The sequence below is a fragment of the Novipirellula rosea genome, assembly GCF_039541335.1.
Lineage (GTDB): Bacteria > Planctomycetota > Planctomycetia > Pirellulales > Pirellulaceae > Novipirellula > Novipirellula rosea.
This window is the reverse complement of sequence record NZ_BAABGA010000035.1, coordinates 173014-288356: the sequence shown is the minus strand read 5'-3', so window position 1 is coordinate 288356 and position 115343 is coordinate 173014. Positions and strand designations below refer to the sequence as shown.

Annotated in this window: 76 protein-coding genes (2 of these 76 only partly in view); 36 read left to right on the top strand and 40 right to left on the bottom strand. The window is 54.7% G+C overall.

Annotated elements, in window-relative coordinates:
• The 3 genes from ABD971_RS13875 to ABD971_RS13865 all read left to right on the top strand — a co-directional run.
• Positions 1-1791: the 3' portion of a DUF7133 domain-containing protein gene (locus ABD971_RS13875; protein ID WP_345322934.1), read on the top strand. The gene continues 1353 nt to the left of window position 1, outside the view; 1791 of the gene's 3144 nt are visible here — the last part of the coding sequence; the start codon falls outside the window, past its left edge; its stop codon occupies positions 1789-1791.
• Between the two features lie 257 nt (positions 1792-2048).
• Complete coding sequence (locus ABD971_RS13870; RefSeq protein ID WP_345322932.1) at positions 2049-3329, top strand: Lpg1974 family pore-forming outer membrane protein; 1281 nt, start codon at positions 2049-2051, stop codon at positions 3327-3329.
• 583 nt (positions 3330-3912) lie between these two features.
• The gene (locus ABD971_RS13865) at positions 3913-14847 is read left to right on the top strand and encodes an Ig-like domain-containing protein (RefSeq protein ID WP_345322930.1); all 10935 of its coding nucleotides are present in this window, start codon (positions 3913-3915) and stop codon (positions 14845-14847) included.
• Between the two features lie 96 nt (positions 14848-14943).
• Here ABD971_RS13865 and pgl read toward each other — a convergent pair whose 3' ends face one another.
• Entirely contained in the window at positions 14944-15663 is a 720-nt protein-coding gene (gene pgl / locus ABD971_RS13860; RefSeq protein ID WP_345322928.1) for a 6-phosphogluconolactonase, read from the bottom strand.
• 497 nt (positions 15664-16160) lie between these two features.
• On the opposite strand from pgl, the gene ABD971_RS13855 reads away from it, so the two are divergent.
• From ABD971_RS13855 to ABD971_RS13840, 4 genes are all read left to right on the top strand, one after another.
• Complete coding sequence (locus ABD971_RS13855) at positions 16161-17399, top strand: efflux RND transporter periplasmic adaptor subunit (protein WP_345322926.1); 1239 nt, start codon at positions 16161-16163, stop codon at positions 17397-17399.
• A gap of 191 nt (positions 17400-17590) precedes the next feature.
• Entirely contained in the window at positions 17591-20809 is a 3219-nt protein-coding gene (locus tag ABD971_RS13850; protein WP_339939906.1) for an efflux RND transporter permease subunit, read from the top strand.
• A 125-nt stretch (positions 20810-20934) separates the two neighbouring features.
• Positions 20935-21828, top strand: coding sequence for an alpha/beta hydrolase fold domain-containing protein (locus ABD971_RS13845; protein WP_345322923.1), 894 nt, complete (start codon positions 20935-20937; stop codon positions 21826-21828).
• Between the two features lie 57 nt (positions 21829-21885).
• Positions 21886-22851 (top strand): alpha/beta hydrolase family protein, encoded by a 966-nt coding sequence (locus tag ABD971_RS13840; protein WP_345322921.1) that lies wholly within the window; start codon positions 21886-21888, stop codon positions 22849-22851.
• Positions 22852-22913: 62 nt separating this feature from the next.
• Here ABD971_RS13840 and ABD971_RS13835 read toward each other — a convergent pair whose 3' ends face one another.
• From ABD971_RS13835 to ABD971_RS13805, 7 genes are all read right to left on the bottom strand, one after another.
• A complete protein-coding gene (locus ABD971_RS13835; protein ID WP_345323389.1) occupies positions 22914-23408 on the bottom strand; it encodes an ankyrin repeat domain-containing protein in 495 nt (164 codons plus the stop codon).
• Between the two features lie 127 nt (positions 23409-23535).
• Complete coding sequence (locus ABD971_RS13830; protein WP_345322919.1) at positions 23536-23934, bottom strand: hypothetical protein; 399 nt, start codon at positions 23932-23934, stop codon at positions 23536-23538.
• Between the two features lie 256 nt (positions 23935-24190).
• Positions 24191-24661, bottom strand: coding sequence for a hypothetical protein (locus ABD971_RS13825; protein WP_339939898.1), 471 nt, complete (start codon positions 24659-24661; stop codon positions 24191-24193).
• A 123-nt stretch (positions 24662-24784) separates the two neighbouring features.
• Positions 24785-25012 (bottom strand): hypothetical protein, encoded by a 228-nt coding sequence (locus ABD971_RS13820; protein WP_339939896.1) that lies wholly within the window; start codon positions 25010-25012, stop codon positions 24785-24787.
• Between the two features lie 155 nt (positions 25013-25167).
• Entirely contained in the window at positions 25168-25374 is a 207-nt protein-coding gene (locus ABD971_RS13815) for a hypothetical protein (RefSeq protein WP_345322916.1), read from the bottom strand.
• Between the two features lie 120 nt (positions 25375-25494).
• A complete protein-coding gene (locus ABD971_RS13810) occupies positions 25495-27030 on the bottom strand; it encodes a sulfatase family protein (protein WP_425571305.1) in 1536 nt (511 codons plus the stop codon).
• 297 nt (positions 27031-27327) lie between these two features.
• On the bottom strand, positions 27328-27834 hold the full coding sequence (locus ABD971_RS13805; protein WP_339939892.1) for a PDZ domain-containing protein: 507 nt from the start codon (positions 27832-27834) through the stop codon (positions 27328-27330).
• A 457-nt stretch (positions 27835-28291) separates the two neighbouring features.
• Between ABD971_RS13805 and ABD971_RS13800 the strand changes: the two genes are divergently transcribed.
• Entirely contained in the window at positions 28292-31444 is a 3153-nt protein-coding gene (locus tag ABD971_RS13800) for a DUF1553 domain-containing protein (RefSeq protein ID WP_345323385.1), read from the top strand.
• Between the two features lie 46 nt (positions 31445-31490).
• A complete protein-coding gene (locus tag ABD971_RS13795; RefSeq protein ID WP_345322913.1) occupies positions 31491-32951 on the top strand; it encodes a DUF1501 domain-containing protein in 1461 nt (486 codons plus the stop codon).
• A 134-nt stretch (positions 32952-33085) separates the two neighbouring features.
• Here the strand turns inward: ABD971_RS13795 and ABD971_RS13790 are convergent, their stop codons facing one another.
• The 4 genes from ABD971_RS13790 to ABD971_RS13775 all read right to left on the bottom strand — a co-directional run bounded on the left by ABD971_RS13790 (position 33086) and on the right by ABD971_RS13775 (position 39214).
• A complete protein-coding gene (locus ABD971_RS13790) occupies positions 33086-34573 on the bottom strand; it encodes a DUF1501 domain-containing protein (RefSeq protein WP_345322911.1) in 1488 nt (495 codons plus the stop codon).
• Between the two features lie 9 nt (positions 34574-34582).
• Positions 34583-37516, bottom strand: a complete 2934-nt coding sequence (locus ABD971_RS13785) for a PSD1 and planctomycete cytochrome C domain-containing protein (protein WP_425571310.1) — start codon at positions 37514-37516, stop codon at positions 34583-34585.
• 199 nt (positions 37517-37715) lie between these two features.
• Complete coding sequence (locus ABD971_RS13780) at positions 37716-38972, bottom strand: DUF1559 family PulG-like putative transporter (protein WP_345322907.1); 1257 nt, start codon at positions 38970-38972, stop codon at positions 37716-37718.
• Positions 38973-39043: 71 nt separating this feature from the next.
• The gene (locus ABD971_RS13775; RefSeq protein ID WP_345322905.1) at positions 39044-39214 is read right to left on the bottom strand and encodes a hypothetical protein; all 171 of its coding nucleotides are present in this window, start codon (positions 39212-39214) and stop codon (positions 39044-39046) included.
• A gap of 208 nt (positions 39215-39422) precedes the next feature.
• On the opposite strand from ABD971_RS13775, the gene ABD971_RS13770 reads away from it, so the two are divergent.
• The 3 genes from ABD971_RS13770 (at position 39423) to ABD971_RS13760 (ending at position 43785) form a co-directional block, all read left to right on the top strand.
• Positions 39423-39971 (top strand): sigma-70 family RNA polymerase sigma factor, encoded by a 549-nt coding sequence (locus tag ABD971_RS13770; RefSeq protein ID WP_345322903.1) that lies wholly within the window; start codon positions 39423-39425, stop codon positions 39969-39971.
• Positions 39968-41758 carry a LamG-like jellyroll fold domain-containing protein gene (locus tag ABD971_RS13765; RefSeq protein WP_345322901.1) on the top strand — a complete coding sequence of 597 codons (1791 nt, stop codon included), beginning with the start codon at positions 39968-39970 and terminating at the stop codon, positions 41756-41758. The genes ABD971_RS13770 and ABD971_RS13765 overlap by 4 nt, the downstream gene beginning before the upstream one ends.
• A gap of 494 nt (positions 41759-42252) precedes the next feature.
• Positions 42253-43785, top strand: a complete 1533-nt coding sequence (locus ABD971_RS13760) for a BNR-4 repeat-containing protein (protein WP_345322899.1) — start codon at positions 42253-42255, stop codon at positions 43783-43785.
• Positions 43786-43866: 81 nt separating this feature from the next.
• Here the strand turns inward: ABD971_RS13760 and asd are convergent, their stop codons facing one another.
• Entirely contained in the window at positions 43867-44772 is a 906-nt protein-coding gene (gene asd / locus ABD971_RS13755; RefSeq protein WP_345323383.1) for an archaetidylserine decarboxylase, read from the bottom strand.
• Positions 44773-45071: 299 nt separating this feature from the next.
• Here asd and ABD971_RS13750 point away from each other — a divergent pair, with 299 nt between their 5' ends.
• Entirely contained in the window at positions 45072-48284 is a 3213-nt protein-coding gene (locus tag ABD971_RS13750; protein ID WP_345322897.1) for a DUF1553 domain-containing protein, read from the top strand.
• Entirely contained in the window at positions 48284-49744 is a 1461-nt protein-coding gene (locus ABD971_RS13745; RefSeq protein ID WP_345322895.1) for a DUF1501 domain-containing protein, read from the top strand. Before ABD971_RS13750 ends, ABD971_RS13745 begins: the two co-directional genes overlap by 1 nt.
• Positions 49745-49826: 82 nt before the next feature.
• Here ABD971_RS13745 and ABD971_RS13740 read toward each other — a convergent pair whose 3' ends face one another.
• Positions 49827-51287 carry a sulfatase family protein gene (locus tag ABD971_RS13740; RefSeq protein WP_345323381.1) on the bottom strand — a complete coding sequence of 487 codons (1461 nt, stop codon included), beginning with the start codon at positions 51285-51287 and terminating at the stop codon, positions 49827-49829.
• A 305-nt stretch (positions 51288-51592) separates the two neighbouring features.
• On the opposite strand from ABD971_RS13740, the gene ABD971_RS13735 reads away from it, so the two are divergent.
• On the top strand, positions 51593-52321 hold the full coding sequence (locus ABD971_RS13735) for a hypothetical protein (RefSeq protein ID WP_345322893.1): 729 nt from the start codon (positions 51593-51595) through the stop codon (positions 52319-52321).
• A gap of 64 nt (positions 52322-52385) precedes the next feature.
• Here the strand turns inward: ABD971_RS13735 and ABD971_RS13730 are convergent, their stop codons facing one another.
• Both ABD971_RS13730 and ABD971_RS13725 read right to left on the bottom strand, forming a co-directional pair.
• Positions 52386-52559 carry a hypothetical protein gene (locus ABD971_RS13730; RefSeq protein WP_339939868.1) on the bottom strand — a complete coding sequence of 58 codons (174 nt, stop codon included), beginning with the start codon at positions 52557-52559 and terminating at the stop codon, positions 52386-52388.
• Between the two features lie 133 nt (positions 52560-52692).
• Positions 52693-53904 carry a DUF1559 family PulG-like putative transporter gene (locus ABD971_RS13725; protein ID WP_339939866.1) on the bottom strand — a complete coding sequence of 404 codons (1212 nt, stop codon included), beginning with the start codon at positions 53902-53904 and terminating at the stop codon, positions 52693-52695.
• Positions 53905-54152: 248 nt separating this feature from the next.
• Here ABD971_RS13725 and ABD971_RS13720 point away from each other — a divergent pair, with 248 nt between their 5' ends.
• Both ABD971_RS13720 and ABD971_RS13715 read left to right on the top strand, forming a co-directional pair.
• Positions 54153-55337, top strand: coding sequence for an AraC family transcriptional regulator (locus tag ABD971_RS13720; RefSeq protein ID WP_345322890.1), 1185 nt, complete (start codon positions 54153-54155; stop codon positions 55335-55337).
• A 147-nt stretch (positions 55338-55484) separates the two neighbouring features.
• Positions 55485-55958: a nucleoside deaminase gene (locus ABD971_RS13715; RefSeq protein WP_345322888.1), complete on the top strand. Its 474-nt coding sequence runs from the start codon at positions 55485-55487 to the stop codon at positions 55956-55958.
• Between the two features lie 24 nt (positions 55959-55982).
• Here the strand turns inward: ABD971_RS13715 and ABD971_RS13710 are convergent, their stop codons facing one another.
• Entirely contained in the window at positions 55983-57242 is a 1260-nt protein-coding gene (locus tag ABD971_RS13710; protein WP_345322886.1) for an AI-2E family transporter, read from the bottom strand.
• A 221-nt stretch (positions 57243-57463) separates the two neighbouring features.
• Here ABD971_RS13710 and ABD971_RS13705 point away from each other — a divergent pair, with 221 nt between their 5' ends.
• Entirely contained in the window at positions 57464-58387 is a 924-nt protein-coding gene (locus tag ABD971_RS13705; RefSeq protein ID WP_339939861.1) for a YihY/virulence factor BrkB family protein, read from the top strand.
• A 130-nt stretch (positions 58388-58517) separates the two neighbouring features.
• On the opposite strand, the gene ABD971_RS13700 is transcribed toward ABD971_RS13705, so the two are convergent.
• Positions 58518-59705 (bottom strand): App1 family protein phosphatidate phosphatase, encoded by a 1188-nt coding sequence (locus ABD971_RS13700; RefSeq protein WP_345322884.1) that lies wholly within the window; start codon positions 59703-59705, stop codon positions 58518-58520.
• Between the two features lie 535 nt (positions 59706-60240).
• Here ABD971_RS13700 and ABD971_RS13695 point away from each other — a divergent pair.
• The 3 genes from ABD971_RS13695 (at position 60241) to ABD971_RS13685 (ending at position 63825) form a co-directional block, all read left to right on the top strand.
• A complete protein-coding gene (locus ABD971_RS13695) occupies positions 60241-60588 on the top strand; it encodes a DUF4235 domain-containing protein (RefSeq protein WP_339939859.1) in 348 nt (115 codons plus the stop codon).
• Positions 60589-60593: 5 nt separating this feature from the next.
• Positions 60594-61619 carry a YheT family hydrolase gene (locus tag ABD971_RS13690; RefSeq protein WP_345322881.1) on the top strand — a complete coding sequence of 342 codons (1026 nt, stop codon included), beginning with the start codon at positions 60594-60596 and terminating at the stop codon, positions 61617-61619.
• A 121-nt stretch (positions 61620-61740) separates the two neighbouring features.
• Positions 61741-63825, top strand: coding sequence for a catalase (locus ABD971_RS13685; RefSeq protein WP_345322879.1), 2085 nt, complete (start codon positions 61741-61743; stop codon positions 63823-63825).
• Positions 63826-64062: 237 nt separating this feature from the next.
• Here the strand turns inward: ABD971_RS13685 and ABD971_RS13680 are convergent, their stop codons facing one another.
• From ABD971_RS13680 to ABD971_RS13660, 5 genes are all read right to left on the bottom strand, one after another.
• On the bottom strand, positions 64063-64788 hold the full coding sequence (locus tag ABD971_RS13680; RefSeq protein ID WP_345322877.1) for a CDP-alcohol phosphatidyltransferase family protein: 726 nt from the start codon (positions 64786-64788) through the stop codon (positions 64063-64065).
• Positions 64789-65023: 235 nt separating this feature from the next.
• Positions 65024-65203 (bottom strand): YqaE/Pmp3 family membrane protein, encoded by a 180-nt coding sequence (locus tag ABD971_RS13675; protein ID WP_339939855.1) that lies wholly within the window; start codon positions 65201-65203, stop codon positions 65024-65026.
• A 92-nt stretch (positions 65204-65295) separates the two neighbouring features.
• Positions 65296-66174: a DUF1206 domain-containing protein gene (locus tag ABD971_RS13670; RefSeq protein ID WP_345322875.1), complete on the bottom strand. Its 879-nt coding sequence runs from the start codon at positions 66172-66174 to the stop codon at positions 65296-65298.
• 135 nt (positions 66175-66309) lie between these two features.
• Positions 66310-67407, bottom strand: a complete 1098-nt coding sequence (locus ABD971_RS13665; protein WP_345322873.1) for an endonuclease/exonuclease/phosphatase family protein — start codon at positions 67405-67407, stop codon at positions 66310-66312.
• Positions 67408-67712: 305 nt separating this feature from the next.
• Entirely contained in the window at positions 67713-69374 is a 1662-nt protein-coding gene (locus ABD971_RS13660) for an ABC1 kinase family protein (RefSeq protein ID WP_345322871.1), read from the bottom strand.
• A gap of 715 nt (positions 69375-70089) precedes the next feature.
• Between ABD971_RS13660 and kaiC the strand changes: the two genes are divergently transcribed.
• From kaiC to ABD971_RS13640, 4 genes are all read left to right on the top strand, one after another.
• Positions 70090-71550 carry a circadian clock protein KaiC gene (gene kaiC, locus ABD971_RS13655; protein ID WP_339939851.1) on the top strand — a complete coding sequence of 487 codons (1461 nt, stop codon included), beginning with the start codon at positions 70090-70092 and terminating at the stop codon, positions 71548-71550.
• 119 nt (positions 71551-71669) lie between these two features.
• Positions 71670-72017 (top strand): circadian clock KaiB family protein, encoded by a 348-nt coding sequence (locus ABD971_RS13650; protein WP_339939850.1) that lies wholly within the window; start codon positions 71670-71672, stop codon positions 72015-72017.
• Between the two features lie 267 nt (positions 72018-72284).
• On the top strand, positions 72285-72629 hold the full coding sequence (locus tag ABD971_RS13645; RefSeq protein ID WP_339939849.1) for a circadian clock KaiB family protein: 345 nt from the start codon (positions 72285-72287) through the stop codon (positions 72627-72629).
• A 6-nt stretch (positions 72630-72635) separates the two neighbouring features.
• Positions 72636-75089 (top strand): hybrid sensor histidine kinase/response regulator, encoded by a 2454-nt coding sequence (locus ABD971_RS13640; RefSeq protein ID WP_345322868.1) that lies wholly within the window; start codon positions 72636-72638, stop codon positions 75087-75089.
• 382 nt (positions 75090-75471) lie between these two features.
• On the opposite strand, the gene ABD971_RS13635 is transcribed toward ABD971_RS13640, so the two are convergent.
• From ABD971_RS13635 to ABD971_RS13625, 3 genes are all read right to left on the bottom strand, one after another.
• Positions 75472-75993 (bottom strand): hypothetical protein, encoded by a 522-nt coding sequence (locus tag ABD971_RS13635; RefSeq protein ID WP_339939847.1) that lies wholly within the window; start codon positions 75991-75993, stop codon positions 75472-75474.
• Between the two features lie 85 nt (positions 75994-76078).
• Positions 76079-76294: a hypothetical protein gene (locus tag ABD971_RS13630; protein WP_339939846.1), complete on the bottom strand. Its 216-nt coding sequence runs from the start codon at positions 76292-76294 to the stop codon at positions 76079-76081.
• 17 nt (positions 76295-76311) lie between these two features.
• Positions 76312-77217, bottom strand: a complete 906-nt coding sequence (locus ABD971_RS13625; protein ID WP_339939844.1) for a universal stress protein — start codon at positions 77215-77217, stop codon at positions 76312-76314.
• A gap of 462 nt (positions 77218-77679) precedes the next feature.
• On the opposite strand from ABD971_RS13625, the gene ABD971_RS13620 reads away from it, so the two are divergent.
• The gene (locus ABD971_RS13620) at positions 77680-77829 is read left to right on the top strand and encodes a hypothetical protein (RefSeq protein ID WP_339939842.1); all 150 of its coding nucleotides are present in this window, start codon (positions 77680-77682) and stop codon (positions 77827-77829) included.
• Positions 77830-77834: 5 nt separating this feature from the next.
• On the opposite strand, the gene ABD971_RS13615 is transcribed toward ABD971_RS13620, so the two are convergent.
• The 4 genes from ABD971_RS13615 to ABD971_RS13600 form a co-directional block, all read right to left on the bottom strand.
• Complete coding sequence (locus ABD971_RS13615) at positions 77835-79898, bottom strand: SulP family inorganic anion transporter (protein WP_345322867.1); 2064 nt, start codon at positions 79896-79898, stop codon at positions 77835-77837.
• A gap of 85 nt (positions 79899-79983) precedes the next feature.
• Positions 79984-81552 (bottom strand): proton-conducting transporter transmembrane domain-containing protein, encoded by a 1569-nt coding sequence (locus ABD971_RS13610; protein WP_345322866.1) that lies wholly within the window; start codon positions 81550-81552, stop codon positions 79984-79986.
• A complete protein-coding gene (locus ABD971_RS13605) occupies positions 81552-82952 on the bottom strand; it encodes a proton-conducting transporter transmembrane domain-containing protein (protein WP_339939836.1) in 1401 nt (466 codons plus the stop codon). The genes ABD971_RS13610 and ABD971_RS13605 overlap by 1 nt, the downstream gene beginning before the upstream one ends.
• Before the next feature lie 184 nt (positions 82953-83136).
• On the bottom strand, positions 83137-86277 hold the full coding sequence (locus tag ABD971_RS13600; protein ID WP_345322865.1) for a DUF2309 domain-containing protein: 3141 nt from the start codon (positions 86275-86277) through the stop codon (positions 83137-83139).
• Between the two features lie 708 nt (positions 86278-86985).
• Here ABD971_RS13600 and ABD971_RS13595 point away from each other — a divergent pair.
• Positions 86986-88149 carry an FIST signal transduction protein gene (locus ABD971_RS13595; protein WP_345322864.1) on the top strand — a complete coding sequence of 388 codons (1164 nt, stop codon included), beginning with the start codon at positions 86986-86988 and terminating at the stop codon, positions 88147-88149.
• An 8-nt stretch (positions 88150-88157) separates the two neighbouring features.
• Positions 88158-90371, top strand: a complete 2214-nt coding sequence (locus ABD971_RS13590) for a hybrid sensor histidine kinase/response regulator (RefSeq protein WP_345322863.1) — start codon at positions 88158-88160, stop codon at positions 90369-90371.
• A 68-nt stretch (positions 90372-90439) separates the two neighbouring features.
• Here the strand turns inward: ABD971_RS13590 and ABD971_RS13585 are convergent, their stop codons facing one another.
• The 6 genes from ABD971_RS13585 to ABD971_RS13560 form a co-directional block, all read right to left on the bottom strand.
• Complete coding sequence (locus tag ABD971_RS13585) at positions 90440-91624, bottom strand: glycine C-acetyltransferase (RefSeq protein WP_345322862.1); 1185 nt, start codon at positions 91622-91624, stop codon at positions 90440-90442.
• A 53-nt stretch (positions 91625-91677) separates the two neighbouring features.
• Entirely contained in the window at positions 91678-93060 is a 1383-nt protein-coding gene (locus tag ABD971_RS13580; RefSeq protein ID WP_345322861.1) for a Gfo/Idh/MocA family protein, read from the bottom strand.
• Between the two features lie 100 nt (positions 93061-93160).
• The gene (gene tdh, locus ABD971_RS13575; protein WP_339939823.1) at positions 93161-94186 is read right to left on the bottom strand and encodes an L-threonine 3-dehydrogenase; all 1026 of its coding nucleotides are present in this window, start codon (positions 94184-94186) and stop codon (positions 93161-93163) included.
• Positions 94183-94371, bottom strand: a complete 189-nt coding sequence (locus ABD971_RS13570; protein ID WP_345322860.1) for a hypothetical protein — start codon at positions 94369-94371, stop codon at positions 94183-94185. The genes tdh and ABD971_RS13570 overlap by 4 nt, the downstream gene beginning before the upstream one ends.
• 75 nt (positions 94372-94446) lie before the next feature.
• Positions 94447-95475, bottom strand: a complete 1029-nt coding sequence (locus ABD971_RS13565) for an SIS domain-containing protein (protein ID WP_345322859.1) — start codon at positions 95473-95475, stop codon at positions 94447-94449.
• A gap of 137 nt (positions 95476-95612) precedes the next feature.
• Entirely contained in the window at positions 95613-96380 is a 768-nt protein-coding gene (locus ABD971_RS13560; protein ID WP_345323379.1) for a PIG-L deacetylase family protein, read from the bottom strand.
• 774 nt (positions 96381-97154) lie between these two features.
• Here ABD971_RS13560 and nagB point away from each other — a divergent pair.
• Together nagB and ABD971_RS13550 are read left to right on the top strand one after the other, a co-directional pair.
• Complete coding sequence (gene nagB / locus ABD971_RS13555; RefSeq protein ID WP_345322858.1) at positions 97155-97985, top strand: glucosamine-6-phosphate deaminase; 831 nt, start codon at positions 97155-97157, stop codon at positions 97983-97985.
• Positions 97986-98218: 233 nt separating this feature from the next.
• Positions 98219-99088, top strand: coding sequence for a helix-turn-helix domain-containing protein (locus ABD971_RS13550; protein ID WP_339939815.1), 870 nt, complete (start codon positions 98219-98221; stop codon positions 99086-99088).
• A gap of 133 nt (positions 99089-99221) precedes the next feature.
• Here ABD971_RS13550 and ABD971_RS13545 read toward each other — a convergent pair whose 3' ends face one another.
• Positions 99222-100712, bottom strand: coding sequence for a N,N-dimethylformamidase beta subunit family domain-containing protein (locus tag ABD971_RS13545; RefSeq protein WP_345322855.1), 1491 nt, complete (start codon positions 100710-100712; stop codon positions 99222-99224).
• Between the two features lie 176 nt (positions 100713-100888).
• Here ABD971_RS13545 and ABD971_RS13540 point away from each other — a divergent pair, with 176 nt between their 5' ends.
• Positions 100889-101854, top strand: a complete 966-nt coding sequence (locus tag ABD971_RS13540; RefSeq protein ID WP_345322853.1) for a DUF808 domain-containing protein — start codon at positions 100889-100891, stop codon at positions 101852-101854.
• Between the two features lie 267 nt (positions 101855-102121).
• Here the strand turns inward: ABD971_RS13540 and ABD971_RS13535 are convergent, their stop codons facing one another.
• Positions 102122-102805: an alpha/beta fold hydrolase gene (locus tag ABD971_RS13535; protein ID WP_345322851.1), complete on the bottom strand. Its 684-nt coding sequence runs from the start codon at positions 102803-102805 to the stop codon at positions 102122-102124.
• A gap of 669 nt (positions 102806-103474) precedes the next feature.
• Here ABD971_RS13535 and ABD971_RS13530 point away from each other — a divergent pair.
• On the top strand, positions 103475-103765 hold the full coding sequence (locus ABD971_RS13530; RefSeq protein WP_345322850.1) for a putative quinol monooxygenase: 291 nt from the start codon (positions 103475-103477) through the stop codon (positions 103763-103765).
• A gap of 69 nt (positions 103766-103834) precedes the next feature.
• Here ABD971_RS13530 and ABD971_RS13525 read toward each other — a convergent pair whose 3' ends face one another.
• Both ABD971_RS13525 and ABD971_RS13520 read right to left on the bottom strand, forming a co-directional pair.
• Positions 103835-107011 (bottom strand): efflux RND transporter permease subunit, encoded by a 3177-nt coding sequence (locus ABD971_RS13525; RefSeq protein WP_345322848.1) that lies wholly within the window; start codon positions 107009-107011, stop codon positions 103835-103837.
• Positions 107008-108222, bottom strand: coding sequence for an efflux RND transporter periplasmic adaptor subunit (locus ABD971_RS13520; protein ID WP_345322846.1), 1215 nt, complete (start codon positions 108220-108222; stop codon positions 107008-107010). The genes ABD971_RS13525 and ABD971_RS13520 overlap by 4 nt, the downstream gene beginning before the upstream one ends.
• 404 nt (positions 108223-108626) lie before the next feature.
• Here ABD971_RS13520 and ABD971_RS13515 point away from each other — a divergent pair, with 404 nt between their 5' ends.
• The 4 genes from ABD971_RS13515 to ABD971_RS13500 form a co-directional block, all read left to right on the top strand.
• On the top strand, positions 108627-110036 hold the full coding sequence (locus ABD971_RS13515; RefSeq protein ID WP_345322844.1) for a sulfatase family protein: 1410 nt from the start codon (positions 108627-108629) through the stop codon (positions 110034-110036).
• A gap of 84 nt (positions 110037-110120) precedes the next feature.
• Positions 110121-112286 (top strand): sulfatase family protein, encoded by a 2166-nt coding sequence (locus ABD971_RS13510; RefSeq protein WP_345322842.1) that lies wholly within the window; start codon positions 110121-110123, stop codon positions 112284-112286.
• 69 nt (positions 112287-112355) lie between these two features.
• Positions 112356-115061, top strand: coding sequence for a PSD1 and planctomycete cytochrome C domain-containing protein (locus ABD971_RS13505; protein WP_345322840.1), 2706 nt, complete (start codon positions 112356-112358; stop codon positions 115059-115061).
• 122 nt (positions 115062-115183) lie between these two features.
• Positions 115184-115343: the beginning of a DUF1501 domain-containing protein gene (locus tag ABD971_RS13500; RefSeq protein WP_345322838.1), read on the top strand. Its footprint extends 1232 nt past the window's final position; only the first 160 of its 1392 coding nucleotides appear in the window; it begins with the start codon at positions 115184-115186; the stop codon falls past the right edge of the window.

Here is a 115343-nt window from a genome sequence, read left to right as displayed (position 1 = left end):
TCACTCGAATCGGTCCTGAATAGCTCGGACCGCTCGCTGCAGGATCGGATCGCCGCGTTGTGGGCGATTTCTCACCTCGAGACACCGGAATCAATGGCGGTCATCCGTAAGCAACTCTCGCAACCGGACGCGTCGATCCTGAAAGCCGCGTGTCATGCGGTTTCACTGCACCGAGATGCGAAATCGCTCAACGAACTATTGCGTTTGCTCGGTCATGAGGATCTGCATGTCCGGCGTAGGAGTGCGGAAGCAATTGGCCGAATGGGTTCGCCCGAAAGCGCCAAAGCGTTACTGGACGCAATCGATCACTCGCAACAAGATCGGCATCTCGAACATTCGCTGCTTTACGCATTAATCGAAATCGCACGCAACAGCGACGTCGACCTTTTAGCCACTGCGCAATCCGAGCCTCAACAACGTGCCGTGATGTTAGTACTTGATCGGGTCGACCGCTGCGACGACGTTCCGATATCAGTTTGGTTCACCGCACTCCGCAGTAACGATCCCAGTTTGCGGCACACCGCCGCAGAAATCATGGCCAAGCATCCCGAATGGGCACCACAGGCGAGCGAACGTCTTGACCAATGGTTCTCTAAACTTGGAACTCAAGACTCCGTAGAACCCGACTCGCTCGCACTACTGGTCGCGGGATGGAAACATCAAGACGTTGTCCAACAACAGATCGCAAAGTGGGTCCACAATGCCAGCACGTTCAACGAGGTGAAACAAACGTTCTTGGCCAACCACCTCCACGACTTTAACGCTGGCGTGATGCCATCGGTTTGGGTCGACGGATTGGTGTTGTGGCTCGATACTGCCGAACCGCCGCTGCAACGCAGATTGGCGGAAAACCTACGCCAGACGAAAATAGAGAATGATGATTCCGTTACACTTACGAACGTCCTGCGGACGAACGCAATCAAAGCATCGTCGCCTCAGCATCGATTTGAACTGCTTGCATCGCTGCCCGTCGGCAGCGTTTTGGGAAACAGCGAGATCGAACAAGAAGTGGTGACTGCGTTCTTGGGTGACGATGAAACGCTTGCGCCGCTTGCATCCAAGGTACTACAGCGGGTGAAGCTAACCGCCGCGAATCGATTGGTCGATTCGCTAGCCGAAATTCCATCACAACGGTTGACGACCACGATTGAAGCCGTGCACCGCTCGGGCGACAAGACAATCGAGAAGGCAATGTTGACGCAACTCGCTACGCTCCGCGTCTCGCGCACTTTGCCGCAAGGGTTTCTATCCAATTTGTATCGTCAATCATCCGACGATCTCAAGACATTGGCCATTCAGACCGAAGCCGAATTGCAGCGACCCGACGCGGATATCCAAGCTTCGGTCGAATCCCGTTTATCGCAACTGCAGCCTGGCGATCCGGTGCGCGGGCTGCAAGTGTTTCGCAGCAGTAAAGCGGCCTGCAGTGGTTGTCATCGCATCGGCTATGTCGGCGCGAACATCGGTCCTGAACTGACGCGTATCGGAGCGAGTCGCACCGCCGAAGCGTTGATGGAGGCGATCCTATTCCCAAGTGCTCGGCAAGAGCAGAGCTATCAGGGGTTGCGCATCTTGACGAGCGATGGCCAAGTCTTCAACGGTTTGGTCGCCGCGCGGACGAGCGAGGGATTGGAACTGCAACTCACCGCCGACCGAATTGTCCGGGTCGACCACCGCGACATCGAACTGAGCGAAGCGAGTGAAATTTCGATCATGCCGGCCGGGTTGGCCGACCAGCTTACGAATCAAGAGCTGTCGGATTTGATGGCATTGCTGCGAGCGGCAAAGTAGACGCCATTAACGCGGAACGACGGCTTTCCCCTGTGTTTTACGCTGTTTTATGCAACCCGCTCGCAATGGGGACGCCGTTAAACTGGGAAGTCTGGGGCAAAAGTCCGGCTGTGTCGGTTATTCCCACAAGTCGGGTGGTGCGAGTTCCGATACCTCTACCTGCGAGGGGAGTGTTAACCCGCTTGGCGGAACATGCTGTTTCTCCCCCCCTCACCGGAATTCATCCGGCTGGATAATGAAACACAGGAACGAGCGAAATGAAACGAAATTGGATTGGCACTCAAGCCGTACGTGCGTTGACAGCCTTGGTCGCTGCACTTCCTCTCACTGCTGCAACCGCTTTGGATGGGGTCAGTCCCAGTTTTGCGAATCAGCTTGAGCGGGGGTCCGAGGGTCAATGGCAAGGTCATGTCGCTGGGGATCCCAATTATCTGGCGCCCGAATACGACGCCCCCGTCTATGAAGAACCGGTTTACAACGACTCGGAGTATTCGCCGCACGCGATGCCACGGCAATCGCGGCATTGCAGTTCATGCGACTCACCCGCGGGCCAATGCGGTTGCAAACGTGATCACGGCGATGGCATTTTTGCGAAGCTTCACGAACTGAAGCAACAAAGCGACTGCCACACTTCACCATGGTGGGCACATCGAACCAGCTTGTTCGGCGAATTTCTGTGGCTGCGTCCTGGCAGCACCGACCTGATTTACGCGACCGAGCAAACCGATCCCGATCCCGCTGTTGCCTCACCAACCGGACCACTCGGTATCGTCGGTTTGGATGCCGAAGCAGGCTTCCGTGTCGGAGGCAGCATTGGGTTGTCTCAGTGCAGCAGCATCCAACTCTCCTACGCTCGTTGGGACGGCAGTTCGCAAAGTTCGATCGAAGCTCAACAGAACAATGTGCTCGCCTCCAACGTGACTCACCCGAGCGTCGCGACGTCGGGCAACAGCAGTCTTGAAGCATTTGCTTCGCAGGACATGAACTTTCAAACGGTCGATTTGAACTATCGCCACCTTTGGAAACAAACCGACTCGATCGCAGTGAATTGGTTAGCAGGGGTTCGCTACGGAAACATCGAACAACAATTCCGTGCGGATCAAACCGTATCGGTCGCAACTGGCCTTACCAACGTCGCCACCGACATTGATTTCGACGGCTTCGGCATCAGCGGCGGGTTGGATTTCGAGACCTACAGCTGCAACACCGGATTGATGCTTTACGGCAAGACCTTGGCCAGCTTGATGGCCGGTGAATGGAACGCAACGTACGACCAACGCAACCAATTTGGTGGCGGCGTGATCTCGAATCGTTACGAAGACTTCCATGCCACCCCAACGCTCGACGCGGAACTTGGTGTTCGCTGGATGGGCAAGAAACGCCATCTCGTGCTATCGAGCGGTTTCCTGATGAGTGCATGGTACGAATCGGTCACGACACGCAGTTACATCAACTCAGTCCGCGACGGCCAGCTGACTGATGCTGGCGAAACAATGACCTTTAGCGGCCTGACCGCCCGAGCCGAATGGCGATTCTAAGTTAGAATCCAACCGAAACGTTCAAACCAAAGAACGCGTGCCGAATCAAAATTCGGCACGCGTTTTTTTGTGTGTATTGGGACGACTTTGTATGCCTGATGCCTCCGTTTGTCGGTACATCTCCAGCGGTGGTCTCGTCGGTTCTGCAGCCAATTAAAGTCCAATTTCATCTGCGTTTTGACGTGCTATCCCTCTGTCTCGTAGCGCAATCCCAATCATCCGAGGCCACTCCTTTCCGCACCTACGAACCTCGTTCTCGTAGGAGGAATCGCCTGTGGTCAATTTGATCAAATGTGAGGCATCGACAGCTCGATTTGTCAACTGAGGATCAAAAAGATTCCATAAAAAAGTACTCATCACCCCCCTAATCTTCCTATCTTGTTGATTGCGCAGCCTTTAAGATGTTTTTCAGGTGTCCGCCGCACAGCCCTATAGCGGTGGATCTGGCGGACTCTCCGTCACGCAACTTCATTGATTAGCAACACGAGCGGGAGATGTCATGATGTTTGGCAAGTTAGCAGGTAGAGATCGTCAACAAGTCCGCAGGACTCGCGACTCCAAACGCCGTCGTCTCACCCACTTGATGTCGCGCAGACCACGCATCGAGTCGTTGGAAGATCGTCGGTTGCTCGCTGTCGTGCTTCAACCCACCACAGGCACCGTCAGCGCAAATGTCGTAAGCGGCGACCAGTACTTCGACAGTGGTAACATTGGAGCAGACTACTTAGATAACGAGAACGGCGTCCTCACACTTAATAGCGGACCCGGCAGCGTTTTGCAGGTCGACTTCACATCGTTTGAAACGGAGGGATTCAACCTTGATTTACTGCGTATCTTTGATGGCAGCGATACCACCACACCGTTGATTGGGACTTTTCAAGGGGCCTCTGTTTTTGGCAACGAGGATCCCCCTGGTACCATAACGGGCACGAACAATGAATTGACGTTTGAGTTCATTACCGATGGCAGTGTCGTTTTCTCTGGCTGGGAAGCGAACGTCAATGTCTTTGCGCAGGATCTTATCATTGGGGGTACCGGCGGGGACGACGACTTTACGATCGGGCTTAACGGGGCTGGTCAATTGGAGGTCACGATCGGTGGTGCGCCGGCTAACATTGCCCCGTATGGAGTGTCACCTTTTGATACGACGTTTCTGAACTCGGTGACGGTCGTCGGTGGCGCTGGTGACGACTCGTTGACCGTTGACCTCAGCAATGGACCGATCCCGGGGTTGTCGTTCGTGGGTGGAACGCAAGCAACTGCGGATGGTGACTCCTTAACCATTCTTGGCTCGTTTAACGACCAGATTTTAAATTACACCACGACCACGCCGGGCGAAGGCAATAACGGCAACATTGATCTTGACGGCGCGGTGATCACCTACACCGGTTTGGAACCGATCAACGCCGGAAACGCGGCCAACACGACCTTGAATCTACCGTTGGCCATTTCTAACGACGCGACATTGCAGAACAGTGCCGCGACGGGCTTCATCGAAATTATCGATAACGGCGCGACGTTTGAAAATACGGTCATTCCCAACCCGACCAATTCGTTGACGGTTAATCTCGGCAACGCGGGCGACCTGTTGAATGTCACGACACTGGATGCCGACTATGCTGCTTCCTTGATCGTCAATGGTGGATTTGATTTTGACACTGTCCAGCTCAATGCGGTCAACCTAGACACGGCGAACAGTGGTCGCGGGTTGTGGGTCACCGAAACCGAGATTCTCAGTGTGACTGGTGGTATGATCTCGAACAACACCGCCCTCATTGGTGGCGGAATTTTGATCGACAACGCTACCAGCATTTTCGGGACCTCTGCCACCTTGGATGGCGTGACCGTCACCGGTAACACGGCGACCGGCGGAACGGCGCCGACGCAAGGGGGTGGTGGTGTTTTCAATCGCGGGGGCGGATTTTTAGACGTGGTCAATGGTTCGATGATTACGAACAACGTGGCCACAACCGGTAGCGGAAGTGGTGGCGGTATCTTTAGCAGCGGTATCCTGACCGTAGATAGCTCAACGATCAGCGGCAACAGTGCCAATCGTGCTGGCGGCGGTATCGAAATCTCGGGGATGAGTGGCACGACCTCGTTAACCAACGTCACCCTGACCAACAATCAAGCCGTCGGCGCACCCGGTAACGGTGGAGGCATGCATATTTCCGGCACCGTTGACACGAACATCCTTGGCGGAACGGTCAGCGGCAACAGCGCTGCGTTGGAGGGTGGCGGTTTGTGGAACGGCGGTGGCACGATGACCATCGACGGTACCACGATCGATGGCAACACGGCCAGCGGTGACGCGGCAGACGAGGGCGGCGGCGGTATTTTTAACGAAGGCGGATTCGTTCAGCTCGGTGGCCTGCTTCCGGTATCCTCCATCACCATTACCAATAACGTTGCCGATGGGCTCGCGGGGAGCGGCGGCGGGATCTTGAACAACACCAACGGCGTCCTGATTTCCATCGGTGCCACGATCAGTGGCAACGTCGCCAACCGGGCCGGTGGCGGGATCGAAGACAACTCGGATGTTGGCGGATTCGTCGACTTGCAAAACACGCAACTGAACGACAATCTTGCGCTCGGGACCGGCAGTGCACCGGGTAACGGTGGCGGGCTGCATGTCAGCGGACCTGGTAATGTAAACATTCTTGGCGGCACGGTCAGTGGCAACTCAGCTGCCGAAGAAGGTGGCGGACTGTGGAACGACGGCGGCACGATGACGATCAATGGCACCACGATCGATGGGAACACTGCCAGTGGTGACGGAAGCGATCAAGGCGGTGGCGGGATCTTCAACGACGGCGGCATCGTCAACGTGACCGGTAACGCATTGATCATTGGAAACGTCGCCAACGGTTTGGCTGGCAGCGGCGGCGGAATTCTTAACGACGTGGGCGGAACACTCTCCGTCGACAACAGCGCGTTGGCATTCAATTTGGCCAATCGTGCAGGCGGTGGTATCGAAGACAACTCCGGCTCAGGACTCGGAGTCACGCTGTTGAATGTCAACTTGGATCTGAACTCCGCCACCGGCATGACCGCGCCGGGCAACGGTGGCGGTCTGCATGTCACGGGAACGGGTGATGTGAACATCTTTGGCGGCACGGTCATCGGCAACACCGCTGCCGAAGAAGGCGGCGGACTGTGGAACGGCGGCGGCACGATGATCATCGATAGGACGCTGATCGATGGCAACCTCGCCAGTGGTGACGGAAGCGATCAAGGCGGCGGCGGGATCTTCAATAACGGCGGAAATGTTGATATCGACAATGTGACGATCAGCGGCAACCTTGCAGATGGCACCCTCGGAAGCGGCGGCGGGATCCAGAATGTGGGCGGCTCAATCACCATCAACAACTCTTTAATCGATGGCAACACGTCGACTCGCGCCGGCGGTGGCATCGAGGACAACGCGGGTACTGGCATCGACATCACCGATTCGGTGATCCGCAATAACGACGCCGGCAATAATCCCGGTAACGGCGGCGGCATTCACATCTCGGGTGCGGGACTGGTGACCATCGACGGCAGCACGATTCATGACAACACCGCTGTCGAAGGTGGCGGTCTTTGGAATTCCGGAACCGGCACGTTCACGCTGACCAACACAACGATCTCAGGGAATACGGCAACCGGCAGTGATGGCGGCGGTATCTTCAATACCGACGGCGGCACTGTCATCACCGACAGTGTCACGGTCACGCTTAACGACGCAGCCACGGGCATCGGCAGCGGCATCGCCGGAGGCACCGGTGGCGTCACGATCGAAAACACAATCGTTGCACAGAACCCCGGCAGTGGAATCGAAGAAAATCTCAGCGGTTCGATCAACAGCAACGACTTCAACCTGATTGGCGATGCCGATGATGGCACGCTGACCGGTTTGACCGTCAATACCATCTTTGGCGGTAACGCGTTACTGCTGCCTCTATTGAACAATAGCGGGCCCACCCCGACGCACTTGCCCGGCGCGGGTAGCCCAGTCATCGGATTCGGTGTGACCACACTGACTGTCGATCAACGCGACTTCGCTCGCCCACAAGGATCCCAAGACGATATCGGTGCAGTCGAAGTCGATTTGAACGGATTCGTCATCAGTGCCGACAACTTGGCCTTCGGCAATGCGGGCGACGGCAATCCGGATGAGTTCTTGATCATCAACGATGGCAACGGGCTAACCGGAGATGTCCAGGTCTTCGTCAACTCGGTTTTGGTGTTCAGTGCGCCGAAAGCGACAACCGGCTTGATCTTGATCCGTGGTTCTGCTGACGACGATACGCTGGTAGTGGACAATAGCAATGGTCTGGTGGGTGCCAAGATCGTCTTCGACGGGGACGGGGTTGGTAATACCAGCGGAGAATTCCGAGCACCAGGCGGCTTCGACGTGTTGCGATTGATCGGCACAACATCAACCAACACCACCTACAATCCAGGTGAAACCGCGGACGCCGGTGCGGTGTTCCAAGAGAACAACCAATTGGTCCAACGCGTCGAGTTCTTTGGACTTGAACCGATTCAAGTGATCGCTCCAGCGGGTGGCAACAACGTTTTAAATGTTGCTGCGGCTCCTTTGGGCGTCGGTTTCCCGCAAGCTCTCAACGCGGCCAATTCGATTAACTACACGCAAGGCCCCAATAGTAACGACCCGGTGGACCCAGTATTCGCCGGTGCACTGACCGGATTGATCACGGTCGACGGATTCGAATCGCTTGAGTTCGCCAACTTTGAAGTCTTGAACATCGATGCCGGAGCGGGCAGTGACGAAATCAACCTAAACAACCCCGTCACACCGGATGAGCTCGGGGTGATCAACGTCGCCGGTGGTGATCCGACCGCAAGCGATACCGTGGTGGTCAATGGCACTGCAGCGCAAGACACGATTGTGGTCGATCAACTGTCCACTGATGGTGCCCGAATCACGGGGGCGCAGCCGGTGCCAGTGGTGGTTACGACCACCGAACATCTGATCATCAACGGCCAGGGTGGCGACGATGCACTGACCTACACCAGTCCTGGTCCAGGGGCAGAAATCACCTTCAATCCGGGCGTGAAGGTTGACTCGGGCACGATCACTGCCGACGCATTCCTAGGAAATCCACTACTGCCTGTGGAGTTTAAAAGTCTCGACGTCGGAGGCAGCTTGGCCTTCGTCAACTCGGGCGGTGGCCGGAGCGACGGGCTGGATATCATCGGCACTGACAATGACGATCTGTTTAGTCTGACCAACACGGGCAGGCTGCAAATTCAGAAGACAGCCTTCGCGGTGGACATAACGTTGCCAATTTCAACGGACGGCATCACGTTCTTGCGGCTGATCGGACGTGACGGAGATGACACGTTTAACATGGCAGGCGATCATCCGATTGAAACGGGGGTCGAGGTCCAAGGCGGCAATCCGGGGAGCGGCAGCGACGTGCTGAACTTTACCGGTTCCGGGGGTGCAGTGACGCTCAATCTGACAACCCAAACGATTGACGAAGCCGGTGCTCTGGGCAGCGTCTCGTACGCAGGCGTGGAAACGGTCAACATCGACGCGAATGCAGCGTTGACGATCGAAGGTACCGCAGACAACGATACCTTCAACGTCACACCCGTGAACGCCAATAATGACGGTTCGTTTGATCACAGCGGATCGAACGGGATCGCTTTCCATTACACCGATGCTGCGACGGTCACTTTCAACGGTGGCGGTGGAACGGTCGACCAATTGAACATCCTCGGTGACGCAGATGCCGATACGATCACTTCGACAGCAGCTTCGGTCACGGTTGATACCAGTGAGGTGACACTGGGCAATGGCCTGGAAGTGATCTCCGTTCTCGGAATCGGCGGCGACGACAACATTGACCTCAGCACGCTGGGCGTTGCGGCCACGATTCGTGGGGGTGATGGAAATGACACGCTGGTCGGTACACCTCAAGTCGATGACATCTTCGGTGGCGCTGGCAATGACACCATCACCGGTGGACTCGGCAATGACAACCTGTTTGGGGATGCCGACTCCGACACGCTCATCTGGAACAACGGTGACGGCAGCGATTTGATAGAGGGTGGTACCGGGACTGACAGCGTGACCGTCAATGGAGCGGGCGTCGCGGCCAACGGCGATAACTTTGTCGTCCGTGCCAACGGCAGCCGCGTCTCCTTCGAGCGAACCAACCTCGGTCTATTCACGTTGGACATCGGGCAAGTCGAACAGTTGAACGTCAACACGGGGGACAGCGACGGTGTGGTGCCCGATGAAGTGGTCGTCAACTCGTTGCTGGGAACCGAATTGGCCTTCGTCAATGTCGATGGGGGACCCGATAGCGACAACGCACTGATCGTCAATGCGACCGACGCGGCTGAAAACATCACCATCGGTGCCATCCCATCGGGCGTTCTCGGCGAAGCGATCTTTGGTCTTGCTGCGTTAGTCACAATGACAAATTTTGGCGGATTGTCCGGCGACAATCTGACAATCAATGGGCTCGGTGGTAACGACGTGATCGACGGGTCCGCCAACGGGCTCTTCAACCCAGCGAGGTTCATCTTCAACGGGGGCGAGGGGGACGACACGCTGATTGGCGGATTTGGCGACGACACCATCAACGGAGGTGACGGCGATGACGTGATCGACGCTCGTGGGGGCGATTACACCATCGATGGTGGCGCTGGAGGAGACACGATTCTGGTCAGCGGCACCTCTGCGGGCGAAACGATCTCCACCGTTCACGCGGGCGGTGCGTTCACGATCACCGGTGGTTTGTCCGCCGGGGCCAATACGATTGCGGGAATCGAGCAAGTCCGAATCGATGCGGGCGATGGTCCCGATATCGTCAACGTCACAACCGATCCAGCGGGCGGACTCGACTACAACGTCTTCGGCGGCAGCCCCATCGGCGTGCTGCAAGGCACCGGCGATACACTAAACGTCATTCTTGGCGGAGCTTCCTTTATCCTCCAGCCTGGCCCCGAAGCGGATTCGGGTGCCGTATTGGTGCAATCGAACCAGTCGATCAGCTTCGATGAATTTGAGCTATTGCAAATCGATGGCATCGATTTGGTATTGCCCGACGCGTTCGAACCCAATGACACGCTCGCCACGGCCAAAGTGCTTGGCAGTGAACCGGCGATCACGGTGATGCGAGCGACGCTGCACGCAACTCAAATGCCATCGGGTGGGGCTGCGGGTGTTGTCAACGATGATTGGTACCAAGTCACAGCGCATGACACCGGCAAACTGATTATCAACGCCCATTTCACCGCCGATGGTGTTCCCCTGGACGGCGACGGTGGCGATGTGGTGATCAACTTGTTCGATTCAACGGGTGCGCTGATTGTTGCCGGCGCGGCGGTCACGGGTGGTCAGCAAATCGTGGTTCCTGTTGTTGCACAACAGAAGTATTTTGTCCAAGTCACCTCGGCGGATGGCGACCAGAATACTTACGACCTCGAGATCGAAAACTTTGCCGCTCCGATCCCTGCAACTCCGTTCCTCAGTTCTGCTAGCGACTCGGGGATGTTGAACAACGACAACCTCACCAACGACAATACTCCGACGCTTGTCATTCAGGATGACCTGGCTGATTTCGCAGCGATGAACATTCCCATCGACTTGGGGACCGCAGTCGCGGGTGCGGAAGTTATCCTCAGCTTTACTTCGACCACCACGGGCACCGTTACCACCGTGGAAGCGAATTTGGTCAATGGGGCGAACCCGACGCTCTGGAATGCGACTTCCACCGCCCTGGCTGACGACGTTTACCTCGTGCAATCTTGGACACGCATCCAGGATGCAGCGGGCGTCGTTGGACGCAGCCCGCTCAGCGGTGCCTTCTTGTTTACAGTGGATACCACTGCCCCCGTGGTTGCAGCTGCTCCGGATCTACTGAGCATCGCTGACACGGGGATGTTCGACAATGATGATGTCACGCACATTCAAGCAGTGGCATTGGCGAATCCCGCTGGCACGACGGTAGAACCCAATACAAAAGTGCGAGTATTCTCGGGAACCGAGTTGGTTGGGCAAGGGGTTGCGACCACCGAAGGCAACTGGGAAATCACCACGGAACCGCTAGATACAGGAACTCATTCTTTGACCGTGGTGCTCGAAGACCTTGCCGGCAATGTCAATGCTGCCAGCGCGGCCTTGGTGATCAACGTGGATGCGGTTGTTCCAAACACGCCGTACTTGGACTTGATCAACGATGACGGCCACAGTACCGATGACAATATCACCGGCCAAAACTTGCTGCAATTCGAAATGGTCGGCAATGACACCGTCAATGGAAACGGCAACCCACTACCAAACGATGTGATCTACCGACTGTATTGGCGAGTGGGTGACGGAAACGGTGAAGTACTGGTCTACGATTCGTTCGCCGAGTTTGGGTTCACGACCTTGGGGACATTGACGCGTACGGTGAGCCAAGTCCTGAACGATCCCACAGGCACGCCGTTCCCCGATGGCGTTCATAACTTCAAATTGGAAATCGAAGACCGCGCTGGAAACGTCAGCCCCGATTTCTTGCTGCAAGTCAAGATTGACACGTTGGTGCCAACGACCACGATCGACATCCTGGCGTCAAGCGACAGTGGGATGTACGACGACGACAACGTCACCAATATTCAAGAGATTGCATTCCAAGGTCGCGGAGAAACCAACGGCATCATCACTCTGTTCGCGCAAAAGGTGAACAGCGACGGTGCGGTCTTTAGTGAATTGTTGGTGATCGGCACCGGAAACGTCGGATCGGACTTTACCGATGTCCAAGCTGCAATCCCAGGTGCCACGGACACGGATGGACTGGGGATCTGGGAAATCACTGCCGAACCGCTCACCGACGGCGTCTACGATGTGTATGCCCTGATCGAAGATTGGGCAGGCAACGAAGCGGTCTCGGAAACCATCCGACTCGAAGTCGACACGCTCGATCCGAATTTGCCGCTACTCGACTTGGACGAGGCTAGCGACAGTGGTCGCCATAACGACGACAACATCACCAATGACAATACGCCAGCGGTCAGTCTGACAACGCACGACGCGAATGCCGACCTGCACGCCGTTGTTCCTGATTTGACCGTTGCCGGGGCGTTCCTAACGGACTACTTGAAGTATCGAGTCTACGATCGAGCGGAAACTGGCGTCGTCGGTAACCAAACGCTGGTGACCGAGACGTTGCTTTACGATTCAGCGGCGGACGCTACGGCAGACGCCAGCACATCCCTGCTGGGCCGGAACGCGATGTTCACGAGCCTACTGTTGCTGAACAGCAGTAATGCCCAGACGATTTTGCCAGCGTTGGCCGATGGCGTTCACAACTTAAAAATCGAAGTCGAAGACCGAGCGGGGAACATTAGCCATGACTTCTTGTTGAATCTGGTGATCGACACGACTGCTCCCGCCGCGCCGTCGATCTCATTGGATCCTGCGGTCACCGACAGCGGGATTCAAAGCAACATCGGTAGCTCATCAGATCGGATCACCAACGTGCGAACGCCCGGCTTTGTCGGCACCGCCGAAGCTGATTCGTTGGTGCGACTTTACGCCGATGGGGCCACCATCACGAACAACGTGATCGATGGCTCGGACGCAGCGATTGGTCTTGCCGTCGCCGTTCCCTTGGACGGCGACGACGCCTTCCCAGGCGGACAGTATCGAGCGACGTCGACGGCTGATTTGAATGTCGGATTTACCTTCGATGGTCAACGTCAAATCGGCGGCACCGCCGAGGATTTGGCAGGCAACGTATCCAGTCCGACCTTCCTGAATATCCTGCTGGACACCACCCCACCAACCGTCACCGGCGTCGACTACTCCGCCGGAAACACCGTGTTTGCCTCGAAACCGAACTTGTCTCCCACGCCTGCGGTCGGTTCATTGCTAATTACGTTTGCCGGCGGCCCCTCGGCTGCTGCGGGACTTAGCTCGCCGGCGGTCGATCCCGGTCTGGCTGCGGACGTTAACAATTACAAACTGGTGGGCGATCACAGTGGACAAGTGCTGATCGACAATGCATTTATTGTCAGTTCGACGCCCGAACAGGTCGTCGTACGAATTCAGTTTGCTGCTCTTTTAGCGGACGATCGCTACACGTTGACACTAGACGATTCGATCTCGGACGCGGCGGGCAACTTGCTGGACGGTGATTCTTCGGCTCAAGCTCCGGGAACTCCGGTTGCAGTCCTGCCATCGGGTAACGGAATCAGCGGAGGTGACTTCGCCGCCCGTTTTACCGTCGACAGCCGCCCCGAATTTGGCACGATCAGCCAAGGATTGGTCTACGTCGATATCAACGGTAACCATGTCTTTGACCCCGAGGGGCAAGACAACGATGCAACCAATCGCGACTTCGTCATGCAGTTCGGCCAGTTGACTGACGCCTTGTTCGCTGGCAACTTTGCCGACAAGGACACTGGGATTGCTTCAGGCTTCGACAAACTGGGCGCCTACGGACGTTTCAACGGCACCTACAGCTTCCTGATCGATACCAACGATGATGGTGTCGGAGATGTCGCATCGGTCATGCCGGGACAATACCAAGTCAATGGAATCCCTGTTGCCGGCGATTTTAGTGCCGCTAAAGATGGCGACGAAATCGGTTTGTTTGATGGTCAAGCATGGTATTTGGATACCAATGGTAATAACAAAATCGAAAGCAATGAACGTATCACGACCAATTACAACGGGCTTCCGATCGTCGGTGACTTTAACGGTGATGGCAACGATGATTTGGCCGTTTTCGTTAACGACACGAACCAGTTCATCTTTGATACCAACCGAGACGGCACTGCGGACTTCACCTGGGATGTTCGAGACGACTTCAAACGTTTTGGTGGGCTGAGCGGGTTCACCGACCGACCGATCGTCGGCGACATCAACCTTGACGGTATCGATGACATCGGAATCTGGGTGAAGGGTCGGCAAGGCATCTTGCCTAAAGAACAAGGCGAAGTCTTCTTCTGGATCTCTGACCGAGCCGACAACGATCCGGCCAACGTGTTTGATGCCTATTCACCCGCGCCTCTCGGAAACGACACGTTTGCCCAGTATGGCGACGAAACGGCACTGCCCATCTTTGGTAACTTTGACCCGCCGATCGCCTCGGCCAATGCACCGACAAATCTGACAGGGTTGACCAATGGCGAGAACCGCTATGATGTCAACAATGACGGCAAAGTCACCGCGTTGGATGCCCTGACAGTGATCAACGCGATCAGCCGCGGATTGACCAATGCCGAGGCGAGTCAAGCGCCGCGGCTACTGGCCGCCAACAACCACTACTTGGACGTCGATTCAAACGAGGTCGTCACCGCGTTTGATGCGTTGTTAGTCATCAACGAAATGAATCGTCTCGGCCAACGCGGCAGCAGCGGTCAAAGCGAGCAGTCTGTTCAAGACAATAGCAGTAAGAACTACTCCGCCGCTGTCGACGATGTATTCAGTGGAAGTTTGCTGGATGACGAGGAAGACACCGATTGGATCACTGCCGACTTAGAAAGCCGCCGAGGCGTTTTGTCGTAATCGGATTCGCCCGTTAGAAAGCGAGACGCGTCACTGACGGTCTCGCTTTCGTGTCAAAGAACAATCGCACGCATGCGATTCGCAGAGAATAGCGGTTTACAAATTCGCCGCTACGGCTTCGTCGAGGTAGAAGGTCAAATCGGTGGCCTCCACATGCGAAGCGGGGAAATTGTCGGAATCGCCCTCTTTTTTGATGACTTGCGCCAATACGTCCGCTTTGTCGGCGCCCGTGATCAGAAAAGCGACTTTCTTGCCTCGGTTTAACACGGGGCCGGTTAAAGTGATGCGTTTCTGTGCCGTTTCGGGATGGATTGCGACTTCGCAAACCTGAGGCGATTTTAAAAATTGACTCTGGTGTGGGAAAATCGAAGCGGTGTGCCCGTCAGTTCCCATCCCTAAGATAATCAAATCGAATTCTGGCACCGCGTTGTCATCAATATCGACGTGTCCGTAGATTTCGTTCTCGTAACGCAGCCGCTCTTCATCAGGATCTGCTTCGCCAAGCACGCGGTGAACATTTTCAGCGGGAATCTGAACTTTGTCCAAAAACAACGCTTTCGCAACGCCATAGTTACTGTCGCTGTCGTCGGGATCGACGCAGCGTTCGTCGCCCCAGAAGAAATGGATACGCGACCAGTCAATCTTCTCGGCGTATTCATTCCCCCATAATTCAAACAGCAGTTTGGGCGTGCTGCCGCCCGAGAGTGCAATCGTGATTTTTTCTTGGCCTTGTGTTGCGAACCAATCGGCAAAATCGGCGGCGAAACCGGATGCCACGGCTGCGGGATCGGCGAACTTTTTTGTTTCAGTACTCATCGTTTGACTCGTGATTGTTTTTAAGGGAGGGGGTTGGTCATTTTGACCTTGGATTCCGTGCCGCTCGCTAAAATTTGAGTGATAAACGTATTCGCAGGACTCGGTAATCCTTGTGGATATTCGGGGATGAAGCCGTGGTATCGGGAATCACATTAGACCATCTTTCACCTCTCTGGGCAGCGACGGCGAGAATTGCTCGCGCTAGATCATGTTATTCGTATCGCTCCAAATGCGCCTGTGAAGCATTGTCCGCAAACTTTCGCCAGCGGGGTTTGCCGCGATTCGGGCGAAGGGGTTGCAAATCGATGCCGGCGCGATCCACAAACGCATTCCCTACCGATGGCGGCGGAGGTAGCGAAGCTCGGGATCGGCGAATACAATAATCGATTCCCCCCCAATCGATCGTCTCCCCACCGATCAACTTTCGCTCACATTGAACCTGATCACGATGGTTCGCTGGATCACCCGCCACCCACCCTCCCTTTCGCAGGTCGCTTATGACTGCTCGAAATTTGTCATGGATGTTGCTGAGCGCTATCGTGATCTGCGGATGTAGCGGTAAGAACGAAGCCACAATCGAAGCCAAAACAAAGTCACTCGAGACGCTCGACGCAGACGTTCTCGGCATCGAATTGTCTTCCTGGCCAACAACAGTTCGCAGTCAAGGCAGTTTGTATGCGGACGAACAATCCATCGTGGGCGCAAAGGTCGCCGGGCGAGTCGCCGAGGTTCATGGTGATGTCGGTGACGTACTAAAACTCGGTGATCCGCTGGTCACACTGGATCAAGAAGATTTTTTGTTACAGGTCCAACAAGCCGAAGCTCAACTGTTACAGGCACGGTCATCAGTAGGACTGCTCGAAGGTGATCCGGTTGCGAAACTCGATCCGGCCAACGCGCCCCCGGTGCGGCAAGAACGGGCGCTTTGGGAGGAAACCCAAAGTAGTCTCGAGCGAATCGCGTCGTTACGCAGCCAGAATGCGATGTCCCAAGGCGAGTACGACGTCGCGGCGGCCGCAGAACGAGTTGCCGAGGCTCGTTATGCATCCGCAGTGAACGGCGTTCGAGAAAAGATCGCTCTTATCCAAGTCCGCCAAGTCGAGTTGGCAGTCGCTCGCGAGCGTTTGAAAGATGCGATCATTCGCGCTCCGATGGATGGGTTTGTGCTGAACCGGCAAGTCGCTCCAGGAACCTTTGTGTCAGTCGGGCAACCGGTAGCGACGATTGTTCGCACGAACCCGCTACGGTTCCGCGGAAAAATCCCTGAACGTTATTCGCAGTCGATTGCGGTAGGGCAAAGCTTGCGACTGAAAATCGAATCGGTCACAGAGCCGCGTGAAGCGAAGATCACGCGAGTCAGTCCGGCGCTTGACCAGCAGAGCCGAGCGTTGACTTTCGAAGCTTTGATTGAAAATGAAAATCAAACGCTCCGCGCCGGCCTATTTGCCGAAGCGGAAGTGGTCACCGATCCCGATGCCCTTGCCATCGTCGTTCCGGATTCGGCGATCAGCGAGTTTGCCGGCGCAACGAAAGCTTGGAAAGTCGTCGATGGGGTGACGCAGGAACAAGAGGTGCGGATCGGAGAACGCCGCGGGGCCTCGTTGCAAGTCGTGCAGGGATTGGCTGCAGGCGACTTGATCCTGCTTGACGCCGAACAGGGACGTGTGGGCAAAGTCAATGCAGAGAAGGTGCCTCAGGCGGGGGTGCATGCGGCTGCACCGATTGCCGCCAAGTGAACCACAAAGTTGGATCGGTTAGAAGCTGTTCACGCTGCGTTGCTCGAAGAAGACTCTTTAAACGAATTGTTTTTCACAGGAGAGGATGCTGATGACAGGTTGAAAACCTGTCCTACGACGACAGGTTGAAAACCTTCACCACGACGACAGGCTGGAAGCCTATCCTACGACTCACCAGGAATGAATCATCTGTGTACTGGCTTGCCGAAGTTTGCGTAAAACGCCCCGTATTTGCTTTGATGCTGATCACCGCGTTTGTGGTGGCGGGCGTGGTTGCGTTTCCACAATTGGGCGTCGATCGCTTTCCCAATCTTGACCTGCCCCAAATTTTCATTCGCACCACCTACGTGGGCGCTGCCGCCGAAGAGGTGGAATCCGAGGTCAGTTCGATCCTGGAAGACGCCGTGGCCACGGTGGCGGGTATTGACGAATTACGCTCGATCTCGGCGGATGGACGCTCTTTTGTGATCATCACGGTCCAGCTGGACCGCGACATTGACGCCGCCATCCAAGATGTTCGCGATGCGGTCGCCAGCGTCGTCAATCGATTGCCTCCGGGAATCGATCCGCCCATCATTCAGAAGCAAGACCTCGATTCGTCACCGATCATGACGCTGGCTGTCTCGGGCCCCCGATCGCCTCGCGAGTTATTCGTATTAGCAGATCGTTACGTTAAAAACGTGATTGAATCGTCGCGGGGTGTTGGGCAAGTCCAAATCGCGGGTGCAGCCGACCGGGCGATCCAAGTCGATATCGACGCCGACCGTCTGGCCGCCTACGGCATCTCGATCTTGCAAGTCCGTGATGCGCTAGCCCGACAGAACGCCGAGGTGCCAGGTGGGCGAATGAACGAGGGCCAACGCGAACGCTCGCTGCGGACTCTTGGACGCGTTGCCCAATCAAGTGCGTTTCCGGATTTGGTCGTCGCTACCGTCGGAGACACGGCGATACGTCTGGGCGACCTCGGGCAAGCCAGTGATGCCACCAAGGAAGTTCGCACGCTGGCTCGTCTGAATGGAACCCCGGCAGTGGTTCTGCAGGTACAACGTCAAAGTGGACAAAACACCGTCGCGGTGATCGACGGGATCAAAGAAACGCTGCCGCGTTGCGAAGCGTTGTTGCCAAACGATGTGCATGTCGAAATCATTCAAGACCAATCACGCTATATCGTCGAGGCGCTTCACGAAATTGAACGGCATCTTGTCTCTGGCAGTATCCTGGCCTGCTTGACGGTGTTGTTGTTCATGCGGTCATGGCGTTCAACGATCATCGCCTCGGTGGCAATTCCGGCGTCGATCATTGCCACCTTTGCGTTTATGAAGTGGTTCGGATTCACCTTAAACAACGTCACCATGTTAGCGCTCGTGTTAATGGTCGGCGTTGTAATCGATGATGCGATCGTGGTTTTGGAGAACGTGTTCCATTGTATCGAAGAAAAAGGAATGGAACCCGCCGAGGCCGCCGTCAAGGGAACCAAGGAAATCGGTTTGGCGGTGCTTGCGACCACCCTGTCGCTGGTGATCGTCTTCTTGCCTGTTTCGTTTCTTTCGAGTGTAACGGGACGATTGCTGTTCGAATTCGGAGTGACCGCGACCGTTGCCATTCTGATATCGATGTTGATTAGCTTCTCGTTGACGCCGATGATGTGCAGCAAACTGCTTCACGCGGCTCCTAAGGATGGCTCCGCTAAAGATGCTGCGGCGCCTAAATCACGGCGAGGCTTGTATCTGCTCGTGGAAAATGCCTACTTGTGGTTACTGGCGATCGCGCTGCGTTTCCGCTGGGCCGTGTTGGTGGTAGTCGTACTGGTGATTGCGTCGAACATCCCGCTTAGTCAATGGGTTCGACGCGACTATGTCCCACTGAATGTAGACGAGTCCGAATTCGAAGTGCGAGCCGAAGCCAGACCTGGGGCAAGCTTGACTGCGATGCGAGAAACAATCGACCGCGCCGAGGCCATTCTCAGCAGCGTTGAGGGGGTCGAAACCGTCTTGGCATCCGTGGGCACCGGCGGCTATGGCGATGTGAACCGTGCCCAAATCTATATCCGGCTGATCGATAGCCAATATCGCACATTTTCGCTCGGGCGATTATGGCAGGGGCTTCTCGCAGGGGATCCGAAAGCCGCGTTTCGTGGCAATTTTAGCCAGCGAGACAAGATGGGCGAGATTCGTAAGAAACTGGGGACACTCGACGATGTTCGTGTATCGGTTCGAAATCTGACCTCGCTTCGCCAGGGGGCTCCGGTCGACATCGATTTTGCGATTACTGGCCCCGACGCCGATCAGCTACTCGAGTTCAGCGAGAAGTTACGTAAGAAAGCCGAGACGATTCCAGGCATCGTTGACGTTTATTCCACACTGCAAATAGATAACCCTGAGCTGTTGGCATCGATTGACCGCGAGCGAGCAGCTGCATTGGGAGTCGAGGTGCGAGAGATCGCCGAAACGCTACAGGTTGCGGTGGGCGGTGATGACCGCGTCTCGCGTTATCTGGATCGATCCGCCGGCGATGCCTACGACGTCGAATTGCGTTTGGTAGGGATGGACCGCAATGACGTCCCGTCGATCTCGCAACTGTATGTTCGTACCAATCCGACCGCACGTACCAACACGACCGAACAAGCTGCAGTGACGACCGAGGAAAATGGCAGCCCTTCGCTGACGCGGATCGACAACGTCGTCAATTTCGAATTCAGCAAGGCCGCTTCGCGAATCGACCGCCTAAGCCGATCACGTATGGTGTCGGTGCGAGCCAACGTCGCTGCTGGCTATGCGTTGGCAGATCGAACCGAAGCGGTGAAGCAAGCCGCCGAAGAAATCGGGATGCCGACTGGATTTAGTGGCCAAGCCCTTGGCGGCGGGCGAGAGCTGGAGCGTACCATCACCGATTTTGGATGGACGTTTTTGATGTCGTTCGTGTTCATGTACATCGTGTTGGCGGCACAATACGAAAACATGATCTATCCACTGATCATTCTGTTGTCCTTACCATTGGCGGTGCCGTTTGGACTGCTCAGTCTTTATTGGGGTGGCGAGACATTGAATCTCTACTCGGCGCTTGGGATCCTGGTGCTATTCGGGGTGGTCAAAAAAGCGGCGATTTTGCAAGTCGACCATACGAACGCGTTGCGTGCCGAGGGCCTCGAGCGTCACGAAGCGATCATGCGAGCGAACCGAGACCGGCTGCGTCCGATTCTGATGACCACGCTGTCATTCGTCGCGGGACTGTTACCGCTGTTGATCGCCACCGGGCCCGGTGCAGAAGAACGTCGATCGATCGCAGTGTTAGCCGCAGGCGGACAAACACTCTCGCTCGTACTGACGCTGATCGCCATCCCGGTGCTCTATACTTTCTTTGACGACCTCGCCACGCTCCCCAAACGCTTGATGCAAAAAAATGTGGGATAGGCTTCGAGCCAGTCATTAAGAATCCAAACCAATTCCTACCGCCCCTAGTCCAGCAATTTCCAAACACGCTGCCAGCCGATCCCCAATTTGCTGTTTCGCTCCCAAGCTAACAACAAGACAATTCAATGGTTACCGCAAAATTCCCAACACTTACTCTCGGAATACTTGCCACCGTGTTGATGACAGGAAAACTCAGCGGACAAGACACTCCGGATTTGACCGTGCATCGTGATCTTGTTTTTGCCAGTCCCGACGGACAACCTTTGAAACTGGATCTCTACTTACCAGCGGTTGCGGGCAAAGCTCCGTTGGTAATTTGGATCCATGGCGGCGGATGGCGTGCGGGCTCGAAAGCGAAGCCGCCGATTCGCAAAGTCACCGAACACGGGTACGCACTGGCAAGTATCAGTTACCGCTTCACCGACACCGCAATCTTTCCTGCCCAAGTCCATGATTGCAAAGCTGCGGTACGATGGCTCCGTGCCAATCCCGAGCGATACGGCTACAACGGCGATTGGATTGCGGTCGCCGGAAGTTCCGCGGGCGGGTACTTGGCATTGATGCTAGGTGTTACCGACGGCGTCGACAGTTTGGAAGGCACGCTCGGGGACCATGCCAAGGAATCTTCGGCCGTGCAAGCCGTGGTCGATTACTTTGGACCATCCGATTTTGTCTTGCGGGGCAAGACGCAACCCGACCGCGCCTACACTGAAAAGTCGGGTAGTTTTGCATTGCTTGGCGGACTTCGCGATGGAAAGGTAAGCCCAGAGATCGAGAAAACGGCGAGCCCGGCTCACTACGTTTCCTCGGACGATCCGCCGCTGCTCGTCTTTCACGGCACCCAGGACGAGGTGGTTCGGATGGACCAGAGCGAACACATTGTCAATCGGTATACCGACGCTGGATTGTCAGCAAAACTCGTCACGGTTCCTATGGCGGGACACGGAGGCGTCCGCTTCTTTCGCGACCCGAATTTTTCAACCCTTCTCCGTTTCCTTGACCAACATCGACCTCAATAAGTCTCCGGACGCTCCCTCACAACATCCCCCTTCCCCCCATCACAGGCCACTGGCAAGATGAGATTCATTTCCGCACTAATCCTTCTAGCATCCGTTGCGATTGTTTCCGACAACGACGTTTGTGCCGAAGACGTCACCGAGATCCGCTACGTGAGCTCTGCGGACGAATCGCAGCAGCCTGCGATGTTCTACAATCCAAACACAGGCGATCCGGTGCCTTTGGTTGTTGCTTTGCACACGTGGTCTGGTGACTACAAACAAGATAGCCACAAGGACATCCAGCAGTGGTGTATCCAAAAGGGCTGGGCGTACATTCATCCCAATTTCCGCGGCCCTAATTTCCGTCCCGAAGCAACGGGTTCGGAACTTGTCGTCAAGGACATTGTCAGTGCCGTTGATTACGCCAAACAGACCGCGAACATCGATCCGACATCCATCTATCTGGTCGGCACCTCCGGCGGTGGCTACACATCGCTTGTGATGGCAGGCCACCATCCCGAGATCTGGGCAGGAGTTTCCGCGTGGGTTCCCATCTCCGAACTGGCGGCTTGGTATCACCAATGCAAACAGGCCAACCGCAACTATTACAAGAACATCGTCGCTTCGTGTGGTGGTGCGCCAGGCAGCAGCGACGAGGTGGATGAAGAATACCGAAAACGATCACCACTGACGTATCTTGCAAACGCCAAAGACGTAACTCTCCATCTGAATGCGGGGATTCGCGACGGGCACGACGGCAGCGTCCCCATCAGTCACTCATTGTTGGCGTTCAATGAAGTGGCTGCGGCCGAAGATCGATTGTCTGCAGACGAGATCGCTTACTTTGACAAAGAAGTCAAAGTGCCAGAAACGCTGAAGCAAGTGATTTCCGATCCGAGCTACGGCAGCAAACAACCGTTATTCCGCCGCTCCTCCGGGAACGCGACCGTGACGATCTTCGACGGACGGCATGAATTGGTCTCGGAAGCCGCTATCGCCTGGATCGAAAGTCTCTACGAGGGCCAACACCGCAACGGCGAGTAACGCCTGGCACAAATGGCTGGCTGAATCGGCACATTCCTCAGTCGCGGTGGCGTTGGCAGCAACTACTCATCATGAGACGAACCCGATACCTCAGCGCCGTGCTTTCGCAGAACATTAGCGACCGCATCATTCGCATTGTCGATCGCCTCATCGAGAGGCGTCCGTTGCTTATCCGTACGTCGGTTGATATCTGCGCCGTGAGCGATCAGTATTTCAGCGGTTCGTTCGTAGGCCTGCGGATCGCCTTTGCCTTGGGATGAACCTCCCATAGCGACCGCGTGGAGCGCAGTCGTTCCGACGATGGCATTTTGATTGACATCGGCACCGTGTTGAAGCAGCAGTTCAACCGCTTCGGCGCTACCCGCATCCGCACCCCATGACAGCGGAGTCAGCCACCAATCGCTTGCAGAGTCGTTCACATCCGCTCCAAGTTCGATCAGTCTTTGACAAAGTGCCGTCGCGTTGCGGTGCGCGGCCCAGTGAAGCGGCGTTGCACCGTGAAGCTGTCCAGATCGTTCCGTCCGTTCCCTCGCGAGGTCGGGCGACGCATTGAGCAACTCCAAGGCATCTCGAAACCGACGGTCACGGATCAGTTCAATGAGGGTCTCGATGTCATGCAACGTTTTCTACCTCGTGGTTTCAAAGTACGGTAAGCAAAGTTAAAAATTAGATGCATGCCGCCAATCATTGAGTTTCATCCTGAAGCCCACCACCACCTTTTCGCCGACGATACGTCATCAAGCCAACCAGCGTTAAGAATCCGCTCCAAAAAAGCAAGCCGAAAAAGTCGCCCAACCGATAAGGCACCAACGGTTCAAAGCGAGACGGACCTAGCAAACCGATCAGCATAACGACCGCGCAGCAAATGTCGCATCGCCGAATAGGTAGTTTTCGCTTTTGATGTAGCGTCCAAAGCAAAGCGACAAGCGGGCAAAGCACGATCAAGACTGCACCGAAAACCATCAGCATCAGCGGGGCAGTGTCAAAATCATGGCGAACATTCAACACCAATAGTGAATAGCCGATTGCGGCTCCGACCGCACCGAGTGCGATGGCGATTTTTGTGTCGCGAGTCAGAGTCATGACCATGCCTTGGTAAGTACATCCAGACTTCTTCCGAATAACGGCCGCCATCCCAGAGAACGGATTTGGTCGGAAATGGAGATAGGAAGATAAGGCACTTAACACTCCCTCTTACAATTTTTCCGTCGCACCAATCTTTCTGTCAAATACAAGCGAAGGACAGACGAGTGGTGATGAACGTTAATGATTACAGGTGCCCGCATGCTCGCCAATCTGGTTGACGCATTTGGTATCTGCCTTCTAGTTGTCGCGTTGTTTAGGTAAGCATCCGCGTGTCACTGACCCCACAGACTTTCCGCTTAATCGGGTTTGCGAAACCAGACACAAATATCGCCATGCCAATCATCGCACCGATCATCAACCCACCAAAGAGGGAAATGATTCTCGCCAGCATGTTGTTGTCCGCGACTAAGACCGAGATGGCCCCCGCTGTCACGATGGCGGAGAACAAAATTACGCCAACCATGAACTTCTTCGAGCACAGAAAACGCTGGCGATCGGTCGCGTTCTTTGTATGCCGAGCGTAATAGCCGGAGATCGTTTCGCCGGTGTCGGACCATTCATATTCGGAAATCGGAAACATTGCGTTGCAGCTCGAACAGTGCGTTTGCTCCATGCTGGACATTGGGTTGGAAACCAGTTCAAACGACTGTTCACTGACCGTTGTCTCGTTCCCACATTGGGTGTGTCGGTACGTGCGTGATTCGGGGATTTGCTGTTCGACCATGGTGCACCTTTGTTGTGGTGATGTACTGTTTCAGCCAGATAAGGTCCGCGATCTGCGGGTAGAGAGCTTCGATTAGCAATTAGATGAGATTGGCGACCACCGCTGCTCCGCTGCTCCGGAGGGCTATCCGTCCGTTCCCGAAGCGTCTGGCAAAGCGGCAAGGTGATGTCGAGTCAGCCAGGCAACATAACCAACGTAAACACCCACAATCGCGATTGCAAGAACAGACCAAAGGTAGGCGGATGGCAAGCGATCATTAAACGCATTGGACACCACCGGAACGGTGCCTGTCCAAGCGATCGTTGCGGCATTCAGAACCGCGGCAACGAAGAACATCAAGCTCGCCAACATGAGCAGTCTCGGAGCAGGCTTCCAAAGATAAAGCAACAAGAAATTTAAAGGGAATAGTGTTAAGCCCGCTGTCCCCCCAAACCTTGGCATGAACCATTCACGCACCGATGGGAATACAGTTGCTGCAAGAGACCCAACAAAAAAAACACAGATCATTACAGCAATTGCAGCGATGTCGAACCGGCGAACGCATACGCATGGGGTGTCCGATGCCGCGATAACGACGCGAGGATGTTGATATGGGTTTGGGGGCATCGAATTAAATCGGACAACGTTGGCGATCTGCGGTCGGTGGCAGCACGCATTGATTCGACCCATAAATCTTCTGGCGAGTCGAACAGTGTTTCGTTGGAAGTCAGCATAGGCGTTGTGTTCGCCCTTTGCCACGTTTTTCTCTGTGGAGGGGGGGGACTATAGATGTCCGAGAATGGACTAATTCCCAGAGAAGTAGCAAAGTGGCGAATCACTCGGTTGCTGCGGCCCTAGGGACGACTGCGGCCTTGTTCGATGATGCCCGACAATTGATTCTTCAGGCGTTCGGCAACGTCCGGATGCTCGGCGAGCACATTGTTCTGTTCCGCGGGATCTTTGTCGAGATTGAAAAGCTGGTACTGGGGCACCTTTGTGTTGGCAAGCTCGGTTTCGACCACCACGTTACGCGCTGATTTTTTGTCGTAGCGATGCAGCTTCCATTGGCCGGCGCGAAAGCCGTACGTCCCGCGACTGCCGTTGTCTTGTTGGACCAGATTCTCACGGCCCTCCGCGTTGGCTTCCCCTAACAAGGCCCCGAGCACATCCAAACTGTCCAAACATGCGTCCTCCGGTAGCGGTTGATTGGTCAATGCAGCAAGGCTGGCAGCCAGGTCGATGGTGCAGACGATTTCGTCGCTCACCGCAGGTTTGATCCGGCCCTTCCACCGCGTGATGAACGGTGTTCGCGTGCCGCCTTCATAAACGCTGTACTTGCCTCCGGTGTAAGGCCCCGCGGCTCGGTGGTCGCCGATATTCTCGATCGCATTGTCTTTGTAACCATCATCGAGCACGGGACCATTATCGCTGCAGAAAACGACCAATGTATTTTCGGCTAACTTCAGCCGATCGAGTGTCTTGATCAATTCGCCGACACACCAATCAAGTTCGATAATCGAATCGCCGCGAAGTCCGAGTGACGTCTTCCCTTGAAATCGTTCGTGCGGAATGCGGGGCACGTGAATATCATGCGCCGCGAAAAACAAAAAGAACGGCTGCTCTTTGTTCTGCTCAATGAACTCAACCGATTTTTCAACCCATTTGTCGGCGAGATCTTCGTCACGAAAACGAGCCGCGTGACCGCCGGTGTAAAATCCGATGCGGCTGATCCCGTTATGAATCGTCGAGTTATGGCCATGCGACCAATCCATTTTCAGCGAGTCACGATGTGTGACGCCGGTGGGATGTTCAGGGCTCGGCTTTTTGTCACCGACCCACAATGGGTCTGCGGGGTCAAGATTCTCGACGTGATGATCGTGCACGTAGACCTGCGGCACGCGGTCGTTGGTGGTGGGCAACAGGAAACAGGTGTCGAAACCGATTTCGAGCGGCCCTGGCTTGAGGTCTCCGTTCCAATCGGGGCCACTTTCGCCCCCCAGTCCAAGATGCCATTTGCCGATCACGGCGGTCTTGTAGCCGGCACCCTGCAGTATCGATGCGACGGTTTCCGTCCCGGGTTTAATGATCGCAGGTGCGTTTGGCGGGGCGATCCCGGTGCGTTTTCCACGAAACGCGTAGGTGCCGGTCAGCATCGAGTAGCGTGTGGGAGTGCACGTTGATGCGGAACAATACCCACTGGTAAATCGCACCCCTTCGCTGGCCAGTTTGTCAATATTAGGAGTTTCCAGCGACGTCGCGCCGTAGCAAGAAACGTCGCCATAACCGAGGTCGTCCGCCATGATGACAATCACGTTGGGCGTATCGGCCGTTACGCGAGCGGTCGATACCAACAGCAAAAGGACGAAGATGGAAAGGCAGCGAGTATTCAAGGGGGAGACTCCTAAGATGGCAACTTCAGATCAGATGAGGGGGGAGGGTCGAGCATCGGCACAAATGCCCAAACCACTCTACCATACACCGAAGTTGCTTTGAGGGGGATTCACCTCCATGCGGCCGGATTTTGCGAGACGTTGAGCGGAGGCTGGACGAAAATCTTGACAACTTTCGAAACCGAGTCCGGCGAATTGGGCTTAAGGGCGTTTGGGCTTAGGGGCGTTTGGGCTTAGGGGCGTTTGGGCTTAGGGGCGTTTGGGCTTAGGGGCGTTTGGGCTTAAGGGCATTGGGGCTTAGAAGTGGATTCGGCCGCGAGCCAAGCGGACGTCCAGATTGTGTAGCCGGAGTGTCCGGCGATTTTGCACCAACAGCCGCACGAAACCACTGGGCGACGCGTGTCGCTGGATTAGAAAGTCGATGGGATATTGTCGGTCCAGCACGTCGCCGACTTGAAAGCCGTTGACGGTGATGATCCGGTCACCCGGTTCGAGTCCCGCTCGCGAAGCGGGCGTGTTCGGGAACACTTGAGTCAACAGGTGTCCCGTCGTCGTGTAATGACCAAACACTCCCAAGTGCCAGCCGCCAAAATGATCACGGTTGGGATGTTGCGGTTCGACAAACAGATCGTCGCCACCACGAAGCTGCGGTTGAATCTCCGCCAGCTCGCCCTGCGGTGCCGCCAACGGTTCGTTGCCGTTAGCAATCACGCCCGAATGCACGATCACGCCGGACGTCACCAGCGTCATCAAAATCACCACCCCGCCGCTGGCTCGAAACCTTGTTTTCGTTCGACAGTTCATCGTTTTTCCCCCAACCCTTCAATCAACGATTTGTATTCGCCTACTACCATTTTAGATGCGTGTCCGACATGAGTTAAGGAATCGCTTGATGAGAGTCACAGCAAATCCGAAATTCTCATGACAACGCTCCCTACATCTCATGGCCGGCCGTGCACGTTTTTGTCACGCGTGCCAAAATTTTCGCTACCGAACCCGCAGCCGTCCGACGGTATAAAACCACCCTGCAAGGGCCAAACCCTACGCTGGACGGACTGGTTGGCAACAGCACAGCGACGCGAACAACCGGGGCAAATTTGCGTTGCCCCTGCCGCTCCCTTAAACTAGCTCTCGCCCCTCCTTCCCACCCAACATCTCCCGCCCCAATGATTCGCAAATGCTCCGGTTGCCTCAATCGATGCTGTTGGTGTTCCGTCGGCAACGGATCGACAAAGCCATCGTTGCGTTCGTCCTGGCCCAGATGCTGGCATCGTCAGCGACGATCCAGGCCGTCGATTTTGTCGACAAGATTGAGCCGATTCTGCAGTCACACTGTCATGATTGTCATGGCCCCGATGAAGCAAATGGCCAGTTGCGATTGGACCGACTGGCGAACATGCTGCGGGGCGGCAATTCCGGCGAACCGGCAATCATCCCCGGTGATCCCGACGGCAGCTTCCTGATGAAGTTGATCAAGCATGAGGAAGCCGGACTGGAGATGCCTCCTGATGATGCCTTGTCGGCGGACGAAATTAAATTGGTCGCAGCGTGGATCGCCGAAGGAGCGAAGACGCCGGAAAGTTACGGTCCGGCAACCGAAGCGGTCGAGTTGGAACATTGGTCGTTTCGCCCGGTCAAGCGTCCTTCATCGGCTGATACGATCGACGGCTTTGTTCACGCACGGTTGGCGTCCGAAGGCTTGGAACCGTCACCGCGCGCGGATCGCCGAGTCCTGATTCGCCGTCTGTTTTTGGTGATGCTCGGCTTGCCTCCGACGCCCGAACAAGTCGAAGCCTTTGTTAATGACGAATCCGAGCAAGCTTGGCGAAACCTGGTCAATCAAGTTCTCGCCAGCGAGCGGTATGGCGAGCGTTGGGCGAGTCACTGGTTGGATCTCGTCCGCTTTGCCGAAACGAATGGATTTGAAACGAACCGGGAACGACCGACAGCGTGGCGCTACCGTGACTGGGTAATCGAGTCACTCAACGATGACAAACCCTATAATGAATTCGTTCGCCAGCAGATTGCGGGTGACGCACTGGACGCGGCAATCGGGACCGGCTTTTTAGTCGCGGGTCCCATGGATTTGGTCAAAGGCCAAGATCCAAAGCTGACTCAAATGCAGCGACAGAACGAACTCGATGACATCATCAATACATGCGGAACCGCTTTTCTGGGACTGACGACCGGCTGTGCTCGTTGCCACAACCACAAATTTGACCCGATCACTCAGAAGGACTACTACGCGATGCAAGCGGTATTCGCGGGCGTCCAACATGGCGAAGCCGCATTGCCGCTGAGCAAGGAAGCTCAACAACGGATCGTTGCGATTGAACAAGAATCGATGCAACTTCGCGAGCGTTTAGCAAAATACATCCCCGCACATCAAGAAGCTCTGATCGCGATCGACGACGCTGACGCGGACCAAACGTTAACACCGCGAGGCACGGCTCGCTACGTTAACACGCCGAATTCGACTTGGGGCGATGGGCAATATACGTGGTGGAAAAACGAACCGGGCAAAACGGTCGCTTGCTACCAAACGCACGTGCAAGGATCGTATCGAGTTTGGCTTAGCTGGGGCGCTGGGTTTCAGTCACACAGCAGCGATGCTCGTTACGTCTTGCAGACAGCGGCTAGACGCAAGGAGCTTGCGAGAATTAACCAGCAAAAACCTGCCGATGGATCCGCTGAACCCGCCGGCCAAGCGACGTGGAGTGGCTTTTACGATGCAGGCGTCCACGAACTCGGCCCAGACGACGTGATTGTACTTGAATCGGGCGATGAGGGGGCGGCAATCACGGCGGATATGATCGTACTGCAACCCGTCACCAACGAAACGATAAAGCAACTCCCCGCATTACGATCTCGCGTGACCGCAAAGCAAAACATCGAGTCGTTTGCACCCCGTGAAGCCAAATTTGTCCGCTTTACTATCGAGGCTACCAACGCAGGCGAACCCTGTATTGATGAGCTTGAGATTTTTTCAGGCGACCAGAATGTCGCGCTCGCGAGTCGCGGGGCCAAGGCGACATCATCGGGCGATTTCCAGCATCCCAAACACAAATTGTTGCACATTAATGATGGCCAATACGGCAACTCACGCAGCTGGATTGCGTCGGTCCGGTCCGGTGGCTGGATACAGATCGAGTTGCCTGAGTTAACTCGAATCGACCGTATTGAATGGGCGCGCGACCGCAACGGCGAATTCGCCGATCGAGTGGCAACGAAGTACCGAATCGAATGTGCACGTGAGCCTGGCCAATGGCATCTCGCCGCGTCATCGGCGGACCGGTTGCCGCACGATGATCCGTCACGATCCGCCGCGTACGTCTTTACGTCGTTTTCCGAAAATGAGGCACGTCAAGGCCAAGCATGGTTATCGCGGTTGGACCAAATCCAAACGGAGAAGAAACAAATCGAAGAGCGGCCACGCGCTTGGATTGGCCTTTTCTCGCAACCTGGTGCAACGCATCGACTGTACCGCGGCGAACCTGACGCCAAGCGTGAACAAGTCACCCCCAACGCGATCGATGTCTTCACCTCTCTGGACCTTGACAAAAATGCGCCAGAGCAACAGCGGCGACTTGCGTTCGCGAATTGGGTCACCGACGAAGTTAACCCGTTAACCGCTCGCGTGATCGTCAATCGATTGTGGCAATACCAGTTTGGGGTCGGAATCGTCGACACTCCGAGTGATTTTGGGCTTAACGGCACTCCGCCATCGCATCCCGAACTGCTCGATTGGTTGGCCGCCGAGTTGATGGAAAACGATTGGTCTCTAAAACACATCCATCGGCTGATTTTGAATTCCGCAACATGGCAACAATCCAGCCGACCGACGCCTGGGGGAGTAAAGATCGATGCGAACACGCGTTTGTTGTGGCGTTTCCCACCGCGAAGACTCGAGGCCGAGGCGATTCGCGATTCGCTGCTTGCAGCCAGCGGCAAATTGGATGTCGAGAACGCCGGCGGTCCTGGGTTCAGCGGCTTCGAAGTCGAACTTGAGAACGTGCGTCATTACCATGCAAAACAGGAATACGGCCCGGCGGATTGGCGGCGGATGATCTATATGACCAAGGTGCGTCAGGAAAAAGATCATGTCTTTGGCGCCTTCGATTGCCCCGATGCGAGTATGGTGATGCCAAAACGCAGCCGGTCAACAACCCCGCTGCAAGCACTAAATCTGTTGAACAGTCGATTTGTGATGCAGCAGGCTGAGATCTTAGCGAGACGAATTCAAGCCGAAGCGGAAACGGTCCGCAACGAAATCATCCGAGCATGGCAATTGTGTTTCCAACGCTCGCCAACCGAACAAGAAATCGCCGATAGCGAACAATTTGTTCAGCAACAAGGCATGGTGCAGTTCACGCGAGCGATCCTGAACGCAAACGAATTCGTGTTTATCCCCTAAGTGCAGCTAAGCACTAGCAAATCTCAGGTAGCGGACAATGACAACCATGAACTCCTTCCTTCCGCGACGCAAATTTCTAACCGAGACGGCGACGGGCCTCGGGGGTATCGCTTTGGCGAGTCTATTGCAGCAGCAAAATTTGCTTTCGGCACCCTCAACGCCACTTCGTCCTGCGATTGATCCCGCTCATCCGTTTGCAGCACGCCAGCCGCATCACAAGGCGGCCGCCAAAAATGTATTGGTGATCTTTTGTGCGGGGGCGTGCAGCCAAGTCGACACGTTTGACTACAAGCCCGAGCTGATCCGGCGGGATGGTCAACCGCTGCCGGGATCCGAAAACTTGGTCACATTCCAAGGCGAGCAGGGAATGTTAACCAAGAGTCCATGGAAGTTCAAACCGCGTGGCGAATCGGGCAAGATGGTTTCCGATCTGCTACCGGAGCTAGCCGAGCTTGCCGACGAAATGTGCTTCATCCATTCATTGACCGGCAAAACGAACACCCATGGACCGGGCGAAAATTTCATGTCGACCGGCAATACACTCGATGGATTTCCCAGCATGGGGGCGTGGACGACGTGGGCGCTGGGCACCGAGAACGAGAACCTGCCGGCATACGTGGCCATTTCGGATCCACGCGGCACACCTCAGTCAAGCGTCAACAATTGGGGTCCTGGCTTCTTGCCTGCTGCGTTCCAAGGAACTGAATTCAACGCGACCAAACCGCTGAACAATTTACAAATTCCGCCAGGGACCTCGGCTAACACCGATCGCGTGACTCGTGATTTCTTGCGACGTTTGAACGAGCGGCATCTCGAACAATTCCCAGGCGACAGCGAATTGGCGGCCCGCATCTCTAGCTACGAACTTGCCGCTCGAATGCAGTTGAGTGTACCGCAAGTTACTGATTTGACGACCGAATCGAAGAGCACGTTAAAAGCCTATGGAGCCGACGACACAACCAACCCGCTAAAGGCCCAATTTGCCAACAATTGCATCCTGGCGCGACGCTTGATCGAGCAAGGCGTGCGATTTGTACAATTGTTCAACGGCGCTTATCAAACCGGCGGCGAAGGGGTCAGCAATTGGGATGGTCACAAAAAAATCGTCGATCAATACAGCAAACATGGCCCGGTCTTGGACCAGCCCTGTGCGGCGCTGCTTCGCGATATGAAGCAGCGTGGATTACTCGAAGAAACGCTGGTCGTTTGGGTAACCGAATTTGGACGAATGCCAACGTTCCAAAAGGGAGCGAGCGGGCGAGACCACAACCCCGACGGTTTCACCGCCTGGATGATGGGTGCCGGCGTGAAGGCTCCGTTCACCTACGGCGCGACCGATGAATTTAGTTACCGGGCGATCGAAAACGTCGCGTCCGTGTATGATCTGCACGCCACGATCCTGCATCTATTGGGTCTTAACCACGAACGGCTAACGTACTATTACAACGGTTTTGAACGCCGCTTGACCGACGTGCATGGCCACGTGATCAAAGACATTTTGGTGTGACCATCGCGGTCAGCGAACGTTGAAAAAGTGCCGTAGGTTAAGAGAAGTAGCTACGTTCGCCGGAACGTGGTCCACCGCGAAGGCAACACTAGCTACTGCAAAGTCAAAGACGTTCTCATTCTAGAAGCTTCGCACTACGCCAAGACGTCATGGACGACTTGGGCGGGTTGGACGCCAGTCAGTTTTTGATTGAGCCCTTGAAACGGATAACTCAATTTGTTGTGATCAAAACCGAGCAAGTGCAGCAGCGTGGCATGAAAGTCACGCAGCGGGACGGGGTTCTCGACCGGCGAGTAGCCGACGGCATCGGTTTCACCATAGCTGTAGCCCGCCTTGACACCGCCACCGGCCATCCACAGTGTGAACGCACCGGGGTTATGATCGCGGCCAATGAATCGCATTTCACTGCCGCCTCGATTTTCACGCATCGGAGTTCGGCCGAATTCACCGCTCCAAATCACTAGGGTGTCTTCGAGCATGCCTCGCTGTTTCAGATCGGTCAGCAGCGCCGAGATTGGCTGATCCACTTGTTTGCATTTGTCTTTGAATCCTTCGTTTAATGCCTCGTCTTTGCCTGCCCCGTGCGAATCCCATCCCCAATCGAACAATTGAATGAATCGGACATCACGTTCGGCCAACCGCCGGGCTAACAGGCAATTATTAGCAAACGATTCTTTTCCGGGTTCGGTTCCGTACATCGCGTGGATGTGTGCTGGTTCGTCGCGGATGTCCATCGCCTCGGGGACAGCCGACTGCATCCGAAACGCCATTTCGTATTGGGCGATTCGCGTTAGCGTCTCGGGATCACCGAAGGTTTCGTTGTTCCGTTGGTTCAGTTTATTCAGTGCATCGAGCATCGTACGACGTCGGTCTCGTGACACCCCGTCGGGGTTAGAAATATTCAAGATCGGATCGCCTTGCGAGCGGCATTGAACGCCCTGATACACCGAGGGCAAAAAACCACCGCTCCACAATGCTTTGCCCACGCGAGGTTGGCGGCCGCCCGAAAGCAGAACGAAGAAGCCTGGCAAATTCTCGTTTTCGGTCCCCAGTCCCCATGTCGTCCACGATCCAATTGATGGATAGCCCATGCGAGCTTGCCCCGTGTGGACCATCAACTGCGCGGGACCGTGATTGAATTGGTCGGTCTGCATCGTTTTGATGAAACAGACGTCGTCGACATGTTTGGTGAAATGGGGAAACCGATCGGAAACCCATGCCCCGCTTTCGCCATGTTGTGCGAACGGATATTGCGGTCCCAACATTTTCGGGGTGCCTTGAATGAAGGCAAACCGTTTGCCCTCCAAGAAGGATTGCGGAGTATCTTTGCCATCCAACCGTTTCAAGTCAGGTTTGTAGTCGAACAATTCCAATTGGCTCGGGGCGCCGATCATGTGCAGGTAGATCACCCGCTTTGCTTTGCCCGGTAACGGCGACGGCAGCGGGCTGAGCGGATTTTGCGAATCGTGAATCGGCAGATGTTTCGATGCGGCGTTGGCGTTTTGCTGCATCGCCATCCACATCGCCCCCATCCCGGTCGTACACCCCTGCAGGAAATGACGACGAGTGGTTTGCTGGAGTTCGGTGGCGCGGGCTTCGCGGTAAAGGTTTTCGTTGCTCATATTTTATCCTTACTTCATCACCACTTCGTCGAGGTTCAATAGCACTGCGGCGACGGTGGTCATCGCGTCGGCATTGTCACTGATTTGGTCAGTACCGTTTCCATCGAACGCTTGTTTATCCGAAACGTTTCGTTGCAAATCGAACAGCGTCATCAAATCATCTAAATCCGCAGCGGTAGGTTTTCGGCAAGTCACAATCACAAATCCGTATCGAATCTGTTCACGTGGTTCTTTTCGCGCGGCTTGCATTCGCGCCGCGAGCGCCGCGGCACTTTCAGCAAACGTTTCATCGTTTAACATCATTAACGCTTGCAGTGGCGTGTTGGATCGCAACCGCCGCGGGGCGCAGAATTCTCGCGATGGTGAATCGAACGCGGCGAACATCGGATACGGAATACTGCGTTTCATGTAGGTGTAAATCGAGCGGCGATAGCGATTTTCGTCGCCTCGTTTCGACGGCGACCATTTGTCGCCGGATTGAAAAGGTTTCCAGACGCCATCAGGAATCGGCGGATGGACCGGAGGTCCAAACGACTTGTCGCTCAGCAATCCTGACAACGCCAACGCTTGATCACGAACGATCTCGGATGACAACCGGTGCCGCGGGCCTCGGGACAGCCATTGATTCTGAGGATCTAACCGAAGTCCGTCGCTCGTGACTTTGGCGGATTGCCCATAGGTTCGCGAAAGCACGATTTCGCGGATCATCGTCTTCATGCTCCATTGTTGTTCACCTTGAAATCGCAACGCCAAAAAATCCAACAATTTCGGATGTGACGGTGCTTCGCCTGACGAACCAAAGTCCTCTTCGCTGAGCACCAATCCGGTTCCGAACAGTTGAGCCCAGACACGATTGACAGCAACCCGTGCTGTCAGCGGATTGTCTTGGCTGACCAACCATTTCGCGAGCGTTAATCGGTTGGGCTGCAGCGAGTTGTCGCCTAAATCATCGCGGTGAAGGGGGTGAAGCGATTCGGGAGTATCGGGCGTAACAGGTTTTCCCTTGGTCAGAAACAAACCACGCTCGAATAAATGACTCGGCCGCGCCAGATGGTCGGGACGTTCTTGCATGACCGGTACCGAAACGGACTTGATTTCCGATCGTTTCTTCTCGAGCTCGGCCAATTTTTTTCGGGCTTTGGACAATGATTCATCGTGCACAATGTGGGCGAAATCGTCGCTGTCGCTGACTGCCAAATGCCCTCGCCGCGTTACCAACGAGAATGCGCCAAGGACAAACACGCGATGCTTCAGCGTGACTCGAATCCGAGCATTCGCGGGAATCTCGATCGGGGAATCGAGTACGAATGCCGCTTCGCGTGAATGGTGGATACGCGAATAGGCTGCGAAACCACGGTTGGATTTCGGATCAAGACTCGCGTTCGGGTCATAAAACGGATTTGGATCATCGCTGATCACTCGGGCAAACGAAATCTCAGTGGGAGCGTCTTGACCGTCGACAACGAGCGCCGCCTTCAGCTCGGATAGCACAAATCCCCATTCGGAATCATCGAGCCCGGTTTTGGGATCCAGCGGCTTGGCGGTCACCCGAATCGCCGTCAATTGTTTCATCTCCGCTGGAAGCGGTGATTCGAGTGTGATGTCGGTGTTGCGGCTGACCGTATCGACGGTATGAAATTCTTCATAGTCGTCGACCTGTTGGACCTCGATTCGCGTCGCGTTGCTGGTGGACGCCTTCAAATCGCGTAGCGGCGTCCAAACGTCGTCCGCCCTCAACTGGGCAAACTCGCTCTGAAATAACTGATCACGAAGTTTGCGAATTTGTCGATCGAGTTGGTCTGCTTTGCTATTGTCGCGAGGATCAATTGGGGCCTGGACCACAGGCCAATCCTCGTCCAAGTCGCTATCGGTCGTATTATTGAAAAACGCCGCGAACTCATAAAACTCTTCGTGTCGAAATGGATCATAGGGATGGCTGTGGCACTGGACACACCCGAACGTTACGCCGAGCCACGCCTGCCACGTCGTGCTGACGCGGTCGAGGACCGCCGCAACACGGAACTCTTCATCGTCGGTGCCCCCTTCTTCGTTGTTCTGCGTTAGGCGGTGCGCCGCCGTCGCGATCAAATCTTCGATCGTTGGATCGGGAAGCAGGTCGCCCGCGATTTGTTTGACGGTGAATTCATCGTAGGGCAAATCGCGATTCAGCGATTCGATCACCCAGTCGCGATACTTCCAAACCGATCGACGCCCATCCAAACCGAGTCCTTTGGAATCGGCATAGCGTATTTGGTCCAACCATACGCTGGCCCAGCGCTCGCCAAACGCGGTCGACGCAAGCAGTTGGTCTACGTAATCGCGACGAGCCGCGTCGTTGTTCTGATCAAACGCTTTCAAAAACGCGTCACGCTGCTCAAGCGTGGGTGGCAAGCCGGTCAGATCCAACGTCACCCGTCGCAGCCATCGCTCGGGCGCGGCATCCGGCGACGGCGTCAACCCTTTTTCATCCAACTTGGCGAGCACAAAACGATCAAGCGGCTGGCGTTCCCATGTCGGATCCGAAACCTCCGGAAGTGGTTGTGGCTGCGGCGCGGCGTAAGACCAATAGCTTGCTTTCCAGACGGCGCCTTGCTGAATCCACTTGGTCAAGATCGCAACGTCGTCAGCGGACAAAGGCGGTCCGTGGTCCGGCGGAGGCATGCGAAAATCGGGATCGCTGGTGATAACACGCTCGATCAGGACCGAGTTCTCTGGATCGCCTGGTTCGACAATCCATCCATCCGGCGGCAGCACTTGTTCCCGATAGACAAACGACACGTCGCCCGCTTGTTTGACTCCGCCATGACATGCCGTGCAGTGCGAATTGAAGATCGGTCGAACGTGGTCGTTGAAATCGATCGTCTCTGGTAGCACGAATCGATCGGAGGCGTTTACGCTCGCGTGCCCGGCAACCGCGAGCAATGTAAGCACAATACAAGCCATCACGCGGAGCTTGCTCGCCCCCATGGCAGGAAATCGGCTAAGCGTCGACATATCGATGCGTTGTCCCTTTAAATTCATACCGGATTGAAAGTAGCCCGCGGCTAACGCCGTCGACTCACAATCGCTGATTAGTCGAAAAAACGGGATAGCCAACGAGATTTATCGCTGGCTATCCGTTTAAACTCTGCTTGATCTCGGACTAAAATTCGTCCTTGATCACTTCTTTCGCGGCACGCGTCCCCAGTGACCCCCAAAGCCCATACGGACTTTCCGAACCAGCGAGGTTCGGGTTGCTGGTGTGTCCGGTAAACGAAGCGACAACGGCATTGTCCGTCAAATCGCCCGATTCGATGCTGTCGGTAATGAACTTCACCGCCCCATCACCCATCAACACATGCGCACCACCTTGGTGACGGCTACCCGCACTGGAGATAAAGTACCAATTGCCGTCGGAAGTGTTGGTCGAGCAGTTAGCGTTATTCGGTGGCAGAATCGTCTGAAACGCGGTGTAGGTCAATCGACCATCGCCCCAGCGTCCGCCACGCGAGTTCAGAGGATTCGTTTCAACGCTGGCAGAGCTGGTGTAGAACGTTGGTCGAGCCGGATCGATGTGCGCCCCTTGTTTACAACGCTCTGGCTCGCCAGCGCCGTCCCAAGTACCGTCGCCTTTGAAGGAGATATTGCGAACCCAATCGGCACGCGTTTCGCGACTGCCTGCGGAGGTACAGATTTCGCCTGCGGCGATGGTGTTTGACAATCCATCGAGCACATCACGGAAACCCACCTTGTGACGGCTCCAGAAGAAGCCACGGTTGGCCGCACGAGCTCGCAGCGTCATATCGCCATCATTGTTCAGCGAGTAATCCGAGGGTTGGTTATACGCGCCGCGTTCGTTTTTGCCGCCAAAGTAGCACGAATCGATCGAGTCCCCCAAACATGCCGCATAGTTACTGCGTCCCGTGGCCACGCCGGGCAAACGCGACGGGTCACTTGGACAACGAAATCCAGCGATATCGGTCGCCCAGGCGGGGTAGGCGGCTTGCCAAGGCACGGGGCCCATTGCAGGCCAAGTTCCGTTGGTCACGGTCCCTGGCATACTGGACCCCGGACTCACTTCTTGACTTGGGTTGGTGATACTTTCCCACATCGCTTGCTGTTCGATGAACGGCAACACGGTCACCAACCAACTTAGAAATCGCCGGTTGCTGTTGTTGGAAACATCCCCAACGTAGGCACGATCCGTTCCGGTGTGATTATTAGGAAGCTGGTTATAAGCACTGTGATAATTATGAATCGCCAAACCAAGTTGCTTGAAATTGTTGCTGCAACTCATCCGTCGTGCCGCTTCGCGTGCCGCCTGGACCGCCGGCAACAGCAGCCCGACCAACACGCCGATGATGGCGATCACGACCAGCAGCTCCACTAACGTGAAGCCGCGTTTTTCAGCATTTCTCATCTACAAAACTCCCAAAGAAACAAACAAAAGTAAATTCATCCGCGTTCCAGCTTCGACGGCTGGTCCGACGGCTAAACGCCACCGGCGGGTTGATTCATCTCTGCTTCGTAGGCTTCCATGCTTTCCTGGTTGACCGTCGATTGGTCAATCACTTCATTTTGGGCTTCGCGACAGCCCACGATTGAGAAGCTGGCGATGAACGCACAGCAGGCGAGAACGAGCGATGGAGTACGATGACGCATGAAACAAACTCAGGGATAGAAGGATCGGAACGAATCGAAAAAAGAGACCGCGTGAAATACAACGGATTTGAAATTCCCGTTAACGCGATAGTGGGGAATAGCCGGTCGCGATAAAATCTTTCGGGGGGACCGAGATTTTTTTGCTTTTTCGAAGTGGCCCCTGGAAATCGCGAAAGATTTACCCGTTTTGGGCTATTTAATAAGTGACATGCACAACGACGTTCCTGGAAAAATCGAACTCACGACCGAGTGGGTGCTGCAGCTAACCGAGGCTCAACCTCGGCTGTTTGGATTTTTGCTGAAGCGATTGGGCAACAGCGACCAGGCCCACGAGGTACTACAGGAAGTCAATCTGGTGCTTTGCCGCGACGCCGCCAAATTCGAAGAGGGAACCGACTTCATGGCATGGGCATTCACGATCGCTCGTTTCCAGGTGATGGCGTTCCGCAAACGCCAATCCCGCGATCGGTTGATTTTCCCCACCGATTTAGCAGCGTCCCTCGATGCCTTAGATTCCGAGATGTTTGCAGATGACATTTGCCAACGACGCGAGGCGGCACTGCAAGATTGTCTTGTCAAACTGATGCCGGAACAGCGAAAATTAGTCATTCAGCGGTACGCCGAATCGATTTCCGTGAAAGCGATTGCCGGAGACATGGACAAGACCGCGAACGCCGTCAGTATGATGCTGCACCGAGTGCGAGAAAAACTAATCGCTTGCGTCGAGTCAAAACTATCGATGGAGCCACCGAAATGAACATGCACCCTGATGACAAGGACGACATGCGACGACTGAGCGTACTGTTGCCTCGTTTGATTGACGACCAATTAAGTGACGCCGAGGGCAAGGAACTTGTTGCGATCCTTCAATCGTCCCCCGAGGCTCAGGCTCACTACCTCAATTACTTGCAAATCCACTCCGAGCTTTCCTGTGCGTGGGGAGTGGTGGACAGCGTCAATCCAGCTCACCTCAGTGAAGATTTCACAACGGCAGATGAGAAGTCTGCGGCGTCGACGATGCCAAGCATCCCGAACACTTGGACGGGGACAAACGTCAACTTGCAAGGGTTGGTGGCGTTTCTGGTCCTTGTCATCGGTGGACTCTCGTTGGTATTGGTGTTGTCACTGAGCGGCTATCTCGGTGGCTCAGTGGAACAAGGGACAACACCAGTCGTCGAGGGGGCCCCGGTGGTCGAGGGGGACGATGGCCCGTCGCAACCGATCGTGGCATCGATCGACACACCGAACGCGACGTCCGAAAACGCATTCACCAAGGGCTTTGATGTCGCGATGGCCGAACCGGTTGCCGCCGTTGTCGTACGCAGCGAAGGGGATTCGGCGTCCAAGCTTTCGATCGGACAAAGGCTAACGTCTGGGACATTGAAGCTGGATCAAGGCTTCGTGCAAATGGAATTCATGAGCGGTGCCGTGGTGGCGATCGAGGGGCCTGCGGAGCTGCAAATTCACTCAAAAAACGCCGCAACGTTGCTATCGGGCAGCGTCAGTGCGAATGTACCTCCGCGTGCTCGCGGCTTCGTACTCAATGCGCCTAAGGCAGCGATCGTTGATTTAGGCACCGAGTTTGGCGTCAGCGTGACTCCGGCGGGAACTTCGGAAGTTGAGGTGCTCAGCGGTGAGGTGGAACTCTCACTGCTTGGCGACGATGGCAACACATTGATCAGCAAACGTGTGAAAGAGGCAACGCGAATCAGTGTCGACCGAGAGCAAGACTTGCTGCAAACGATCACAGCCAAGCCGAAGGAACTGCCTAAGATTATCGCCTACGAAGACGAGGCATTGCCAAGGACCGATGAATATGCGGAACTGATTCGCCGAGATTCGCCGCTTCTTTATTGGCGTTTTGAAGACGTGGACGAATCCGCAGTCGCTAATCAACTAATCCGCAACGAAATGGGTCCGAATCACGCGGCGATACTCCGTCACGGGCAGAACGGAGGAAAGAACATCCAGCTTACCAATGGGTATCTTCGTTTGCAGCGCAGCGATTCAGCACGTTACTTGGTTAGCGAACAGCCGATTTCGGGGCTGAACCAAGGTCCCTACTCGATCGAACTTTGGATGAAGCCCGACGACCTACAGCATGCGACCGTGCTGGGGGTATTTCCGGAATCGAGAAATGACAGCCGGATCTTTTTAAACGTGTTGGAAATTGTGACTGATACATTCATGATCCACGAGCCTGGCGCGTTACGATTCCTTCATCGGACTCCTCCGACCGCATCATACGAAACGGGGACCAACGCGTTTACACCGGGATTATGTGTGCCCGGTCAATGGCATCACGTCGTTGCCGTCAAGAACACGGATGCGATGGAGATCTATCTCAACGGACATCTAACGCGCCGCGTCCCCTTGGCGGACGACAACGTGGATGGATCCGGAGATTTCCACCTGATCTTTGGTCAATTGGCGGCCGCGCCCGATTGGCGGCAATTCTCAGGTGCGATCGACGAAATCGCAGTTTACTCGCGGGCCCTTACTCCAGCGGAAATTGAGCATCACTTTACCGTGGTCTCCCCCTAACGCTGCGATTCTTGGCGTGTTAAGAGAAAGGGAAAATGTTTCGGGTCGTGGACAAGTCGACGTATTAATGTTGTTTTTTTCATTTGCGAACGACAGGATCTCTCATTCACATCACATGCCTCTGACTTTCTAGCGGTCCCCCCACACGCGTCGAACGCCACAATTTCAAAAATCTTTTGCCAGTCCTTCGGCTGTTTTGCCTCGCCTGATTTCAAGACCGCTATAGTGAAACCGACTCGGTTAGTGTCGATCTGTATAGACTCTCATGCTTGCAGATCGGTGCGTAGTATGTATAAAACGATCGCTCCCCCCCAAAAAAACTCAGCGACGACTGCACTAAACGAATGGTTTTCGTAACGGTGCTGTGCAAGCCGCCCGGCAAATTCCGAACGTTTCATTCGCGGCAACCGGACGGCTCGTGCCGCTACTAACAGTAGTCGAGGTTGGACTCGCGTCTTCCGCGTTAATAATTGAACGATAAGGTAACTGCCCCCATGCGATTTATTGTGAGTGTCCTGACGTTGCGATTTGTTGTCTCTGCTATGATTTTCGCGACCACGATGGCAACAACACGCGGTGTCCAGCCGAATGCGAAGACCGAAACGCGACGCATCGCGGGCTACAAGGGAATCTGGTTTACACTGGGCCAATTTTACGGCAAAGGCAGCGGGGACGAAGCCTACGCGAAGGTATCGCGTGAACCGGTCTTTCCCTACGGTGACAAATACTCAGGCGGGCTGGGAACCTACACAGCCAAGCACACTCCGCTGGCGATCTATTGTCCTGAGGTGGAAAAGACGTTCTTTGTCTATGGAGGCACGACGGGCCCCGAGGAACGTCACCTGTTGTGCATGATTTCCTATTATGATCACAAGACAAACCAAGTGCCTCGGCCTGTGGTGGTCCATGATAAACAAGGCGTGGATGATCCGCACGACAACCCCAGTCTCGCCGTCGACTCTGAGGGGCACATATGGGTTTTCGTAAGCGGTCGTGGTCGCAATCGGCCTGGATTTAAATACCGCAGCGTCCAGCCATTCAGCATCGATGGCTTCGATCGGATTAGCGAAGAGGAAATGACTTATCCCCAACCGCATGTCGTCGGCGAAAAAGGTTTTCTGCATCTGTTTACCAAGTACACGGGCGTCCGTGAACTGTACTGGGAACGCAGCGAGGACGGAGTCACTTGGACTGCGGATCAAAAATTAGCAGGCATACGCGAGTCCGGTCATTCCCATGGTGGGCACTATCAAAGCAGCGCCGTGCGAGGTGAATCGGTGGGCACGTTTTTCAACCGGCATCCCAACGGCAACGTGGATCAACGTACTGATTTGTACTATGTGCAAACCAGTGACAGGGGGTCGACCTGGACCACCGTCGACGGCAAGGTGCTCGAAACACCGCTGGTCGATGTTGAAAGCCCCGCCCGTGTAATCGACTATGCTGCCCAGGGACTCAATGTCTACTTGAAAGACATGAAGTTTGATCACGCAGGACATCCGGTTCTGCTCTACGTGACTAGCCGTGGTGCCCAACCGGGACCACCAAATGATCCAAGACATTTTCGCATCACGCGGTGGGACGGTTCAAATTGGCAGACATCCACGATTTGCCGCACGGACCACAATTACGACATGGGCAGTTTGGATCTAGGTGATCAAGAAGACGCGGCTTGGACGGTGCGCGTTCCTTCGGTGCCGGGACCGCAGCCAGGACACGGAGGCGGCGAGGTGGTGCTTTGGGAGAGTCGCAATCAGGGCGATTCATGGGAGATGAAACGCCAACTGACCCACAATAGTCCGCAGAACCACAACTATATCCGCGAACCATTGGCAGCAAAGGATCCGTTCTTTGTGTTTTGGGCTGATGGTGACCCGACACAGCTGAGCACCAGCCAGCTCTATTTCGCAGACCGCTCGGGTGAGCACGTGTGGCGGCTGCCCTACGGTATGACCGAAGATTTTGCAGAGCCGGAACGGGTTGTTAAGCCGCGTGCTTCGGGCGCGGCCAACGTCCAAAAACCGTGACCTTGATTGGTTTTCGCGACATGCACTCGATCTGCGAAGCCAAAGAAAAGCAGTGTCGCCACACCAACGCCACGATTTGATTCAACCAAACCCGGCAACATCCCCCATCCGCGCGTAAACTTCGCGCTGTTGGGAAGAATGTTTTAGCAAATCGTCCGAAAAGTGAACACGTTCCGGTTCCATCAACACCATCGTCATCGAACCGCCGAATGTGAAGTAGCCTTTGTCATCTCCCTTTTGCACCGCCCCAGGAGTGAATGTTTGATGGATTCCTCCGACACAGGCCGCGCCCACTTCGATCATCAACACGGTGCCGTGAGACTCGGTTTGAATCTCGGTGATCACCCGTTTGTTCTCCCACAAAATGGCCAAACGTTTCCGCAGTGCGATCGGATTGACCGACGACAGCGATCCGGGGATTAAACGTGATTCGCTGGCCACCCCGGAGACTGGAAAGTGATAGCGGTGATAATCGACCGGACAGAGCCGAGAGATCAGCATGCTGCCGGTGGCGTAGCGATCCGCTAACTCGCGGCTACCCAACAAACGAGCCAAGTCCATCTTTTGCCCCTTGACCCAAAATCCATCGGTCTTCGAGACATCGGCGATTGCCAAGTGACGCCCGTCGGCTGGAAAGACGACCGAGTCGGGATCACTATCGATCGGCCGTGCGGCTGGATTCAACTTGCGATAAAAGAACTCGTTAAACGTGCGAAAGGAATCGGGCGGGTCCTGAAATTCGTTTGGATCGAGTTTATAGGTCTCAATGAACGGCAATACCTTCGTTCGACTGGCGGCCCGATCCATCCGCCAACCGTACCACTTAGAGAACCAAACGCGTTTGGCAGCGATTGCTAAGGCGATTTGGCCTGGCGTGGTTTCGTAGGTCCAGCGCAGAAAGGGTTCGCCGTAGATCTCTTCTTGCTCGATCTTTCCCGTGTAACGGTTAAAAAAAGAGATCGCGTCTCGATTGGGGGGGGCATCCATTTTTTTAACAATGTCTTCCATAAAAGTATTCAGCTGCACGCCCCAACCATTCCATGTAAACTTGGGTGTCTTTTGGGCGTCGGCATGATAGCGTATGGATTATGCCGCGTCATGCGTCCCACCGAGTCCCCTTCGCTTGAAGTTGCCTGTTTTTTTCTAAGCCGAAGCGTTAGTGAGAGCCTATTGATTTTGGTCCGGTTCCTCGCGGAAGCTTTGGGTTGAGATTTCCTCGCGAGAGCGACAACAACGCAACTTCACCTCTCCCGCCTTCTTTGCCCCCGTAGGTGAACTTCATCTCGATGCAAAATCAATCTATCAACACGTTGAAATGGTCTCTCGCTGCGATAGCGGCAACCGGATTGCGAACTCTGATGTTCTCTGCAGCATTGTTGCTGTTGTGTTCCCGCAGCGTCTCGGCAGCGACGCCACTTGAATACAACCGCGATATCCGCCCCATCTTGGCGGAATACTGCTTCGCGTGTCACGGATTGGACGGATCGAGCCGCGAAGCCGATTTGCGTCTGGACATCCGTGAACTGGCGATTGAAGCCGGAGCGATCCAACCGAACGATCCCGAGGCGAGCGAAATGATCGCTCGCGTGTTCAGTGACGACGCCGACATGATCATGCCTCCGCCAACGTCCAAGAAGTCGTTGTCGAGCGAACAGCGTGAGACGCTTCGACGCTGGGTCGCCGAAGGCGCCGAGTACCAAGACCATTGGGCGTTGATTCCGCCAACAAAAGTTTCTCCGCCGCAAATCAATGCAGATAGGCCCGATGCGAATTGGTGCAAAAACGAAATCGACCAATTTGTGCTAGCGCGACTGCACGACAGTGGACTGCGTCCTGCGACCGAGGAATCCCCTCGACGTTTTTTCCGGCGACTCAGTTTGGACATCACTGGTTTGCCACCATCGGTTGATGATGTTGAGTCATTTGTTACCGACTACGCGGCCTCGGGTGACGAAGCCGTCTCGCAGTGGATTGATCGGTTAATGTCATCGACGGCGTGGGGCGAACATCGAGCCCGTTATTGGTTGGACGCTGCGAGGTACGCGGACACTCACGGGATGCACTTTGACAATTATCGCGAAATGTGGCCCTACCGTGACTGGGTCATCCGTTCGTTCAATCAGAATCAACCGTTTGACGATTTCACGCTTGAACAACTTGCTGGCGATCTTTTGCCCGATCCGACGCTTGATCAATTGATTGCCACCGGTTTTCAACGCTGTGCGATGACGACCAACGAAGGGGGCACGATTGACGAAGAAAATTTGGCGATGTATGCGGCCGACCGAGTGCAAACATTTGGTTGGGTCTACCTTGGACTGACTACCAATTGCTGCCAATGTCATGACCACAAATTTGATCCGATCACGATCAAGGACTATTACTCACTGGCTGCTTTTTTTCGTAACACGACGCAGCCGCCCAAGGATGGAAATTCGAAAGACGGCAGAAGCAAAGTTGTCTTCGTTCCAGCACCACAAGACCTTGCTCGCTGGAACGAACTTGGACCGGAAATCAAGAACGCCGAACAGGCTCGCGACCAGCATGTTGCGAATTCGGATTCGGCTTTCAAAGCTTGGCTGGACACCGCATCGGCCGAAACGATGCGGCAGAACGCTCCGGCGGTTGGTCGGCTGATTCATTTGCCACTAAATGACAAACAGGGGCGAGGTGTTTCAGCCAGCGAAGATGCCCAATGGACCGCCGATGGCAAACTCGGTGACACCTTTAAAATCACTGCTACCAGCACGTTGGACTTGGGTGGACTTGGCGATTTCGAAAAGGATGAGTCGTTTTCGATTGCCGCTTGGGTTCGATTGTCAAAGAGTAAACAGTTTGCGTCGATCATTGCTCGCATGGATAGCGGCAATGCCAGCCGCGGATGGGACGTGTATGTTTCGGGCGGTTCGGTAGCGATGCACCTGGTCCAAGATTGGCCCGATAACGGATTGAAAGTCGTCACCGACAAGCGTGTTCTCAATAACAACCAATGGCATCACGTCTGTGTTTCTTGGGATGGTAGCGGAAAACCAAGTGGCGTCAGAATTGTTGTCGATGGCGCGGAACAGGGAACGCGGGTCGAAAAGAATACACTCCGTAAAGACGCCACCATTCGCACGGCGACGCCGCTGCGTGTGGGGCAACGCAGCAGTGGATCGTTGTTAGAAGGCGGCTCCATCCAAGACTTGCAGATTTTCACTCGAGTTTTATCAGCAAATGAGATCACTCGCGTTCAGCAGAGTAGCGTGCTGGCAAAAGCTCTCGACGTTCCCGCCCAACAGCGAAGCGAGGCCGACCAGAACGCATTGCGGCAATATTTCCTAGAAAATCATGATCCTGAGTTTCAGCAACGCGTTGCGATTCTCGCCAAGCTAGAACGTGAACAGGATTCGATTCGCCAACGCGGCGCCATCACGCATGTCCAGGAAGAACGGCCCGATACACCGGCGATGGCCAACATTCTGATGCGTGGCGAGTATGACAATGTGGGGGAAAGTGTCGCCGCCGCTCCCCCGGCCGTGCTGCATGCAATGCCCGCGGATGCCCCGGCGAACCGACTTGGGCTGGCACAATGGGTGGTCGATCCCGCGAATCCGTTGACATCACGGGTCACCGTGAACCGATTTTGGCAACAGGTTTTTGGTCAGGGAATCGTGGTCACCCCTGAAGATTTTGGCGTCATGGGGGCTCCGCCGACACATCCCGAATTGATTGATTGGTTGGCGGTCGACTTTGTTACAAATGGCTGGGATGTCAAACGATTCTTTAAGCAGATTTTGCTGAGCGCGACGTATCGCCAAGCGGCGATCACGACGGCAGAGAAACGAGAAAAGGATCGTGACAACTTGTTGCTTTCACGTGGCCCGCGATTCCGTATGGATGCGGAAATGATTCGTGATGTGGCGCTGGCGACCAGCGGTCTCCTATCGCAAAAAATGTACGGTCCCGGAACGCGTCCGTATCAACCTGACCATCTTTGGGACATTGTCGGGCTTCCCCAAGGCGATACGCGAATTTATACCCGCGATCGTGGTGAACAGCTTTATCGCCGTTCTCTCTATTCGTTCTGGAAGCGAATGGCGCCGCCGCCCGGGCTCGAAGCGTTTAACGCGCCAAATCGCGAAGTCTGTACAGTACGCCGCGAGCGAACCAATACACCGCTACAGGCGTTGGTAACTCTGAATGACCCTCAGTTTGTGGAAGCTGCAAAAAAACTGGCCGAAGTCGCCTTAAAAACGAACGCAGCCGATGATCGAGCTCGATTGGACTTTATCGCGGAACGTGTCCTCGCTCGCAAGCTGAGCGAACCCGAAGTCACGATTTTGTCAACCATCCTGGCTGACTTGCGAAACCATTACCAGGCAAACGCACAAGACGCATCCGACTTGCTTGCCGTCGGGGATTCGACCGTGGACGCCACGCTCGACGCTACTGATTTAGCCGCTTGGACGATGACGTGTAATCAAATCATGAACCTTGACGAGGCTTTGACAAAATAATGACCCCGTATCAACGTACGCAACTGCTGCAAACGCGTCGTCACTTTTTGGCCAAAGGCAGTCATTTGCTGGGCACCGCCGCGCTCGCTTCGCTGGCATCGCCGCTGATCACGTCCCAAAACGCCTTTGCCGCAAATAGTGGTGAAGTTCCGCTTCATTTTGCTCCACGAGCAAAACGCGTGATCTATTTGCACATGGTCGGTGGCCCCTCACAGATGGATTTGTTTGATTACAAACCCGCCATGCAAGCGATGTTCGACAAAGATTTGCCGGAATCGATTCGGCAAGGCCAACGGTTGACGACGATGACCAGCGGTCAGTCGCGATTTCCGATCGCTCCGTCGAAATACGCGTTCAAGCAGTACGGTGAATGCGGTATGTGGATGAACGCGGAACTATTGCCCTACCTGTCGAAAAAGGCCGACGAAATTTGTTGGATGCGGAGCCTGCATACCGAAGCGATCAACCACGAACCTGCGATCGCGGCCATGCAAACCGGCAACCAAATCACCGGACGACCTTGCCTCGGATCGTGGGCATCGTATGGACTCGGTTCGATGAACGAGAATCTGCCATCCTTTGTGGTGCTGGTGGCGACGCCGAAAAACCGCGAACAGGAACAAGCTATCTCCTCGCGTCTGTGGAGTTCAGGCTATTTGCCCGGCGAACATGCGGGAGTATCCTTTCGTAGCAGCGGAGATCCGATTCTGTATATCAATAACCCGCCCGGCGTTCCGGACGGAGTGAGACGCCGAACCATTGATGGCTTAAATACGCTGAATCAACTGAACTACGACGCGATTGGAGATCCCGAGACGCACACGCGAATTCAACAGTATGAAATGGCGTTTCGCATGCAGGCCAGTGTGCCGGAGTTGACCGACATCCGTACGGAAACACAGGCGACGTTTGATCTGTATGGCGAAGATGCAAAGAAACCAGGTTCGTTCGCAAATTCGGTGCTGATGGCGCGGCGACTCGCCGAACGCGGAGTTCGCTTTGTGCAAATTTACCACAACAATTGGGATCACCATTCCAACGTCGCCGGCCGAATGCCCGACCAGTGCAAAGATGTGGACCAACCGTGTGCGGCGCTACTGGATGATCTCCGGCAACGAGGCATGCTGGATGATACGCTGGTAATTTGGGGTGGCGAATTCGGACGCACAATCTACACCCAAGGAAAACTCAGCAAGGAAAACTACGGCCGTGACCACCATCCACGATGCTTCACGATGTGGATGGCCGGGGGCGGATCACGTCCCGGGCAGATTTATGGCGAAACCGACGACTTCTCTTACAACATCGTTCGTGATCCGCTGCATATCCGAGACTTCCACGCCACCGTGTTGAATCTGTTGGGGTATGACCACGAGCGGCTGAGCTACAAGCACCAGGGGCTTGATCAGAAATTGACCGGCGTCGAACCGGCTCATGTCGTGAACGACTTGATGGCGTAAGCGATACGACGGCGTGTTACATCGCTATCAATGTCGATTAAACAGTGCGGCTTGCGCCGCACTGCGATTTTTTAATCAAAGCCTATTTCGAAATCCGTGGAGCCGAGTAGCCTTGATCGCGAATCTGCTTTAGCTTCGCCTGCAACTTTTCAACCAATTCGTGATGCGATTTCGCCACGTTGTTTCGCTGCCCGATGTCCTTGCTCAAGTCATACAGCTCCACGGGACCATTGTCATCGGCGGGATACCCGTGTTTGCTTTCCCACTGCTTGTTACGGCCGCTTACGTATCCCGATTTTGTATCGACCAGCAACCAATCGTTGTGACGGATCGCATATTGATTCGCGTGGGTATTGTGGACGTGTGTCGTACGGACTGGTGTCGACGAGCCTGTTAAAAGCGGCATCAAGTTATGCGAATCTTCCGCCGCGTCGTCAGGCAACGCAAAATCAACCACGTCGGCGATCGTTGCCATGATGTCGATTTGTGAAACAAGCGTTTCATTAGTCGAACCTGCCTGGACCGTTCCCGGCCAACGAATGAGCAGTGGGACGTGATGCCCGCCTTCGTAGAGGTCTCGCTTCAGCCCCCGAAACGGCTTGCTCGACCAGTGATCGAATTTTTGGTCTCGGGCGTAAGCATATTTCTCGGGGCCGTTGTCGGCGGTGAAGATGACAAGCGTGTTGTCTGCTTGGCCCGATTCATCCAGCGCGGTCAACAGACGTCCGATGGCGTCGTCGGTTTCGTAAACAAAATCTCCGTACGGACCCGCGCCCGATTTTCCATCAAACTGATCATTGGGAATGATCGGAGCATGTGGCGATGGAAACGCAAAGTACAAAAAGAAGGGTTTGTCGCTCTGTTTACGTGATTTCAAGAAATCGACGCCACGCTGTGTGATCGTCGGAATGTTCTGGTAAGGATCCCAATCCGAAGCCATCGGCCCTGGGCGGCATTCCCAGTTGCCCTCTTTGATCGGCTTCCACTTCGATGTGTCCATCATCGTATCGGGAGCTTTGACGACGTGATCATTCTCGATCCAACAATAAGGAGGAAAATTAATCACGGTGTCGCCAAAATAGGAACTAAATCCGTGAGCCAAAGGTCCATCGGGAATTGGTTTGTCCCAATCAAAATCCTCTGGCCCCCAGACTTTATTGCGTCCTTGTTTCTCGCTCACCGCATCGGGTTTACGAATCGCATCCCAATTCCAGCCCAGATGCCATTTGCCGATTGCCGCGGTGTCATAACCGACCTGCTGCAACATCTCGGCTAGGGTCAGCCGTTCGGGGGCAAAAACCGAATCCCCAAACGCGTTGACGATTCCGTGAAAATCACGCCAATGGTGCCGCCCCGTCAGCAATGCGTAGCGGCTCGGGGTACAGATTCCCGACGAGGAATGCCCGTCGGTAAATCGCATCCCCGCGTTTGCCAATTGCGACAGATTGGGTGTGGGAATTTTTGAATCGGGGTTGTTGCATCGAAGATCTCCGAATCCAAGATCATCAGCGTACAGGATCAGCACGTTCGGTTTCTCTGCCATCGCGGCACCATGCAGAGCGATGATGGTCGCAAACAAAAGAGCTGCATATCTCATGGATTCCCTTTTCGAAAAGTCAGTGGGTTGGGGAGCAACGGAGAACACGATTCGATCAATCGACGAACCGATTAGTGTAGCCGAAAACGGAACGAGTTTGTATTTCGCAGCGTGTCAACCATTGATCACGGAACAGCGGCATGGGACAATAATGCGATGACGAACGTCCCCGCGACGATCGCTGCTGCAGGCACGAATTCGCCTTCCGCTTCCTTGACCTACATCTAATGCAACTCAGCTTCGACCGACCTATGACCAAAACACTTTTTAGCGCCGCGCTCACACTTGCACTTTCGACTTCCCTGTTTTCGTTACCAGCCAATGCTGAAGAGCTCGGCAAGCTGATCTTTTCGGATGACTTTGAGCGGAATGAATCACAAGAACAAATCGACGAGGTTGGAAACGGTTGGGGAACCAACAGCAAATCACGCGCGGGGGGAAATAAACAAGTCGATCTTCGCGACGGGGCGATGTACATCTATATTCACAAAGATGCCGACCATGCTGTTTCAGTGACGCATCCCGCTGAATTTCAGAACGGTGCGGTGCAGATGAAATTCATGCTTGAACACGAAAAAGACACGCTGGGTCTGAACTTTGCGGATTTGCAGTACAAGAAGGTATGGGCGGGGCATTTGTTTAAAGTCACAATCGGCGTCAAGCAAACCGAGATCACCGATTTAAAGACTGGCGTGATGGACCTCAAGACCCGCGAGGCACGACAGAGCAAAACCATCACCGCCGAGCAACAGGCGGAGCTGAAGACAAAGACCAAACGCTTTCCACACAAATTGGAAACGCGAAAATGGTACACCGTGCTTGCCAAAATCAACGATGACACGCTGACCGTCTCGATTGATGGTAAAGAGGTAGGCTCGTTTGCATCGCCTGGGATCGCTCACCCGACCAAACGGATGCTGCGACTTTCGATCCCCCGAAACGTCGTCGTCGACGATGTGAAGATCTACAACGCTCTCTAAATAGTCGCACGGCTTTCCAAGCCGTTAGCGAGCAGCACGAGCGATCGTCGCGGTGAGAGCGGAGTTACTCTTCTTCGTCCGCTTCCAACATTGCCTGCTCTCGTTCAAGCTCGGCCTCGTAATCGGCGATCGCTTGTTCATCCGCATTTTCCATGACGTTGGTGGGGCCGGAATCGCCGCAGCCCGTCATACATCCCAACATAAACAAGCTGACCATCAGGCAAATTTTGCGAATCATTCGAGTCTCCAGAATCAAACAGAGGGAACGTTCTTGAAAATAAAATCAAGTTTCCAAGACGAGGTTGATAAAAAAGAAGGTCCTGAAGCGGCATCGCTCCAGGACCTGTTTCCGCTGTGAATCAAGCAATGATCTAAAATTCGGAATCGATCGTTTCGCGTGCAGCACGTGTGCCCAGCGATCCCCACAATCCATACGGGCTTTTCGACCCAGGCGAAGCGGCGCCGTTACCGTTTAGCCAGACGGCCGCCGCGGTTGAGTTGCCGGCTTCGATCGAATCGGTAATAAACTTCACCGCCCCGTCTCCCATCAATACATGCACCCCGCCTTGGTGACGGCTGGACGGTGGTAGCATCGCAATATTCGATCCGCGGTTGAAAGCACAGAGATTTTTATTCGGCGGCAAAATGGTCGTCATCGCCGAGTAGATCTGTTGCGCACTGGCCCAACGATAACCACGTCCCGTGGTTGCACCATCGGTTTCTTGAGTCGCCAACCAAAACTGAGGACGCTCGGGATCAATCATGCCGTTCTGTGAACAATACGACGGATTGTCGTGAACGAGGGCGGCGGATACTTGGCCGCTGTTCCCCTTTGCTCCCACATCATTCGAAATCGTGCGAGTATCTTTGTCACCGAGATCGGTCGCAATTTCTGCCATCACAATGGTGTTCGAAAGACCATCGAGCATGTCGCGGAACGCCGTCTTCTTGTATTTCACAAACGCTCCACGATTCGCAGCACGTGAGTGTTTGGAGGGGTTCGTTCTCACTAGCAGTGCGTTATTGCGAGGCCCGTTATGCAGTTGCCGTCCGGAATCACCCAAACAGGCAGCATAATTGGTTCGGCCAAGCGCCGGCAAACCAGTCCCGGGGTCACTTGGACAGCGTAATGTTGGCAATTCGGTAACCCACGGCGCATAGTTGATTTTGCCGTGCGAGGGTCCCATCGCCGGAAAGTCAATCGTGCCGTCACCGTTGTAATCGTTCGGGTTGGAGATCTGCTCCCAAATGGCTTGTTGCTCGATGAACGGGGTGAGCCCCACTAACATCGATAGCTGCAGCATGTTGCCGTTGTTCGTCGCACGCCATGATCGAACGTTGGGAGTGATGTTCTCGTCGACCGTTCCCGCACCATGCTGGGGCAGTTGTTTGTAGGCACTGTGATAGTTGTGGATGCCAAGACCAAGCTGTTTGAAGTTGTTGCTACAGCTCATACGCCGGGCCGCTTCCCGGGCCGCTTGGACCGCGGGTAGAAGCAATCCCACCAACACCCCGATGATCGCGATCACGACAAGAAGCTCGACCAACGTAAAACCCGAAGGGGCCGTTCGTTTCGAATTCATTACAAATCCTCTCAATAAAAAGACAAGAAACGCCAGAAAAGGGCTCCGTTTCGTGGGCTAACCCCTCAGAAACAGTGCGTGCGGGGTGATGACTCCCCGTTGGCGGTAAAGCAATCTTAACAATCTGCCGACATCAGGATATAACCATATGCGCGTTTATTCTTCGCAAACGCGCATACATCCCTGCTTTGAACAACGCCCCGCAAAGGCACAGTCACACACTGTCCGGGCTTAAAAGAGAAAACCAATTGTCAAAAAAACAGCTAGCATTACCTAAAAGTAAGATGCCGCGTGTCGCGGTGCTGGTGGACACTTCGACCGAATGGGGGCGTGATTTGATTCGTGGGATCACTAGCTACGCTCAGCACCATGGCCCGTGGCAGCTGCAAGTGGAACCTCGCGGCCGCGACAACGTATTGCAGCTACCAAGCCAATGGAATGGGGACGGGATCATCGCTCGTGTCTCCAACCCAAAGATCGCCGCCGACCTGAAATCGCGTCATGTTCCAGTCATTAACATCTCGGGCATTGAACTTGAGGGGTTTTCGTTTCCTCGAGTCGCGATTGACTACGACGCCACAGCAAGACTCGCGTGGGAGCATTTCCAAGTCCGCGGTTTTCAGCGATTTGCCTACGTCGGCCCTCTTCATTACTCGTACATCGAGAAACACGCCGACGCGTTTCAGGAACAGATCGGAGCGGACGTAGCAACGCTGGAACGATTTCACTACATCCATGAATCGATGGGAAGCGAAAAGTGGCGTAAGCAGCGTGCAAGAATCGAAAGTTGGTTGCAACAGTTAGAGAAGCCGATCGCGGTGTTTGCCTGGGGCACATCCGCATCTTGTCAGTTATTGGATGCATGTTGGTGCATGAACATCCAGGTTCCCGATGATGTCGCCGTGTTGGCGGGAGCGGAGGATGCCCTGATCGCACAAACGACCGTGCCTCCGATGTCGGCGGTTCTGAACCCGTCAAAGCAGATGGGCTATCGCGCGGCCGAGCGACTTGCAAACCTGATGAGCGGCGGCACCGATAGTGGAGAAGAGGAACGTATTGCCCCGATTGAGATTGTGACTCGTCGATCGACCGAAGTCTTGGCGATCAAAGACCCCGAATTGTCCAAGGCGGTTCGGTTCATTCGTGAAAACGTCTTCACGGAATTGACCGTGGCCAAAGTCGCTGCATCGGTACCGATGAGTGTCCGCAGCTTGCAAGTCAAATTCCGAGACGCGTTCGGACACCCTCCGCTCACCGAGATACACCGACTTCGTATCGCGCGTGTCAAGGAACTGCTTGCTTCGACCGATTTACCCGTTGCCAGTATCGCGCAGGCGACAGGGTTCGGTACTGCCGCCTATATGGCAACAATGTTCAAGCGTCAGACAGAGATGACGCCATTGCGATACCGATTGGAGACTCGGCTACGCTAATCCGATCGCCAATCGGCATGATTCATGCACACGGAATATCAGTGTCTATTTTCTAATCGTCCCATTTTCAAATGGTCCCGATTGCCAGCCGAGATTCGCGTGACGATTGCACCCGAAGCAGCGCACCGAAAAAACACGAGCCTTCGAATGAACGAACCGACCGAAGCGGAATTGACTGAGTGGATGAGTGCCGTTCTAGCCAAAGGATGGGAAGGAGTCCGAGCGGGTCAGAACCCCTTCGCAGCCGCGATATATACGCTGCAAGGCGACCCCATCACGTGCGAATTCAACCAGGTCAAACGAACAGGGCATCCTTCACGGCATGCTGAGGTTTGTGCGATTGATCGTGCGTGCGAACAACTTCAGCGAACGACGCTCCAGGACTGCGTGCTGATCAGCTCGGCTGAGCCATGCCCGATGTGTGCCGCGACTGCGGGAATGACACAAATACCGCAGATCGTATACGGCGCGCCCGCCGACGTGGTTGAACAAGCCGGCTACGGTACGTTGGGACTCGGTTGTCAGTCGTTCTTCGCCGCAGCCAATCCCAGTGCGGTCATTCAGGGTGACATCCTAGCGGACCAATGTTCGCAGTTGTTGCTGCAGAATCCCAAGCCGTGATTCATCGCGGGGAGTTGCATTGGATTACGCCGTTTCGGCGATCGGTTTGTCTTCTTTAATGGGATCACATTCTTGTCCGACCCGGCATGCATCCTCGCCCAAGACCGCTGCGAGCGGATAGGTGAGCTGGAAGCTTGCGAAAATTTTACGCTGCACAATCAACAGAGGGACAGCCACAAAGATTCCCGGAATGCCCCACAGGAATCCCCAAAACGCCACCGCCACCAAGACAATCACGGGGCCAACCCGCAATGTTTTTCCCAGAATCGAGGGGGTAATAAACTGGCCTTCGATCGCGGTGATCGACCAGAAGGCGGCCGCGGTTAACACGGGGCGTAGCAATGAATCAAACGTGCTCGCCGCAGCCATGAACACGAAAGCGGTTGCTGCCAACGCACCGACATACGGGATGAAATTGAACAGCGTTGCCAGAACTCCCCATAACACCGGAGTCGGCATCCCAATCGCCCACATGACAAGCGACACGACGATACCGAGCCCCACATTGATGAAGGTGATCTGAGCGAGATACTTGCCAACCGACTCTTGGATATCGCCAATCTTGTTCAGCAGTTCATGACGGCTATGTTCGTCAGGCATCACATTGAGCACCCGATTGAGCAAATCGTCGCCGGACGACAGCATGAAAAAGGTGAGCACGGCGACGGCAGCAATGAAGGCCAGGAAGCGTCCGGTTTTGTTAATCAGCACGCTACGGTCAAGGATTCGCGGCTTCTTCACCGAAACCTCCACCGTCGGTTCCTGTTTCGCAGTAGGCGACGCTTTGTCGAGTTCCTCTTCGGCACGATCAAGCACCGTCAACGGCTCTTCGATCGCGGAGAAATTCGCCTTGATTTTGCTGATACTGTCCGGCGTTGAAGCGATCCATGTTTGCGCCGGTGAATACAACATTCCGGCGACAATGCCCAAGGTCACGAAGATGCCTAGAATCAGTAACCCGCTGGCGACGGTCTGTGATAATCCCCAATGGCACATGCGAGCGGCAATCGGTCGCAACGACAAATAGGCCAGTGTCGCAATAACAATGGGCACAAACAAACTGCTGGCGACAAACAATGTCCCACAGACCAACGTCACCGCAATCAGCCCGACCAAGGCGAGCAATAATTTCTGATCCGAAACCGAATCTCCGAACACGCGTCCGGACGATCGTGATGGAGATGCAAGGGGATCCGCCGTGATTGGTGGATCAGGGCGATCATACCGACGCCGCTCCGATGCAACGGACGTATGACTCTCGTCGCTTCTTAGCATATCGTCCATTGTCAATAAAACTCCAAAGATCAAGACAACCACGTGCCGTTCGCGATCGCGTTATTAGAAAATTTGGCAGACGATCGACCATCGATCCGCCGCGGTGTCCGAGATACATACAGCTCGGACGCCGGCGCCGATGGATGCAAATGACATACCGCTGTGGCGCGCTATTTGCGTCGCTCGGTGTTTCGTTAACCAGAATCGTACGCACACGGGGCTTCCGTATCATGAACTTCTTGAAACAGACATTTTCCGAATTCTCAAATGACAACTGCAGCACGCTTGCGGCGGCATTGGCGTATTACACCGCATTCGCCTTGCCACCGCTGCTGTATTTGCTCATGACCGTGCTGACCTTTGGTATGTCCGTGATGTACGACAGCGAGCAAGCGGAGCAGAAGGCTCAAGGCTTGCTGACATCCCAAGCCGCACAGATGATGGGGAACCAAGCCGCGAGTGAGCAAATCTCGACAATCATTGAAAATCACGAACAGTCGGGTGGAAAGTGGTGGAAAACGCTGCTCAGTTTCGCCGGGATTGTCGTCGGTGCCACCGGCGTGGTTGCGGCACTGCAGGCCGCTCTGAACCAGGTGTGGGAGGTCAAACCGGACCCCAAAAACACTGGGATCATGGACATGGTGATGAAGCGGATTATGTCATTCGGGATGATCTTGGGACTCGGATTTATTTTGCTCGTTTCACTGGTGGTATCGTCGGTCCTTGCCGGAATTGGTGACCAGCTAGGAGGCATGTTAGGCATGTCCGGAATCGTGGCTTCGGTGATCAATTTCGCAGTCCAAGCTATCGTGGTGCTGGTGATCTTCGCCGCCATTTTCAAGTTCATGCCCGACGCCGTCGTCAAGTGGCGTGATGTGTTGGTGGGGGCAGCCATCACGACGGCGCTATTTCTGCTCGGACGTTTTGTCATGCAAATCTACTTTTCCTATAGCGAACCTGGTGCCCAGCTTGGCGCAGCCGCAGCCTCCCTGGCTGTCTTGTTGGTATGGGTCTATTACAGCGCCATGATCGTGTTGCTCGGCGCCGAAGCGACCCAGGTCTACGCAGTCCGTTACGGCGAAGGGATCCGTCCGGAACCCAAAGCGGTTCGCGTGGTCGAAAAGATTGAACGCCCTGGGACCGCGTCGAACTAGCGGTCCCCAGACTGCCGATTGATCTTGTCGATCGATTGATTCTGTCGATCATTGAACTTGCCGATCGACGCCTGAGGGCGTCGTCGCTTTCCGGGCATCACCCCAAAGGACTCGCTGAGGTTACAAGACTCTATTTCTTTCGCTGGCGATCTCGCTGGGTCGCAGCGACCACCTCCGCCATCGCCGATTCGGGAATCAAGTGGTGCTCAATCGCGATTCGGGCGACATCGACACTGTCGCTGACCAAATACATCGGGACACCGGCGTCGTGCGATTCACGCAAGTAAACGTCGACTCGATCGTCATGCAAACTCGCGAGTCCTGGATCGATGTCGCGAATAAAGATCGCTCTTATCCGCGATCCAAACTCCTTGGCCGCGGTTGCATAGAGTCTCGCGTCCTCTTGGCCTGAGTCTCCAAAGAGCACGAATGGTAGCGAGTCAAATTGTTGTAACAGCCGGCGTGTTTTGACCAACTTGTGCTCGTGCCCTTCTTTCAAAAATTTGTTTTCATCGAACCCCAAATCCCGCAATAGAATGGGCCCCTTGGGGATGGCGTTAAGTTCGAGGAAATCTTCAAGTAAATCGTGCAGATTCCATGGCGAGCTGGAAACGTAGAAGATGGGATTCAGCGGATCACGCTGCGTATTTCCATCGTGCTGCAACACCTCGTACAACTTCGCCACACCACATAAGGGAGCTCGCGTTCGCGCGTTTCCTAGAAAGGTAAGCTTGGCCATCGTCGCGATATCGATCGCCCCGGTATGCAAGATCGTATCATCGATATCACTGATGATGCCGAATTTTGCATGATCGGGCACATACATAACATCACACGGGGTGGTGCTAGATTGCGTCGGCGATCCTTCCTCGTCGGCAATCTGCAGCAATGCGGAGGACCAGAAAAGTTGGTCGCTGCTTCCCGTTTCACGTGGCAGATCAAAATGGAAGTAGCCTTCGTTGTCGCTACGGCTGCTACCCGCACTGCCGCCCGCGGTTGCCTTGACCTCCACGTTGGGCACCTCATCGCTAGCGAATCGACCAATGGCATTGGAAAGGTTATGCCACCACCGGTCACTTTCAAAGTCGGGATCGAGCGGCGGGTTGGTGAGCACGCGTCCGTGTAACCGTATCGCATCACCACTCGCATAACCAATATAGGGCTGGATTTTGGGGACGCCACTGCGTCCCAACCGCTTTCGCAATCGCCGAATTCCCGCGTCCATCACGTCATCGGCAGACGAAGCGGTCTGCGTCAGCCAAGTTCTAAAAACCTCTCGCCAATTCGGTGATTCATTGTCGCCGGAGTCGCCAGCCATTGTTCATTAACCTGTTGCGGAAAACTCGGAAGCCTTGGAAATAACAGCGTGACAAAGCAAAAGATGTTCCCGCTTCGTGCGAGCAAACCTCGTCCTCGGTCAATATTTGCTGCAAAACCGGCTGGCTAGGTGCGATCGTTCCATTCACTGTGAACCCGGCCATAGTGAACTCAGCCACCGTGAACCCAAATCACGCAGACTGGACGCCTGGCGACCACACCAGGTGGGCATCTTTGGATGCTTCGCTGCCATTGTCATGTTTTCAGGGTGACCAGCAAACGCGATTGCTTGCCTCAACGAATCGTGGCACGTTGATTGCGACGTCATTGAGTTAAGCACTGGCAATTTTCATGTCACTCCTTGGCAAACGTGACCTCCAGCTCACCAGGCTCCTGTTTGGCAAGTGAAAAAAGACGAGACGGGAGCCTCGAAAGCAGCGCGGCCTCAGGCAGGATCCTGGATACCAGCGTTTTTAGCTGGCGAGTGCCTAGAAGTGAAGAATATTTTCGAATTTACTTAAAACGAGAGAGACGTTATGTCCAGCACTATGGAATCGATTCACGACCGTTACGATGATTTGCGTAATCGAGTCGGCGAGTACACCGGCCACGATCAACCCGACGGACGCAATCCGGGCATCGGCCGCACTGAATCTGCAATCGCTTTTGTCGCGGCGATCGGGGCCACGTTTCTAGCACGCAATCTGCTCGAGGCGGCGTGGCAAACAACGTTGGACCGTGATCCCCCTAAAAATCCAACCTCACGCGAAGTGGCATGGCGAGAAGCCCTGCTGTGGGGCGCGGCATCTGGTGCAGTCGTTGGCATCGCCCGAATCGCCTCTCGACGTGCCAGCAGCGGCGCGTATCGCAGTTGGAGGTCATAACCACGGTGTCACAACGCCCACCGGACAAGTTCGCGATTCGCAATTTCGAGTGGCTCGAACCCTTCGAGCCTCATCGCTGGTGTCGCGGCGGGTGGCTACAAACGCTTTCCATCAAATCGCTCCGTCCCGATCTGGACGTCGATCACTACGAGGGCTGCGTCGCCTTTGATGTCCCTGGCGACCAGACGCCACCCGATGTGCTTAGTGGCTACTATTTGCCGGTGCCCCGCCCGACGCAGAAGCCGACCGTGATCGTTTTTCACGGGATGGGTGGGCATGCACGAAGCGGGTACATGCGTTCGATGGCCGAGCGATTACTGGCGGCCGGGTATCCGGTGGTGCTGTGGAACAATCGCGGGGCTGGCAGTTCAGCGCGAAATTGTATCCGTTTTCATCACCCAGGCTACACCGACGACATCTCTCTGTTAGTCAATTACTTACACGAACAGCAAGCCGAGTGGACTCGCAACGGGCTCGCAGCGGTCGCGTTCTCATTAGGTGCAAATGTTTTGTTGCGGTATCTTGCCGAAACCGAAGGCAACTGTGCCTTTCGTGCCGCCGCCGTCGTCTCAGCACCGCTGGATATGGAGACAACCTCGATCAATTTGCAGTCCGGGCTGAACCGCATCTTCGATCGTTATCTACTGAAAAAGCAGTGCGAAGAGTTGCTCCGCGAATCCGCCGAATTAACGGACGAAGAACGCAAAGCAATCGAAAACGCATCGTCGGTTTGGGAGCTGGATGATCAGTTCACTGCCAAGCATCTTGGCTATGCGGGCGCAAAGGAGTTCTATCGAGATAATTCCGCTATCTATGTGCTCGACAAAATTAGAACTCCCACCCTGCTTTTTCATGCAGCAGATGATCCGGTGGTGGATGAAACGGTGTTTACCGATCGCGAATGGAGCACCGAGGGACCGCTGTATCCGGCGCTAGCAGCCTCGGGTGGCCACACCGGATTCCTGGATCGCCAAGGGAAGCGATGGCACGAGCGTGCCACGATTCGATTCTTCGATGCGATGCTCGGTTGAGGAACAGCGTTTGCTTGGTACGTGCGGAATCCGGCAGCAGAAATCCTCGCTGTCATTCAAAATCGGACATCGATCGTCCGCATCCGCTCCACTTTCTAACCTCAAGAGAGTTCTCTGTCTCATGGCAAAACAAAATCAATCCAGCGGCAAAACCAATGTTGGGCACGGAGGCGAGCCGCATCAAACCGTCTCGGCCGATGGTGTTCGCTTGACAACGAATCAAGGTCTCGTCATTGCCGACGATCAGAACACGTTGACGGTGGGTGAACGTGGACCACAGCTACTCGAAGACCATATCATGCGTGAAAAGATCACGCACTTTGATCACGAGCGGATCCCGGAACGAGTCGTCCACGCCCGCGGCTACGCTGCCCACGGTTATTTCCAAGCCTACAAGTCGCACGCGAGTCTGACGAAGGCCGGTTTTCTGCAGGATCCATCGGTGCAGACGCCAGTATTCTGTCGCTTCTCGACCGTCGCCGGTCGCGCCGGGTCGTTTGATACCGCACGCGACGTACGAGGGTTCTCGGTCAAATTCTACACCGATCAAGGCAACTACGATCTGGTGGGCAATAATATCCCCGTGTTCTTTATCCAAGACGCAATCAAATTTCCCGATCTCGTTCATAGTGTCAAACCCGAACCGGATCGTGATTTCCCGCAGGCTCAATCCGCTCACAACACTTTTTGGGATTTTGTCTCGCTCAATTCCGAATCGATGCACATGTTGATGTGGATCATGTCCGACCGCGCCATTCCTCGTTCATTCCGTATGATGGAGGGATTCGGCGTTCATACTTTTCGGATGATCAACAAAAAGGGTGAATCCAAATTCGTCAAATTTCATTGGCGTCCTAAACTCGGCACGTTCTCGTTGATTTGGGACGAGGCGGTGAAGATCGGCGGCGCGGATCCCGATTTCCACCGTCGTGATTTATGGAATGCGATTGAGGCCAAAGATTTTCCCGAGTGGGAACTTTCGGTCCAAGCATTTAGCGAAGCCCAGGCCGCCGAGTTTGACTTTGATGTGCTTGACCCCACCAAATTGATCCCCGAAGAACTGGTCCCGCTAACGCCACTCGGAAAGATGGTCCTCAATCGCAATGTCGATAACTTTTTTGCCGAGACCGAACAGGTGGCGTTTTGTCCTTCGCACGTCGTTCCTGGGATCGATTTCAGCAACGATCCGCTGCTGCAAGGCCGATTGTTTTCGTATCTGGACACGCAGTTGTCGCGACTGGGAAGCCCCAATTTTCATCAAATCCCGGTTAACAAGCCGAAGTGTCCGTTTGCTAATTTCCAACGTGATGGGCACATGCAAACCGAAGTGCCAACCGGGCGAGTCGCGAACGAACCGAACTCACTTGACGATGGTCAACCACGCGAAGATCCCAAGAACGGATTCACTTCGTTTGCAGCGGAAGAGTCAGGCAAAAAGTTGCGTATCCGTCCAGAGAGTTTCGCGGATTATTACACGCAAGCTCGATTGTTCTGGAAATCGATGACGGAGCCCGAGCAGCGACACATCGTTGGCGGTTTTGCTTTTGAGCTCGGCAAGTGTGATGAAATCAAAATCCGCACGCGAATGCTGGGACATCTGAAAAACGTTGACAAAAAGTTGGCCGAACAAGTGGCGACCGCACTTGGCATGAAGGGCCAGGGCGATGCAATCAAACCTCGTGTGCCCGTTGGCGATCCTGAGCCATCGAAACCGTTGTCACAATACACTGCGGCGCCAAAATCATTGTTGGGCAAAAAGATTGGTTTGCTGATCACGACAGGAGCCGATGACAACCTGCTCAAAGAGATTCGCGAGGCGGCCCACGCCGAAGGGGCGATGTTGTCGATCGTCGCACCGACTGTGGGCGAGATTGAAACGAGTAAGGGTGAAAAGGTGACGCCCGAGCATTTCTTGGCCGGTGCCCCTTCGGTGCTGTTTGATTGCATCATCGTCGCCCCGGCAAAGGAGAAAGCAGATTCATTGGCTCAGCAAGCCGACGCGGTGGACTGGATCCGTAACGCGTTTGCCCATTTAAAAGTGATCGGGTACACCGAAGCAGCGACAGAGTTGTTTATAAAGGCGTCCGTTGCACTCGATGCCGACGACGGCATTGTCGACGTCAGCGATGCGAAGCTTGATAAGTTTATTGAGCAAGCAAAACAGTATCGTGTCTGGGATCGCGAACCCAAAGTGCGTTCGATGTGATCTGTGGCGAGACGTGGCACGGATGCCCGCGTTTTCTAGACGACTCTTTTGGTGTAGCTAAAGTCGCCAATACTTTCATTCGGTTGGCGTAGGCCCCCGAAACGCTTGGCGAGTTCCACCTCAAAATGCTTCACGGTATTGGCCCAACTGGCTATCCCACTCGGCTGTCTTCTTGGTCGGAGGCCGACGTGGCAGCAAGATGTGGCCGTAAAAAAAGCGGGCCTGCGATTTACCACGTCATGACTCGCTACCATACCGGCGGCAATACCAGGATGCGTAGGTGTAAAACGCGGGATAGGCGAGCGAGATCAACAACAGTCCGGTGGAAGGACGTGGATATTGCCACAGAATCGCGATCAATGTGAGCGTCCATAACGCTGCCCCTCCCAGAATCCAAATTCGCCACCGCTGCGGTGCTAAGTTGGGATAGATCACCCAGACAGGCATCACCGTCAACACGGTCAAGCCCCACATCGTGATCGCGGTCAACCACGGACTGTACAGCGAACTGAAAACACCGGCGTACAACGCAAACGCATTCCAGTAGGAAGGAAATCCGCGAAAGAATCCTCGCTGTTCATCCTTGGCATGCACGTGGGCGAAACCGAGCAGACTGGCTGCCATCGCCAACATCACCGTCCATCCGGTACCCGGCGGCAACCACTCCATTCGCCAGGTGAGCAGCAACGGGATAAACGCGAAAGTCAGATAGTCGATTAAATCGTCAATCGTCCGCCCATCGATATTAGGGGCAAATCGCTTGACGTGGTATTTGCGAGCCAACGGACCATCGAACGCATCGATCACCGTCGCCAATAATAACCACAGAAACACAATGCGTGGATCGCATTGGGGCGAGCCGATTTCGCGAACGGCAAGTGCGGCTGGGATGATCCCGGATGCCGTGAAAAAATGTACCCCATAAGCGGCAGCACGACGCGTCAAACTATTTTCGTGTTGCATGAAGGAATTCGATTCGTGCCTGGGCAGTGTTTCTGAAGCGGATGGACCAATGACAACAGCAGCAATAAAAAGAGCAGCGAACTGACCCTAATGAATCGCAGTGCTGAGAACTGATTTTGTTCAACGCTGTGATCACGAAAGTCCGTCCGCTGCCCCCACCACTCTCGTACTTCATTGGGCGGTGCGTCGCCAGCTATCGGAGTGTGTTTCGCTGTAATCTAAAACCATCCCCCGACTACATGACGACGATCAGAGCGTGGATGATACCAATGATCCAGAAGCCCACGATGGTGAGCACCAAATTGAGCCAGAATTGCGTTCCCAATCCCGAGTGCATGAACACAGCAAGCGGTGGCAACAAGAAGGCAAGAATGATTTTCAGTACTTTGTTTTCGTTAACGGCGGTGGTGGCCATCGTTGTTCTCCGGGTTGAAGTAATTTTGAAAAGACGTGATAGGTGTTCCTCCACGTGGTTACCGCACAAGGAACGCGAATCGTGTGCCACGACTAAACTTTGGACACATTAAAAACGCGAAACCATCCCCGCATGATGGAGTGCACCGCGTAACACATCAGCCCAAAGCCGGTCACAGCCAACAACACCTTGCCGTAGGATTGAGCCGCAATGACAGCCAATGCGTCGGCAATCCCTGTCACCTCCTCGCCGCTTGCTCCCTGAACGGCCGAGTTGAGCAGAAAGCCGCCAATGATTAGGAAAGCCACCCCTCGCGTAGCCAACCCAACACGTCCTGAATACAGTGCGACGGTCCGCAATTTCTCACTCATCGCGGCCAGATCGTACTTCTCCATAAACTTCGCCTTGTAGGCTTTATAGCCAAATGCAAGCCCCGCTCCGATGACGCCTACCCCGACGACGCCTAAGATTGCCCGCCCCCAAAGTGCTCCAAGCAAAAAACTTTGCCCGGCATCCGATTGGCCCGAGCTGGTCGCGATTCCGAGTGCCAACGACGCGGCGAAAAAGCCAAGCAATACATAGCTCAATCCGCTGATCACATAACCAATCCGTTTCACGATCCCTTTAGCATCCGTGCCATCGCCTTCGGTGTCCTTGCCCGCTTGCACCAATCGCCATGCGGTGTAACCGAACAAACCAATCGCAATCAAACCAAGCAGAACGCGTCCGAAGGGTTGCTGCCCAATTTCCCGAATCGCCCCTCGTGCGCCCGAGATTTGGCCGCCGGCGCCGATCGCCAATTGAAACGCAAGATAGCCGACGACGAAATAGACAACCCCTTTAGCAATGTATCCAGCGCGACCAAGCAACTCGACCCAATGAGGCACGTCCGGAAGGGACGCGGTTTTAAACCCTCGCCATGTCAGTGTGTCATGCGGAGATGGGGACAAGCTGGAAGAGGAAGTTGCCATAATTAGGGTTCCGTGAATCGGTGGATAAGTGGACAAGATTTTTGCGGCGCCCTGGCATTTCAGGGCTGCCGTATTTACTATCCGCAATCAGTGTGCCGTCGCAATAAAATCCATCGTCCAAGGCACCGTGTTTGGCTAAGCGTTCGCCTCCGATTCACTCGCCCGATGAATCAATTCTTCCGCCTCTTCGTGGTCCTCTTGCGTATCGGTCATCGCGGGCTGTTCGTGCTTCTTCTCGGGTTCGAGTTGCAGCCAGATCAGGATTGGAAAATGGTCCGAGCCCACCTCGCGCAGACGATGAATTTCTCGCACAGTAAAATGTCGCGAGTGAAAGATGTGATCGAGCGGAAAGCGGAACCACACGTGCTGGGCGTGAAACGAATTGAAGAAACCACGACCGCGGCGAGGGTCCAGTAGGTTGCTGATCTGCAGGAACAATCGCGTCGTTCTTGACCACGCGACATCGTTCAGATCGCCACCGACGATCACGGGTAGGGTCTCTTCACGCAATTGTTCGGCATGCAGCAACAATTCCGCATCACGTGGAACGGAGTCTTGATCCCGCACCGGTTCCGGCGGTCGCGGATGGACGCCGACAACCCGAATCAACTCACCCGATTTGATTCGAATGACTGCGTCAATCGACGGAATGTCCGACTGTACCAAGTAGCGGATTTCAGAAGACTCGATCGCGAAACGCGAGGCCAGAATCATGCCATAGCAATTCTCTTGCGGACATGCGACCACATGCGGATAGGTTGCCGACAAGGATTCAAGTGCGTCCGCCCAGCGTTGGTTGACCTCCAGCGCAATGATGACATCGGGGTCGACATCGCGAATCGTGCTCAACCACAATTCGTGCTGTTCATTTTCCTGCAACAGATTCGAGACCACGATGCGGATCGAGCGATCATCGTTAACATGCTCAGTCGCCAGCGACTGGCGTGGGGCGATTCGGGTGTAGGGGAAAATACGGATCCCATGCCAGATCGTCAAAAATACGAAAAGCGTCGCCATTACAACGTCGGTGGTCGTACCAATCGGTTTCGCAGACACCGCCATGCTGATGAAATAGACAACCGTGATGACGAAGCTAAGTCCCACGATTTGGGTGCGAGGAAAATCCCAGCCGCGAACAAACCAATGAGGATTGTTGCTCAAGTTCAGCAGGGAACCGGCCACGAGTGCAGCCATGACGATGATGCATAGGGTACTGATAATGGTAGTGATCATAGGAAAAGCCTTGGAATTTCGCCAAAGTCTGTCGGAGCGAATCCTGTACCGAGCGACAGAGCCTTCAATCCAGCTCGTTGGCGTTTGCTGAAGAAAGCTTGGCGTTCAACAAATAAATCAGCCCGACTTTATCGGGGGGTGCAAGACCGGAATGCGACGCTATGAGGCCGCGGTTTCGCGTTCATGGTGCCATCTGACTGGCTGGCGAGCGTGAAGCGAGCAATCGAAATCGAGCAATCGAAACCGGGCAATCGAAACCGGGCGACTGGTGCCGCGGGCGATAGCAAGATCGACGGAAGTTACCGTCAACCATTTTTACACTTGTCGTGCACCAGGATCTGCCATAGCAGCATGCCGCCAAGCATGACGGAAAGCAGCAAAAAGAGCGATGCAAACGCCGGATATCCGAACACCATCCAACCTGACTGCATCGACATCATTCTGGACGCTGCCAGAATCAAGGCGGCGATTACCAAGCCCGCTGTGATGCGATTGGCAATTTTTTGCATCCCCGTGATGATCTTGTCCTCATCGAGCGAATCGACTTGCACACGAAAGTCGCTTTCGGCAATACGCCGACTAATCTCGTTCATTCGCGACGGCAAATTCTGCATCAATTCAGCGGATTCGATGATGGCTTGATAAGCATCGTTCAGCGACAGTCGCTGTGACCCATGTTGGCCCACCACATGGTTTGCGTGGTCGCGAATCGCTTGAGTCGGATTGAACCCGGGGTCGAGCAGCTTGACGACTTTGTCAAGATTCATCAACGTTTTACCGAGCATCACGACTTCGTTCGGTAGAATAATTCCCGCGTCGCAGGCGGCCCCTTGGATATCCATGATCATCCGGCCCGCATTCAGTTCCTCCATCGATGCGCCGTGACCAGCCGAAAAGACTTCCGCGATACGCCGTTGGAGTCGATCTCGATCATAGCGAGACGATTTTTCACCGATGTGATGAGCGATCTGAGCGGCGGTTTGTGAATCGCCGTTTCCTACCGCTAACAGTAACTTCAGCAAATCACGCTGCATCGCCGGAGCCACATGGATGACCAACCCGAAATCGAGCAGCGCAATCCGGCGGTCTTGCGTCAGCCACAAATTGCCTGGGTGCGGATCGGCGTGGAAATGGCCGTCCACGAGTATTTGATGTAGGTAGGCTGCAAAAATTTCGTCCGCAAGCTGGTGACCGTCCAGCTCCAACAGCACCACTGGGCTGACGTCAGTGACTTTGACTCCCGAAACCCGCTCCATCACAAGCACGCGTTGGCGACATAGATCCATCACCGGTTCAGGAACCGCGATCGAACGATAGTCGGCAAGCGATTTCTTCAATCGCATCGCGTTTCCCGCTTCACGCCGATAATCCAGTTCGCTGAGGATCGACTTCTTGAGCGTCGCGACCAAGTTAACCAATTGGTACTTTTCACCAAACTCCGTCGATGAATGGAGCAAAGCTGCTAATTCTTCGAGCGCACGCAGATCATCATCCAGATCGGGTTGCAAATCAGGTCGCTGGACTTTGACAATCACCTCACGTCCGTCGCGAAGCGTCGCGTGATGAACTTGTCCCAGTGACGCCGTGGCCGCGGGACACTCTTCGATTTCGGCGAAGATCTTCTTGGGATCCGTTTTAAATTCACTCGCTAATAATTCACGAACGTCCGGCCACGGCACCGCTTCGTTGTCATCCTGCAGCCGCGAAAGCGCCTCGAGATAGGGCTCCGGCAAAAAGTCGCCTCGCGTCGACAACAGTTGCCCGAGCTTGATAAAGGCCGGGCCGAGTCGCTCGAGATCATTGGCTAATTCGTCGGGCGTTGCCGCGTCGCTACGGACGAGGGCGTCAGTGTCGTCGGCCTCTAAATTGATTCCTGTTGATTTCAGTAGGTCGCCATGGCCGTACTTGTGCAACAGCATCGCGATATCTTTATAGCGTCGCAAATATTTGGTTTGCAGTGGAATCATGGGATGCTCGTTTCGTGTCAGTCCAGTGATGGTTCAATGGTGTTCGTCTTGATTGGATCTGCAGCGGCGTCCGCCCTGCGTTTGAACGGTTTAGCGTCCTTCGCATGCGGCGACTCGGCGTGAAATGGCATGGAGGAGCAGTTCTCATGCCGCCCCAAAATTTCGCGGCGAGTGACTGCGAATGTGAGACTTTTTGAACGTGAGTCGAGAATTCAACGTGAGTCAAGAAAATTTCACCGCTGCACACCACCGCTTCGGGCACACCACCGCTTCGGGCACATCGCCGCGTCTGGCACATTAATTGCTGACATGCAGCATCATTGCGGAATACTAACCCTCGAAACCCTTGCAAACGAATGAAGTCGTGGCGGAGCACCGATCCGGCACGCTGAACCACCCCACCCGCATACGACCAAGTCGGCGACCACGGCGCACCGTGGAGTGCTGCGAACGCACGCAACTGGCCAAACGGTCAATCGCAGCCACGTCGGCTTGGCGTTGGGGAACCAGCATCCGAATCCAGCATCCGAATCCAGCGCCCGAATCGAAGTATCGCGTCCGAGACGAAGTAGCACGAAGTAGCTCAGTGCGGTTGTAATGCGGAGAGCCATCTAGTTAGCCGGCGGATACCGCTTTAGAATCGAAACCTCTCGTAGATGCTTCTGAGACGCAGAGGCAAGAGACTGAAAAATGAATTGTCGGACGGAAAAGCGGCATGAATGACGGTGACGGTCGGTCGAACAACGCGATGGTGGACGAATCCACTTCGCTCCCAAAAGTATTGACGGGAATCCAGGGCTTCGACGAAATCTCGGGGGGCGGCTTGCCAGCGGGGCGGCCCACGTTGGTGTGTGGCAGCGCGGGATGCGGCAAATCGCTCTTTGGCATGGAGTTCCTCGTTCGCGGTGCGACGGAGTTCGACGAACCCGGAGTCTTTGTTTCCTTTGAGGAAACCGAGCACGAGTTGACTGCGAATGTCAGTTCGCTGGGATTCAACCTGCCCGAATTGATTCAAAACAAAAAGATGGCGATCGATTACGTTCGTGTCGAACGCAGTGAGATCGAAGAAAATGGTGAATACGATCTCGAGGGATTGTTCATTCGTCTGGGGTACGCGATTGACTCGATTGGCGCGAAACGCGTTGTCTTGGATACCATCGAGACCCTCTTTAGCGGGCTCTCGAATCTTGCCATCGTTCGCTCCGAATTACGACGATTGTTTCGCTGGTTGAAGGAAAAGGGGGTCACCGCGGTCATCACCGGCGAACGCGGCGATGGTCAATTGACACGGCAAGGACTCGAAGAATACGTCTCGGATTGCGTCGTCATCCTCGACCATCGGATTGTTGATCAGGTTTCCACGCGTCAGTTAAGGATCGTCAAATACCGCGGCACGTCCCATGGAACCAACGAGTATCCGTTTTTGATCGACCAGGAGGGGATTGTGGTAATGCCATTGTCCTCAATCGCACTGAACCACACCGTTTCGGCAGACCGGATTTCATCGGGTATCGACGCTGTCGACGAAATGCTTGATGGCAAAGGGTTTTATCGAGGCAGCAGCGTGTTGGTCTCGGGAACGGCGGGCTGTGGAAAATCATCGTTGGCCGCTCATCTGACCCACGCAGCTTGTCGTCGCAACGAACGAGTGCTGTACATTGCGATGGAGGAGTCGCCCGACCAAATCGTGCGAAACATGCGTTCCATCGGCCTGGATTTGGCCCCTTTCATTTCCAATCGATTGCTGCAAATCCATTCGATTCGCGCAACCTCTAGCGGGATCGAACAGCATTTAGTGCAGTTTTACAAGATGGTCCGACGTTTCCAACCGAGCGTCGTCGTGGTCGACCCCATCAGCAGCCTCGAGCGCGGAGGAACCTACAACGACGCTAATTCGATGGTCACGCGGTTGGTCGATTTTTTGAAAACCGAAGGTCCCACCGCCTTTATGACAAGTTTGACCAGCGGCGATGCGGCGATTGAACAAACCAGCTTAGAAATCTCGTCACTTGTCGATTCATGGTTACTGTTGCGAGACGTCGAATCTGAAGGTGAACGCCACCGAGTGCTATACGTGCTAAAATCACGAGGCATGGCTCATTCACACCAACTCCGCTCGTTCCAGATCACTGATAATGGAATCGTGCTGTCGGACAGTCGATCAAAATGCGAATGATTTTGTTGCGACGATGGTTTGCTATGTGCACTAGCCAAATTCGTAAAGCGCTTTTCTAAACACTCGTTCTGAACCCCCTGCGTCTTTCGCCAAGCCATCGCCCTACGGGATCCCCCCTCATGGAATCATTCGAATCACTCACACAAAACTTTGACCCGGCGACCGACGAAGCGGTCGAGCGATGGGAACTTCGGCTCTACGTGGCGGGTAAAACTCAGAAATCGATGACCGCATTTAACAATCTCAAGCGGTTATGCGAAGAACATCTCAAAGGCCGTTACAGTATCGAAGTGATCGATCTGGTGGAAAAACCACAACTCGCTGCGGGGGACCAAATTATCGCCGTTCCAACGGTGGTACGAAAATTGCCCGAACCCCTCTGTCGTCTGGTCGGTGATTTGCGAAATACAGAAAAAGCCTTGGTCGGGCTGCAATTGCGGCCGCTACCAACCGTCGATAACGCCTAACGACTTCATCGAAAGCGTCTGGCGGCTTGATTGAAGGCATGTTGCGAGCCGAGTGCAACGTTTTTCGTAGCGGAACTTACGTAGCGGAACGAATGCCCAGGTCACAGCCAGCAAAAAGGTTCAACGTTACGCCGGGCAACTCCTCGCCGAAGGCTGCTTGATGCGAAAGAGGTTTGTTTTCTCGTTCCACAGGCACGGCAACCGCCTTAATAAAATGAAATTGGCATGACGCTAATTTGACATGATAGTCGTTTGTAAAGTGAGCGAATGGACAACAGACTGAACGATCAGCAACCACCTGTATCGACATGGGACGAAGGTACGGATGGCGGTTCGCAACGTTTCATCTTGCGATTGTATGTAACGGGGATGACGCCGCGGTCGCTTCGCGCGATCGCACAAATGACATCGATTTGTTCGGAATACTTGCCAGACCGTCACGATCTTGAGATCATCGATATCTATCAACATCCCTCCTTGGCAAGCCAAGATCAAATTATCGCTTCACCGACGTTGCTAAAGACTAGCCCGCCGCCGGAAATCCGGCTGATAGGGGAACTATCAAATCGAGAAAGAGTCTTGAGCTCACTGGGCATCGCGGGATCGGAATAAGTTCAGATGGACGACGCTCAGTTGCAAGCACAGATTGACGAACTTCGCCGACGCCTGCTTGAAGCCGAAAACACGATCGAGGCGATTCGAGGAGGCGAGGTCGACGCCTTTGTAGTTACCGAGGGGGGAACCCAGCGGATCTATACACTCCAGGGCGCTGACCGTCCCTACCGGTTGCTGGTCGAACAGATGCAGCAAGGTGCGGTCACATTGACCGATCGTGGCGATATCGCCTATTGCAACCGTCGGTTTTCCGAGCTGCTGAACTTTCCCCACCACCGCTTGATCGGCACCTCGCTGTCCGATTTTGTCGTCCTGGAACAACCGCATAGTTTTCCGGCATTGTTAGAGGCTGGTCGCATCTCGTCGGCACAAACCGAAGCCGAGCTGGTCGCGTCCGATGGCACCCATATCCCCGTGATTTTGACGTTCAATGCATTGGACCCGGAGAGCGGGGTCGCAATCGGCGTGTTGATCACCGATCTGACCAGCCAACATTCGCACGAGCGGCTGCGTGAAACGACCGAGCAACTGCGGATCAACGAAGAGCGTTATCGCACTCTATTCCAGTCGATCGACGAAGGCTTCTGCGTCCTGGAAATGATTTATGACGATCAAGGACGTTGTTGCGATTATCGTTTTTTGGAGGTCAATCCAGCATTCGAAAAGCAATCGGGGTTATCCAATGCGCTCGGACGGACGATTCGGGAAATGGTTCCCGACATTGAAGAAACATGGCTACAGATTTACGGCGAAGTCGCTGCAACGGGAATTCCCAAACGATTTGTCAACGAAGCAGAAAAATTATCTCGCTGGTTTAACGTCTATGCATTTCGCTTAGGGGGAACGCACAGCCGACGTGTCGCCATTCTATTTACCGACATCACGCAACAACGTGCAGCCGAGATCCAACTAAAGTTCGCTCGTTCGCGACTTGAATCGACCTTGCATGCCGCAGAGATTGGCACGTGGGAATTTGACTTGATCTCGCAATCCGTTTCGGCCGATGCGAACCTCTCCCGCATCTTTGGCTTTTCCTCCGACGATACCCAAGAACGTCCGTTGTCAGCCTATCTTGCCATGATTCACCCCGAGGATCGCGACGCGGTTAGCAAGACGATTAACGAGACGATGGACAGCGGCGATCGATTGGAAGTGAGCTATCGAATCAGCGTCAATGGCCGCCCCGATCGACACGTGGTCGCGCGTGGCCGGGTGGACCGTGATGACAACGGGCGAGCCGTTCGCATGCCTGGCGTCGTGATCGACGTCACGGCCCAGCGTTTGGCCGAAGAATCGCTTCGCGAAAGCGAGCGAAATCTGCGTTGTATCGCCGAGAGTCTCGAAGAGGCCGATCGACGAAAAGACCAATTCCTGGCAACGTTGGCTCACGAGCTACGAAACCCGTTGGCTCCGATCAAATCGGCTGCGCAGATGATGCAGGCGGTCGACGAGGATCCCGAGCAACTGCGCGAACTCAGTGCGTTGGTCAATCGGCAAGCCGATCAAATGGTCCGCTTGATCGATGACTTGTTGGACGTTTCACGGATCAGTCGTGGCAAGATCAAACTGAGAACGGCCACGGTCGACCTGCGAGATGTCGTGGCGGTCGCACTCGAATCGGCAGCCCCCTTTATCGATGATTCCAAACAGAAGCTGCATGTGCAAACCGCCGAGGAACCTTTGTTCGTCACCGGCGACGCGGCTCGTTTAACCCAGGTCATCGTGAACCTGCTGAACAACGCAGCCAAATACACGCCCGCGGCAGGCGAAATCTGGTTCCGCGTCGAGAGAATCGACGACGAAGCTTGGATCACAGTTCGCGACAACGGCATCGGCTTGGAAAAGTCATCATTGAATAAAATTTTTGAGATGTTCGAACAAGTCGACGTCTCGAAAGAACGGGGGCAATCGGGTTTGGGGATCGGGCTATCACTAGCCAAAACGTTGGTCGATCTTCATGGAGGCACCATCGTCGCCGAATCCCCGGGCGTCAACCAAGGGTGTCGCTTTATTGTCAAACTTCCGTTGTTGGTCGGCTACACGCCCCCAGAGGAAATCGATTCGAGGCAACCGGCTGCCACCAATGGCGATTCGCCAAAGTATCGCATCCTGGTCGTCGACGATGCACGGGGTATCCGTTATGTGTTGTCGCGAATGCTGGTAAAAATGGGGCACTCTGTGATCGAAGCCGTCGATGGCGAAGACGGCTATCGAAAAGCGATCGAATATCTACCCGATATTGTTTTTTCTGATATCTCGATGCCTAATATGAATGGGCACGAATTGGCACAGAAGATTCGCCAGACCGAGACGCTGCAGAACATCCGTCTGGTCGCCTTAACCGGTTTCGGACAAGATGCGGATCGACAAAACGCAATCGAATCAGGCTTCGACGAACACATCGTCAAACCAGTGGACATTAAAGTCGTCGAGCGACTGCTTCATTCGAATCTATGAGCCACGCTCGTAACCAATCGCATTGCAACATGGGATGTCCAGAGCAAGTAAACGTGGGGTGCGGGCACTTGCACTGGGTCAAACGCACTTAAGGTACTGTTCGGAAATAACTTCGTGATTCGAATTTGTTAAAAATCACGCGGGAAGTGTTTTCTCTGTAGTGGACGTAGCTACGAGTCCCGTCGTGCCATTAAGTCGCTGGGACTCGTAGCCTCGTCCACTACATCCAAAGCTGGGACTCGTAGCCTCGTCCACTACATCTAAAGTTCATGTCATTCGGGTAACATCTTGGAAATGACGAAGTTATTTCCGAACGCTTCCAAATGTGCGGAACATTGACCGCTTTCAAACTCGACCGTCCCAAACATTCAATCGGGATCGACTAGGAGGCGGTGGTCGGCGGAGCTTTCAGTGAGCGTTGGAAAGCGAATCGCTCGAAGTGTTTGGGATGAGTCGTTTTAAGTCCTTGCAGCGCCTCTTCGATTCGCGCCGGGGTGCTGGTGACGATGACCAACACCGAACCATCCGCAATCATTTTCTCGTAGTTTTTTGCGGTATGATGATGAATCCCCCAGTGCCGCGTTTCTCCGAGCAATCCACCGACGGTGGCGCCACCGATCAGTGCGACGAGGGGTCCGGTCACGACGACCGGCACCATCAACGTGGCAATCGACAACGGCAGTGCCACGGCGCTACTGATCACCGCACCTAATCCCATCGACGCGGCGACGTCACGCGCGATCGTGGCTCCTCGTTCCCAGTTCAAATTCTCGAGTGCCTCTTCATGACCTCGCCAAACCAGCGAGACAGCATCGGGGGCAAAATCGAATTTCTCGAGAACTTCGACACCAACTTGTGCTTTCGCAAGCGAATCATAAACCGCCACTAGACATTCCGCATTCATCGTTGTCTTCCTCGTAAAGGCACTCGCAAAAAATCAAATTCTAAGGGTCAAATTGTGTTCGCCGGACCAGACGAAGCGAATCGAATCAACGCATAAAGAAGACCGCGGCTGCCAACAGAAACAGAATCAAAATGATGAAGTAGGTTGCAGCCACAATTCCAAAGGCAAAGCTCGGCTGGCGTCGATCCATCGACATCTGCTCCTCCTTACCTCGTTCACTCGGCGGCACTCCCGTATCATCCTCACGAGCTTTTTTTTCGCTATTCAACATCGATTGTGTCTCGTCTGCTGTCCTGCTCATCTTATGCCCTTTCATTGCTAAGGCTTCTCTGGCTCGAAACCGAGACCACGAATAACGCGGTTCCGAGTAATCCACACGCTGCACGGCGCGTGCCGAACGACATAGCGAGTGACATTCCCCATCAAGGCGCGGCCCAGAAAATTGCGGGGAGTTTCGCCCACAATCAACAAGTCGCTTTGATGATTTTCAACGAAGGTGACCAACCCTTCACTGACATGATCGCTTTCGATCAAGTGTGGTTTTGCTTGCGGAACTTTGACGTGCAGTTGTTTTAGTGCCGATCGATTCGCGGCGGATGCCAGTTCTTTGACCGATTTTGGATCACGTTCGATTTGAAACGCAACTCGGCTAGCAAAGGGGATCACGGAAACCAGATCGACGTCCGTGAACCGTCCCCAACCTGTCTCGACGAACTCCTCAAGCGCCGCCTGCGCCGAGGCCGTTTCCTCGTAACCGATCGCAATTCGCAGCGGACGATCGGGATCGTCCCCGATGCGTTCCCGCACAACCAGCACGCTGCAATGAGCATGCGTCGCGACAAATTCGCTTGTGCTGCCGAGCAACAATCGTCCAACGACGGAATGTCCACGTGCGCCCAACACCACCAAGTCGGCCGCTAGCTCCGATGCGACGTGAACGATGGCAACGCCACGATCTCCTTCGCGAATCTCGTGACGCAAATTGACGTTCGCGCCTTCGAACATCGACTGAACCTTCACGAAACACTGATCCGCAAAGGCGCGCTCATGCTCGATCGACTTCAACATCCAATCCGACATCGGATAAGCTCGATCGATCGAGGGGATCTCGATCACCGATACCACGGTTAAGTCGACTTTATCGGGGTGGGGCAAGTGCGCCAGGAAACGAGCGGCCACTTCCGCGCTCTTGGAACCGTCAGTTGCAAGAACAATGTTCTTCATAAGATTGCTCCCTACACCCTTGATCCTACCGCAATCACATCAAACTAGCAAAACTTTTCCCTGTTTTTACGAGCTCCGCACCCACTCGCACGGCACGACAATCGCACTCCAGCGACGCTAGCCGACCGCGGCGTCGCCCTGCATGGCGTCTAGTTGGGTAGCGAGACGGGACCGCCCGGTTGCAGCGAGTCGAAACGCTCAACCCCGCAACTCGGCTTACAACACGCCACCAAATCGGCGGCCACTAAGAAAGGGCTTCATAACAAGGACGCCGGGAAAAACACTTGGCGTCAAGAAAGCTGGCAACTTGGGGGGAACGGATCTCTTGGTGCCCTTTCCCCAAGTTGCTAAAATAGAAGCTACCGCCTTGGCCACGACTCTACCCGCGATCCCAAATTGCGAGTCGGCTAGGAATTTTTGCTCTCTAACGCTGAAGCTTTCCGTTCCAACTGGACACTCCGTATGCAAGATGCGTTAGATCAAGTTCTGCAATTTGGCCAATTTGCCATGCTGGTCATCGCCGTCAGCGTGGGCATCATGCTGCTGCTGTCGATCGTCGACCGACATCCGCGCGACAAAAATTCTCACGACGAACGTGATTCTCGTAAATAACGTCGTTACGACTGAGGTTGTGCTTGTCGATCCCTGAGGTTGGCGGCCCGCTCATGGGCCGTGTCCTGTTTCGCGGCCCCCTCTTTTGCCGCTGCCGGGTGCACCGCGAACGCGTCGGTGCGTGCGACCAATACCGTTTCCAAACAGAACGTCATTTTATGTTTAGGTTGGAACTCACGCCGAATCACTTCAATCATCTCGTTACACGCTCCGGGCGGCGCGATGACTTCGATGCGTACTTGCGGTTTTCGCGAGACTTCACCGGATTGTATATCACTGCGGCCTGCGCCAACGCATGGCGTTGATGTGAACCCCGATGCCCCCAAGCGAACGAATTCGTTTTCGAGTGTTGTTTGCAACTCGGGTGCAGCGACTACTGTCAATCGCTGGATCTTGGAAACTCGGCGGCGGCGTGCAGATTGAGCATGCGCGGCGACAGGCTCGTGAGCATCGAGTCCGGTGACATTAAACACCAAGCCTTGCTGTTCGAAATCGGCTTCCATTTCATGCAATTTGTCCATCACGCTATGGTCGACCAATTGTGTCTCGGAAAGATCGAGCTCAACGTTTTTGCGTTCCAACAAACCCACACGTTCGATTTGACGTCGAATCGGAATCCAGTTGCTAAACACTGCCGACTTGTAGGCAACCAAACGCACGGTTTGCCCATCGTCGTCAAGCAATTCGATTTCCGGTTTGACCAGCGTCTTCAGCGGTACTCCGTTAGATAGATGCATAGCGATCTTGGTGGCGATCCCAATGGCAATCCCAATCAGCAAATCGGTGGCAAGCACCGCTACGAGCGTCACTGCAAAGATCACTAGCTGCTCGCGTCCGATCCGCCACACATTCATAAACTCTTGCGGATGAGCCAAACGGAAACCGGTATAAATCAGCATCGCAGCGAGCGCAGCGACGGGAATCCGATGCAAGACCATCGGGATGAACGCGACACACACCAACAAAAACATGCCGTGCCAGAAGTTGGCAAATCGCGTACGCGCTCCGTTATCAATGTTCGCCTTGCTACGCACGATTTCGGATATCATTGGCAAACCACCGACCATCGACGCACAAACGTTGCCGATGCCCACCGCGATCACGTCGCGATCCATATTCGTTTTGCGTTTCCATGGATCGAGCAAATCGACCGCTTTGGCACTCAATAGCGATTCGAGACTGCCAATCACAAAGAACATGAACACCCAGCTCCACGCTTTGGGCTGGGCCAACGCAGTGAAATCAGGTGTGGTCAGCTGATCGAACATGCCAAAGACATGCTTGGGCATCTCGACCAAGTACTGTTCACCAAGCTGGTATTCGTGATTCTGTAGCGTGTAGGAGTGCTTGTGCATCAAGTCGAATCCCATTCCCATCGGGATCGCGACAAGCAGCACGATCAATGGCGACGGCAACAATTTAGTCCATGACGTCTTGGTCCGAATCATCGGCCAGACAAACATGATCAGAACGCTGGTCAATCCAATGGCCGCGATCGCGGGATTCGCCGACGCAATGAACTCGGGGATCTTGCCCAGCATCTCGATCGGAGTTCCCGAGGCACTAACGCCAAGCGCGACCGGAATTTGTTTGGCGATAATGATCACGCCGATGGCTGCCAACATGCCGTGAACCGCTGAGATCGGAAAAAATTCGCCAAGAATACCGGCGCGGAAGATCCCGAAAAATATCTGTAACAACGCAGCCACCACACCGACCGCTAGCGCCGCACGATAGGCCGCGACATCATTTGCCCCCCAGCCTCCGATCGACGAACCATCGCCACCGAACGATTCAACACAGCCCAGCACGATCACGATCAAACCGGCCGCAGGCCCCTTGATCGTCAATTCCGAATCACTAAACATCGTGGCAATCACCGAGCCGACAATGGCGGTAAAGATTCCGGCAATCGGCGGAAAACCACTCGCAATCGAAATCACCAAACAAAGTGGCAAGGCGATCAAAAAGACTAGCAGTCCCGATACGATGTCGTCCTTAAAGTACTTTTTAAACCCTACGAGGTTTCCTCGAGGGACGTCCCGTTGAACCGGTGCTTCATTGCTCATGAAAAGCGTTCCTGATGCAGTGTATTGTCGTTAATGTAAATGGATAAAAAAAATGGAAGGGGCGAGGGGGTGCGTCCGATCGCTGCTAGCCCTCTGTTGCCTTCGGCAGCGACACAGGTTCCTTCAGCAGCGACACTGGCTGCGGAACATGTTCCGCGTGGTCCGGCGTGTCGCCGTCGGTTGCATTCACGACCGCGACTCCTGCGGACGGTTCGTGCTCGGACGGTTCGTGCTCCGATTCTTCAAGCTCGGGATCTTCGGTCATCGGATTGCTTTGCCGTTGCCGCGTCAACTCTTTCGCCGCGTGATACCGCGACGCAACGCCTGGCTGCGGATACAATCCGCCGCCGAGGATCAGCAGACTCAAGACCAGCACCGCAAACTTCTCTGCGGGCCGAGCATGCATCGGAATCAGCGTGCGATTGTGACGCCCCGTGAAAATCCGAAAGTACGCGAACAAAACAGCGATGCCGTTCAGCGCCGCTGCGATCACGACCATCGATCCCACCAAGGGATAGACATCGACCGCCCCTTCGATCAGCAGCTCCATTCCCACGAAACCGACCGTCGCGGGAAATCCAATCGAAGCCAACCCCGTTAGCAAAAAGAAACCCGACAGAATCGGCATCTGCCGATACAGCCCGTGGAAATCCGCAAGCGAAATTCGCGAGATACGAGCCTCGATACATCGCAACGTGATTCCGAACCCGGTCAACGACATGCCAACGGAAACCCATAGACACAACGCTCCGGTCAATCCAATGGGGGTGACCAATTCGAGTCCCACCAACACCAACGATGATTGACTGAGTAACAAGTAGCAAAACATTCGCCGTGCTTCACGTTGAACCAGTGCCATGCCACCTGCATACACTGCGGTAAAGAGTGACAAGATCGCGATGCTTTGCATCGCCCACGAAGGTGCGATCGGTAAAATCAAACGCATCACGGCGTACGCGCCAACCAGCGGCGTTGTAAACAGAATCGCGGTTCCGAACGTTCCCTTTTCGAAAAGATCGGTCATCCATAAATGCAGCGGGAAAATCCCCGCGCGCAGCAGGCATGCCGTTGTCAAAAAAGCCCCGGGAACCAAGACCGCTGACGAGTGCACATCGACCATCGACATCCACGCCCAACCGGCCACCAACATGACCACAAATGCGCCCATATGGATTCGATAAATCCGAGTGCAACGTTCACGTTGGCGAAGTTCCAAATAAGGTGGAATCGTGGACACGACCAACAACAAGATTAACGTCCATGATTCGCGGCAGCTAAACGTTGCCAACATCAACGATTCGGACACCAGTGTCAGTTTTAGTGAGAACCGCGGTGCCTTGGTACGAAGCGTCGCCAGCACCGTGACCAAAAAGATCAATGCGACGAGTGCCAACTGATACGAACTCAGCTCGTCGACCACAAAGATATCGCGATTGAACAGCCAATCCAAGAACAACCAATGATCATGCGCCTCAAACGCCCCCAACGACACAAAGTCAATCAGTTCGCCAACGGTCAACGCATACGTTGCCGCACAAATGACAACACAATGACGAAGCGATCGCTCTGAATTGCCAATGAAGTGAACCCACAGGGCTCCGAACATGGGTACGAGGATGGAAACTTCGATCCATGGAAAACGTAATTCTGACATCACGCAACCCTCTGTGATTCTTCGGGGTGCAAGGGAGCATCGTCCGATTCGCGAGACGCTTCCTTGGAAAGCAAGTCAGTCACTTGGCGTTCCAGCGAATCAAAAGTCATAAACAATGCGAGAAAGGGACGAACCACAAACTTATCTAGTGCAATATCCATAAATCCGCGGTCAAAACCAAAACGATAAGCCCAGCGATGCACGCTAGGCGGCAGCCTCCGTGTCCAGCCAGATTGCCGTTCGGTGATCCGAGCCCCGAGTGCATTCTCGAGCTCGTTGTAGTCACGAAGCAGGGTAGGAGCACGAAGCAATTGCATCGTGCGAAGCGAAGCGTGTCCGATGATGTGGATCAAGGCCAAGTAGCGGAAACCAAGTCCGATTTCCATCACAATGATCCCCACCTGTGTCAGCGAGGCGTACGCCAGCGAGACTTTGATGTCGCTCTGCACTCGCGACATCAACGCGCCACACACCGCGGAAACAGCCCCCAGCGTGATGACCATCAACTGCAACGTCAACGAAGCTTCCAGTAGTGGACTCATCCGCAACAACAAATAGACGCCGAGATGCACCGACAAGGCACCGTAAAAAATCGCACTCGAGGGTGTGGGACCTTCCATCGCACGTGGCAACCACCCCGAAAACGGGAAGAGTGCCGATTTGCCAGCGGCCGCAATCAACATCAAAGTGCCAACCAACAACGCCTGACTTGAATTCACCGCAGCGGTCCCTTCGGGCCAAACGCCCGAGCTCATCAGGCCACCGAAATCGCCTTCGCCCGTCATATGGTGCATCGTGATTGCCGCGATCAAAAAAGCCGCATCTGACAACCGATAGATCGACCACACACGTTGTCCATTACGAACCGGATTCTCTCGTTCATGGAAGTAAGCCACCAACAGCGCCGAAGACAACCCGACCATTTCCCAGCCGACAAACAGCGTTTCAATGGTTCCAGCCAACGACGATGTCACCATCCCACAGTAAAACACCGCGTAGTACAAAAAGAAGCGTCCGTAACCTTGTTCGCGATGCAAATAGCGACGCGTGAACGCTCCCACCACACCACATAACACACACGACAGAATCAGAAACGGAATGCTGAGGCGGTCAAAAACAAATTTGAGGTGAAAGTGAAAGTCGAGATCCGCATCTTCGATCGTGACCCAGTCGCCTAGTTCAATCGGCACATAGCGAGTCCCGACCACCAACATCAGCACCAGAATCCCAATCGCCGGCAACAACGAAAACAACACCGCTGCTTGCGTGATCCGAGAGATCGAGGTCTCGCTGAGCGGCCGGTCCAGAAGCGCTGACAATCCTAAGATCGCCAGCAGGATCGCCGGGCTGGCGACGACGGCAGTCCCAAGTATTTGGAAGACCGTTTCAGTAAGGTTCATAGAATCCTTTCGCTGCTTGCGGCTTGACGGAATGTGACAGGGTTGTGAAGCAAGATGTGCAAAGCAATGTTTCTAAAAGTATTAAGTAATGGTGGTGTTTGTTTACCGCTACAAACACAAATCACACCGATCGCGATTCGTGCCGGGTGGCGTCCAACGAATCGAACAGCCAACGTCGTGGGGGCTAGAGGATTGAGGCATCGGCTTGTCGCGGAGCCGGTTCCATGATCGAAGCAAACCCGAGCAACCCCCGTTGTCCTCGGTACCAATCGATCGATGATTCAACCTCAGGCAACTGCTGTGACCCCGGCACATAGGGCTCGTATTTACCGTCGACATAGCGAGATAAAGCCAATGTTTCAGGGTCTATCAAAGCCAGTTTGATCCAGCTGCCTTTGACTAGTTTGGCAATGCCTGGGCTGGAACGGATGATCCGGTCCATTTTTTCGGGCGTCGTTTCGATCACGAACAACATACGAATCGGTTCATGGATTTCGACCATCTGTTGTGACAAACCAGGACGCAAATCGCTGGCGGCACCCGTCATCACCCCGATCATCGAAGCGACGTTGTGCGGCAGTTTTGACCCGCAACCATACCCCTCGGTGTCGATCGTCGAAAAATAGTATTCCAAATTGATGCCCGCACACACGGGAATCGCCGCCGACAAGATTCGCGTTAGGATCGACGCCTCATCGTCGTCAATACTCGGGTCATAAGAGGTCACGAAGGCGCGACGGTCCAGAAACAATCCGCGACTCCATTCACGTCGACCGACAAACGTCAACGCGTTAGTGGCATGGTTGTATTCAGGCCGCGCTTGAGACAGATCCTCGGCACGCTGTTCGACATGCTCGAGTGCTTCGCGTGGTGTTAAATCCAAGGACGCTGATTCAAATTTCCGTGAACGCTCATGCGCAACTCGCGCTCGCGTTTCGTTCACGCTCTGTTCAATCCGGCGAAATAGGGGACGGTGAGTCCGCGGTAACAAATCGAGATCGTAATACTCGACATTGTCATTGCATGTATTGTGATAAGCCCCGACAAAACGAACTTCATCGGGAATTTCGACACCTCGCGCGGCGGTTAGCTTGCGTACGCGTGGGTCGTTCGCCATCATCGCGAACGCACGGGCATTGGGGCCTCCGCGACCACCGCTACAAGCCCCACAGTTGTAGGCTGATTCGTGAGGATTGTTTAAACTGCTGCTGCCGTGACCAAAGAACAACATGATCGGCGGGAAACCTTTCACCACGCCGATATCTTGCAGGATCCGCACGACAATCCCGGCCATCTCTTCGAGACTGTAGCCGAGCGAATCAGCATCGGGTCCGGGTTCGTCGGTTATCCGCTCGAGGTGCAATTCGGTGGCGGGTGGACGGACAAAGGTCCCAAATGATTTGCGAATTTGAGAGGTCAGTCGCGGTGCCATGATCCGAGCGACCATGGGGAACGTGGCGACGGCTCCGAACACGCCGGTCACCCAACCACCCACCATCGTGCGGCTACTGGCGTGGACTTGATGCGTCATCCGTCCGATTTGACGCCGCCGATTTGCCCGTCGCTCGCTGGAGGTGATCGTCGAAAATGTGGGTTCTTCTAACACATAGTGCTTGGGCGTAATGATGTTCGGACACAGCGGGCGAAAATGCGCGTGGTCGGCGCCCTGGTAGTACATCGCGACCGCAAAAAATCCAGCTGCCGACGCGGTTTGACATTCCGAGTCGACTTCTTCCAAATGACGACGAAACGACTCTTCGCGATCATCGATGCAAAAAATTGCGATATAGGCAGGCGTCGGATCGGGGGAATGCCGCAGTGCGGCGCGGCGCCGTGTATGAGCCGCCACCGCATCCAAAGTTGCAATTTGGTAGTGCCGCTCATAAGCGAGGTGCAAAATGCGACGTCGCTCCGTCGAGGAAAACAATTCGATCTCGCGGATCAGACATTTCCACTGCGGTTCGGACATGTTGATCAGTTGCTCGGGAATCCAGCCTCCGGCTTGGGCGAGTTGAAACACCGAATAGCATCGCTGTTCAGTCGAGGGCCCCGATTCTCGTTCCCACTTTTCGCTTGCGATACGGTGAATCTCACTGATGTCCGCTGTACCGAATCGCAATTGCCCCACCGCCGCAATCGCGTGCCGTTCCAACATCAAGCGAATCGCCAAATATTCGTGCAACGTTCCGGCCGGCGCAGGTTTGGGCAACCAAGGTGCGCTGGATTCCATCTGCCAAATCATGCCCGCCCAACCACGTAATGACAACAACGTTAACTCGATCTTTTCGCCGAGCTGATCCGCATGGATCCCCATCGCGTCGAGCGATTGAGCGATCGACTCAATCGGGTCGAACGATTCATCGACAATGGTCGCCAACTCGTTCTGTAGCCCCTCCATCCACGCCGGTTTGATCGTCAATGCGTTTCGGTACAGCGAGGCAAACGCCTTGGCGAAACCTTGTTCCCGGTTTGGCAGCGACCAATCAGCCAGCCCCTGATCAAGGAACGCTCCACAAAACCGAATCAACACTTCGTTAACGGTGACGTCAATGTCGTCGCCGGTGATCTCGACCAACAAATCTCGTAGACGAGCAGGCTCGTCTGCCATACCGGTCTGCAAATTCGCTGCTTCAACACCGTTGTGGCAGATCGCCCACATCAATTTTAAAACAAACGATTCCCACTGAGCCGCCGACCATGACTGCAGATCATTCCCCTGGCAATCGACAATCACCTCCTCGACGACGGCGGGCAGTGCCGTCGCGGCCGCTTCACTCTCGCTGCGTGGGGTACCGCTTTCGCGGTTTCGCAGCACCCAATTTCGTGTGTGCTGAATCACTTGCTCGCGGCGCTGCGGCGACACCTCACGACTAAACCGCCTCAGCAAATCGCTTTCGGCAAGCAACCAACGCAATTCGGCATCGGGAGCCGAATGCAGCGTCATCTGCAGCATCGCCAAACGCAACGTGTACCGCGTTCCAAAACTGGCGACTAAGTTGTCCGCATCATCGTCCAACTCGTCCATCAACACGTGACGCAAATCATCGACCGAGATGCGACCTTTTTCGATCTCCTCGCGATAACGCTCTTCCGAAAGATACGGTTCACAACCGTATAGTTTTCCCCCCCGAATCACCGCCTCTTCAAACGGCAAATCCTCGAACGAATGCAGCGTGTTGTGATGTACGAAGACCGATATCGGTCCCTGAGAGGGCAAGTAGTGCACCGCATGCTCGATCGCGGTGTGGATTGCAGATGCTCGGTCAGAACTTGGCGTGACGTGCAGTTCTTGGCGAAAGTCAACGTCCGCTGACACATCTTGCATGTAACCGATCCTCGATGGCAAATTATGGAAAAGAGCGAGCCGTCTGAGACGACGTTCGCTCTCTGCGAGCACGCCGCGTGCCGTGTGACGCTGCGGCGACCATGCTCCAAATGCTAACGAGCAGTTTCTTGCACGAATTGCCGACAAATCATTTCTTCAAAAATTGATTCTTTTCTTTGCTTATCGAGCCAAACGCAAGTTTGCTAAGCGATTATCGCGGCAACGGCGGCCCCGCCGCTGCAATTTTCTGCACGGCATGTGCAGAACCTTGCAGACGCGGTAAGAACCTCTCAAAATCGAAGACGTAACCCACTGCAGGCTTCGCATTACCGAAAGTCCGCAATGGAAAGATGTCGCACTGATCACGCCTCTTTGAGCGACACCGCAGGCTCAGCGACAGAGCACAGCAATGGATCTGACGTGGGACACCTCTGATTGCGACGCTAATGGATCCGCAGCTTGAGGCTGGTAAACCGAATGAGGTTGGGAAGCCGAATGACTCCGCGAAGTGGATTCCAGTCACGCCGCAGAACCCCCATGCTCGTGCGGAATCAAACCCAGGAATAAACGTTCCCGCAAGCGTGTTGGCACGGCTCATTTTGAGCATGATGTAGGCCCCGCCGACGGGGCCGCAACTAGACCCATTTTTACGTAGTTGTTAAGATTAACGCCTGTGCATTTTTCGCCATCCTCTGCTTATCGATATTTATGACTCAATCTGCTGTTGCTCGAACCCAGTTGACGGACGCAACGGACGCCGGCATCGATCTCGGAAAGAGACTTCGCGAGTCGTTAGGTGGGCGTGAACCAGACGCCGTCATTTTGTTTGCGTCCCCGCAATACGATTACACGCGTTTACTTACGGCACTCCATCAATCCTGTGAACCGAACGTGTTGGTCGGTTGTTCGTCGTCGGGCGAGTTCACTTCACAAGGCAACAGTGACGGTTCCGCGTGCGCAGTGGCGATTTGTTCCGACGAAATCGAATTTTCTGCGAATATGGCGGTGGGGCTCCGGCACGATTCCGAAGCGGTCGCTCGGCAATTGGCGGGATCATGGCAGGGCGAGCATCGGCATCATTTTCGCTATCGGACGGCCCTGGTGTTGACCGATGCGTTGGCCGGACACGTCGAAGAGTTTTTGAATCAATTAACAATCGCCACGGGAGGCGGATACCGGTTCGTCGGGGGTGGTGCCGGCGACGATGCCCGCTTCGAAGAAACGCACGTCTTCTGTGGTACCGAAGCCGCGACCGATGCCGTCGTCGCACTCGAAATCCTTTCGAACAAACCGATCGGAATTGGGGTCGCGCATGGTTGGCGAGACGCGGGGCCGTTGTTGCGGGTCACCGAGTCGCGAGCCACCGACGTGGTCAGCCTAAATTCGACCACCGCTGCCGATGTCTTTGCCGAGCATGCCGAAGCAACGGACCAACATTTTGACCGTAGCGCCCCCTTACCTTACTTTTTGCATAATGTTTTAGGCGTTCAAACCACCGACGGATACAAGCTCCGCGTCCCGCTGCAAATCCAAAACGACGATTCGATCGCTTTTGCCGCCGAGGTACCACGTGGCAGCACCGCCCGCATCATGTGTACCACGGCGGTCGACGCCAGTGCGGCGGCCAGCGCGGCGTGTCAATCGGCGCTGGATCAAATCAAAGGCTGCGAGCCTGCCGTGGCCCTATTTTTTGACTGTGCCGCGACACGACTCCGACTTGGAAAGAGTTTTGGATTGGAATTGCAGGCGTTGCAAGAGACGTTGGGAACCGACTTTGTTGGTTGCAATACGTATGGACAGATTGCCAGATCGGAAGGACAGTTTAGCGGATTTCATAACTGCACCGCAGTCGTCTGCGTGTTTCCCGTTTGAGCCACGTTATGAATTTCGCCCAGACGCTAGACTGGATTGCCTCGCTAGCGGCGCCGGCAACTCGATTCGAAACCGCCCAGCAGTTTGCACGTGTGCTTGGAGTAGAACATCTGATCGTGTTCGCCGAGGACAGCGACGTCGGACAATTCCTGCCAATCTCTGGCTTTGCTCAAACGTTGCCCGAAGGCAAATCGTGGCAAACATTCTTGCGTGGTTGTCGTGATTCAGCTCGCCACACCGCAACGCTTGCGTACCCGGTGGCGGACCGCCAATGTTGCGCCAACGGTATTTCGATCGGATCGTTGGTGATCGTGTTATTGGGTGATCCACGTGCCTCGGCGGTGGGACTTGATTTGTTCGAACAAACGCGGCGTGGCTGGGAACTGTTTGCTTATGGCGTCTCCGGCGAACTGGCCTCGGCCGCCTCCGCTCGCCACGCGATGGATGCTCGTGAAGCGGCCGAGCAATCTCGTCGTCTTCTTCTGAGTTTGGATTCGGCGCGACGGGAACTTCAAGACGCCGTCGTCGCCGCGGACCAAGAAATCGACCGTCGCCGATTTGCCGAAGCCGAGGTTTCGCGGCTGTTGTTAGCCGAAAAGCAATTCTCGCGATTGCTGGCCGAGAGCGAGGCACGGCTTCGCTTGGCAGCTCGGGCCGCAGGCTTTGGTACGTACTATGGCGACGTGCAAGCGAACCAAGTGAGTGTGTCACGCGAGTTCATGCTGCTGCTTGGGTTACCCGCCGACCACAACGACACGATTCGCTTGAAACGGTTGTTGAGCTCGGTGCATGAGGATGACCGTGACCGGGTCGCACGAAAGATGGACAAAAGCTTGGACCCCGCCGGGAATGGCGAATTCCAAGATGAACATCGAATCGTTCGCCCCGATGGCGAAGTGCGATGGGTGATGATGCGCGGCAGCACCATCTTTGCGGGAGATCCTCCCACGCGTTATCCCTCTCATATCGCTGGAGTCGCGATCGATATCACCGAACGCCACCAGTACGAAGATCAACTCAAGGAAGCGCGTCACGCTGCCGAGGCTGCAAACGAAGCAAAAAGTCTATTCCTCGCTAATATGAGTCACGAGATTCGTACGCCGATGACTGCCATTCTTGGCTTCGCCGACCTGCTTCACACGCGACTGCAGGACCGCAAAGACAAAGCATGTATCGAAACGATCAAGGCCAATGGAGACCACCTCTGCGAGATTCTTAACGACATTCTTGATCTGGCAAAAATCGAAGCGGGAAAAGTCAACATTCGTCGCCAAGCTCACAGCATTGTCGCATTGGTCGACCATGTGCATGCTCTTTTGAACGGCCGCGCCGCGGAAAAAGGACTGCGTTTGCATGTCCAGTACGATGGCTCGATTCCTAGCGAGCTGCATACCGATTCGAAGATGCTGCGCCAAATCTTGATCAATCTGGTAGGCAATGCGATCAAGTTTACCGAGCGAGGTGAGGTGCGAATTATCGTCCGGTGCCACGCCCGCGACGAGCGGCTTGAGATCGACGTCGTCGATACCGGAATCGGTATCCCACCGTCAGACGTAGAGACGATATTCACCCCTTTTGAACAGCTTGACAACAGCGCGACACGAAAACATGGCGGCACGGGATTGGGGCTCGCGATCACTCGCCGCTTGGTCGAATTGTTGGATGGCACGATCCGCGTCGAGAGCGAAGTGAATATGGGATCGTCGTTCCGATTTACCTTCTCGACGGGATCTCTGGAGCACGCCAAATGGATCTCGCCGTCTGCGACACAAACCGAAACTCCGAAAGTGAACCGCACCAATCGGGGCCAAGACGTTAGCGAAGAGATGCCAGAAATATCGGGACGCATTTTGGCGGTGGACGACAGTCGCGACATTCGGTTTCTGGTCCAAGCATTTATCCGCGCCGCAGGCGGAGAGGTATTGTCGGCGGTTAATGGAGCCGAAGGAATTCAAAAATGGACCGCCTGCCGTGACGAGGGGACGCCGATCGACGCAATACTCATGGATATGCAGATGCCAGTCATGGACGGGATCACCGCAACCCAACAATTGCGTAACCAAGGTTTTCAGGGGCCGATCATCGCGCTGACGGCAAACGCGCTGCAGCGTGATCAGCAGCGATGTCTTGCGGCTGGCTATAGCGACTTCATTACCAAACCGATCGACCGACGCGAATTGCTTGCCAAACTCTCACGCTGGCTCACACACGACACATCTTGATGCAATCTGCTGCAAGATGCGTTCACGCCGTTAGAAAAGCCCCATTGGGCACCAAAAGACATCGCCAATTACAGCTGCATTTCAGCCTTGGCTTCGCAAAACTTATCAATCGCAAACTGCAGATCCTCTTCAGTATGAGCAGCCGAGATCTGCGTGCGGATCCGTGCTTTGCCTTTGGGAACGACCGGGAATGAGAAGCCAATCACATAGACCCCTTTGCTGAGCATCAGATCGGCCATTTGCGACGCGACAACGGCGTCGCCAAACATGATTGGGACGATCGGATGTTCACCCGGCAGGATGTCAAAACCGGCTTTCTGCATCCCTTCACGAAAGAAGCGAGTGTTGGATTCCAAACGGTCACGAAGCTCGGTCGACTCGTTCAGCAACCCGATCGCACGCAACGAGGCGGCAACGATCGGAGGAGCGACCGAGTTCGAAAACAGATAGGGCCGACTGCGTTGACGCAAGTATTCGATAATTTCGCGTCGCCCACTCGTGTAACCACCGCTGGCGCCTCCCAAAGCTTTGCCCAGCGTTCCGGTGATGATGTCGATGCGGTCGATCACGTCGTGGTGCTCGTGAGTTCCCCGGCCATGTTTGCCCATGAATCCGACCGAATGCGAATCATCGACCATCACCAACGCATTGTACTTGTCGGCCAAATCGCAAATCCCTGGCAGATTGGCGATGTAACCATCCATCGAAAATACACCGTCGGTCGCGATCATACGGAAACGAGCGGCGGAGGCATCGGCCAATTTGGCCTCTAAATCGGCGAGATCGTTATTGCGATAACGAAACCGCTGGGCTTTGCACAAGCGAACGCCATCGATAATCGAGGCATGATTCAGTTCGTCCGAAATGATGGCATCCTCACTGCCGAGCAACGTTTCGAACAACCCTCCATTCGCATCAAAACAGGACGTATAGAGGATCGTGTCCTCGGTACCGAGAAACTCGCTGAGCGATTGCTCGAGCTGTTTGTGAACATCCTGAGTTCCACAGATAAAACGAACTGACGAAAGTCCGTATCCCCAACGATCAAGTCCTTCGTGCGCGGCCTTAACAATCTCGGGGTTGTCGGCCAACCCCAGATAATTGTTGGCACACAGGTTTAGCACCGACTGGCCACCGCCCACTTGAATGCGAACATCTTGAGGCGAGGTAATAATCCGCTCGGATTTGTAGAGTCCGTTATCACGGATCTCGCCTAGTTGCTCGGACAAATGGGTTTGGAACGCGACGTACATAAACTTGCTTTCGTGTGAGTGAACTTGATCGGTTGAGGATCGGGGGCGATCGACTAGGTGAGTTTCGTGACCCCTGGGATTGCGAACGAGGGCTCCGGTCGATCTCCGTTCCAATCCAAGTCTTTGGGATACAGGTCTAGCGAAGATTTCTCAGTGACAAAATCCCAATCGACACGTTGGCCGGTGTAGGCAGCCATCCGTCCCATGACCGCCGTTAGCGAACTTTCTGCGGTCGTTCGAAGTTCGACAATAGGGTTGCCGCTGCGAATTGAGTCCACCAGATCCTTGTGTTCTTGACGATACGCATCGGCAATGCTGCCCTTCATGCTCCAAGTCTCTTTGCCACTGCGATCGAAGAACCGCGATCCGCCGCTCATCGCGTCGATGTAGGCCGTCCCTTTGCTGCCGTAGATCACGTTCCCGTTATCTCCCTTGGTGCCAGGGATTTGACGACACATGAATGAGCAAACTCGGTTGCCGGGGTACGTGTAGTCGACCGACACGTTATCCCACATCTCACTGTCAGCGGGACGAGTGAACCGTCCTCCTGAACCGTACGCGGTTTCGGGTGCCGATCCCATGACCCAGTTAATCGCGTCGATGTTGTGAACCGCTTGTTCGGTGATTTGGTCACCCGACAACCAGATGAAGTGCATCCAGTTGTTCAACTGATACTGGGTATCACTGACACCTTCTTTGCGATTCTTGTACCAAATGCCGCCCGAGCAATAACGAGTCGTGGCGCTAACGATATCGCCGATTTCGCCATCGTGGATTCGCTTGATCGCTTCCACATAATTGACTTGGCGGCGGTACTGTGTGCCCGTGACAATCGATGTCCCCTGCTTCACCGCTTCATCATGAGCTTTTACGCAAACTCGGTAACCGGCGGGGTCCACACACGAGGGCTTCTCAGCGAAAACGTGCTTGCCAGCCGCGACCGCCTCGGCAATATGGTAGGGACGGAAACCTGGCGATGTGGATAGAATGACCAAGTCGACATCGGGATCGCTGAGAACCTTTTTGTAAGCATCCAATCCGATGTGGATGCGATCGTCTTTGACATCAATCTTGTCGCCATGTCGCTTGCTCAGAATCGTGCGTGCTCGCTCGCAATTCTCTTGCTGCAAATCGGCCATCGCTACCACCCGAATGTTGTCGTTAATTGACAACGAGTCGTTGAGAGCTCCGGTTCCTCGTCCGCCTACTCCCACGATACCAATACGGATCACACGATTCGGATCATCCGATCCCGAAGCCGCGTGCAGCATCTGAGGTGCAATTGCACCACTACCCAGAGCCGCGGTGCCTATTGCCGCCGACAATGCGGTACCACTGCGAAGCACGTCGCGACGATTGGGCGTGCTGGGATTAAGCTCGCTCGACAATGCTGCCGGTTTGCGGCTGTTTGCGTTCGAGGATGTATTGGCCGTCATGAGATTCTCCGAAAGAGAGGGTAGGGATAAACGGTTTCGCAACTCATGCACGACATAGGTTACGAGTCTAAACGTAAGGAGGGAGAGGTTGGATTGTTCGTCAGCTCCAATTCAAAATCACTTTGCCCGACTGGCCAGACATCATGACGTCGAATCCTTGCTCAAATTCTTGATAGGAAAACCGATGCGTAATGACTGGTGACAGATCGAGCCCACTTTGGACCAAGACCTTCATTTTGTACCAGGTTTCGTACATTTCACGTCCGTAAATCCCTTTGATGGTCAACATGTTGAAAACGACGGTATTCCAATCAATTGCCATTTCGTCTGATGGAATACCGAGCATCGCGATTTTTCCGCCATGGCTCATTTGAGCAATCATATCTTGAAAGGCAGCGGGATTGCCGGACATTTCCAACCCGACATCAAAGCCTTCTTTCATGCCGATTTCTTTCTGCACGTCACGGAGTTGTTCGTTCCGAACATCGACGGTCCGTGTCGCTCCCATTTTTTCAGCTAACTGCAATCGATACGGATTCACGTCGGTGACAACGACATGTCGAGCACCAGCATGTTTCGCTACCGCAGCCGCCATACAACCGATTGGGCCTGCGCCGGTGACCAATACATCCTCGCCCAACACCGGGAACGACAATGCCGTGTGCACCGCATTGCCAAACGGGTCAAAGATCGACGCCACATCGCGATCGACCGAAGCATCATGATGCCACACATTCGTCATGGGCAACGAAATGTACTCGGCAAAGGCTCCGGGCCGATTGACCCCAATCCCCTTGGTGTCGGCACACAGATGCCGTCGTCCCGCTAAGCAATTACGACACCGGCCACACACCACGTGCCCTTCGCCGCTGACGATCTCGCCGGGATAAAAATCGGTGACGTTTGAGCCGGTTTCTACGATCTCGCCGACAAACTCGTGCCCCACCACCATCGGTACCGGAATCGTTTTTTGTGCCCATGCATCCCATTTGTAGATATGCACATCGGTACCACAGATGCCGGTCCGGTCGACCTTGATCAATACATCGTTGATTCCAATCGTTGGCATCGGAACATCTTCGAGCCAGAGTCCCGGCTGTTTTTCACGTTTTACTAGCGCCTTCATGCTTGGACTCCATGGGTGATCGCTTCACGATGACACATACGCGTGTCAGTTTCGCTACAAAAAAGCGTTTCGTCCGCGTTTCCCGCCATTCGCAACGCGCACTGTGCGTCGCCCCCACAATCGATCAAATCACGACCTCGACAAATCGCAGGCAGTAAATCCCACGCTCGAACAGACGAATTCATTTGCGTTACTTTCTTCAAATTTCAAAAACAAAGGTGCTCAATAAACCGGGCCAATATTTTCAGTAAACCGACCGATCACACGAATTGCGGCGCGAACGCATTTCCGACTTTTCTCGCACGCAGCGGCGTATCCACATCGATACCAAGTTTCAATCCTACATTGACCAAGATGTTCCAGCCCGCCGCCATTTGCACGTAGCCTGACAAATCGCCTACATCAGGGATCAGAATCGTGGGAAAACAGGTTGGGCGCGATGCGATCGCGATGATTTGCATTCCCACACTACGCTCGAGCACGCTTTTAAATTTTGATTCACTCGCGGCATACGGTTCGATCCAAATTAAAACATCCTCGCCGCTCATCACCTCTTCGATGCCGTGGACAGCATAGGTGCCGTCGAGAAAATCAGCCGACTTGCGAATAATTTCATTCGTCTTCAATGTCAGTTCTTCGGCAACACCGTCATTGCGTCCTGCCCAATATACCGTTTTAGCCCGAGACACACAGCAAACCAGTTCGGCTGGCAACTCGCTTAACAGTGCCGTTTCGACCGCGTCAGCAAGTTGCGATTGGCGATTCGCCAGCGAGCCTGTGCCATGGATGTGTTCTAACAGCGCTCGCAGGAACAGCCCCTGTTCGATGACACTTTTGGTCGCAGCGACGGCATTTTCTTCGCCGCATTGTAAGACGTATCCCGACGACGCAAAGGTTTCGAGCTGCGTGTTTTCAAACGATGTCAAACTAAACCGTCTGGAGTGGCCATCCAGCTTCAGCCCATAAAACAATTCGATCACTTCGGCGGTTCGGCCTGAGTTGGAAAGTCCCAAGACCGCCCAATTGCGAAGATTGTATTCCATCGCTTGCAGCGCCGACTCGACATGAATCCCAAATGAACATCCTTGTTTACGCGCCCAAGTGATCGCCTGTTTTGCAGGAAAAAAACGACTCGACCCCTCCCCCGTAATCATTAAATTGCCGACGTCAACAATTGCATCCGCCATCGACCGCATGCGATCCGCATCAAAATTGCGGATCAGCTCAGGCACCGCCAACATATCGTTGACCAAGCCATACTGAATGAAATGCTCGCTTTCAGGATTCATCGTTCTGCTCTAATAAGAGGTTTTCGAAGGGACAGAGTCGCGAGTTGTTGGGGAAGCACTGGTCACAGCGGGGGAGCTTGTTTTAGTGGCAACGCGTAAAGTTGCAGCGGGTTTAGTTGCAGCGTGAAATGCGACCGCTAAGATCCCGTCGCACTGGGTGTGTCTTTCATTTCGTCTGGGCACGAGGCAGACAATGGGAACAATTCCGCAAGCAGGTCGTTTGCCGGATACGCGTGACCGGTGTGCTGGATAAACACCTCGGCCGCCTCGACCCCACACTCACTGCCACGCGTTTGGTTGTAATAACGCATCGTCGATAGATACTCGTCAATTCCGTTATGCACGCGAAGCCATTCACGCTGGCTCGCGTGACAGGCCAGCATCTCAGTTTTTCGGTCGAGTTGATCCGTGATTTCGACGCGCGTCGTCGGTTCGACTTTGTGGCCCAACCGATCCGTCCCGCCATGACCGTCACAATAATAAAGGTGGGGTACCGTTGATCCGGGAACCAGCGGCAGTGCCGAAGCGTTTGGAGCGGCGAAAACAAAGCTCGCAGCCCGACCAAGTTGGCCGGTAATTTCGTGGTCGGCGTGATAGTCCGACATCGGCATCGTGATCACCAAGGTCGGTGCGATTGCGCGAAACAGATCGATCGTCTTCTGCAAAGCGTTTCGGTCATAGACGACCCGTCCGTCGTGTTCGTTTAAGCAGTGGAAGGTTGCTCCGCCGAGCTGGGCGGCCGCGGTTCCTTCGGCGATCCGCATACGAGCGACCTCGGCTGCGTCACCAGTTAGCGAACCACAATCGCCTGCCGTCATCGTCGCGATGTGAGTCTGCCATCCCATCTCGGCCAACCGCATCAAGGTCCCAGCACAGGTGATTTCCGCGTCATCAGGATGCGCCATCAACGCGAGTGCGACGTTGCGTCGAGAGCGATTTTCGGTGCTGGACAATGTTCGGTACCTTTAGGATGCGTGATGTTCTTAGTCCGACTCGCGTGTAGTTTGCTCTCCTTTACCGCTGCTTTCCTCACGTTCGGTTGCCATTTCTGGTATTATCTTTGCGCCATAACATGTTTTTCCTAACAGGGGATGCGCATCACCGCCGGTCGTGATAACCTCTTTGCGCATCATATCCACATCGACATCCTCGGCCGGGGGGCGATCAGCGACCACGATCGGGATGTAGAGTGGCCGTGCTCGTTATCACCAACACGCGGGATTATCCCTGCCATTGGGCCTACATTCGCAGATCTTGTTCAGCCCGCTTGTGGGTGCAAATACCCCGGTGGCTCTGTTTTCACAGACCGGAAGAGGGCAATTCACGACTCGCGTTATTGTATCACTGTTGCTGCGAATTTGCGAAATGAGTGTTCACAAACCACTGGGGCGCACACTGCGTACCATAAATGGCAAGTGGCGGTGTGGATCTGACCCCTTCAACTTCTAAGATGACTCCGTCGCACACGATGATCCCGACGATTCCCGGACGCATTGTTTTGAGACTGCGAAGCATTGTTTCCAGGGCTGCATCGGTCTTGAGCGACTGACACGGCGACAATGACCAAAGCGACAACAGTCAATGCATTGGCCTCACGATGAAACAGGGGCACCCACCTTAGGGACCAAGTTCCGGTCCTGTCTTATTGCGATATCCGCGTACGCGTTTAGGAAAGAACCTTGTCAATACAACCAACCGAAAACGAAGTCAACGTTGCAGAGTGGATCCGCAATGGCATTGAAATTCGCGTGTTTGCGGAAGACCTCGATGCAAGTAAATCGGTGGCAGCCGAGATAGCGAATCTGATTCGCCAACGTGCGGCCGACGGCGAACAGTGCGTCTTAGGACTTGCCACCGGATCGACTCCTATTCAGGTTTATCGCGAACTGATTCGCCTGCATCGCGAAGAACAGCTGTCGTGGCAAAACGTAGTGACGTTCAATCTGGACGAATACTTCCCAATGCAACCGTGCGCCGCACAAAGTTATGTTCGTTTTATGAACGAGCAACTATTTGATCACGTTGATATTCGACGCGAGAACATTCATATTCCTGATGGCACGGTGTCTTCGGAATCAGTGAATGACTACTGCCAACGCTATGAAAACCTAATCGAGGCCGCTGGCGGGATCGATCTTCAACTGCTCGGCATCGGACGCACCGGGCATGTCGGTTTCAACGAACCTGGATCCGAACGAGCATCGATCACACGACTTGTGCGACTAAGTGAAATCACTCGTACGGACGCGGCAAAAGATTTTGGCGGCCTTGAAAATGCGCCTCGGCTCGCGATCACCATGGGGGTCGGAACCATCCTCCGCTCGCGTCGCATCCGTTTGCTTGCCTTTGGTGAGCACAAAGCGGCAATCGTCGAGCGTAGCGTCCAAGGCGAGATCTCTAACTCGGTGCCGGCGACCTATTTGCACGACCATCGCGATGTCACGTTTCTACTCGACGCCGCCGCGGCGTCGAAGCTGAATCACACGCACAGCGACGTCTCGATGCGTTAACATTTTCTTTGCAAGGACGCGCTGCAAAATCCAATTCGCAAAATCCAAATCGCAGAGTCTTCCGGCGTTTCACCCGGAGTGCCCTCGTCATGGGTGTCCGACAACACCAACAACAGCTACGATACTCGTTGTGCGCGTGCACTGATCGCGGATGTCCTCCAATGCACAAAAGCGTGCAGTTTCACGTCGAGCTCGACTTGAAGCGGTAATCACCCCTTCCCTGTGTCATCCCCATGAAACCGTCTTACGAGAAACTTGTTCCTCCGGTGGGCGAATCATTTCGCTGCTTCGATCGATCCACCCTACTTTCGCCTGTGAAATGGCATCGACACCCTGAGATCGAGTTGACGTACATTTACCGCGGTGCCGGTTCGCGAGTGGTGGGGGATCACATCGGCAGCTATCGAGATCATGATTTGGTTTTGCTCGGATCCCAACTTCCGCACACGTGGGCATCCGACGAATACCGCGGGAAACGATATGATCGCCATCCTGCGATCGTCTTGCAGTTTCATCCCGACTTTCTCGGCAGCCAGTTCTTCGGCGTTTCCGAGATGGCATCGATTAACAAATTGTTGCAAGCCGCGAGTCGGGGATTGTGGTTCCCCGAGCATGTGGCCGTTCGCGTGGGAGCACGTCTTTCCGGCTTGGTCGACCAACAAGGGGCGACACGTTTGATCGAACTTTTTTCGATCCTGGACGAGTTGTCCAAATGCGATAAAAGCGTCCAATTGGCCAGCGAGTTTTATTCGGTGACCGCGAGCCAAGATGTGGAAACGCGAATCCAAAAAATCTGTGATCACATTTCAAACCATTTGACTGATCCTGAACTCGGACACGCCGAACTAGCTGAACTCGCGGATATGAACGCATCCGCGTTCAGCCGATTTTTCAAGCAGTCGACCGGCCGCACATTGTCCGAGTACATCAGCGAGCTGCGGATTGGGCTAGCATGCCGACTGCTGACCGACACCGACGACTCCATCCTGTCAATCAGTTTCCAAGCGGGTTTTGCGAACCTTTCCAATTTCAATCGTCGTTTCCGTCAATTGCGGCAAATGACCCCACGTGATTACCGAGCCCGATTTCGAATCGCCTCGTGAGCCGCTGCCTCAACGTGCCAAGGACATCGTGGCCATCGAATGGACGATACGGTGCAAACCGATACAGCGGCGATTAGCGAGTTGTTCCATTCGGCGGTTGATAACAGGCAGGTCAACCACCGTGCGCCGCGGGTTAGCTTCGCCGCATGCGACCGAGGACGTTGCGGGTGATTTGCTGTAATCGCCCATCGGGGCCTTGCGGTGACGTATACACGCTCGGACGGACATAACCCGGCGGCTCTGACAATCCGTCGGCCCACCAACAAGTCGCCGCGTTAAACACAATATTGTTCTTGGGGCCCGGGTAAACGGTGGCGGTGTATTCGCCGCCGTTGGGTACTCCCGGAGCCGATTGAGTGGGGCCGCGAGCGACGATTTCTAAACCGTCGATCTCCGCCGGGTCGCCATGCCACTCCCAACCAATCACGCCTGGAATTGCATCGCCCCGTTGCATCTGTGTTCCCGCGTACAACCAATGATCCGGTTGACTGCAAATCCAATCAGCTCCGCCCGTGACCGGGCCGGTGCTGTGTGCTCCGATCAATTCGTTGGCGTAGGGACGCTCGTGCTTCAACGTCGACATCGAACTGAACTCGCGTGTTCCACCGGGGGGGCCAAACACGCCAACGCGGTGCAGCGACCGGGTGACGTCATCCCACTGGATACGTCCGCAAACGGCGTTGCCCGAAAAGAACCCGGCACTTACCCCTGATCCAATCGCGGCTTGCAGATTGCGAAACATCTCGATCGTCCAATACTCGTCGTGCCCGACGCTAAGAAATCCGTCGCAGCGGAGCGGCTGTTCGGCATCGCGGTGCAAATCGGTATTTGAAACGTAGGTCACATCGTAACCTTCGCGTTCGAGCCAATAGACGAACGGAAACTCCCACAAAAAGAACTCACCGGAGCCAATCGAGAGCGGCGAATCTAATATTTGGCAATACTTTCCGTAGGGTCGGTTGAAGCTGACTTGCGACTCACCTCCCCAATGCCACGGTGTTTCGCCATCGTCGTAAAGCGAAAACTGAGAGGGCCAGCGGTTGTAGGCCTGCCACGTGTGATCGCTGCACTGAAACATCAGCTCGGTATGGCGTGAATCGCGCACAACGAAAATGACGTAGCTTTGCAAACCTTCGGTCAATTCAGTCAACTTGCCGACGTAGACGCCGCTGACCCAATCCTCAGGAATACGCATCTCGTAACTGGATGGCCACTGACAATTTTGTAATCGTCGCGGCCCGACCGATGGCATCTCCTGCACGCTTCCCTGCAATGTTCCGCTGGCATGGACCAAGCGGCCACCATCACCGCGGTAATATCCCAATCGATAGAACTCGATCGTAAACTCGCTGACGGAATTGGTGCTGACCATCACCTGCAGCGTTTCGCCAGGCAAGATACTGGCGTGCGATACATAGCCTTCGATCCATGGACAACGGTATTTCGTCGCGGGATCGATCCGTGTCTTGCTGAGCATCCACTGCCGCGTGCCCGGTTTTGCGTTCTCCGTTTTTACCTGGGCTGAACGAACAACGGCGGCGGAGCCAAGCTTGGGCAACATCAATGATGTTCCCGTGGCAGCGGCCACACTCAGCAATTGGCGACGGTCAGGCGAACGATTCATCAGCACACGCTCCTAACAAGAAATTCACGGCGAAGGGCACGCGACCATTGTAGCCCATCTCCACTCTCGCTCGGTCCATGGTTTGTGTATAACGATTAGCATGTCGGTAATCTCCCAAAATCAAAACCGACGCCGTGACGCTTCCCGACCGTTTATTTTCATTTAGGGTTAATTCTATGGCCAGTGGTTTGTTGATGTTGTTAGACGACATTGCCACCATCCTCGACGACATCGCAATCCTGACGAAAGTGGCCGCCAAGAAAACTGCGGGAGTGCTCGGTGACGATCTGGCGTTGAATGCCCAGCAGGTCACCGGTGTTGACGCTCGTCGCGAATTGCCCGTCGTGTGGGCGGTCGCAAAAGGCTCGCTACTGAACAAGGCGATTCTGGTCCCCATCGCGCTCGGTCTAAGCGCACTGGCGTCTTGGTCGATCACGCCGCTGTTAATCATCGGCGGGCTGTATCTCTGTTTTGAAGGCTGCGAAAAGCTCGCTCACAAGTTCTGGCACCACGAGGAAGATACGCAGCACGAACAGAAATTAGGTGCCGCGTTGGCCGATCCGAATATCGATATGGTCGCGATTGAGAAAGACAAGATCCGCGGTGCGATTCGCACCGATTTTATTTTATCGGCCGAGATCGTGGTGATCACCTTGGGAACGGTCGCGACGTCGCCGTTTGCCACTCGGTTGATGGTCTTGGTCGCGATCTCTTTGCTAATGACCGTCGGGGTCTACGGGTTGGTCGCGGGAATCGTCAAAATCGACGACCTTGGTGCCCGGATGATGCGGTCGGATGCGGAGCAGTCAGAGCCAGGACTGCGTCATAAGCTGGGGTACGCCCTGATCACAACGGCCCCTTATTTGATGAAATTCTTATCGATTGCGGGGACGGCCGCCATGTTCTTGGTCGGCGGGGGCATTCTGACGCATGGCATTCCTCCGCTGCACCATCTGGTCGAATCAGTAGTTCACCCGCTCACCGAAATGACGGGAGTTGGCGCGGTTTTGGCCAGTGTCGTCAAGATGCTGCTCGACGCAATTTTGGGAATCATCGGCGGCAGCATTGTCCTACTTATCGTCAACGGGGTAAAGCGACTTCGCGGTCCAAAGGAATCGTCCCATAGCGGCGTCACAGGCTAGCGTGGCGATCGTTAGGATGCCGCAGTGGGTTCACAGGGTTTCCCAAACTACTCCACCAAAACGACCGCTCACGAAACGTTGCCAGCTTGGAAAGCTGGACGACAATCGCCCGTAATAGTCGCACGGCTTTCCAAGCCGTTAGCGTGACACAGCAAAGAACGGTATTTCGCCAACTTGCACGTCACCTCGAAAAGGACCGCTCACGAGGCGCGGACAGCTTGGAAAGCTGGACGTGTGCGAACAGTTGCAAACGGGACGAGGAAAACCTTATCCATGATTTCCCTGTTCCCCGCTGAACCGATCCTGCACCGAACGGATGAATGCGTTCACTTCGCCAGCATGAGTCAACGAGATGACGTGACCACCGCCCGCAACCACTTGCGTCGGACTCGTGTTGCCGATCGGCAACACGTGGTCGCGGTCACCATGAATCTGGAACACTGGACACTCTAACGGTTCTACCGAATTCCAATCCAGGATCCTCGACAACGACCATTTAAAGACAACCGGATTGCAATGTTGAAATTGCCGAGCAAGCCCGCTGAGGTGAGGAAAGCGTTTCGCCATCCCTCGAGATGCCAATGGCGTAGAGCATCTTTGCAACAGTCGAGTGGGTAGCCAGGCAACCAATGGCTTCAAACAGCGAGCCAATCGGGCGTAGCGCGGCAGCTCGGATGGGCGGCGAACACTGCCAATCAAAATCACCGCGAGTGGATTGAGATATTTGGCGACATGCAACGCGACGATACCCCCAAATGAGGCACCACCAATCACCGTCGGCTCTTCCGAACTCAGGTCTTCAGCCAACCGTTTGCTGTAACTCTCTAGTGTGTCACCAATCTCAGGCTCCGGCCAAATCGGCACAATCAACTGTTCGAAAGCCAACGATTGCGGAGCAAAAACGTCGTGATCCGCAGCGAGCCCAGAAAAAAGAATGAGTCGAGTTGGCAATGGAAACAACCATAACACATGCGAATATTAAGCCGGCACTGTATAAATCTCGGGCATGCTTCGGCGCCGTCAATCGATAGAATAATCGCCCTGTCGCCTAATGATCAAATTTATTACGTAGTTCTCGCCCTTTTCTTTAGCATGTGCAAAAACGGGTCCAACGTCTTGCCGTCTTCGCTGAGCCCTTATTCGATTTGCGGCAGCACTTCGGCGTAAACGATCCGATTCACCCAACCGCTCGCTTCAAGGTCGCGAAGCTGTTCCGTCGTCTCTTCTGCCTTGGTCTCCATCGTGTGCCTATCGGCCCCAAAAGTGCGTTCTTGCTCGCCCCGCGGGCACCGCTAGTATTTACGCGTGGCTTTGAAAATTGTACACGCAACCAAGGCTCAATCGCGTGTCAGAGATAATCGACAACGGCCCCCTGATTTCGACGCCGGACCAACGTTTCGGAAAGCTTTGGGGCGGAACACTCACGCAAGCGAACGTCGAACAAGAAAGCGGCTGAGCGCTTAGCAAACATGTACTCGATGGTTTTCACTGAAAACGATACGATGTTGCTCGGCTCACCGAAACACTGCTCGCGTTTCGGGGCATCCACGAACGCCAACCCAATGTTGGACGTTCGCGATTTCCAACGCTGCACGAATTATTACACGAAAGAATCGAAACATGGCTCATCTAACAATCGTCGCCAACATCAAAGCCAACGCGGACAAAGTCGACTTTGTCAAATCCGAACTGTTAAAGCTGATCGATCCAACTCAAGCCGAAACGGGTTGCGTTCAGTACGACTTGCATCAAGACAACGATAACCCCGCGCACTTTTTGTTTTTTGAAAACTGGGAATCACGCGAACTTTGGCAGATGCATTCCAACAGCAAACATGTGAAAGACTTTGCTGCGGCAACCGAAGACGCCATTGATGAATTGAGCATCTACGAGATGACAAAAGTCGGTTAGCAATAGGCGAGCCCCGCGCGGTTAGCCACGCCCTCGCAGAGGTCAGCGTTATCCGAAGAAGGAGCCTTTTTAGTTCGCATTCAGCGATTCTGACTCTGCGAATCGACCAGAAATCGGCGACCAATACCAACTTGCGATCGCCTTTGCCCATCTTGCGACGTCCGCCCCGGCCATAACAGCGCACGGCACCATGTACAGCGTGATCGCCGTTGCGAACAACACTCCGAAGGCAAGCGAAACGGCCATCGGAATCAAGAACTGAGCCTGGATCGAGTCGTCTAACATCAGCGGCAACAATCCCACAAACGTCGTGATCGATGTTAGAAAGATCGGTCGAAATCGTTTGCCACCGGCTTCGAGTGCCGCATCCCTTAGCGACATCCCCTCGCTGCGACGACGATTGATAAAATCGACCATCACCAACGTGTCGTTGACCGCGATCCCCGCCAACGCCAGCATCCCGAAAATCGACAGGTAAGAGGGAGTCAAATCCATCCAAATGTGGCCGACCAATGCTCCGATGATTGCAAACGGAACGGCTAGTAACACATAGATTGGCTGAACGAGCGACTTCAGCGCAATCGCAAGCAATCCATACAGCGTCAAGAACAGAAGCGTCGAACCGATGATCGTTTGCTGTTTCGTTTTCTCTGCTTCGGCGACATAGCCGAGGAACTGGTAGGACAATCCGTTTTTGATACACAACGCATCAAGTTTGGGTTTCAATTCCTTCGAAATTCCCACGACGTCCACTGTTTCATCCACCGGTTGCGCTCCCATGCGAATGATCTCGGCGCGATCGTTGCGTTCGACGAATGACGGTGCTTTGGCTAGTTTGATTGTCGCGACCGTTTCCAGCGGCACCTCGGCGCCGCGAGGCGTGCGGATCTTCATGCGATCGAGAGTGTGCAATGACCGACGGGCCTCCATCGGCAACCGCACCATCACGCGAATATCATCGACTCCACGCTGCAGACGTTGTGCTTCTTCACCGAAGAAAGCTTGGCGAATTTGGCTGGCCAACGTCGATTGCGTCAGCCCCAATTCAGCCGCGCGAGGCTTCAGACTTATTTCCAATTCGTCTTGCCCCTCGGTGACATTGGCAAATTGCCCCTTCAATTCACCGTACCCTTCCAACATCGCTTTGATCTGGCGAGCGACCGCTCGTTTCTCAGGCGATGAAGGGCCGCGAAGTTCGATATTCAGGTCTTCGTCATCGTATTGATCATCGCGAACCAAGGCGGCCTCAGATCGCGTTTCAAACCGCCTCGCCTCGGGGATCTCACCGACCAACTCGCTCCAACGCGTTGCCAATTCATTGTTCTTCGGCCCCGGCACCGTTCGCTGTTCCGGTGGTAAAACTTCAAAGGCCATGTAGCCACGTGATTTGTCAAAGTTGGAACCGGGTCGCCGACCACCACTCATTCGGACGACGTTTTGCACGAGCGATTGTCCGTTCCCAGGATCCACATATTCGGTCGCCAATTGATCAAGTGCAGCGGAAATGCGATCGACAAACCGCTCGGTCACTTCCAGCGGCGTGTCATCGGGAAGATCCAACATGGCACTGATTTTTGTGTTATCCACGCTTGGAAACGCGACAAACCCCATTCGTCCACCAACGCAGTAGCCCGCCATCAACAAGCCTAGTGAGACAAATCCCGCGATCACGCCCCAGCGATTGCGGACCGCCATTTTTAACGAGGGTCGATAAATTGCAGCGATAAAGCGTTGCAATCCCATCGCGATTGCAGCTTGGAATCGAGCAAACCAGCCGCCTCCCGTTTTCCGACGCAAATGCTTCAAGTGTGCCGGAAGAATCAGTTTCGATTCGACCAGCGAGAACAACAGCACCGGCGCCACCACCGGTGGCACTTGCCGTGCATAATCACCCCACGTGCCGTCAAAGAACATCAGCGGCAAAAACGCGACCATGGTCGTCAACGCGCCAAACGTCACCGGTGTTGCGACTTCCCGCGTCCCCTCGACCGCCGCTTCGAGTGGATCGATGCCTTCCATGATTTTCGAGTAAACGTTTTCGCCAGTCACGATCGCGTCGTCGACGACAATCCCCGTTACGATGATAAACCCGAACAAACTCATCACGTTGGCGGTCAAATCAAACCAAGGCATAAACATCGCAGCACCGGCAAAGGAGACGGGGATGCCGATCACAATCCAAAACGCCAGCGCAGGTCGAATGAACAGCCCCAAAATCAACAGCACAAAGAAGCCGCCCTGCAGTAACGACCACGCCAACGTGCTTAGCCGGTGTCGTATTTGCAATGATTCGTCATCCCAGATCTCTAGCTCAATGCCTTCGGGAAATCGCGTTCGGGCCGTCCGCACATATTCACGGACCTCGTTCGAAATCCCCAAAGCGCTTTCATCGCCCACTCGCATCACAGGCACAAAGACTGCCGGCTTGCCGTTGAAAAACGTTTTTTGGTCACCTTCGACGAAACCATCACGCACGGTCGCTACTTCTCCGAGACGTACTTCGGCCCCCGAGGAGCATCGAATCGGAATGTCCTCAAACTCGTCTTCCGAATACGCTTGCCCGCGTGTGCGAACGATAAATGTTCCGCTGTCGCTGTCGATCGCGCCCGCGGGCAGATCCAACGAGAAACCACGAATCGCGTCCGCCAAATCTTGGAAACTTAGATTGTAGGCAAGCAGCTTTTCGACGTCAGCTTCGATAGAGACCTCGGATTCTTTGGCCCCACGAATATTCACGCGGCTGATCCCCGGCATCTCCAACAAGTCCTGTTGGACCCGCCGAGCGACACGTCGCATGTCATACGGTGACAACTCGCCCATCACTGCGATCTGCAGGATATCGTAATAGTTCGCCGACTCTGGGATGAAAACGTGGGGCGGTTCCGTCTCGGCCGGAAACGTCGTGATCGTATCGATTCGCGCCTTAACGTCGTCCATCAAGTTTCGCAAATCGGTCCCCCGACTGGCACGCAAAAAAAACTTCGCACGACCGCGATGCCCATCCGCATTCAGGGCCTCGATTCCGTCGACGCCCTCCAGTGCCGCTTCAACGGGAATCAAGATCGCTCGCTCAACGTCCTTCGCTGTCGCGCCACGGTACTCCATGTCGATGATCACCGTGTCCCAGCTAAGTGCGGGAGTGACCTCAAGCGGTACATGATTGACCGCGACATAACTGCCCGCAACGATGATCGCCAGCATTAAGAAATTGGCGGCGATGCCGTTATTCGTAAACCAACGAATCACGGCGTCGCTTCCATCTCAGGCGGTGAACCTGCCAGCGAAACCGGAACATTGTCCTCGGGGATAATCTCGACCGGGCTCCCTTCGGGTGCATAGACCAACATCGTCGTAGCAAGCAGTTCTCCGTTGCGGATCGTTTGTCCCGGTACAATCACATGATCGGCATCAGACCAAAGCGGATCGATCGTCAATGACCGCAGTGTCAATTTCTGTTGGTCGATCAAATACACCTGATCCAACCGCCGGACGGCACCCCGAGGAATCGCGATCACGTCTTTTAATGTCTCGCCGTGAATCGTCGCCACGACCGGCTGCCCGATTCGCAACACGGGATGGTCGCCGTGCAGCGAGAACGGATCCTCGATTCTGGCGATCGCAAACAACTCCAACGAATCCGCATCCAACGTGCCTTCGGTGCGAACAATCTTTGCTTGCCAAACCGAGCTCGACGCCGTGTCAATCGCATCACGCAATTCCACTTCGACCGTGGCGTCGCCTTCCATTTCAGGCAACTTCAAATGCCGCAATTCGCGTCCCGCGATCGGCAATCGCACTTCTGCGTAATCGACCGCGAACACTTCGCCCAGTACCGTACCAGGGCTAACCAACTGCCCCACTCCGACCATTTTCGTGACCACGCGGCCATCAAAAGGTGCATAGATTTTTGTCTTCTGCAGATCGCGTTCGGCTTTTTCGATCGCCGACGCCGTCACTTCGACCTGTGATTCGGCCTGCACGAGCGATGCATAAGTTGCATCGGCTTCGGACGTCGATGCACTGTCTTGACGAGCGAGCTGCTGCATTCGATTGTTGGCCGATTCCGCCAGCAGCAGTGTCGCTTTGGCAAGTTTGTGTTGCTCCCGAGCAATGTCCAGCGCCGTTTGATAGTCGCGGTCGTCCATCTCGAGTAACAGGTCGCCCGCCTTGAAGAAAGAACCGGCTTCGAATGCCGTTTGCGTTTGCCGGATCGTCCCGGTCACTTCCGCGCTGAGCGTGACGCGGTTATGCGGTCCGACGACCCCATGCGTCTCGATTTTGACCGCGAAATCGCATGCATTCAGCGAACTGACGTGACTGCGAAGCACCTGTTTCTCGGCTGGCTCGCTCGGCTCCTGATTCGTATCGACCGACAAAACAGCAAAGCCATATCCACCGGCCGCGAGGATGCCGACGGGGATAAAAACACGGATCAGGGCGTGGATCAAGAACTTCATGTTGATACGTCGCCGAGAGGTGGCGGGGCAGGGAAATTGAGGCGGGAGTGGCAGTATGACCGATGGCAACGGCCAAGTCAAAACCTTGCCCGTCAATGTCTCCTATTTTTGCGGCTACCGAAGCACGTTGACACTCATCCACTTCCCAATTTGCGTTGAAATGCCACCCATTTAAAAAACAGGACGATTTGGCCTCGCTTTAGGTCCCCCATTTCGTGTGCAACTGACATGTTCTCGCGGTACGATCATCCTAGTTGCTACGCTTCGACGATCTCCGCCAAGGTGTCGTTGACAAATGCCAAAAAGACAACATTAGCCAACTAGAACAGCCAAGCCGCGAATCTTACACAGGCTGGCAGCGTGAGCTATCAACGAAGCCCCCACCCCACTCATCAGGAAAGATTATGACAACCAGGATTGCCGCGGCGCTGGTCGCGATAGTGAGTCTCTATGGAAATTTGACGGCGAACGATCGTCCTAACATCATCGTGATCGTGGCCGATGATCTTGGTTTCAGCGACGTCGGTTTTAACGGGTGCAAAGAGATTCCGACGCCACACTTGGATGAATTGGCGCAAAGCGGGATCGTATTCGATTCGGGCTACGCCTCGCATCCCTACTGTAGCCCCAGCCGCGCGGGGCTATTAACGGGACGATATCAACAACGATTCGGACATGAATGTAACCCCGGTTTTAGTGACGACGGCAGCAGCGATGGTTTACCGCTGAGCGAAACCCTTCTTTCTACCCTGTTGCAAGACAACGGCTATCAGACGAGCTGTATCGGAAAATGGCACCTCGGTGACGATCCAATATTCTGGCCCAACGAACGTGGCTTCGACGAGTGGTTCGGATTCTCCGGCGGCGGCATGAGTTACTGGGGCGACACCGGCAACAAGTCTCCGGAACACGGAGTCCTGCGAAATGGCGAGGTCGTAGCGAAATCTGAGCTGAGCTATTTGACGGACGACTTTTCCAGTGAAGCCGTTTCGTTTGTCGAGCGAAATCAATCCAATCCGTTTTTTATGTATTTGGCCTACAACGCTCCGCATGCGCCCGATCAAGTGACCCGCGAGCACTTGAAGAAAACCGAACACATCGAATACGGCGGACGCGCGGTCTACGGCGCGATGGTGGCGGCGATGGACGAAGGGATTGGCCGCGTGACCGCCAAGCTAAAAGAGCTCAACCTTCGCGACAACACGTTGATCTTTTTCTACAGCGATAACGGTGGACGAACCGAACACGCGATCAATTTTCCGTACCGTGGCCATAAAGGGATGTTGTTCGAAGGCGGCATCCGAGTACCGTTTTGTGTCTCTTGGCCTGCCCAAATCCAGGGCGACCAACGCTATGACAATCCCATTACGGCACTCGATATTTTCCCGACCGCGTTGGCTGCCGCTGAGGTCGAGACGCCTGAGTCCATGCAGCTTGATGGCGTCAATCTGCTGCCTTTCCTGAAACACAACGACCAACACGACGACGAAACGAAGCCTCACCAAACTCTGTTTTGGCGGTATGCGGTGGGCAATGACCACTTTGGGTACGCGGTACGGGATGGAGACCATAAATTGGTCTATAGTGTTTACAAGAGCAAACATCTGTTATTTGATATCGCCCATGACCCTTGGGAACGCGAAGACCTCTCGGCGACGAAGCCTGCAATGGTAAAAAAATTGGTTACAAAGTACGAGAAATGGCAACAGGAAATGATGCCTCCCCGCTGGCTCGATCCTCACGGCCCAAATGTGAAGAAGGAAGAGCAAAAGAGACAAGCGGCCGTTGATGCGGCGTCGCGTGGCGATCAGTAGTTCAGGCAGTTAGCCTGAAACATGTCCAAATAGTCGCAGTCCACAACGCATCCCTTATTCCCCTGCGTTCCCAAGAGAGCTTTTATGAAAATCCGCCACGAGTTCCTCACGATGTCACTGACCACGTTCGTCGCATGGTTGGTCTTGGCCAGTATCAGCAGTGCATCCGATCGGCCTAACATCATCTTGATGATGGCGGATGACATGGGACTCGGCGACACCAGTGCTTACCAAGACTTCACAGGCAATTCGGACGCCGACCAGATTGCCACTCCGAACATGCAGCGACTCGCCAGCATGGGAGTGCGTTTCACGGACGCACACGCACCCTCGTCACGCTGTTCCCCCACTCGCTACGGATTGTTGACGGGGCGATACCCGTGGCGTAACCGCTTGAAACATTTCGTTTTGTTTGGGGTCCAAGGCGATCCGATGATCGAAGCGGACCGACCGACGCTTGGCACATTGATGAAATCGCACGGCTACCGAACGGGATTGTTCGGCAAGTGGCACGTCGGACTGCGTTATCGGCAAAGCGACGGAAGGCCTGCCGCGGGTTGGGACGATGCCGACCTCACTCAACCGATGGCGGACACGCCACTGGATCACGGATTCGATGTCTGCCACTTCACCTCGCGTTCGCATGGAACCAGCGGTACCGCGTTGGGAACGAAGCAGCGTCCTAATGATGAACATCAATCACACGGACCGGGACACATCGATGGACGCACGGTCGTCAGCGCCACCGGACGTGGCAAACAGCTCCATTCCGACGGTCCAAACGCTTACGTTTTGGACGAACTCGGCGGTCGGCATTCGGACCACGCGATCGAATTTATCAGCGAACATGTTCGTGACGGGGACGCGGACTCAACCCCCTTCTTTGTTTACTACCCTTCGAATTCAAACCATTCCCCCTACACGCCCGACGAAGAAATAGGTGGCGTCGCTGTTGCAGGTGCATCGCGAAGCGTCCGCGGCGAACCGATGAATGTACGGAGCGACTTTATCCACGAAAACGACGTGGCACTCGGGCGAATGATCGATTTCCTCGAGCAGAACGAAGACCCAAGACGGCCCGGACACCCGCTGATTGATAACACCATCGTCATCTTCACCAGTGACAACGGCGCTGAAAGCAAATCGAAAACCGCGACCGGCCCCTTTCGAAGCAACAAGGGATCCTGCTACGAAGGCGGCCACCGAGTGCCGCTGTTGGTCGCTTGGAAAAACGGCGGTGTGGGTGATGGGGATCCGCAAACAGCCGGGCAAACCAACACGTCACTGGTCGGACTGCACGACATGTTTGCTACGTTTACAGAAATCTTGGGGAGCGAACTCCCGGATCTACGTCGCGGAGAAAAGGGTGCCGAGGATAGCCGGAGCGTCTTGGCTGCGTGGCGCGGGAACTCACTCGAACCACGCCCGATGTTCTATCACGATCATAAACAAGCTAAGCCGGATCCAGCGGCCAGTGCGCTGCGGCTCGACAACCCAACCGTGGCAGGGCAAGCGATGCGTGGCCAGTGGAAGATATTCTTTGATGCTGCACTACTGCGTGCCGGACAAACCAATCCGGTCGAGCTCTACGATTTGGCAACCGACCCCATGGAAGCTCACAACCTTATCCAAGAACCTGCTCTGCAGCCACTCGTTGCGCATCTTTGCGACGCAGCACGGCTGCATCGAAATAGTGGCGGACACCGTTACAGCGACATTGCCCTTTCAAAAACCGTCGCCATTGACTTTCAGTTTGACGAGGCAATTCGAGATCAAATCAAAAATACTCAATCAGCCGTGTTCAATCTAAACGTGGGCGAGATCGGTGCCGAGTTTGTTGGCCAATACGGCGACTCAGCGGAAGCTAAACCGGGATTCGATGTGTCCGATAACGGGATCGGAATGGTTGGGGGCACGTCCGCCGCCGTCGACAGCGGTGAAACGATGACGATCCGTTTTGATCGTGATGTCTTGGTCGAATCGGTGTCATTATTCGCGGGCGGCCAGCCTTGCGGCGGATTTTACAAGATCGGCGACAAGGCCCCGCTTAACATTTACTGCGTTGATGCTGACATCGATTCGCAAGACCAATCGGGCGTGCTCAGTGACATCGGCGTCGTTCGCAAAGGGCAGCCCCTGACGCTGTCGAGCGAGCCTTTTCTCGGCGTCGAAACGCCCGGCAGTTGGCGAATTCGTCGTATCCAACTGCGTGAACTTGCCCCCCACAGCATCCGGTATAATACCCCGTAGTGCAGGCTGCCAGCCTGCATGAGAATCGAAATGTTTAGAAACTTCACTGGCTGGCAGCCTGTACTACTTATGAAAACTATTCTCCTCCTATCGCTATTCCTTTTCACTGCCACGGCTGCGTTGGGCGCGGAGCTCGACAGCGTTAGCGAAGGCGAGAAGTTGTTCGCTCTTCACGTCAAACCGCTGCTGGACGAAAAGTGTCTTGCTTGTCACGGACAAGATCCCGACAGAATCGAAGGTGGTTTGGATCTGCGGTCGCGTGATGGCGTGCTGGCCGGCGGCGATTCGTTCGACACCGATGTGCTGCTGCTTGGCGACGGGCGACACAGCATCCTATACCTCAGCACGACGCGGCAACTCGAAGACTATGAGATGCCCCCGAAACAGGCGGATCAACTGACAGAACAACAGCAGTGGTTCATTCGCGATTGGATTGACGCCGGAGCTCCGTGGCCAAGCGACGATCGAATTAAACAGATTCAACAATTGTATGCCGAAGGCGAACAAGTCCTGGTTTCGCGTGCGCTCTCGGAAGCGTGGCAAAACCGACGTTACGCACCGGAACAATTGTGGGCTTACCGTCCTATCGAAAAACAGCAAGTACCGGACGGTCACCATCCGGTCGACTGGTTTATCGACAAAAAATTGGCCGAGCTCGACCTATCACCGGCACCGCCTGCGGATGCCTCCACACTGGTGCGCCGGATCCGCTTTGGACTGACCGGATTGCCCCCCACGCCTGCCGAGGTCCAGCGATTCGCAGCCGATTACCAAGCGGATGCGGACACCGCTGTCGCCAATTACGCTGCACAGTGGATGGCATCACCGCACTACGGTGTACACTTCGCGATGCGTTGGCTGGACGTGGTCCGCTATGCCGATACCGCGGGGTTCGCGAACGATTACAGTCGCCCGAACGCATGGCGGTACCGTGACTATGTCGTTCGCTCATTCAATCAAGACAAACCGTACGACCAGTTCGTGCGTCAGCAAATCGCCGGCGACGAGATCGATGAGACTAACGTCGAAAACCTGATCGCAACCGGGTTCCTACGCATGGGGCCTTGGGAACAAACCGGCATGAGTGTGTTCAAGGAGACTCGCGGTCAATGGTTAGACGACGTGACTGATACGGTGGGTCAAACCTTTCTCGCGCATTCGATGTCGTGCTGCAAATGTCATGATCACAAATTTGACCCCGTGCCGACACGTGACTACTACCGCATGATGGCAGTCTTTTCGACGACCCAGTTTGCTGAGCGTGACGCGGCGTTCTTGGACCAGGAAAACCAGCAATGGTTCGCGGCAGATTCGGAATGGGTTGATGCGAAAATTGCAGCTTACGAGATGCAGCAGAAACAACTTTCGGCAAAGATCCAGCAACGAAAGCGACAGGAATCCGGCAACGCCAAGGTGGGCGACAATGGGCTGGACCCTGGTGACGAAGCGTCGCTAGCGCGCATATCCAAGAACATCTCACGGCATAGTATCGAACGTGACCGCACCGAACCGATTGCGTTGTCCGTTTACACCGGAGCTACGATTTCGCGAAAGAACATCAAGGGCCGAATTGACCTGCCCGACGATCGCTGGAAGAAAGGCGAAATTGAACAGGATGTCATCCACGACGGTGGGGACGTGTACGCGACCGGCGACGACGTCACCCCCGGTGCCCTCAGTGCGGCCGAGTCGCTCGGAAACATGAATTTGGTCGATTTCCCCAGCGGAAAAGGCGACCGCCGACGAGCATTGGCCGATTGGATTGTCGATCCGACAAACCCGCTTACTGCCCGAGTCATCGTGAATCGCGTTTGGTCGTGGCACTTCGGCAAAGGCATCGCCGCAAATCCGAATAACTTTGGCGGAACCGGTGGGCTGCCCACCCATCCTGAATTGCTGGACTATTTGGCGGCATGGTTCACGGACAACGGAGGCTCGATCAAGAAGTTAAATCAATTAATTGTCACTTCCGCGACCTACCGCCGCGACAGCCGGCATCCGGATCCTGAGAAGCTGCAAGAAAAGGATCCGCTGAATCAACTCTATGCAACCTTCCAACCGCGGCGGTTAACGGCGGAAGAACTGCGAGACGCAATGCTTTCGGTCAGCGGTGAACTCGATCGATCCGTTGGCGGAATCCCCTGTCGTCCTGATATCAATCTCGAGGTCGCGTTTCAGCCGCGACAGATCATGGGAGGCGCAGCATCGGTTTACGAACCCGATCCGCTGCCGCAGCAGCGCAATCGCCGGACGCTGTATGCCGAGCGTATTCGCGGTCTGCGGGATCCATTTATGGAAACGTTCAATCAACCAGGGCCAGACAAATCATGTGAACTGCGAGAAACGTCGACGGTGGCGCCGCAAGCGTTGACGTTGCTCAATTCGCAAGAGGTTTTTGACAGGGCAATCGCCTTCGCCAATCGTTTGGTCAAAGAGAATTTGAAAACTGACGAAGCCACGCTGCGACGTGCCTTCGAATTGGCCTTGGCCCGCGAACCGAACGACCGTGAACTCGCCCTCTGTCGAGCCCATTGGCAAACGGCGCGTGATGAAGAGTCCAACAAGACGTATCAACGTGCAACCTTCCCCGACCGCATTACACGCACGGTAATGGCAGAAAAAACGGGCGAGCCTTACAGCTTTGAAGAGATCCTACCCGCTTACAAAACCTACACGCCGGATCTCGGGCCGGCCGACGTCGACGCTAACACTCGTGGCTTGGCCCATGTGTTGTTGGTGCTACTTAACACCAACGAGTTTTCGTATCTCGATTGAGCCTCGCGCCGTAGTGCAGGCTGCCAGCCTGCAGGAAAGAATACCAACAGGCTGGCAGCCTGAACGACAACTCACAACACAGGCTGGCAGCCAGTACTATGCCACGCACCGCAAAAAAAATCATGAATCATTCACCCATCACATTTGTCAAACCGAGTCGTCGCGAGGCGTTGTTCGGACTCGGTGCAGGACTCGGATCGATTGCCCTTTCGTCGTTGGTTCATGGAAACGAATCGCTGCCGCACCACGCAGCCAAAGCCAAGCGATGCATCTTTTTGATGA

Excerpts from the sequence above, each read along its gene's own strand:
- ABD971_RS13870 (WP_345322932.1), top strand. The coding sequence starts at position 2,049 with ATGAAACGAAATTGGATTGGCACTCAAGCCGTACGTGCGTTGACAGCC.
- ABD971_RS13865 (WP_345322930.1), top strand. The coding sequence starts at position 3,913 with ATGTCGCGCAGACCACGCATCGAGTCGTTGGAAGATCGTCGGTTGCTC.
- pgl (WP_345322928.1), bottom strand. The coding sequence starts at position 15,663 with ATGAGTACTGAAACAAAAAAGTTCGCCGATCCCGCAGCCGTGGCATCC.
- ABD971_RS13855 (WP_345322926.1), top strand. The coding sequence starts at position 16,161 with ATGACTGCTCGAAATTTGTCATGGATGTTGCTGAGCGCTATCGTGATC.
- ABD971_RS13845 (WP_345322923.1), top strand. The coding sequence starts at position 20,935 with ATGGTTACCGCAAAATTCCCAACACTTACTCTCGGAATACTTGCCACC.
- ABD971_RS13840 (WP_345322921.1), top strand. The coding sequence starts at position 21,886 with ATGAGATTCATTTCCGCACTAATCCTTCTAGCATCCGTTGCGATTGTT.
- ABD971_RS13830 (WP_345322919.1), bottom strand. The coding sequence starts at position 23,934 with ATGACTCTGACTCGCGACACAAAAATCGCCATCGCACTCGGTGCGGTC.
- ABD971_RS13825 (WP_339939898.1), bottom strand. The coding sequence starts at position 24,661 with ATGGTCGAACAGCAAATCCCCGAATCACGCACGTACCGACACACCCAA.
- ABD971_RS13820 (WP_339939896.1), bottom strand. The coding sequence starts at position 25,012 with ATGTTGGCGAGCTTGATGTTCTTCGTTGCCGCGGTTCTGAATGCCGCA.
- ABD971_RS13815 (WP_345322916.1), bottom strand. The coding sequence starts at position 25,374 with ATGCTGACTTCCAACGAAACACTGTTCGACTCGCCAGAAGATTTATGG.
- ABD971_RS13805 (WP_339939892.1), bottom strand. The coding sequence starts at position 27,834 with ATGAACTGTCGAACGAAAACAAGGTTTCGAGCCAGCGGCGGGGTGGTG.
- ABD971_RS13800 (WP_345323385.1), top strand. The coding sequence starts at position 28,292 with ATGCTGGCATCGTCAGCGACGATCCAGGCCGTCGATTTTGTCGACAAG.
- ABD971_RS13795 (WP_345322913.1), top strand. The coding sequence starts at position 31,491 with ATGAACTCCTTCCTTCCGCGACGCAAATTTCTAACCGAGACGGCGACG.
- ABD971_RS13790 (WP_345322911.1), bottom strand. The coding sequence starts at position 34,573 with ATGAGCAACGAAAACCTTTACCGCGAAGCCCGCGCCACCGAACTCCAG.
- ABD971_RS13785 (WP_425571310.1), bottom strand. The coding sequence starts at position 37,516 with ATGGCTTGTATTGTGCTTACATTGCTCGCGGTTGCCGGGCACGCGAGC.
- ABD971_RS13780 (WP_345322907.1), bottom strand. The coding sequence starts at position 38,972 with ATGAGAAATGCTGAAAAACGCGGCTTCACGTTAGTGGAGCTGCTGGTC.
- ABD971_RS13775 (WP_345322905.1), bottom strand. The coding sequence starts at position 39,214 with ATGCGTCATCGTACTCCATCGCTCGTTCTCGCCTGCTGTGCGTTCATC.
- ABD971_RS13770 (WP_345322903.1), top strand. The coding sequence starts at position 39,423 with ATGCACAACGACGTTCCTGGAAAAATCGAACTCACGACCGAGTGGGTG.
- ABD971_RS13765 (WP_345322901.1), top strand. The coding sequence starts at position 39,968 with ATGAACATGCACCCTGATGACAAGGACGACATGCGACGACTGAGCGTA.
- ABD971_RS13760 (WP_345322899.1), top strand. The coding sequence starts at position 42,253 with ATGCGATTTATTGTGAGTGTCCTGACGTTGCGATTTGTTGTCTCTGCT.
- asd (WP_345323383.1), bottom strand. The coding sequence starts at position 44,772 with ATGGATGCCCCCCCCAATCGAGACGCGATCTCTTTTTTTAACCGTTAC.
- ABD971_RS13750 (WP_345322897.1), top strand. The coding sequence starts at position 45,072 with ATGCAAAATCAATCTATCAACACGTTGAAATGGTCTCTCGCTGCGATA.
- ABD971_RS13745 (WP_345322895.1), top strand. The coding sequence starts at position 48,284 with ATGACCCCGTATCAACGTACGCAACTGCTGCAAACGCGTCGTCACTTT.
- ABD971_RS13740 (WP_345323381.1), bottom strand. The coding sequence starts at position 51,287 with ATGGCAGAGAAACCGAACGTGCTGATCCTGTACGCTGATGATCTTGGA.
- ABD971_RS13735 (WP_345322893.1), top strand. The coding sequence starts at position 51,593 with ATGACCAAAACACTTTTTAGCGCCGCGCTCACACTTGCACTTTCGACT.
- ABD971_RS13730 (WP_339939868.1), bottom strand. The coding sequence starts at position 52,559 with ATGATTCGCAAAATTTGCCTGATGGTCAGCTTGTTTATGTTGGGATGT.
- ABD971_RS13725 (WP_339939866.1), bottom strand. The coding sequence starts at position 53,904 with ATGAATTCGAAACGAACGGCCCCTTCGGGTTTTACGTTGGTCGAGCTT.
- ABD971_RS13715 (WP_345322888.1), top strand. The coding sequence starts at position 55,485 with ATGAACGAACCGACCGAAGCGGAATTGACTGAGTGGATGAGTGCCGTT.
- ABD971_RS13710 (WP_345322886.1), bottom strand. The coding sequence starts at position 57,242 with ATGGACGATATGCTAAGAAGCGACGAGAGTCATACGTCCGTTGCATCG.
- ABD971_RS13705 (WP_339939861.1), top strand. The coding sequence starts at position 57,464 with ATGAACTTCTTGAAACAGACATTTTCCGAATTCTCAAATGACAACTGC.
- ABD971_RS13700 (WP_345322884.1), bottom strand. The coding sequence starts at position 59,705 with ATGGCTGGCGACTCCGGCGACAATGAATCACCGAATTGGCGAGAGGTT.
- ABD971_RS13695 (WP_339939859.1), top strand. The coding sequence starts at position 60,241 with ATGTCCAGCACTATGGAATCGATTCACGACCGTTACGATGATTTGCGT.
- ABD971_RS13685 (WP_345322879.1), top strand. The coding sequence starts at position 61,741 with ATGGCAAAACAAAATCAATCCAGCGGCAAAACCAATGTTGGGCACGGA.
- ABD971_RS13680 (WP_345322877.1), bottom strand. The coding sequence starts at position 64,788 with ATGCAACACGAAAATAGTTTGACGCGTCGTGCTGCCGCTTATGGGGTA.
- ABD971_RS13675 (WP_339939855.1), bottom strand. The coding sequence starts at position 65,203 with ATGGCCACCACCGCCGTTAACGAAAACAAAGTACTGAAAATCATTCTT.
- ABD971_RS13670 (WP_345322875.1), bottom strand. The coding sequence starts at position 66,174 with ATGGCAACTTCCTCTTCCAGCTTGTCCCCATCTCCGCATGACACACTG.
- ABD971_RS13665 (WP_345322873.1), bottom strand. The coding sequence starts at position 67,407 with ATGATCACTACCATTATCAGTACCCTATGCATCATCGTCATGGCTGCA.
- ABD971_RS13660 (WP_345322871.1), bottom strand. The coding sequence starts at position 69,374 with ATGATTCCACTGCAAACCAAATATTTGCGACGCTATAAAGATATCGCG.
- kaiC (WP_339939851.1), top strand. The coding sequence starts at position 70,090 with ATGAATGACGGTGACGGTCGGTCGAACAACGCGATGGTGGACGAATCC.
- ABD971_RS13650 (WP_339939850.1), top strand. The coding sequence starts at position 71,670 with ATGGAATCATTCGAATCACTCACACAAAACTTTGACCCGGCGACCGAC.
- ABD971_RS13645 (WP_339939849.1), top strand. The coding sequence starts at position 72,285 with ATGGACAACAGACTGAACGATCAGCAACCACCTGTATCGACATGGGAC.
- ABD971_RS13640 (WP_345322868.1), top strand. The coding sequence starts at position 72,636 with ATGGACGACGCTCAGTTGCAAGCACAGATTGACGAACTTCGCCGACGC.
- ABD971_RS13635 (WP_339939847.1), bottom strand. The coding sequence starts at position 75,993 with ATGAATGCGGAATGTCTAGTGGCGGTTTATGATTCGCTTGCGAAAGCA.
- ABD971_RS13630 (WP_339939846.1), bottom strand. The coding sequence starts at position 76,294 with ATGAGCAGGACAGCAGACGAGACACAATCGATGTTGAATAGCGAAAAA.
- ABD971_RS13625 (WP_339939844.1), bottom strand. The coding sequence starts at position 77,217 with ATGAAGAACATTGTTCTTGCAACTGACGGTTCCAAGAGCGCGGAAGTG.
- ABD971_RS13620 (WP_339939842.1), top strand. The coding sequence starts at position 77,680 with ATGCAAGATGCGTTAGATCAAGTTCTGCAATTTGGCCAATTTGCCATG.
- ABD971_RS13615 (WP_345322867.1), bottom strand. The coding sequence starts at position 79,898 with ATGAGCAATGAAGCACCGGTTCAACGGGACGTCCCTCGAGGAAACCTC.
- ABD971_RS13610 (WP_345322866.1), bottom strand. The coding sequence starts at position 81,552 with ATGTCAGAATTACGTTTTCCATGGATCGAAGTTTCCATCCTCGTACCC.
- ABD971_RS13605 (WP_339939836.1), bottom strand. The coding sequence starts at position 82,952 with ATGAACCTTACTGAAACGGTCTTCCAAATACTTGGGACTGCCGTCGTC.
- ABD971_RS13600 (WP_345322865.1), bottom strand. The coding sequence starts at position 86,277 with ATGCAAGATGTGTCAGCGGACGTTGACTTTCGCCAAGAACTGCACGTC.
- ABD971_RS13595 (WP_345322864.1), top strand. The coding sequence starts at position 86,986 with ATGACTCAATCTGCTGTTGCTCGAACCCAGTTGACGGACGCAACGGAC.
- ABD971_RS13590 (WP_345322863.1), top strand. The coding sequence starts at position 88,158 with ATGAATTTCGCCCAGACGCTAGACTGGATTGCCTCGCTAGCGGCGCCG.
- ABD971_RS13585 (WP_345322862.1), bottom strand. The coding sequence starts at position 91,624 with ATGTACGTCGCGTTCCAAACCCATTTGTCCGAGCAACTAGGCGAGATC.
- ABD971_RS13580 (WP_345322861.1), bottom strand. The coding sequence starts at position 93,060 with ATGACGGCCAATACATCCTCGAACGCAAACAGCCGCAAACCGGCAGCA.
- tdh (WP_339939823.1), bottom strand. The coding sequence starts at position 94,186 with ATGAAGGCGCTAGTAAAACGTGAAAAACAGCCGGGACTCTGGCTCGAA.
- ABD971_RS13570 (WP_345322860.1), bottom strand. The coding sequence starts at position 94,371 with ATGAATTCGTCTGTTCGAGCGTGGGATTTACTGCCTGCGATTTGTCGA.
- ABD971_RS13565 (WP_345322859.1), bottom strand. The coding sequence starts at position 95,475 with ATGAATCCTGAAAGCGAGCATTTCATTCAGTATGGCTTGGTCAACGAT.
- ABD971_RS13560 (WP_345323379.1), bottom strand. The coding sequence starts at position 96,380 with ATGGCGCATCCTGATGACGCGGAAATCACCTGTGCTGGGACCTTGATG.
- ABD971_RS13550 (WP_339939815.1), top strand. The coding sequence starts at position 98,219 with ATGAAACCGTCTTACGAGAAACTTGTTCCTCCGGTGGGCGAATCATTT.
- ABD971_RS13545 (WP_345322855.1), bottom strand. The coding sequence starts at position 100,712 with ATGAATCGTTCGCCTGACCGTCGCCAATTGCTGAGTGTGGCCGCTGCC.
- ABD971_RS13540 (WP_345322853.1), top strand. The coding sequence starts at position 100,889 with ATGGCCAGTGGTTTGTTGATGTTGTTAGACGACATTGCCACCATCCTC.
- ABD971_RS13530 (WP_345322850.1), top strand. The coding sequence starts at position 103,475 with ATGGCTCATCTAACAATCGTCGCCAACATCAAAGCCAACGCGGACAAA.
- ABD971_RS13520 (WP_345322846.1), bottom strand. The coding sequence starts at position 108,222 with ATGAAGTTCTTGATCCACGCCCTGATCCGTGTTTTTATCCCCGTCGGC.
- ABD971_RS13515 (WP_345322844.1), top strand. The coding sequence starts at position 108,627 with ATGACAACCAGGATTGCCGCGGCGCTGGTCGCGATAGTGAGTCTCTAT.
- ABD971_RS13510 (WP_345322842.1), top strand. The coding sequence starts at position 110,121 with ATGAAAATCCGCCACGAGTTCCTCACGATGTCACTGACCACGTTCGTC.
- ABD971_RS13505 (WP_345322840.1), top strand. The coding sequence starts at position 112,356 with ATGAAAACTATTCTCCTCCTATCGCTATTCCTTTTCACTGCCACGGCT.